Source organism: Thermoplasmata archaeon (assembly GCA_036395115.1).
Taxonomy (GTDB): domain Archaea; phylum Thermoplasmatota; class Thermoplasmata; order RBG-16-68-12; family RBG-16-68-12; genus RBG-16-68-12.
Window position 1 is genome coordinate 1 of record DASWDU010000025.1, and the last position, 93,208, is coordinate 93,208.

The 93,208-nt window shown below is 65.8% G+C and carries 75 protein-coding genes, 2 tRNA genes, 1 rRNA gene and 1 pseudogene; 31 read left to right on the top strand and 48 right to left on the bottom strand.

Annotated features, from left to right (window positions below; genetic code table 11):
- From VF992_05915 to cysS, 5 genes are all read right to left on the bottom strand, one after another.
- A partial coding sequence (locus tag VF992_05915; GenBank protein HEX9340692.1) for a translation initiation factor IF-2 subunit gamma occupies positions 1 to 712 on the bottom strand: 712 nt, incomplete at its 3' end.
- Positions 709 to 1,098: a 30S ribosomal protein S6e gene (locus tag VF992_05920; GenBank protein ID HEX9340693.1), complete on the bottom strand. Its 390-nt coding sequence runs from the start codon at positions 1,096 to 1,098 to the stop codon at positions 709 to 711. The genes VF992_05920 and VF992_05915, both read right to left, overlap by 4 nt.
- Before the next feature lie 305 nt (positions 1,099 to 1,403).
- A complete protein-coding gene (locus VF992_05925; GenBank protein HEX9340694.1) occupies positions 1,404 to 1,658 on the bottom strand; it encodes a hypothetical protein in 255 nt (84 codons plus the stop codon).
- Between the two features lie 9 nt (positions 1,659 to 1,667).
- On the bottom strand, positions 1,668 to 1,874 hold the full coding sequence (locus tag VF992_05930) for a hypothetical protein (GenBank protein ID HEX9340695.1): 207 nt from the start codon (positions 1,872 to 1,874) through the stop codon (positions 1,668 to 1,670).
- 46 nt (positions 1,875 to 1,920) lie between these two features.
- A complete protein-coding gene (gene cysS, locus VF992_05935; protein ID HEX9340696.1) occupies positions 1,921 to 3,165 on the bottom strand; it encodes a cysteine--tRNA ligase in 1,245 nt (414 codons plus the stop codon).
- Positions 3,166 to 3,279: 114 nt separating this feature from the next.
- Between cysS and VF992_05940 the strand changes: the two genes are divergently transcribed.
- The 7 genes from VF992_05940 to VF992_05970 all read left to right on the top strand — a co-directional run bounded on the left by VF992_05940 (position 3,280) and on the right by VF992_05970 (position 8,804).
- Positions 3,280 to 3,351 (top strand) — tRNA-Ala (locus VF992_05940).
- Between the two features lie 477 nt (positions 3,352 to 3,828).
- The gene (locus tag VF992_05945) at positions 3,829 to 4,800 is read left to right on the top strand and encodes an aminoglycoside phosphotransferase family protein (GenBank protein ID HEX9340697.1); all 972 of its coding nucleotides are present in this window, start codon (positions 3,829 to 3,831) and stop codon (positions 4,798 to 4,800) included.
- A gap of 298 nt (positions 4,801 to 5,098) precedes the next feature.
- Positions 5,099 to 5,605 (top strand): MarR family winged helix-turn-helix transcriptional regulator, encoded by a 507-nt coding sequence (locus tag VF992_05950; protein HEX9340698.1) that lies wholly within the window; start codon positions 5,099 to 5,101, stop codon positions 5,603 to 5,605.
- Positions 5,606 to 5,655: 50 nt separating this feature from the next.
- Complete coding sequence (locus tag VF992_05955) at positions 5,656 to 5,895, top strand: hypothetical protein (protein HEX9340699.1); 240 nt, start codon at positions 5,656 to 5,658, stop codon at positions 5,893 to 5,895.
- A 13-nt stretch (positions 5,896 to 5,908) separates the two neighbouring features.
- Positions 5,909 to 6,826: an NmrA/HSCARG family protein gene (locus VF992_05960; protein ID HEX9340700.1), complete on the top strand. Its 918-nt coding sequence runs from the start codon at positions 5,909 to 5,911 to the stop codon at positions 6,824 to 6,826.
- A gap of 2 nt (positions 6,827 to 6,828) precedes the next feature.
- Positions 6,829 to 8,127, top strand: a complete 1,299-nt coding sequence (locus tag VF992_05965; GenBank protein ID HEX9340701.1) for an MFS transporter — start codon at positions 6,829 to 6,831, stop codon at positions 8,125 to 8,127.
- A complete protein-coding gene (locus VF992_05970) occupies positions 8,127 to 8,804 on the top strand; it encodes a DUF4386 family protein (GenBank protein ID HEX9340702.1) in 678 nt (225 codons plus the stop codon). The genes VF992_05965 and VF992_05970 overlap by 1 nt, the downstream gene beginning before the upstream one ends.
- A 160-nt stretch (positions 8,805 to 8,964) precedes the next feature.
- Here VF992_05970 and VF992_05975 read toward each other — a convergent pair whose 3' ends face one another.
- From VF992_05975 to VF992_05990, 4 genes are all read right to left on the bottom strand, one after another.
- A complete protein-coding gene (locus VF992_05975; protein HEX9340703.1) occupies positions 8,965 to 10,011 on the bottom strand; it encodes a serine hydrolase domain-containing protein in 1,047 nt (348 codons plus the stop codon).
- 354 nt (positions 10,012 to 10,365) lie between these two features.
- A complete protein-coding gene (locus tag VF992_05980; GenBank protein HEX9340704.1) occupies positions 10,366 to 11,328 on the bottom strand; it encodes a hypothetical protein in 963 nt (320 codons plus the stop codon).
- An 11-nt stretch (positions 11,329 to 11,339) separates the two neighbouring features.
- Complete coding sequence (locus tag VF992_05985; GenBank protein HEX9340705.1) at positions 11,340 to 11,708, bottom strand: zinc ribbon domain-containing protein; 369 nt, start codon at positions 11,706 to 11,708, stop codon at positions 11,340 to 11,342.
- A gap of 39 nt (positions 11,709 to 11,747) precedes the next feature.
- Positions 11,748 to 11,906: a hypothetical protein gene (locus tag VF992_05990; protein HEX9340706.1), complete on the bottom strand. Its 159-nt coding sequence runs from the start codon at positions 11,904 to 11,906 to the stop codon at positions 11,748 to 11,750.
- A gap of 184 nt (positions 11,907 to 12,090) precedes the next feature.
- Between VF992_05990 and VF992_05995 the strand changes: the two genes are divergently transcribed.
- Positions 12,091 to 12,444, top strand: coding sequence for a DUF6015 family protein (locus VF992_05995; protein HEX9340707.1), 354 nt, complete (start codon positions 12,091 to 12,093; stop codon positions 12,442 to 12,444).
- Between the two features lies 1 nt (position 12,445).
- Here VF992_05995 and VF992_06000 read toward each other — a convergent pair whose 3' ends face one another.
- On the bottom strand, positions 12,446 to 13,111 hold the full coding sequence (locus VF992_06000) for a protein-L-isoaspartate(D-aspartate) O-methyltransferase (GenBank protein ID HEX9340708.1): 666 nt from the start codon (positions 13,109 to 13,111) through the stop codon (positions 12,446 to 12,448).
- A 39-nt stretch (positions 13,112 to 13,150) separates the two neighbouring features.
- Positions 13,151 to 14,413 carry an SLC13 family permease gene (locus VF992_06005; GenBank protein ID HEX9340709.1) on the bottom strand — a complete coding sequence of 421 codons (1,263 nt, stop codon included), beginning with the start codon at positions 14,411 to 14,413 and terminating at the stop codon, positions 13,151 to 13,153.
- A 166-nt stretch (positions 14,414 to 14,579) separates the two neighbouring features.
- Between VF992_06005 and VF992_06010 the strand changes: the two genes are divergently transcribed.
- The gene (locus tag VF992_06010; protein ID HEX9340710.1) at positions 14,580 to 17,693 is read left to right on the top strand and encodes a PKD domain-containing protein; all 3,114 of its coding nucleotides are present in this window, start codon (positions 14,580 to 14,582) and stop codon (positions 17,691 to 17,693) included.
- Between the two features lie 30 nt (positions 17,694 to 17,723).
- Here VF992_06010 and argS read toward each other — a convergent pair whose 3' ends face one another.
- The 3 genes from argS to VF992_06025 form a co-directional block, all read right to left on the bottom strand.
- Entirely contained in the window at positions 17,724 to 19,433 is a 1,710-nt protein-coding gene (gene argS, locus VF992_06015) for an arginine--tRNA ligase (GenBank protein ID HEX9340711.1), read from the bottom strand.
- On the bottom strand, positions 19,433 to 20,662 hold the full coding sequence (gene prf1, locus VF992_06020) for a peptide chain release factor aRF-1 (protein HEX9340712.1): 1,230 nt from the start codon (positions 20,660 to 20,662) through the stop codon (positions 19,433 to 19,435). Before prf1 ends, argS begins: the two co-directional genes overlap by 1 nt.
- Positions 20,663 to 20,746: 84 nt before the next feature.
- Positions 20,747 to 21,553 carry an SDR family NAD(P)-dependent oxidoreductase gene (locus VF992_06025; protein ID HEX9340713.1) on the bottom strand — a complete coding sequence of 269 codons (807 nt, stop codon included), beginning with the start codon at positions 21,551 to 21,553 and terminating at the stop codon, positions 20,747 to 20,749.
- A 92-nt stretch (positions 21,554 to 21,645) separates the two neighbouring features.
- On the opposite strand from VF992_06025, the gene pyrH reads away from it, so the two are divergent.
- From pyrH to thpR, 3 genes are read left to right on the top strand one after another with little or no spacing between them, the layout of a single operon-like run.
- Positions 21,646 to 22,329 (top strand): UMP kinase, encoded by a 684-nt coding sequence (gene pyrH / locus VF992_06030; protein HEX9340714.1) that lies wholly within the window; start codon positions 21,646 to 21,648, stop codon positions 22,327 to 22,329.
- Between the two features lie 13 nt (positions 22,330 to 22,342).
- Entirely contained in the window at positions 22,343 to 22,741 is a 399-nt protein-coding gene (locus VF992_06035) for a hypothetical protein (GenBank protein ID HEX9340715.1), read from the top strand.
- 14 nt (positions 22,742 to 22,755) lie between these two features.
- A complete protein-coding gene (gene thpR, locus VF992_06040) occupies positions 22,756 to 23,295 on the top strand; it encodes an RNA 2',3'-cyclic phosphodiesterase (protein HEX9340716.1) in 540 nt (179 codons plus the stop codon).
- Between the two features lie 83 nt (positions 23,296 to 23,378).
- Here the strand turns inward: thpR and VF992_06045 are convergent, their stop codons facing one another.
- Positions 23,379 to 23,762 (bottom strand): hypothetical protein, encoded by a 384-nt coding sequence (locus VF992_06045; GenBank protein HEX9340717.1) that lies wholly within the window; start codon positions 23,760 to 23,762, stop codon positions 23,379 to 23,381.
- Between the two features lie 173 nt (positions 23,763 to 23,935).
- On the opposite strand from VF992_06045, the gene thiD reads away from it, so the two are divergent.
- The 4 genes from thiD (at position 23,936) to VF992_06065 (ending at position 28,206) form a co-directional block, all read left to right on the top strand.
- Complete coding sequence (gene thiD / locus VF992_06050; protein ID HEX9340718.1) at positions 23,936 to 24,712, top strand: bifunctional hydroxymethylpyrimidine kinase/phosphomethylpyrimidine kinase; 777 nt, start codon at positions 23,936 to 23,938, stop codon at positions 24,710 to 24,712.
- A gap of 294 nt (positions 24,713 to 25,006) precedes the next feature.
- A complete protein-coding gene (locus tag VF992_06055) occupies positions 25,007 to 26,149 on the top strand; it encodes a glycosyltransferase (GenBank protein HEX9340719.1) in 1,143 nt (380 codons plus the stop codon).
- Between the two features lie 48 nt (positions 26,150 to 26,197).
- Positions 26,198 to 27,502, top strand: coding sequence for an FAD-dependent oxidoreductase (locus tag VF992_06060; protein ID HEX9340720.1), 1,305 nt, complete (start codon positions 26,198 to 26,200; stop codon positions 27,500 to 27,502).
- The gene (locus VF992_06065; GenBank protein ID HEX9340721.1) at positions 27,499 to 28,206 is read left to right on the top strand and encodes a glycosyltransferase; all 708 of its coding nucleotides are present in this window, start codon (positions 27,499 to 27,501) and stop codon (positions 28,204 to 28,206) included. The genes VF992_06060 and VF992_06065 overlap by 4 nt, the downstream gene beginning before the upstream one ends.
- Here VF992_06065 and VF992_06070 read toward each other — a convergent pair.
- The 4 genes from VF992_06070 to VF992_06085 all read right to left on the bottom strand — a co-directional run bounded on the left by VF992_06070 (position 28,203) and on the right by VF992_06085 (position 32,032).
- A complete protein-coding gene (locus VF992_06070) occupies positions 28,203 to 28,826 on the bottom strand; it encodes a hypothetical protein (protein ID HEX9340722.1) in 624 nt (207 codons plus the stop codon). The two genes, VF992_06065 and VF992_06070, sit on opposite strands and share 4 nt — an antisense overlap.
- Positions 28,827 to 28,835: 9 nt before the next feature.
- Entirely contained in the window at positions 28,836 to 29,732 is an 897-nt protein-coding gene (locus VF992_06075) for an FKBP-type peptidyl-prolyl cis-trans isomerase (protein ID HEX9340723.1), read from the bottom strand.
- A 224-nt stretch (positions 29,733 to 29,956) separates the two neighbouring features.
- Complete coding sequence (locus VF992_06080) at positions 29,957 to 30,748, bottom strand: hypothetical protein (protein HEX9340724.1); 792 nt, start codon at positions 30,746 to 30,748, stop codon at positions 29,957 to 29,959.
- A 72-nt stretch (positions 30,749 to 30,820) separates the two neighbouring features.
- Complete coding sequence (locus VF992_06085) at positions 30,821 to 32,032, bottom strand: proteasome-activating nucleotidase (protein HEX9340725.1); 1,212 nt, start codon at positions 32,030 to 32,032, stop codon at positions 30,821 to 30,823.
- A gap of 63 nt (positions 32,033 to 32,095) precedes the next feature.
- Between VF992_06085 and VF992_06090 the strand changes: the two genes are divergently transcribed.
- Positions 32,096 to 32,608, top strand: coding sequence for a multiprotein bridging factor aMBF1 (locus tag VF992_06090; protein HEX9340726.1), 513 nt, complete (start codon positions 32,096 to 32,098; stop codon positions 32,606 to 32,608).
- Here VF992_06090 and VF992_06095 read toward each other — a convergent pair whose 3' ends face one another.
- The 11 genes from VF992_06095 to VF992_06145 form a co-directional block, all read right to left on the bottom strand.
- Positions 32,609 to 33,079, bottom strand: a complete 471-nt coding sequence (locus tag VF992_06095) for a DUF2240 family protein (protein HEX9340727.1) — start codon at positions 33,077 to 33,079, stop codon at positions 32,609 to 32,611.
- A gap of 336 nt (positions 33,080 to 33,415) precedes the next feature.
- Positions 33,416 to 33,898 (bottom strand): hypothetical protein, encoded by a 483-nt coding sequence (locus VF992_06100; GenBank protein ID HEX9340728.1) that lies wholly within the window; start codon positions 33,896 to 33,898, stop codon positions 33,416 to 33,418.
- Entirely contained in the window at positions 33,891 to 48,623 is a 14,733-nt protein-coding gene (locus VF992_06105; GenBank protein HEX9340729.1) for a hypothetical protein, read from the bottom strand. The genes VF992_06100 and VF992_06105 overlap by 8 nt, the downstream gene beginning before the upstream one ends.
- A 206-nt stretch (positions 48,624 to 48,829) precedes the next feature.
- Complete coding sequence (locus tag VF992_06110; GenBank protein HEX9340730.1) at positions 48,830 to 49,123, bottom strand: hypothetical protein; 294 nt, start codon at positions 49,121 to 49,123, stop codon at positions 48,830 to 48,832.
- A gap of 4 nt (positions 49,124 to 49,127) precedes the next feature.
- Positions 49,128 to 49,364, bottom strand: a complete 237-nt coding sequence (locus VF992_06115) for a hypothetical protein (GenBank protein ID HEX9340731.1) — start codon at positions 49,362 to 49,364, stop codon at positions 49,128 to 49,130.
- Between the two features lie 59 nt (positions 49,365 to 49,423).
- Positions 49,424 to 50,008 carry a hypothetical protein gene (locus VF992_06120; protein HEX9340732.1) on the bottom strand — a complete coding sequence of 195 codons (585 nt, stop codon included), beginning with the start codon at positions 50,006 to 50,008 and terminating at the stop codon, positions 49,424 to 49,426.
- A gap of 187 nt (positions 50,009 to 50,195) precedes the next feature.
- Positions 50,196 to 50,702 carry a hypothetical protein gene (locus VF992_06125; protein HEX9340733.1) on the bottom strand — a complete coding sequence of 169 codons (507 nt, stop codon included), beginning with the start codon at positions 50,700 to 50,702 and terminating at the stop codon, positions 50,196 to 50,198.
- Positions 50,699 to 50,824, bottom strand: coding sequence for a hypothetical protein (locus tag VF992_06130; protein HEX9340734.1), 126 nt, complete (start codon positions 50,822 to 50,824; stop codon positions 50,699 to 50,701). The genes VF992_06125 and VF992_06130 overlap by 4 nt, the downstream gene beginning before the upstream one ends.
- A 19-nt stretch (positions 50,825 to 50,843) precedes the next feature.
- Positions 50,844 to 51,392, bottom strand: a complete 549-nt coding sequence (locus VF992_06135; GenBank protein ID HEX9340735.1) for a hypothetical protein — start codon at positions 51,390 to 51,392, stop codon at positions 50,844 to 50,846.
- A 320-nt stretch (positions 51,393 to 51,712) separates the two neighbouring features.
- Positions 51,713 to 53,521 (bottom strand): hypothetical protein, encoded by a 1,809-nt coding sequence (locus tag VF992_06140; protein HEX9340736.1) that lies wholly within the window; start codon positions 53,519 to 53,521, stop codon positions 51,713 to 51,715.
- Positions 53,522 to 53,525: 4 nt separating this feature from the next.
- A complete protein-coding gene (locus tag VF992_06145; protein HEX9340737.1) occupies positions 53,526 to 54,146 on the bottom strand; it encodes a hypothetical protein in 621 nt (206 codons plus the stop codon).
- 315 nt (positions 54,147 to 54,461) lie between these two features.
- Here VF992_06145 and VF992_06150 point away from each other — a divergent pair, with 315 nt between their 5' ends.
- The 6 genes from VF992_06150 (at position 54,462) to VF992_06175 (ending at position 60,301) form a co-directional block, all read left to right on the top strand.
- On the top strand, positions 54,462 to 54,635 hold the full coding sequence (locus VF992_06150) for a DNA-directed RNA polymerase subunit K (protein HEX9340738.1): 174 nt from the start codon (positions 54,462 to 54,464) through the stop codon (positions 54,633 to 54,635).
- A 189-nt stretch (positions 54,636 to 54,824) separates the two neighbouring features.
- Entirely contained in the window at positions 54,825 to 55,331 is a 507-nt protein-coding gene (locus VF992_06155) for an Hsp20/alpha crystallin family protein (GenBank protein HEX9340739.1), read from the top strand.
- Positions 55,332 to 55,463: 132 nt separating this feature from the next.
- Positions 55,464 to 57,656, top strand: a complete 2,193-nt coding sequence (locus VF992_06160) for a CDC48 family AAA ATPase (GenBank protein ID HEX9340740.1) — start codon at positions 55,464 to 55,466, stop codon at positions 57,654 to 57,656.
- 33 nt (positions 57,657 to 57,689) lie between these two features.
- The gene (gene mvk, locus VF992_06165; protein HEX9340741.1) at positions 57,690 to 58,613 is read left to right on the top strand and encodes a mevalonate kinase; all 924 of its coding nucleotides are present in this window, start codon (positions 57,690 to 57,692) and stop codon (positions 58,611 to 58,613) included.
- Positions 58,610 to 59,914: an imidazolonepropionase gene (gene hutI / locus VF992_06170; protein HEX9340742.1), complete on the top strand. Its 1,305-nt coding sequence runs from the start codon at positions 58,610 to 58,612 to the stop codon at positions 59,912 to 59,914. The genes mvk and hutI overlap by 4 nt, the downstream gene beginning before the upstream one ends.
- A 69-nt stretch (positions 59,915 to 59,983) precedes the next feature.
- Positions 59,984 to 60,301: an antibiotic biosynthesis monooxygenase gene (locus VF992_06175; GenBank protein HEX9340743.1), complete on the top strand. Its 318-nt coding sequence runs from the start codon at positions 59,984 to 59,986 to the stop codon at positions 60,299 to 60,301.
- A gap of 15 nt (positions 60,302 to 60,316) precedes the next feature.
- Here VF992_06175 and VF992_06180 read toward each other — a convergent pair whose 3' ends face one another.
- Genes VF992_06180 through VF992_06195 form a run of 4 tightly spaced genes read right to left on the bottom strand, consistent with a single transcriptional unit; the run spans position 60,317 to position 64,512 of the window.
- Positions 60,317 to 61,396, bottom strand: coding sequence for an NDP-sugar synthase (locus tag VF992_06180; GenBank protein ID HEX9340744.1), 1,080 nt, complete (start codon positions 61,394 to 61,396; stop codon positions 60,317 to 60,319).
- Positions 61,393 to 62,262, bottom strand: coding sequence for a hypothetical protein (locus tag VF992_06185; GenBank protein HEX9340745.1), 870 nt, complete (start codon positions 62,260 to 62,262; stop codon positions 61,393 to 61,395). The genes VF992_06180 and VF992_06185 overlap by 4 nt, the downstream gene beginning before the upstream one ends.
- Before the next feature lie 47 nt (positions 62,263 to 62,309).
- Positions 62,310 to 63,119, bottom strand: a complete 810-nt coding sequence (gene rsmA / locus VF992_06190) for a 16S rRNA (adenine(1518)-N(6)/adenine(1519)-N(6))-dimethyltransferase RsmA (protein ID HEX9340746.1) — start codon at positions 63,117 to 63,119, stop codon at positions 62,310 to 62,312.
- A gap of 25 nt (positions 63,120 to 63,144) precedes the next feature.
- A complete protein-coding gene (locus tag VF992_06195; GenBank protein HEX9340747.1) occupies positions 63,145 to 64,512 on the bottom strand; it encodes a hypothetical protein in 1,368 nt (455 codons plus the stop codon).
- Between the two features lie 121 nt (positions 64,513 to 64,633).
- On the opposite strand from VF992_06195, the gene VF992_06200 reads away from it, so the two are divergent.
- Together VF992_06200 and VF992_06205 are read left to right on the top strand one after the other, a co-directional pair.
- Entirely contained in the window at positions 64,634 to 64,927 is a 294-nt protein-coding gene (locus VF992_06200; protein ID HEX9340748.1) for a hypothetical protein, read from the top strand.
- A gap of 45 nt (positions 64,928 to 64,972) precedes the next feature.
- The gene (locus VF992_06205; protein ID HEX9340749.1) at positions 64,973 to 65,428 is read left to right on the top strand and encodes an SRPBCC domain-containing protein; all 456 of its coding nucleotides are present in this window, start codon (positions 64,973 to 64,975) and stop codon (positions 65,426 to 65,428) included.
- 13 nt (positions 65,429 to 65,441) lie between these two features.
- On the opposite strand, the pseudogene VF992_06210 reads toward VF992_06205, so the two are convergent.
- Positions 65,442 to 66,664, bottom strand: a pseudogene (locus VF992_06210) (thiolase family protein).
- 220 nt (positions 66,665 to 66,884) lie between these two features.
- Between VF992_06210 and VF992_06215 the strand changes: the two are divergent.
- Entirely contained in the window at positions 66,885 to 67,955 is a 1,071-nt protein-coding gene (locus VF992_06215) for a radical SAM protein (GenBank protein HEX9340750.1), read from the top strand.
- An 875-nt stretch (positions 67,956 to 68,830) separates the two neighbouring features.
- On the opposite strand, the gene VF992_06220 is transcribed toward VF992_06215, so the two are convergent.
- From VF992_06220 to VF992_06270, 11 genes are all read right to left on the bottom strand, one after another.
- Positions 68,831 to 70,597 carry an SNF2-related protein gene (locus VF992_06220; GenBank protein HEX9340751.1) on the bottom strand — a complete coding sequence of 589 codons (1,767 nt, stop codon included), beginning with the start codon at positions 70,595 to 70,597 and terminating at the stop codon, positions 68,831 to 68,833.
- A gap of 1,105 nt (positions 70,598 to 71,702) precedes the next feature.
- Positions 71,703 to 71,888, bottom strand: coding sequence for a zinc-ribbon domain-containing protein (locus VF992_06225; GenBank protein HEX9340752.1), 186 nt, complete (start codon positions 71,886 to 71,888; stop codon positions 71,703 to 71,705).
- A 602-nt stretch (positions 71,889 to 72,490) separates the two neighbouring features.
- Complete coding sequence (locus VF992_06230; protein ID HEX9340753.1) at positions 72,491 to 75,064, bottom strand: tetratricopeptide repeat protein; 2,574 nt, start codon at positions 75,062 to 75,064, stop codon at positions 72,491 to 72,493.
- Between the two features lie 93 nt (positions 75,065 to 75,157).
- A complete protein-coding gene (locus VF992_06235) occupies positions 75,158 to 76,558 on the bottom strand; it encodes an MFS transporter (GenBank protein ID HEX9340754.1) in 1,401 nt (466 codons plus the stop codon).
- Positions 76,559 to 76,736: 178 nt separating this feature from the next.
- Entirely contained in the window at positions 76,737 to 77,162 is a 426-nt protein-coding gene (locus tag VF992_06240) for a NusA-like transcription termination signal-binding factor (protein ID HEX9340755.1), read from the bottom strand.
- Positions 77,163 to 77,169: 7 nt separating this feature from the next.
- Complete coding sequence (locus VF992_06245) at positions 77,170 to 77,445, bottom strand: 50S ribosomal protein L30e (protein HEX9340756.1); 276 nt, start codon at positions 77,443 to 77,445, stop codon at positions 77,170 to 77,172.
- Positions 77,442 to 80,573 carry a DNA-directed RNA polymerase subunit A'' gene (locus tag VF992_06250; protein ID HEX9340757.1) on the bottom strand — a complete coding sequence of 1,044 codons (3,132 nt, stop codon included), beginning with the start codon at positions 80,571 to 80,573 and terminating at the stop codon, positions 77,442 to 77,444. The genes VF992_06245 and VF992_06250 overlap by 4 nt, the downstream gene beginning before the upstream one ends.
- Before the next feature lie 2 nt (positions 80,574 to 80,575).
- Positions 80,576 to 83,362 carry a DNA-directed RNA polymerase subunit A' gene (locus VF992_06255; GenBank protein HEX9340758.1) on the bottom strand — a complete coding sequence of 929 codons (2,787 nt, stop codon included), beginning with the start codon at positions 83,360 to 83,362 and terminating at the stop codon, positions 80,576 to 80,578.
- Entirely contained in the window at positions 83,362 to 86,955 is a 3,594-nt protein-coding gene (locus VF992_06260) for a DNA-directed RNA polymerase subunit B (protein HEX9340759.1), read from the bottom strand. Before VF992_06260 ends, VF992_06255 begins: the two co-directional genes overlap by 1 nt.
- 3 nt (positions 86,956 to 86,958) lie before the next feature.
- Positions 86,959 to 87,210 carry a DNA-directed RNA polymerase subunit H gene (locus tag VF992_06265; protein HEX9340760.1) on the bottom strand — a complete coding sequence of 84 codons (252 nt, stop codon included), beginning with the start codon at positions 87,208 to 87,210 and terminating at the stop codon, positions 86,959 to 86,961.
- Positions 87,211 to 87,269: 59 nt separating this feature from the next.
- Positions 87,270 to 87,433 (bottom strand) — tRNA-Lys (locus VF992_06270).
- 175 nt (positions 87,434 to 87,608) lie between these two features.
- Here VF992_06270 and VF992_06275 point away from each other — a divergent pair.
- The 3 genes from VF992_06275 to VF992_06285 all read left to right on the top strand — a co-directional run bounded on the left by VF992_06275 (position 87,609) and on the right by VF992_06285 (position 88,976).
- Positions 87,609 to 87,779, top strand: a complete 171-nt coding sequence (locus tag VF992_06275) for a zinc finger domain-containing protein (GenBank protein HEX9340761.1) — start codon at positions 87,609 to 87,611, stop codon at positions 87,777 to 87,779.
- Positions 87,780 to 87,787: 8 nt separating this feature from the next.
- A complete protein-coding gene (locus VF992_06280) occupies positions 87,788 to 88,045 on the top strand; it encodes an elongation factor 1-beta (GenBank protein ID HEX9340762.1) in 258 nt (85 codons plus the stop codon).
- A gap of 85 nt (positions 88,046 to 88,130) precedes the next feature.
- The gene (locus tag VF992_06285; GenBank protein ID HEX9340763.1) at positions 88,131 to 88,976 is read left to right on the top strand and encodes a sulfite exporter TauE/SafE family protein; all 846 of its coding nucleotides are present in this window, start codon (positions 88,131 to 88,133) and stop codon (positions 88,974 to 88,976) included.
- On the opposite strand, the gene VF992_06290 is transcribed toward VF992_06285, so the two are convergent.
- Both VF992_06290 and VF992_06295 read right to left on the bottom strand, forming a co-directional pair.
- Positions 88,954 to 91,239, bottom strand: a complete 2,286-nt coding sequence (locus tag VF992_06290) for an amino acid permease (GenBank protein HEX9340764.1) — start codon at positions 91,237 to 91,239, stop codon at positions 88,954 to 88,956. The genes VF992_06285 and VF992_06290 overlap by 23 nt on opposite strands.
- A 93-nt stretch (positions 91,240 to 91,332) precedes the next feature.
- Entirely contained in the window at positions 91,333 to 91,884 is a 552-nt protein-coding gene (locus tag VF992_06295) for a Rab family GTPase (protein ID HEX9340765.1), read from the bottom strand.
- Positions 91,885 to 92,032: 148 nt separating this feature from the next.
- Here VF992_06295 and VF992_06300 point away from each other — a divergent pair, with 148 nt between their 5' ends.
- Together VF992_06300 and rrf are read left to right on the top strand one after the other, a co-directional pair.
- Positions 92,033 to 92,950, top strand: a complete 918-nt coding sequence (locus tag VF992_06300; protein ID HEX9340766.1) for a prepilin peptidase — start codon at positions 92,033 to 92,035, stop codon at positions 92,948 to 92,950.
- A gap of 108 nt (positions 92,951 to 93,058) precedes the next feature.
- Positions 93,059 to 93,179: ribosomal RNA gene (rrf, locus tag VF992_06305) — 5S ribosomal RNA — on the top strand.
- Positions 93,180 to 93,208 lie beyond the last annotated feature (29 nt).

Consider the following 93,208-nt stretch of genomic DNA (forward strand, 5'->3'; position numbering starts at 1 on the left):
TGCCCCCGAGCACCCCGCCGACGATCTTCTCCGGCGGGATGCCGGGCTGGTTCACGTCGAACGACCGCGCGACGTACATCTTGGCGGGCTTCGCCTCCTCGTGGGGCCTCGTCGGGATGACTTTCTGGATCATCATCAGCAGGACGTCCAGGTTCACCTCGTGGTGGGCGCTGACCGGGACGATCGGGGCGCCGTCCGCGACGGTCCCCTTGACGAACGCCTGAATCTGCCGGTAGTTCTCCTCCGCCTGCTTCGGGTCGACGATGTCGATCTTGTTCTGGACGATCACGATCTTGTCGACGCCGATGATGCCCAGGGCCATCAGATGCTCCTTCGTCTGCGGCTGCGGGCAATCCTCGTTCGCCGCGATCACGAGGAGGGCGCCGTCCATGATCGCCGCGCCGCTGAGCATCGTCGCCATCAGCGTCTCGTGTCCCGGCGAGTCGACGAACGACACGATGCGCTGGAGCTCGCCTTTCACGTTGTGTGTCTTGCAGATCTCCGTGTTCTGGTACGCCGCCGGCTCCTCGTCCTTCGGGCACTTGTAGATCGCCATGTCGGCGTAGCCGAGGCGAATCGAGATGCCCCGCTTGATCTCCTCCGAGTGGCGGTCCGTCCGCTCGCCCGTGAGCCGCTCCGTCAGCGTCGACTTGCCGTGGTCGACGTGGCCGACGACGCCGATGTTGACCTCCGGTTGGCCCGGGACCTTCATCGCGCCTGCTCCTGCCACGCGTCCTCGATCGACTTCGGCCCGCGCTGGACGATCCGCAGGTTCAACTGCAGGATGTCCGGGCTCACCGTGTTCCCACGGACCGTCTTCTTCTTGCGCTTGCCGGGGCGGTCGGGGTGGTACCCGACGCCGCCGCTGAGGAGGAGCCGCTTCCGCCGCGGCCCGGGCAGGTCGGACCGCATCGGGAAGCCGTCCTTGTCGCTCCCTCCCGTGATTGCGAGCTTGTATCCCGGCAGGCCGAGGTAGAGCCCGTCGAGCTCGTCGCCGATCTTCTTGCCGATGAGCGCGTTCGCGTAATGGCCCGTGACGTCCCGCTTGTACGCCTTCCCGGACTTCGGGTCGGCGATGACCGCTTTGAACTCCGCCATGGTGTCTCCCGGATGAGTGTGCGTCCATGCACGCGTTTCGCATAAGACTTCCGACTAAGTCGCGAAGAAGGGAGCGCCCCGCTGAGACCCGGAATGCGTTCACGATTCACCGAACGCCAGCGGTTGTTCGAGTGGGCGCAGGACGTCGTGAGACCTTCTCCTCCAACTCTCGTCGAGAGTCAAACCGCTGGGGAGGTCGCGGAATGTGGTGCAGAAGGCAGTTACTCGTACGGAGAACTCCATTCCAACCGCAAGGCGAGCCCCTGAGTTGCCGCCGGGCCTGTAAGCCGACGGTTTTCGACCGACTACCAGCGGAAGGAGGGGCGACGCATCGTGTGCCAGCGTTGCTTGATGGCGCTCCACGAGAGCGGGCCTACAAGGATTGCGTACAGCGCTGCAGGCATGACGACGCCCGCTACGATCGCATACACTGCGACCAGGTACGGGACCATGTAGAAGCCGGTGGGAACTGGACGGACCAAGAGCGCGAACGTGAGAGCGATTCCGCCCACAGCAACGATCGTCCGTTGAAGCCGGGCCACGATTCTTCGCGGTATCATCGCATCGGCTCAGCCGGGACGGGAGGGACACGGCGGGACGGTCTGCTGGGAGCACGTCGGCGTCACGTGAAAGGCCCCGGGCGTCTCGGAACCGGAAACCGGCGCGGACACCTGGACGACAGTGGGACCCGCCATTGTCGCGACTGCAGCGACCGTAACTCCCACCGCGACGACCAGCAGGGCGAGACCGATCGCAATGGCCTTCTTTCTATTCATTGAAGGGGCCAAAGGCAAGGACATATTAATACTCCACGTGCACTTGTTACGAAAACGCTTCTTGCGAAAACAGACCAAGGATCTGGCCAGACTGCTGGTACAGCCCCGCAATCGCGCGCCCTTCCGAGGATGATACGCCGGCCATGTCTGCAAGCGCCTCCGTCAGCTGCTGCAAGCGATACACCGCGTCCTTCGTGTTGAGGTCGTCGTCCATCGCCTTGAGGAATTCGTCGCGGGTGTGCGTCACGAGGGCGTCGACCTTTCCGCCGGTCCCGGGACCGCGCGCGGTCGTCGCGGCGTCGATCGCCGCGCGCATCGCCTCGTACTCCCGCCGAGACCGGGTGAAGCACTCGCGGTCGTACTCGACGTCTTCCCGGTACTGCGCCTTCAGGAGGCAGAGCCGGATCACTTCGCCCGGAAAGTCGGCGAGGACTTCGCGGATCGTCACGAAATTCCCGAGGCTCTTCGACATCTTCTCCCTCTCTAGCGTGATGAAGCCGTTGTGCATCCACGTCCGAGCCCACTCGCCGCCCCACGCGCCCTCGCAGATCATCGCCTCGCTCTCGTGGTGCGGGAACTTCAGGTCGACGCCGCCGCCGTGGATGTCGAGCGGCGCGCCGAGGTACTTGTACGCCATCGCGTTGCACTCGACGTGCCATCCCGGCCGGCCGTCGCCCCACGGGCTCGGCCACGAGGGCTCGTCCCCCTTCGACTCCTTCCAGAGGGCGAAGTCGAGCGGGTCCTCCTTCCGGCTCTCCGACGGGGTCGACGCGACGACGATGTCTTCGAACTTCTGGTGCGACAGGATGCCGAACGAATGCTTCGCCTTCTTCGTCCGGAAGTACACCTCGCCGTCGACGGAGTACGCGAAACCGCGATCGACGAGCCGCCGGACGAGCGCCGTGATTTCGGGGATGTGCTCGCTCACTTTCGGCATATGGTCCGCCGGCCTCACGTTGAGCGCGCGCATGTCCTCCAAGAAGCAATCGATATAGTGCTGCGCGTACGCGAGGGGCTCCTGGCCGACCTCCTTCGCGCGGCGGATGATGACCTCCTCGATGTCCGTGAAGTTCTGGACGTACACGACGCGGTTCCCGAGGAACTCCAGGTAGCGGCGCGCGGTGTCGAAGTCGATATACGACCGCGCGTGGCCGAGGTGGCTGTGGTCGTACGTCGTCGGGCCGCAGACGTACATCTTGACGACGCCTGGGATTCGGGGCGAGAACCGCTCCTTCCTCCTCGATCGGGTGTTGTACAACTGGAGAACCATGGTCGCCGCGAACGCGCCCACGGGGACGGCGCTATTAAGGCCTTGGCCCGCGCCCGGCGGGACGCGCCGACTCCGTCGCAGCTGCAGTGCCGGGGACGAAACCTATATGTCGCGCGCCGATGTGCACGACCGCGCGGGCCGATAGATCAGCGGAAGATCGCCGCCTTCGCAAGGCGGAAGCCGTGGGTTCAAATCCCACTCGGTCCACTCGCTCCCTTACCAGCGCTCTGAATCGAGGTCGCGCGGCCCAGCCGGACCTTACCGGGCGACATTGCCGCGGGTCAGCCGAACTCGTGACGCGCGCGTGGGCCGACTCGAGACACAGGTGTGTACGCAAAGCAAATATTCCAGGATGTAACAACTCGCCCGATAACGCCGCGAGGCGATGGGGACTTGGTGAGGCATACGACCGCGACTGGCGTCCACAACGATTCGGGAGGCGCCTTCGATCGGGCGTCAAGCACACAACGCTCGGCCGGACCGAGTTTTGCAGGCGTATCGCGAGGACGGGCTCGGTCCTCCGCGTGCTCCGTCCCCCGGTAGGTGGTGGGGCCACAGCCGTTGGAAGGGCGATCAGGCACACGCGATCGTAGAGAAATATTCCGGGTAAGGACCATGACGGGGACGGCTGAGCCGGTGGGTCCGGCGGGAACGGATCGGGCCACCACGGAGGTGGCTCGGGTGATGACGAGGGAGTTCGCCGAGGACATCCTCGGCCCGCTCGTGCTCGGCCGACATGGGTCGGTCGGGGACGTCGCGATAGCCGTCATCCACCGCGCACGGGAAGGGCGCGTCACGGTTCGGTATTCGTTCGACTCGGATCACGTCGTATACGGGAAGCTCTACACGAGGGGCTCGGGATCCCACGCTTGCGGAATCCTCCGCGAGCTATGGGGGGACGGATTCGGGGAGGAATCGAGCTATCGCGTGCCCGAGCCGATCGCGTACCTGCCTCACCCGGAGTTCTTGCTCACGAAGGCCGTCCCTGGAACGCCCCTCGTTGAACGCATCGATAACAACGACGTCGACGGACTGACTCGCGGCTCGCGGGAGGCCGCCCGTTGGCTCGTCCGGCTCCACCGCCATCCAATCCGCGTCGGCAAACGAGAGCCCCTCTGGGAATCCGCCCGCATGACCGGAATCCTAAAGAGGCTCACCCGGTCCGCCACCGCCGCGCCGGACGCGAAGGAGCCACTGTGGCGGCTCGTCGAGTCGCTCCTGGAGGAGGCCAAGACGGGGTTGCGGGAACGGGAGCCCGTCCAAATCCACGCGCGGTTCCATCCGGAACACGCCTTCAACGCGGGCTCGGTCACCTCGCTCATCGATTTCGATGAGAGCGTCCCCTCGGATCCGGCGAGGGACCTGGCGGAGTTCCTGACCATGATGCGGATGAGGAAATTTCGGAACGCGGGTTCGGTCTCGTCCCTCGACGCTCCGACCCGCGCATTCCTCGACGAGTACCTCTCCCTCCTCCCGCAAAACGGGGCGAACCTCAGGATCCACTGGGGCGGGCGGCTGCTCGTGAGCGTCCTCCACCTCGTGTCGGAATGCAAGGACGACCCGGAAGCTCTCGCACGGGCTATCGAGTTCGGTTCCGAGGAGCTCGACCGCGTGATGTCGGGTGAATTCCTTCCCGGCGGGTACGATCCGGTCTAGACCGACTCGTCAGGATGGGTGCGGGCCCACGACCGGTGGTGCGGTCGATCAAGACGCGTACCTGCGCCGGACGATCGTCGACGCGGTGGGTTCTGGGCCTCGACCAGTCCGACGCCCACTCGGTCCACTCTTCGCTTCGCTCCCTAGCACGCGGCCCGGTGACAGCGTGCACCCTGTTCGGATTCGGGCCGATGCGGGGAGCTTCGGGGTGTAGCCCACCACCGAGGTCGCCCATCCGAATATTTGCGTTCGCAAACAATTTACCTTAGCATCGACATGGACCGAGCCGAGGAACTGCATGAGACCGAAGAAATCATCACGCGCCGCCCACGTTGAGGAATGGGGCAAACTCTCCGTCGCCGAACGTGCGGCATGGATCAATCTCCTGCGGGTCCATCGCTCCGTCACCGATCGGCTGAACTCGGTGCTAGCAAGAAATCATGGTCTCACACTCGCGGAGTGGGATGCCCTCGTCCACCTCGCCGGCGCCAAAGAGGGAATCCGGATGGGGGACCTCGCGGAACGAATCCTGCTTTCCCCGAGCGGGATGACGCGGATGATTGACCGCCTCGAGGCCAAAGGGCTCGTCGAGCGTCGAACGGGCAAGACAGATGCACGAGAGGCCTTGGTCGGGGTTACCGGCGGCGGGCTCAATCTGCTGGCCGAAGCAGCTCCGACGCACAATCGGGCCCTGGAGACCCACTTCCTTCGGGTGTTGACTCCTGCGGAAGTCCGTCGCCTCGCAGCGCTTCTAACGAAGGTCGCAGACAGCATCGAGTCGGCCGGAGGCAAGGAACCGAGGTGATGGTTGCTTGCGCAAACAACTTAATATATAGGCGACGCCATGCCCTTGCCATGTTCCCGAACAGGGTACACGAAGCGGAAAGGGAGTTGCGACGAGCAGTTGCGAGCGCTCTGCGGACGGCGGCGAAGGACCCGGAACTGGCGGCTTACATCCGGACCGAACTCCGCGGCGACGCCTCGCGGATCGCGGTTCTCGGCTCCCGGGCGGCTCCGCGCGCCCGCGTGAGGTACTGGCTCAACGGCTTCCGAGGGTTTGCGGTCCTCGACCTCCGGGCTGAGCGCACGACTTAGGAGACATGGTACCATGGCCGAAACCAAGACGATCCTCGTTGCCGGAGCGACGGGACAACAGGGAGGCGCCGTGGCTAGGAGCCTGGTGGGTCGGGGACATGAAGTCCGGGGCCTGACTCGGAAGGCGGACAAAATCAAGGACCTCAGTGCGATCGGAGTGGAAGGAATCCGGGGCGACCTCGCCGACGGTGGGAGTATTCAAGCGGCTCTCCGCGGCGCGGACGGCTTTTTCATCGTGACCACGCCGTTTGGCGAGGACTTTTCCGTGGACACGTCGAGGGAGGCTCGCCTGGGGGCCGCGGCGGTGGATGCGGCGAAGGCTGCCGCGGTCCCCCATGTGGTCCTGTCCTCCGTGGCGTCCGCGGACGAGGACACCGGCATCCCCCACTTTGAGTCGAAAGCTCGAGAGGAGCAATACCTGAAGGGCTCAGGCCTTCGGTACACGATCGCACGGCCCGTCTCCTTCATGTCGAACTTCACGAGCCCCTGGATGCCCTGGATGGCCTCCGCCATGCGAACGGGAATCGTGGCGTTGCCGATGCCCCCGGAAATGCGCCAGCAGATAGTGGCCGTCAGGGACATCGGGGAGATCGTGGCCCGGGCCTTCGAGAGGCCGGATGCGGCGGCCGGGAAGACCGTGGAGCTGGCGGGGGATACGTTGACGAATGCCGACCTCGCCAGCCGGCTCTCCAGGAAGCTCGGGCGTCCGGTCGAGTACGTCGAACTGACCGACGAGGAAGCGATGCAGGGAACGGGCGGGGACCTCATCCCGCTCTACGCGTGGTTTAGGACGAAGGGCTTCCACGTCGACATCGACGCCCTCGAGAAGGCGTGGGGTTACCGGATGACTCGCTTCGACGAGTACTTAGCCACCTTCGACCTGGTGCCTGGGGCTGGTGGCATCCCTTCGCCCGTCGCGGGAGGCGCTTGAACGTGGCAGCGGGCATGGCCCACCAGGTAGTCCAGGCCGTGTACGACGGCCTTTCGCCGCTGAGGATCAGGAACCTTCGGATCTACCTCACGGGGCAGGTCGTCTCTCTCATCGGCGTATTCATGCAGCAGACGGCGCAGGGCTGGGTCGTGTGGGAACTCACCCGGTCTGGAGCGGCCCTGGGGATCGCGGCGATGCTGGGCCTCTTCCCCCTGCTCGTCCTCGGCCCATGGACCGGGGTGTGGGCGGACCGACTCGACCGTCGCCGGCTCCTCCTGGCCACTCAGGGCACCGCGATGCTCCTTGCCTTCGCCTTCGCACTCCTCGTGCAGGCCGAATTGATTGCCCTGTGGCACGTCTACGCCCTCGCCCTGCTCCTCGGGATCGTGACGGCGTTTGACTTCCCCGCGCAGCAAGCCTTCGTCGGGGACCTCTCGGGCATGGAGCTGGTCCGGAGGGCGGTCGTGACGAATGCGATGATTGTCCAGGTCAGCCGGACACTCGGCCCCGCCCTTGCGGGCTTAGTCATCGCGGAGATGGGGGTCGCGTCTGCATTCTGGATCAACGGGGTGACGTTCCTAGCGGTAATCGGCAGCCTTCTGGCGGTCGCCGGGAACCAGGTGCGGCGCCCGTCGACCGGAAGCTCGTTGGGCGAATTCTGGGAAGGCGTTCGGTTCATCCGGTCCGAGCCCCGTGCTCAAGACCTGCTCCTCCTGACCGGTTGCGTCGCCTTCTTCGCCATGTCCACCATCTTCGTGTTCCCCGTGGTAGCGACGGACGTGCTCCGAAGCGGCCCCGAGGTCCTCGGCTACCTCGTGGGCGCGTCGGGTGCGGGCGCCCTCTTCGGGTCCCTCGTCGCTACGCCTCTCGCACAGGCCGCGCGACGAACCGGGCTCGTCCTTGGCACCTCAGCCGCATGGACAGGGGCGTGGCTCACCGGGTTCTCCCTGTGGGCTTGGTTCCCGTTCTCGCTGCTCGCGATCTTCTGCATGAGCGTCCTCGTTCCTGTAGTCCTGACCTCCTCGGCCGGGCTCCTCCAAGTCCTGTCGCCACCTGAGATGCGCGCCCGCATCCTGAGCGTGCTCCTGATGGTGAGCTTCGGGGCGACGCCGATTGCGTCCGTCCTGACCGGGATCGCGGTGGATGCATTCGGAGTGATGGCGGCCCTTCGGATCAACGGCGTCGCCTTGGTTTTTGCTGCTCTTCTCCTGCTGGGGGGCCGTCGCAGCTTCCGCGGATGGTCCATCGAGCGCCGGTCCGTGCCGCAAAGCGCCCCAAGGCGGCGATGGGAGGTATCGTGATGTCGATACCGATGGTTGGTAACCGGCGCGGGCTGGCGATCGCCGGCACTCTCGCCGGGGTCGCGCTAATCGGCGAGTTCGTCTTCTTCGGACTGAGTGGCTTTCCTGGAAGCGGCTTCAATGACCCGGCGGTCGCGCTGCCGTATCTCGAGAAGGGCGGCGCATTGCTCCGGGTCGCGGTGCTCTTCGGCGCGAGCGGGGTCGGTCTCTGGACCGTCTTCGCGATCGGCTTGGCGGCGCGACTCCAACAGCGCACGCCGGGGCGCGCGCTTGCGTCGCTGTATCTCACGCTGCTCGGCAACGCAGGCGACGGTCTCGTCGCGCTGACCTTCTTTGTCGGCAGCACGATCTTCAGTCAGCTCGCCTCTGCCGATCCAGCTGCGGCCGTGAGCGCATGGCCCGCGTTCGCCGCGGTGACGGCGGGCTTTCAAGTCTTCGGCAACTTCTTCCTGGGGCTCTCGCTGCTCGCCGCCGGATCGGCCATGTGGTCCAGCAAGGCGCTCTCGCGCGCGCTCGGCGCCCTCGGGATCGTGACTGGGATCGTCACGCTCACGGGCGTACTGGCTGTTGCTACCGCCTATCTCGTCGCAATCTTGCTCGCGGTCGTCTTCCGGCTCTGGGCGGGGGTTGCCCTGCTGCGCAGCGAGGTGCCTCAAGAAGCCTCGGTCCAACGGTGATGACAGCCAGACTCGACCGCGTCCGTCGGCGCCTTGATGCAGTCCGAGTCAGTTCCGGCGGAGAAGGGCACATCGTCATCCTCTTTTTCATGCACGCCTCCCAAAGATCGAAAGAATAGGACAATCCTTCCAGACGTACGCGGGCTAGCATGCTCTTCCATCAGCCGTCGTCTTGACAGTACACCTCTGCCCGGAATTCCTCGGAGAAACGCGGCGGTTGGGAGCGGGCTGGATCGGAAGAGATTCTGTACCCGTGGCTGCCGTTGCGCATGAACACCGCGAATCGTCCGGTCTCCAGGCGAAGATAAGGGAGGTTTCCGTACCCGAAACCACCGCCCGAGTGGCCCCAAACAAGTCCGCAGGCCAGCGACTGTGCCATGATCCCCAACCCGTACGCTTCAGGAGCGGGCGGATCATCCGGGACGACATACATCATCTGGTGTAGCTGCCTCTCGGGAAGCAGCGTTCGCTCGACGAGCAAAGCCCGAAAGAACCGGGCAAGATCGGGAGCCGTGGAGAGCATCGCACCGTCCCCTCGCCCGAAGAAGACGTTGCTGCATTCGCGCCAGCCGTCGGGCCCTCGCTCGTATCCCCGGATATACGGTTCGGGCAGACTCAGATCCTCTTCGGGCGGATAGAAGGTGTGTCTGAGTTGAAGGGGCCGTAAAATCCGGCGATCGAATTCCTCGGCGAGCGGATGGCCAGTGATTCGCTCGACGACGAGTTCCAAGATGCAGAAGTTCGTGTTGCAGTATGAGTACTTGCTCCCGGGAGGGAAGATGGCAGGGTGCTTGGTGCCAAGGTGGATCGCGTGGCGGAGGCTCACCGGTGTTCGATGCGCCTCCAAGTTTCCGAGCAAGCTTGGGTCGTCCTCAAAGTCGAATAGCCCACTGCGCATTCGCATCAGGTGTTCGATGGTCAAGGAGTCAGCCTTGGGGATCGGAAGGTCGGGCAAACAGTCCGCAAGAGCGTCGCTTAGCGCGACTCTCCCCTCGTCGACCAACTGCAGCGCCACCACGGCGGTAAAGACCTTTGTCGTGCTGCCGATCCGATAGAGGCTGTCAGGGGTCATCCGGCGCTGCGACATGAGGTCCGCATATCCAGCGGTGTAGAACTGCGCGCGACCATCGGCATCCTCGACGTAGACGAAGGCGCCGGGCAGGCCGGCGCCAACCAGTTGGTTGAGCTCAATCTGGATTGGATGCATGGGTGCTGGTTCGACCCAATCAATGATCGCGGGGCAAAGTACTTTCCCGCGGATAGGTGGACGGAGCGAGGTGCACCTCGACGCAACGACGGTAAGCAGAACCTGGGCGTGCCGAGGGGCGCCTCCGTGAGGAAGGGCAGCACGACGGCCGGGTTCCGGGCGGCCTGTGCTGCTCACGTCTCAAGTCGTGACACGCTCCGGGAGCCGGAGGCGGAATCGGCCGCCGATTCGGACATGCCGGACGCGATGCCTGGATTCCCTGGCGGGCGCGGGGTCGGGCCACGGCGTGACCGTAGCCGACGCCGGCAGGAGGACGTCGGGGAGCTAGCGGGCCACATTCGATCGGGGATAACCTCACGAACGAGGAGGCCCGAGCGGATCGTTCGAAAGGTCCAGCCGGAGACCCACCTGAGTTTGGTCGGAGGATCGCCACAAGCTCTCGGCGAGCAAGACCTCCTCCCACGCCGCTCCCGTGTTGATGACGATGCGCGTCGACTCTTCGTCGTGCAGTGCGTCTTGATCGGCGTCGACCGCGAGAGGGCGTAGCTTGCCCCTGCGCGTAGGGTCGTGGAACAAGGTCGCGGGTCCGCTCGCCTGCGCGACGCTGTCCGTCCAGACGCAAGGAGCCTCATAGAGGAGACGAAGGTCAATCTCGGGCCGTCGGTACGCGCTGATGCTCACGAGAAGGCGCGGACCCGGCATCATCTCTGAACTCACAAGGGGCTCGTTCGACGAGGTCACCAGCGCAATCGCGGCCGTCTCTCGGAGCACCTGAGCCGCCCCGTCTCCCAAATGGACCCGGAGATTGAGCGCTCGTTCCGCCCAGAGCCGGAACTCCTCGCGCCGAACGGGATTGGGACTCCACGCCCAAACGGAGTCCAACGAGAACGTGGCGGCAGCGCACGCGAGGGCTTGTCGGGCCTGCGTGCCCGTGCCGATCAGCCCCAACGAGCGCAGATTCGGTTGGGCGATCCGAAGGGCGGCCGCAATCGCCGCCCCGGTCCTCAGGTTTCCCACTAGGCTGCCGAGGAACAGGGCTTTCAACTCCATCGTGAGGTATCGATACAGGGCCACGACCTGGTCCCCTCGGTCGACGCCTTTCGAATCGTAGAGGTACGAGCGAAAGCCAAGGAGATCGAACGCGGGGATTGCGGCTCCCATCCAAGCAAGGGTCACGCCACGCGCGTCCGTCCGCGTCCGCGGAAACGGAACCACCTCGCCTCGCGCGTCCGCGCGGTACCCTTCCTCCATGACCTCGACCGCCTTGCGGCGATCGACGATGGGACCGAGATCCGCATCGCGATAGAGTCTCGCCATGCGCCCTCCCTTCAGACGAGCCGCCCCCCACATTTCCCGCAGAACACGTCTTCGGGCTCCACCGCCGCGTCGCAGGCCGGGCACGTGTACTCGATCGGCGCCCCGCACTTGCCGCAGAACCGGTCCGCGGGACGCAGCGGCTCGCCGCACGCGGGACACGAGCTCTCCGCCGATGCCGCTACGGCCTTCGCCGCGCAGTCCGCGCACACGATGACGGTCGCGCCGCCCCGTCGGAACGGCTTCCACCGCGCGGTCCGCTGCCCGCAGTCCGCGCACCGTCGTTCGCGCGAGGCGCCCGCCTCGACGATCAGGACCTCAGGACGGTCCGTCGGCGGGATCGGCGGGGGCGTGGGAGGCGGCTCTTCCGGAGGGACGGCCACGGCGAGCGGCAAACGACGCTCCGCCGTCAAAAACTTGCCTTATGCGCGTTCCTTCGAGATGATGACGCTCTTCACCCGCGGGGCGACTTCCGGCGCGTCCTGTTCGAGGTACGTCAGGTAGCCCGAACCGACGTTGAAGTGGACGACGGAGACCTTCTTCTCCAGGTCGACGATCGACTTACCGAATCTCCGCTTCACGGGAATCCCCTTCTGTGCGAACGACTCCCGGTGCACAGCTTAAAGGGTATTTCGCAATAGCTGTTACTGATAAGCGTAATTCGAAACGAGGGCCCGGACGGGAGGGACGGCTCGCGTCGGCGGCCTTTGCGGCAAACCTATAAGGGGGACGGGGACCAAATATACCTGAGGACGTGGTGGAGCGATGATCACCGTCCAGAAGCTCGCCCGAGCGATCGAGAAGCGCCTGGGCGGGACGAGCGCCGAGGCGATGGCGGAGGCCCGAGTCGTCATGAGTTACTTCGGGTTCCGCAACGTGATCATCGACAACGCGATCGAACCGCCGGACCGCAAGGTGTTCTACACGCTCCACGAGGCCGGCCTGCTCCAGAGCTTCTGGGAGACGGTGCCCCTGCTGGACGGGCGAAACTGGCGGATCTTCTACTGGTCCCTGAACGAGGCGGACCTCGACCGCATCCTCGCAGAAGAGGCCCCTCCGGAGGAGCCGTTGTACAAGGGGCTCCCGGACGAGGCGTGGGGCCACCCCGCGCCGACGTGAGTCAGTCCGGCCACGCCGCCGCGCCGATGAGCGGCACGAACGCGCACGGCGTGCTCTCCCGCACCCGCAGCGTCCCGTCCGGGCCGAGCGTCGCGACGACGAGCACCTGGCCGTGCCGCGTCGATCCGACCGGGGCGACGATCCGGCCGCCCGGGGCGAGCTGCGCCGGCCATGCGTCGGGGATCCGGGGTGCGCCCGCCGTCGCCATGATGCACGCGTACGGAACCCGTTCCGGATACCCGAGGCTGCCGTCCCCGACGACCACCGCGACGTCCGCGAGGCCGACGCGCGCGAGGTTCGAACGCCCCGATTCGGCGACGGCGGGGAGGCGTTCGATTGTGACGACGTCCGCGGCGCCGACGATCCGGGCGAGGAGGGCGGCGTGGTAGCCGGAACCCGTCCCGATCTCCAGCACCCGCTCCCCGGGCCGGAGGCGCGCCTCCTCGAGCATGATCGCGATCATCGACGGCGCGGAGATCGTCTGGCCGAGCCCGATCGGCAGCGGCACGTCGGCGTACGCGTCGTCGCGGTCTTCCGGCCGGACGAACGCCTCTCTCGGGACCGACAGGAATGCGTCCCGCACGAGCGGGTCGCGGATGTAGCCGGACGCGACGAAGCGGTCGACCATTCGCCGCCGTTCCACCGCGAAGTCGGGCGCCCGTCCCATCGGCCTCGCCAGGGCCGGCGCGGGCCATAAAACGTTCGGCTAGGCCGGCACGAGGAGCGCGATCAGGAGGGTCGCCATGACGAGCGTTACGGCCGTCACGGGCAGCCCCGCCCGGACGAACTCCTTCATCGAGACCTCGACCCCGTCCCGCCCGGCGCTCTGCACGACGATCACGTTGCACGCCGCGCCGACGATCGTCGCGTTCCCGGCGAGCGTCGAACTGGCGGCGAGGGCGAGCCAGAGCTGGGTCGAGCCGGTCGGCACGACCTCCGCGAGCAGGAGGACCGCCGGCACGTTGCTGATCAGGTTCGAAAGGAGCGCCGTGAGGGCGGTCAGCCAGACGAGTCCGCCGGACTGCCCTCCGAACCCGGACGAGAACGCGTCCTGAATCGTCGCGGAGAGGCCGGAGGCCCTCACGCCCGCGAGGACGATGAAGAGGCCGAGGAAAAAGAGCAGGATGCCCCAGTCGACCTTCGCGATGAGCCTGCGCGCGGTCGTCGTCGAGACGACCGGCAGGAAGAACAAGACGAACGAGCCGCCCGCGAGGGCTACGAGCGGAAGCCAGTCCGGGGTGGCGGCCGCGAAGAATCCGACCGACACGGCGATCGTGATGCCGAGCGTCAGGGCGAGGCCCATCCGCTGCAGGCGCACGGGAGGCGAGGGGGCGGCGGGCATCAGGGGAGCCGACAGCTCCCGCCGGAACGCGAGCCAGACGAGGGCGATCGCGGCCGCGAGGCAGGCGAGCGTCGCCGGGAGCAGATACGCCGTGAAGGTGAGGAACGGGATGCCGGACCGGATCGCGATGTACGCGTTCTGCGGGTTCCCGACTTCCGTCGCGACGCTCCCGATGTTCGCGGCGATCGCGACCGCCACGAGGTACGGGACCGGGTTCGCGCGGAGCGCCCTCGTGCTCCGCACGACGACGGGGGCGACGAGCAGCGCCACCGCGTCGTTCAGGACGAGCGCCGACAGGAGGGCCGTCGCGATCATGAGCCACGCGAGGAGCGACGCCTGGCTCTTCGCACGCGCGGCGATGCGCGATGAGACCAGGTCGAAGAAGCCGCACACGTCGAGGCCGGACGCGAGGATCATCATCCCGACGAGCAGCAGGATCACGTCGACGTTGATCGCTCCGATCGCCTCGTCCGGCGTGAGCACGCTGAAGAGGAGCATGAGCGCGCCGCCGAGCATCGCGACGGCGGGCCGTTGCAGCGGGAACCGGCCGACGTTGCGGAGGGAAATCAGCACGTACGTCACGAGGAAGATCGCCGTCGCCGCGACGAGCGCATACGACGTCGCCATGGCCCGCGCGGATGGGCCGCGGCGGTATGGAACTTTCCTCGATGAATGCGGTTCGACCGATTACCCACTACGCTTAAATAGCGTCACTCAATTCGCCGCATCCTCCGGCCCCGAACGGGTTGCGTCCCGGGAGTCGGACCGTGTGTGTGAGAGAGGAGAGAACCGGATGCGCATCCGAAGCCGTCGAGGATTCGGCGCGCTCGTCCTCCTCATCGTAGTTGCCCTCGGCGTCGTGGCCATCATGCCGATGATCACCGCGGCCGCGGACCACCAGATCACGGGAATCGTGTCCGACTGCGGCACGGGCGACTTCATCGACAGCGCGCTCGTCGTCTTGAAGGACGCGAACGGCGAGCAGCCCCCGCGGAACGACGCGACGGACCTCGGAGGCGTCTTCAGCTTCACGCCCCCCTCGGGCTCGTACAACCTCGAGGTCACGAAGACCGGGTACTTCTCGGGCGGGACATCGAGCCCGTTGCGCTTTGACGGCACGACGACGGTGAACCAAGACGTCTGCCTCACCGCCTTCCCGACGCCCGCGAAGGTGCTCCAGGTCACGGTCCGAGACGCCGGGACGAACGCCCTCCTGAAAGGCGCCCTCGTCCAAGCGTTCTACGTGCCGGTCGGCAAGGTCGCGGTCTCCGGGACGACGGACGCCTCGGGGAATACGAGCCTCACCCTGTGGGCCGCGTCCTTCGAGTTGAGGACGACCCTCACGAATTACTCCGTGAATATCGCCACGGTCGACGTGGCGTCCGTGTCGAGCACGACGGTCCTCCTGAGCGCGGGCGGCATCGTCCAAGGCCACGCGCGCGACCAGACCCCCTCGGGCGTCTTTCTCTCCGCCGGACTCGTGGGATTCCTCTACAATCCGAGCGAGCCGCTGACCTCCGGGAAGAAGGTGATCCGGGCCGATGTATTCGGGACGCTGTACCGCTTCCACGCCCCGGCGGGAACGTACACGCTGGTCATCGATGCGAACGGCTACCGGGCGGACGTCTCGACCGTGGTCGTCGTGGTCGGCTCGACCGTCAATCGGGATGTCGTCTTGCAGCCGGCCGCGAACGAGGTCTTCGCGACCACGGTCGCGTACAAGCCGGGCGACTGGAACAACCTCACGATCTATCGGAATCTGACGCTGAACGCGGACAGTTCGCTGCCCACGTTGAGTCCGGCGGGGTTCCGCGACTTGCGGATCCAGGTGGACTTCAGCCTCGGGAACGGCAACGGGGCCATCGACGATCCGACCGAGACGACGAATTTTCATGACTGGCTCGTCGCGAACGGGCCGTTCTACGTGGCGACGGACGGCAACTTCACGACGAATGGAAAGGCGTACCTGTCCTCCGCGGCTTCGTACGTCGTCACCGTCGCCGGCCTGACGACCCCTGGCGGCAAGGTGTGGATCAACACGACGGCGACGTATGCCTTGAAGGTCGCGCCGCCGTTCATCGCCCCCGGCGCGCCAACTTACAACGTGACGTTGACGATGATCCCGGACAAAAACGTCTCCGTGTACCAGGACTATGTGTACACGATCGCGTTCCCCCGAGGCTACGAGCTGAACACGTCGAGCGTGGTGCCGGCCGGCGCACCTGTAACGATCAAGACCTACGCGCCTGCGACGATCGATCCCGGGGTTCCATCGAACGCGACGATCCGGCCGCAAATCCGCATGGTCATCTCCCAATCGCTTTCGGGGACGGCGCGCGCGAAGGTGACCGGACCCGTCGGAAAATTCTACGTCCTAAACGCGACGTTCACGAACTACCAAGCTCTCGTAGCGAAAGACACGGCGCTGACGTTCAGCGCGGCCGACAGCTTCGATCCAAACGGCCACGTCCCGGACGCGAACTTCACCTGGAAATTCACCCCGCTTGCGGCGGACATCCGGTACGGGATCGAGCCGCAGTTCAAGTACACGCTGAACGGGAAGTTCACGGTAAACCTGACCTTGAGGGAGACGGGCGGGAACCGGACGTTCCGCGACATCACTCTCTTCGTCGACGACCAGCTGCCGATCGCACGCATCAAGACGAACCGGACCAACAACCCGGCGAACAACATGACGCTGAAGGTGGACGAGGGCATCCCCATCAAGTTCGACGGAGGGCTTTCGACCGACCTCGCGTACCCAGCGCAGGACGGCAATCCGGAAAAGAACGGCACGATCCTCGACAGCGGATATTCGTGGGACTTCGACGGGAACGGCATCGCGGACGCGACCGGGCGGACCGTCACGCATACGTTCCAGAAGCCCGGTAACTTCACCGTGAACCTGACCGTCACGGACAGCGTCGGCTGGAAATCCGCCAACGCCTCGATGACCGCGCTCGTGAACGACACGAAGGCGCCCGTGCCCGCGTTCGACACCCTGGACCCCTCGAACGACTGGGCGAAGGTCACGAGCCCGATGGAGCGCAAGACGTACTCCCTCAACGCCTCGAGGACGACGGACGACTTCACCAAGCTCAATTACAGCGGTGGCGCCGGCCTGAACTTCACGTGGAGGATCCCGGGGCCCATCAGCGTTGGCGGAACCCTGCTGTCGGGCAACAACCACACCTTCTACGGCGTCAACATCACGTTCGCGTGGCAGGAGTGGAACATCAGCTATACGGTCCGCCTGTCGGTGAATGACACCGGCTTCCCCTCGAACAAGAAGAACACCGGCTACCTCAACCAGTCCCTCCAGGTCCAGATTGATCCGTTGCTTCATGCCAATCTCAAGGTCGTCGCGAATACGATGAAAGTGAGCCCGGCCGACCCGGAGGAGTCCGCGCCCGTCACGGTCACGGCGAACTTCACGAACGTGGGCCGCGGCGCGGCCGAGGGGGTAACGACGCAGCTCATCTCCAACAGCGCCGGGCAGACGACCGTGGTCGCGACCCAGGCGGATTGGCTCGACAAGAACGGGGCCTCGAAGGCGAATCGTTCGATTGCCCCGGGCGAGACCGTGACGTTCGTCTTCCACGCAAGCCTGTCCGGCCAAGGGAACAAGACGCTCGAAGTCTACGTATACGATTCATCGGAGCCGTACACGTGGATCGATAGCGGGAACCGCATCTCCCAGGCGGTCAACGTGCGTCAGCCGTTCTGGCAGCCTTATGCCATCTACGGAGGCGTGATCGCGATCATCGCCCTCTTCGTCTTCGCGATGTACGCGCGCCGGAAGGTCAAGGCGGGCGAGTGGCGCCCGCTTCGCGGACGACGCGAGAAGGGCGGCGAGGAGAAGGAGAAGCCCCGCCGGGAAATCAAGGAAGAGAAGAAACGTCTCTAGCCCGACGTTCCCTCTCGTACGTTCCGCCCGCTACATCTCCTTCGGCGCGGCAAGGCCCAAGCAGTCGAGCGCGTTGCGAAGGACGATCCGGGACGCGTCGACGAGCGCGATCCGTGCGTCCCGCAGGCTGGCAGGGTCGGCGGTCAGCACCGGACAGTCTCGGTAGAATTGGTTGAACTGAGCCGCGAAGGCTGCGACGAACGAGGCGACCGGGTGGACGCGGCGACCGTCCGCGGCCTCCCGGACCGCCGAAGGGAACTTCGCGATCCAGCGGAGGAGCCGCTGCTCCTGGGGATGGCGGAGGCGGTCGAACTCGGCGGCGCCGCGTCGTTCGGCTTTCGCAAGGATGCTGCACGCCCGGGCGTGCGCGTACTGAAGGAACGGCGCCGAATTTCCCTCGAAGTTGAGGGCCTCCTCCCAGCGGAACTGGATCGCCTTCTCCGCCTGGACGCGGACGATGTTGTACCGGACGGCGCCGATGCCGATCGTCTCGGCGATCGCGCGCTTGCGGTCCTCCGAGAGGTCGTCCCGCCGCTTCGCGACCTCGGCGTACGCGCGGTCGAGCGCCTCCTCGAGGAGGTCGTCCAGGTGGACGACGCGGCCTTTGCGCGTGGACATCCGGCCTTCGGGCAGGTTCACGAACGCATAGAAGATCGTCTCCGGGGCCCAGTCGACGCCCATGAGCTTGAACGCCGCCTTGAGCCGCTGGAACGTGAGCTTGTGATCCTCGCCGACGATGTCGATCGCGACCTCGCATCGCTCCTTCTTGTTCAGGTGGTAGGCGATGTCCCGCGTCGTGTAGAGGGACGTCCCGTCCCGGCGCACGAAGATGTACTTCGCCGCGTCGCCCTCGAGCCCGAAGGCGCCGAGATCGATGTACCGCGCTCCGTCCTCCTCGCGGCTCAGGGGCGTCAGGCGCGCAACCACCCGCCGGACGCTCCCGTCGAGGATCGAGTCGCTCTCCCAGAAGAACGAGTCGAACGTGACGTTCGCGCGGCGCAACGTCGCGAGGATCCCTCGGAGGACCTCCTCGCCGACCTTGCGGATGTCCCTGGTCAGCTGGACATCACCGCCCTCGAATCGCTGCGTGAGCCGCTCGATCTCCCGCTTGAGGGCCTCGTCGGTCTCGAGCATCGCGCTCGCCCTCTGGTACAGCGCGACGTACCGGTATTCGATCCGAGCCTCGGCTGCGACGGAGTCCATCGGCAGATGGCGGACGGCCCAGTAAAGGAGGACCATCTGGCGGCCGATGTCGTTCACGAGATACTCACTCTGGACCGGGTAGCCGGCGAAGCGCATGATCCGGACGAGGGCGTCACCGAGGAACGGGTTCCGCGCGCGCCCGACGTGAATCGGCCCGGTGGGGTTCGCGCTCGTGTGCTCCAGGAGGACCCGCTCCTTCCGGGGCGGGGACGCGCCGTACCGCTCGCCGTGGGACCCGACCGACGCGAGGACCAGGTCCGCGAACGCGGACGGCTCGATGGGGAAGTTGACGTACGGACCTTCCGCCTTCAACGGGGAGAAGGGCGGGGCGACCCGGACTCGGGTGGCGCGGGATGCGACGTCCGCGGGCGTCGATTTGAGCTCCTTCGCCCACCCGTGCACGGCGAGCGCGAAGAGGCCGCGGTCTTCCGGCGCCTCCTCGAGGAGGCCGGGCGTCGTCACCCTCAGCTCGGATTCGACGGACCGCCGGATCGTCTCCGCCTGATCCCGAAGGTCGGCCCAGGGGTCGTGACCCATCACGTCACCCGATAGCGAAGGATCGCCGCGATCCCGGCGAACGCCCGCAGGAGGAGCGCTCCCTCCTCGGAGTCCTTCGAGACGAGCTCGACGTTCGAGCCCATCTGCTCCGCCATCCCGCTCAGGTCCTCGATCACGTCGTGGTTCTCGATGACCGTCAGGGACCCGCCGTCCTTTGGGCACGGAGGCAGCTCCCCGTCCTCCGCGACCGTCTTCTCGCCCTCCCAGTCGCCGTTCGCGCAGCGCAGCTTGAGCCGGGATTTCCGCAGGCCTTCGGAGATGAGGAGCGTCTCGACCGCCCCGAGTTGGAGCGCATGGCGGACCTGGTCCTCGCCGTACGCCGCGAGGCCACCGTCCTCCTTGCGAATCTCCTCCATCAACCGCTGCAAGAGCGCCTTTTCCCGCATCAAGTCCAAGCCGCTCAGGATCTCCCGCGACTTCTCGACGAGCTCGCGGAGGCCGTACTCGTCCGTGTAGCCGGTGTCGAGAAAGGTCGGCAGGACCCGTTTCTTGAGTTCGTGGTGGAGATAATCCCCCGTCGCGAACTCCTCCTTCGAGTAGCCGGGGCCTCCGATGAGGATGCCCGTGATGTCCGGCTGGCTCAGGAAGGCGTCCGTCATCAGGTCTCCAATCTTCTTGTACCACTCGTGGACGGCGATGTCATGGCCGCGTTCGAAACGCCGGGCGCTCTGCCCGCCCATCCGATGTTTGGAGGGCACCTGGGATTGGAGGTTCTTGATCACCTCGATCCGCTTGCCGCGTAACATGCCCAGAGTCGCTTCGCTCCAGTCGATCACAACGAGGCCGTAGAGGTCCTTCTCCGCCAGCATCTCGTGGAGCGGCGCCGTGTGGAACTTCGAGTCGCAGCGGTACAGGAACGACACGACCGGTTCGGGCGGCTCCAGCACGAAGGCGACCATCTCCGTCTGGTCCGCCCCGATCTGCCTATGTCCTGTGAACACAACGAGCCCGTTCGGCGGCGGCATCTTGTACGACTTGAGGCGCTGCATCGCCGACTCGATCGCCTGCGTCACGTGCTTGCGGGTGCTCGCGCTCTTGATGTTCGACGACTGCGAGAGTTCGCCCCGCAGGTAGTTCGTCACGTCGAAGATCGGACGCTCGGGCGGGATGAAGACGCTCACGAGTTCCGTGCCCCGGCCGACCGCCTCTTCGATCTGCTCGAGCGCGCGTCGGAACTTGTATTTGTCCATCCCGGACAGTTCGGTCATGCGTGCTGCCTAACAGGAGACTGGTCCTACTTGTAGCTGGCGACCATGAGACTTGGGTCCCGCGAACCGGTCGCTCCGGATGGCTCACTCCTCCAGCTGCCAGTGGGCTCTCACCGCGGACTCGAACCTCGAGGCCGGCGTGATCTTCTTCAGAAAGAGATAGCGCCTTTCTCGGCCGACCACGTACTTCAGCCGTGGCGAAGGACTCTCGATGATCCGCAAGACGGCCTCGGCGACGATCTTCGGATCCGCTCCCTCTTCGAGATGCCGCTCCAAACGAGAGAGGGTCCGGCGTCTCATCCCATCGTACGCCTCGATGGTCTCAGCAGCCATCTTCCTTGCATTGCCGAGGTTCGTGCGGAAGAACCCCGGCTGCACGACGGAAACCTTGATGTTGAAGCCCTTCACCTCGTGACGGAGCGCCTCCGAGTAGGCGAACAAGGCGGCCTTCGTGGCGGCATAGAAACCTTCGAACGGCACGGGGACCGTCCCGGCGATGGATCCCATGTTGATGACCTGTCCACTCCTCCGCTGCCGCATGGAGGGCAGGACGGCCTTCGTCGTTCGGACCACGCCGAAGAAGTTCGTCTCGAACTGAGCCTTCGCTTCCGCGAGGGAGACCTCCTCGAGACCGCCCGTCAGGGCGTACCCCGCGTTGTTTACGAGGACGTCCACCTTCCCGGCCTTCCCCATCACGGCGGAGATGCATGCATCGACCGATCGATCCGAGTCCACGTCGAGCGGGAGCATCTCAAACCCGTCCTCCCGCGCACGAACGGGTTGGCGACTCGTGCCAAACACCCGGAACCCCCGTTCGCCGAGGAGGGAAGCGACGACTTTCCCGAAGCCGGACGAAGCACCTGTGACCAAAACGACCCGACCATCAGCCATCGCGCACACCGGACGTCGACCGCGTTTCTTAAACCTGTCTTCCGCCGCGAGTTATTTATCATGCCCTACCGTTTGCGCCGAGACCGAGTCACATGGAGAAAGTCGTTATTTCACTGGGCGGCTCCGTCCTGGTTCCCGGAGACGACGACGCGCGGTATCTTCGAACGCTCGCGGCGTTGCTGCGGGATGTCTCGACCCGCGTGAAGTTGTTCGTCGTCACGGGCGGCGGCCGCATCGCCCGATACTACATCGAGACGGGCCGCGCCCTCGACGTCGGCGAGCGGACCCTCGACGAGTTCGGGATTGCGGTCACACGGCTCAACGCGCGCCTCCTCGCCGCGGCGCTCGCCGGCCGCGCGAACCGGGAGCCCGCGACGACGTACGCGGAAGCCGCGAAGCTCGCGAGACGCCACGCGATCGTCGTGATGGCGGGGACCCGACCGGGCCACACCACGGACCGGGTGAGCGCCTCCCTCGCCCGGTTCGTCGGCGCGGCGCGAATCGTGAACGCGACCTCGGTCGAAGGCGTGTACACGAGCGATCCGAAGGCGGACCCAGGGGCGCGGCTCATCGAACGCATGCGCTTCGAGGATCTCGTCCGTGTCGCCGGCTCGGGGCACGCGGCCGCGGGCCCGAGCATCGTCTTCGATCCCGTAGCGGCACGCGTCCTCGCCCGGGACCGGAAACCCCTCGGCGTCGTGCACGGCCGGGACCTCCGCGCCTTGCGCGCCGCGATCCTCGGGGAGCCGTTCCACGGGACCCTCGTGTCGGACTGAGGACGGCGGGCGCGTGAAACCCCGAACGTGGTACGAGATCCTCTCGGTTGCAGCGCTCGCGATCGCGGGCGGTTCGGCGATCCTCGCCGTCGCGGGGGCCGCCCTGCAGCGGACCTTGAGCGCGACCGCAGCCTCGTTGTGCGCGGCCGTCTTCCTGGTCCCGGGCCTGTTCTTCTTCGCCCATCAGCGCCGTCTAGGGGCGCGGGATCTCGCGCTCGCCCACGTCGCCGCCTTAGCCCGGGAGCGGGGCACCCTCGACCTCGGCGACCTGGCGGACGAACTCCGCGTCTCCCGGGCCGACGCGGAGAAGCTGCTCCGGACCGCAATCCGCGAAGGCCACCTCCGGGGCGCGTTCGATCACCGAGGCCGGTTCGTCGCCGAGACGCCGGGCCCGGGAGGTGGAGCCTCCTGACGTTCCGGGGGTTCATCGCCGCGGACGTCCCCCCCACGCCGGCCCTCGAACGCTTCGCCGCGGACCTTCGGAGGGCGGGCGGTCCCCTGAAAGTCGTGTCCGTGGACCAGCTTCACCTCACGCTGAAGTTCCTCGGTGACACGGAGGAGGGCCTCGTGCCCGAGATCGTCACGGCGATCCGAGAGGCGGCGTCGGGCATTCGTCCGTTTGAGATCCGCGTGCGGGGGACCGGCGCCTTCCCGAGCCTCGGGCGCATGAACGTCATCTGGGTAGGCGTGGAGGGGGCGGAGCCCCTCGCGCGAATCGCGGTGGCCTTGGAGGCATCGATGGAACCGCTCGGCTTCCGACGGGAGAACCGGGCGTGGAAGGCCCACGTGACCGTGGCCCGCGTCAAGGGCCCGCGCGACCTCGAAGGCGCGCGGACGATCCTCCGAGCCCACGCGGTGGACGATTTCGGGACCCACCGGATGGGGGCGATCCACCTGAAGAGGAGCGTCTTGACACCGCAAGGCGCCCAGTACTCGGTCGTCGAGAGCTTCCGGCTCGAGGGATGAGGCCGGGCCGTCAGTCCTCGGGCTGCGAAATATACCTCTAAGCGGAGGTACGCACCCGTCCGGCGGGGCTGCCCCGGGCGGCCCTATGCCTCTTTCTTGTCCGCGAACAGCTTCAGCTGGTCCCACGCGATCGTGTGCTTGAGCCGATACTTCTGCAAGACCCGGCTCAGCTGCTCCGTCACGCGGGCCACCTCGATCGCCTTCCCGCGTCCGTAGACGTAGAACTCGACCTTGCCCGAGATCGGGAAGATCATGCGCATCGCGCCCTCGCGGTTGTACCCTTCCGGCTTCCGGTTGCTGCGGAGGTCGCGCAGGTTCTCCTCGATCAGCACGTCGACGTTGTCGAGGTCCTCCGGCATCTGCTGCGTCTCTTCGAGGAACTTGAGGAACAACGGACGGAAGGCGGGGATGAGGTTCTTCCACCGCACCTTCTTGTCGAACTCGACGTGGCCGCTCCGCGCTCGCATGCCGTCCGTTCGCATCAGGCACGTGATATTTAACGCTGTCCGGCACCGATTGTTTCGAGTCGAGCGGACGTGACTCGCACCCAAAGGTTGCAAATTCGAGGCCCGGGACCGCGCGTCGCGCCGGGCTCCGATCGCGCGTCAGTCTTAAGCCCGCCGCACCCATCGCGCGGCCCGTGCGGACCGCGCTGACGATCGCGGGCAGCGACTCCGGCGGCGGCGCGGGGATCCAGGCGGACCTCAAGTCGTTCGCCTCGATCGGGGTGCATGGGACGTCCGTGATCACCTGCGTGACCGCGCAGAACACCCGTTCCGTCGACTCGATCTTCCCCCTGCCGGTCGGCGAGATTCGCAAGCAGCTCCGGGCGGTCCTCGGGGACTTCGACGTGCGGGCGGCGAAGACGGGGATGCTCTACTCCGCCGCGATCGTCCGGACGGTCGCCCGGGAGCTCCGGCGCACGAGGTTCCCGCTCGTCGTCGATCCAGTCATGGTCGCGACGGTCGGCGCGCGCCTCGAGCGGGACGACTTCCGCGACGCGCTCGTCGAGCGCCTGCTCGGTCGGGCGACGATCGTCACCCCGAACCGGTTCGAGGCGGAACGGCTCTCCGGCCTTCCCGTAGAGGACGTCGCGTCGATGGAGGAGGCGGCGCGAGCGATCCGCCGTCTCGGACCGGGGGCGGTCCTCGTCAAGGGCGGCCACGCGAAAGGTCCCCTCGTCGACGTCTTGTTCGACGGCCGCCGGATGCATCGCCTGCGGGGACGGCGCCTGGACAAGGCCCTCCACGGCGCGGGCTGCACCCTCGCCGCCTCGATCGCCGCCCACCTCGCGCTCGGCAAGCCGATCCTCGCCGCGGTCGTCTCGGCCCGGGCGAAGGTCGCCCTCGGCTTCCGGCGCTCGTACCGACCGGGCCACGGCGTGGAGATTATCAATTCGCAGATTACGCCGAAATGAGTCGGTCGCCGGCGGCGAATCCCGGAGGCGGAACGTCCGACGCACCGCGAATTCCGGCGATTATCAAAGCGGCGCCGACCGCCCACAAAGTTAATGTAGGCCCATCAAAATCCGACCAGTTGGCGGTCCTCGCATTCCGGCGCCACGGTCGCGGGCGCGAAGGGCGTCCCGTGGAATCGGCCGGCAACGGAGTGCGGACAGGGCACGGAATCGTGGAGGCAGGGACGATACCCGACATCGAAGGTGACGCGGGGGAGCCGAAGCCCCAGGACCGCGAATTCGGACGCTGAGGCCATGCGAATCGCGCTCTTCACGGACACCTACCTCCCCACAGTCGACGGCGTCGTGACGTCGGTCTTGACGACCCGCCGACAGCTCGAGGCAGACGGCCACGAGGTCGTCGTCTTTGCGCCCGAGGATCCCCGGCGCCGCGGGACGCACGAGGCCGGCACGATTTACGTCCGCGCGAAGGAATTCCGACACTATCCAGGATACCGGCTCGCGATGTTCCCCGGCCGCGAGGTCGACCTGATCAAGGACATGGGGATCGACCTCGTGCACATCCACAGCGTCGGCTTCGTCGGGATCAAGGGGCTGTGGGCCTCGTGGCAGGCGAAGATCCCGCGCGTCTCGACGTTCCACACGATGATCCACGACACGCTGCCGTTCTACTCCCCCTTCGGCTTGAATCTCCACCTCCTGGAGCGGGGGTTGCGGTTCTACCTCCGCGTGTTCCTCCGAAAAACCCACGGCGTCGTCGTGCCGAGTCGCGCGATCCTCGACGAGATCCTCGCCCTCTCGCCGACCGCCAAGATCACGGACGTCATCCCGACCGGCGTGGACGTGGAACGCTTCCGGCCGGACCTCTCCGGCCAGAGTGTCCGGACGAAGTGGGGCCTGAACGGCCACGATGTCCTCTTGCACGTCGGCCGCGTCGCGCCGGAGAAGAACCTCCCGACCCTGATCCACGCGTTCCCCAAGGTCCTCGAGGCCAACCCCGACACGAAGTTCCTGATCGTCGGCACCGGCCCATACCTCGAGAAGTACTACGACCTCGTGAGGCATCTCGGCCTCGAGGGCGACGTGATCTTCACGGGCTTCGTCCCGGATGCGGACCTCCCTCGCTACTACGCGGCGGCGGACGCGTTCGCGATCGCGTCGAAGTTCGAGACGCAGGGCCTCGTGGTGCTCGAGGCGCTCGCCTCCGGTCGGCCCGTCGTCGGCGCGAACTACCGCGCCATCCCCGAGTTCGTGCGGGACGGGTGGAACGGATCGCTGTTCGATCCGAACGACTCCAAGGACTGCGCGCAGGCGGTCCTCCGGTGCCTCCGGGATCGAGACGGGATGGGGGAGGCCGCGCGGGAGAGCGCCCTCCCGTTCTCCGTCGACCGCTGCACGCGTCGCCTCGAGGGCGTGTACGCGCGCCTCGCCTGGTGAGCGTCCCGGTCGCTACGCATTAATAACGGCGGCCCTTTGGACGGTCGGATGATCGGCGTCTTGGGCGGAGGTCTGTCGGGCCTCGTCGTCGCGTCGGGGCTCGGCGACGCCGAGGTCCTCGAAGCGGGGGATCGGCCCGGCGGCTTGTGTCGGAGCCTGACGTTCGAAGGGTTCACGTTCGACCCGCACGGGTCCCATATCCTGTTCTCGAAAGATCCGAAGGCGATGTCGTTCTACGAGGACATCCTCCGGGGGAACGTGTGCCGGCGGCGGCGGAATACGAAGGTGTTCTACAAAGGCCGGTACGTCAAGTACCCGTTCGAGAACGGCCTCGGGGAGTTGCCTCCGGAGGACAACCTCGCCTGCCTGCTCGGATACATCGAGGCGTACTACCATCGGCAGCGCGGCGCCGCGGAGAAGCCGCAGAACTTAAAGGAGTGGATGTACCACCGCTTCGGACGTGGGATTACGGACTGCTATCTACTCCCGTACAACGAGAAAATCTGGAAGATGCCCGCGGACGCAATGGCGATCGACTGGGTCGACGGCCGGGTGCCCGACCCGCCCCTCGAGGACATCGTGAAGGCGAGCCTTGGCCTCCCCACGGAGGGCTACACCCACCAGCTGAACTTCGTGTACCCCCGGGAGGGCGGCATCGAGGCCCTCGTCCGGGGCTTGTTGCCGAAGGTCCGCCCCGTCCGCACGGACTTCCGGGTCACGTCCATCCGGCACAAGGGATCGCGGTGGCTCATCGCGAACGGGCGGGAGGAGCGGGAGTACGAGTCGATCGTCTCCACGATCCCGATCCCGGAGCTCATCCGTGCGATGCCCGACGCCCCGACGGCGGTCCGGGACGCGGGGGAGGCGCTCCGCCATCGGTCCCTCGTGACGGTCATGGTGGGCCTCTCGACTCCGTCCCTGAACGATTTCAGTTGGGTCTACTTCCCGCGGCCCGAAGACGGCCGATTCAACCGGATCTCGTTCCCGAGCAACTTCAGTGATCGCGTCGCCCCAGAGGGCACGAGTTCCGCCCTCGCAGAAATCACGTGCGAAGCCGATGACGACGTCTGGAAGGCGCCGGACGAAAGCCTCGTCGAACATGTCCTCGAGCGGGCGGATGCCCTCGGCGTCTTCCGGCGGGCGGAAGTAATCGCGGCCCGGGTCGCGCGCACCCGCTACGCGTACGTCGTGTTCGATCTCGATCACCGGAGGAACCTCGACCTCGTGAAGGCGTTCGCGGCGAAGCAGGGGATCCGCCTCCTCGGTCGCTTCGGCCAGTTCGACTACATCAACACGGACCAATGCATCCTGCGCGGCCTCGTCCTCGCCGCGGAGCTGGGGGCCGCCGGGTGAAAGTGTCCGTCGTCGTGCCGACGTTCCACGAAGAGGCGGGCATCGAGTCGTTCTTGCGGCAGTTCGAACGGCAGACCCTTCCGCGGACCGCGTTCGAGGTCATCGTCGTCGACGGCGGCAGCGGGGACCGCACGCGGGAAATCGCGGCCCGGCTCGCGGACCGAGTCGTCCTCCAAACGAGCGAGGGCATCGGGGGAGCCCGGAACGACGGCGTCGCGGCGGCCCGCACCGCGCTCATCGCCACGACGGACGCGGACTGCCGGGTGCCGCCGGACTGGCTCGAGCGGATCGTCCGAGCCTTCGAAGATCCGGGAGTCGTCGCGGTCTGCGGCCCGGACGGGCCCCTCGAAGGCTCCTGGAAGGCGAGGACCGTCTTCTTCGTCGTGCGGTTCCTAATCCGCCTCGTGGCCCTGTTGGGCCTGTGCGGCACCGGCGGGACGAACTCCGCGTTTCGCAAGCACGCGTTCTTGGCCATCGGCGGCTACCGGAACCTGCCCCACTCGGACGACATCGACCTCGGTTTCCGCATCCGGTCGCGGGGACGCGTCGTGTACGACCCCGGACTGTACGTCCGACTCTCCGTCCGGCGCCTGGAGAAACAAGGGTACATGCACACGCTCCTCCTCTGGCTTCGGGGCGACCTGAAGCTCCTCGCGGGGGAACCCCTCGAGGCCGCGGCGACGTACGCCCGGCAGAAATACTAGCGGGCCGGGGGGCGGGCGCTCCCCCGCCTCCGACGGCGGACGACGAAGGAAACCGACGCGGAAATCGCGACGATCGCGATCACGAGAAGGAACGTGAGCCATCGCGCGAGGGCAGGATTGTACACGACCCCGACGTAGCCGATGAGGAGGAGAAGCAAGCCGTACTTCGCACCGCCACCGAGGACGATGAACGCGAGCGATTTCGGGTAGTTCCAATGGAGGGTCGCGATGAACGCCCCGACGAACGGCACCACGGGCGCCACGCGGTTCACGAGGATCATGCGCTCGTCGGGGACGATGAGGAATCCGATCCACCGGCGCATCCCCGCCTCGATCCACCGCGGCATGTGGCCCCGCTCGACGACGGCACGCCGCACGACCCAATAGAGGGCGCTGTTTCCGACGACTTCTCCCGCAACGGCCACGACCAGGAGGGCTGCCGACCATGCGAGCGGGTCGAGCGCCTCCGGGCGGTATGAGTACACGATCACGACGAACACCTCGGGGAGCGCGGGGAAAACGGCGGCGTCGATCGCGAAAATCAGGAAGAGAGCCGCGAGGCTTCCGGCCGGCCCGAGGGAGCGAAACAGCAAGGCCAGGAGCTCGTCCAGGGAGGCCATCCGCGGCCCTCAGAATAGGCGGCTGATCGAGACCATCGTCACTTGGAAGACGAGCGTCCGGCCAAGGGGCGCAGCGACGTTGTAGTCGAGGGTGTACGTGCCGGCGTCGAGGTCCACGGCGCTCACGACGAAGAGGGGCACCATCGTACCTCGCTGGAAAATCTTCTGGCCCGTCCGGTCGACGTCGCTCGGTGTGAGGAGGTGGTGGACGAGGATCGCGCCCTCGCCGCCGTTCGCCGTGTCGTCGATGCTCACGACTTCCGCGTTCCAGCCGTCGTACGGCCGGACGATCTGCCCCGGGACGGGGCTATTCGTCACGGTGACGACCGATCCGGACACCGCCACCGTCGCGGACCAGCTCCAGAACGGGTCCGTGACGTTCGATCCGGACACGGCCGTCACGCCGTACCGGGTCCGGAAGTCCGTCGCGTTCATCGTGGCGCGGACCGGGACGGGCTCGAAGAGGGGCTTGACGACGAACTTCGAGGGATCCGCGAGACCGTACCCCAACGACGGCGGCACGACGACCGTCTTCGAGTCGCCGACCTTCATGCCCTGGACGCCGAGGTCGAAGCCCTTGATGACCTGCAACGGCGAGGCCCCGACCGAGAACGAGAGGGGCTGCCACGTGTCCCGCCAAGTGAAGGTGAAGGACTTCTGGAAGGACGCGTTATCCTTCGCGACGGCAGATAAGCTCGTGTCGAACACGAGCCCGTTGTCTGCGAACGTGCCGATGTAGTCGACCTGGACCGTGTCGCCGGTCTGCGCGCGGATCGGCGGCGCGCCGAACTTCGGGACGACGTAGCCGAAATACACGCCGAGGATCGCGATCACGAGGACGAGGACCCCGATGAACGACCACAAGGTGCTGGCGGCTACGTCATCGCGGACCAGGGGGCGGACCATGCGCTCCCGGGCTAACCAAGGGGCTGCAATAAACATTCCGCTGCCCATGCGGAATTGGAGGCGCACACGCCGACGAGGCTCCCGCGTCCGTCCCAAACGCGGGCCGATTCGGATCACACCGAGATGCCACCCGCCGCTCGTCGTGCGTCGTTCGGCCGCGCCACCATCCGCTCTCGGGCGCCCGTGCGGCCTTGGGGACGCGGCCGGGAAAGAAGGGGACCGATTCAACCCGTCACGTTCAGCCAGATGATTTCCCCGGAGAAGAAACCGCTCGAGGCGCCGCTGCCGTACGCGCCGTTGAAGATGAGGTTCGCTGGGATCGCATATTCGTTTCCCTGCGGTCCGGCGCGGGGCTGGTACACCGGGATGCTGCCCGGGTTCGAGGAGAAGTCCGCCGACGAGCCGGTGTCGCTGTTGTACATCGCGGCCTGAACTTGACCGGAGAACGTCCATACGGTCGTTGGGTTCAGAGGCTCTCCCCAGATCTCGAAGAAATTTCCGAGCGTCGGTTGGGCCGAGACCGTCTGGGGCAGCTCCACATGGATGACTCCGGATCCGTCGTGGGTGTGGAGCCAGTGAATCTGGCCCACGGCACAATAATACTTCGGATTCGTGAAGCCGGGTCGGTTGAGATAGCCGATGTCGGCACTTTGCGTCCCATCGTATGGCAACGGCTGCTGGACGCCGTTGTGGTTGATCACCAAGAGCGGGTGATAGTGGACGACCGTGCCCTCCAGGCCGCACGCCGAGACGATGTTGCTCCCGGACGGCTGGGAGATCAGGTAGTAGCCGCCGACGCCTCCCACGACGACCAGGGCCAGGATCGCGACCTGATACTTCCGGAGGCGGATCGGCCGCGCGCCTTTCTTCGGGGCAACGCGGCGGCCCTCCTGCTTCAGTTCCTCCCGCAGCCGTGGCATGTCCGGGTGGCGAGGATGGGTGTCGCCCAGGTGGCGGATCAAGTTCTCGGGTTTCACGGCGACAGTGCAGATGGGACAGTGATCCATCTTCTGCATCGCGGGCTCTCGCTCCGTACCGGATATGCAGAGCCAGTGTCCTATTTAGGTGTGCCGTGGTCGCGTTCCAACTCAGGCGTACATCGCGCCCGAGGTGTCCAGTGAACGCACCGGGTTCTCCCCCAACACCTTGTCGACCGCCCGCTCGAAGTCGGAAATCGTCACATGGTCCCGGTCCTCGCGGATCGCGAACATGCCCGCTTCCGTGCACATCGCGTGGATGTCCGCGCCCGTGGCGCCCTCGCAGCGGGCGGCGAGCACGCCCCAGTCGACGTCGGATAGGACGTTCATCGTCCGCGCGTGGATGCGGAAGATCGTCATGCGCGCCTCTCGGTTTGGCATCGGGATTTCGATGATTCGATCGAAGCGGCCGGGCCGCAGGAGCGCGTCGTCGAGGATGTCCGGGCGGTTCGTCGCCCCGATGATCTTCACCTCGCCGAGCGGATTGAATCCGTCGAGCTCCGCGAGCAACTGCATGAGCGTGCGCTGGACCTCCCGGTCGCCGGACGTCGCGATCTCGAGCCGCTTCGCCCCGACCGAGTCGAGTTCGTCGATGAACACGATCGACGGGGCCTTCTCCCGGGCGAGCTGGAAGAGCTCCCGGACGAGGCGCGCGCCCTCGCCGATGTACTTCTGCACTAACTCGGAGCCGACGAACCGGATGAACGTCGCCTTCGTGCGATTCGCGACGGCCTTCGCGAGGAGGGTCTTGCCGGTGCCCGGCGGGCCGACGAGGAGCACGCCTTTCGGCGGCTCGATCCCGACCTTGCGGTACAAGTCCGGCTTGAGCAACGGGTCCTCGACGGATTCGCGGAGCTCCCGCATCTGGTCCTCCAGGCCGCCGATGTCCTCGTACGTCGCCTGGGGCTTCGCGATGATCTCCGCGCCCGTGACGATCGGGTCGAGGGACGGCGGCAGGACGCCCATGACGGCGAGCGTCTGCTTGTTCAAGGCGACGCGCGCCCCGACGATCAGGTTCTCCTTCACGATGTAGTCCGCGGCGTTGACGATGAAGTCCGGACCCGTCGACGACTTCACGACCACCCGGCCGTCCGCAAGGACGTCCCGGATGTTCCCGATGATGAGGGGCGGGCTCTTCAGCCGGTCGAGCTCCTGCTTGAGTCGCCGGATTTCTTTCTGAAGCCGGGCCATCTCCGTCTCGACGTACCGCTTCTCGCCCTCGACCCGGCGGGCGGTCTCGAGGAGCTTGTCGTTCCGATCCTCCAGCGTGGAGATTCGCTCTGACATTTTCTCCGAGAATTCGCGGATTTGTTCTTCGTCCATAGAATCGTCCGGTGGGTGGGCTGAAAGACGAAGGCTATATACCCGGCACTTTTTATTTAGTCTTTGCGGGCTCGATTCGTGATCTGCGAATTGTGTGGCGCGGACGTCCCGCGCCTCAAGAACGTCGCCATCGAAGCCACGATCCTCTCCGTGTGCGGGGACTGCGCCCGCTTCGGAGACGAGGTCGCGAGCCCCGTACTGCGCCGCAGCACGATGCCGCCCATCATCGCGCAGCGGCTCGAGGCCCGCCAACGGCGCATGACGCCCAAGGACGTGTACGCACAAGGCGGCGAACTCGAACTCGCCGAGGATTTCCCGCAGAAGATCCGGGCAGCGCGGGAGTCCCGGGGCTGGAAACAGGCCGATCTCGGGGCGAAGATCAACGAGAAGGCGAGCGTGATCGCCAGGCTCGAATCCGGCGCGATGACGCCGGGCGACGCCCTCGTACGGAAGCTCGAGCGGGAACTCGGGATCGCGCTGAAGGAACGCGTGCAGCCCGTGGCGGTCAAGAAGCAGGCGGCCGGCGCCGCCCTCACCCTCGGCGACCTCCTCAACCGGAACGACGACGAGCCGTGATCAGGCGAGGCCGAGCCGCGCCTTCACCGGCGCGACGAACGACGTGATGTCCACGCCGGCCTGGCGCGCGGCGACGAGGGCCGCGACCTCGACGTCGACGTCGAGGCGCTCCTGGACGCCGTTCACGATCGCGACGATCGCCTTCCGGTCCGCCGCCGTCTTCCGGGCCATCGCTTCTACGATCATTAGGAAGACTCCCTCCCCCGTGGGGGTCGGCGTCTCGAGGATCGCCGCCGTCGGGACGTAGTCTCGCGGGACCTCGACCGTTGCGACGTCGAACGCTGGCCGGATGGTGCCTTCGTGGGACTCGAGGAGCTTCGATTCGAGCCCGAGCTGCAAGAGGCGCTGCGCGTCGCGAGGGGGGAACCACCGGAGGTCCATCGAGGCGGACAAGACGAATTCCCGCTCGCTTAGCTCGTCCCGCCCCTTGCGCTTGAACAGCAGGGCGATCGCATCGCGAAGTTCGTCCAGCGTCCCCGCTCCCGACCCGGCGCCGCCCGAACGGCCGAGGTCTACATAAACGTGAGGCCCGCGTGCGAACGTTTATCCGGATGCGAATCGTTCGTCGTCTGCTCCCGCGTAAGGTCGCGCGGATCCGTGATGCGCGATGCAAGCCGGGAGAGGGCGTCGTATGGGTCCCTCCTCGATAGCCTCGCGTTCGAGGCGTTCCGTGACAGGGGGACAACGCGGCGTCCAACAATCCCTCGGCAAGGGTCAGGGCGTCGAGAGAGCATCGCTTGGCCGTGACACGCGCTGTTACTGCCGGGGGACATCCCGGTTACCCGATCGAGGAGACGACCGCAACGATTAGTTCTGCCGGGCGGCCTGGAACGTCCAAGACAGGTCCGGGAGGGTGCTCGTGACGGTCTCCCGGAACCAGTACACGACGGGCACTCCGTCCGCGGGGAGGGTCGCGCTGATTCCGACGTTTGTGAAGGTGCACGACCCGGAGGCTTCGACGCCGGTCATCAGGGCATAGCCGCCGTACGTGGCGGACTTCACGGCCAAGGCGAACCCGCGGCTGGAGAGGTCGGCACAGGTGTCCGAGACCGTGACGACGATGAAGACGCGGGTCGTGTCCGTGTGATACGAGCTTCGCGCCGTGATGTTGAAGTAGTACGTCCCGCCGGGGGTGACTTGGGACGCGAACCCGGAGGGTGTGAGGGTGATTTGGGCGACGGTGAACGTCCGTGGAGGGGACGTCGCCCCGAGCAACACCGCCGCAGCCACGGACGACAGTGCGGTCGCCGTCACCACCAGGGCGACGATCCACGCCGTGCGCCTATCCATGCTCACGGCACTCCTCGGTGAACCGATGCCCGCAGACCGGGCACGTCACCCGCTTGCGATGGATCCGGCGGATGAGAAGGGCTCCCACAAAGCCCAAAGCCGACAGGGATGCTTGGAAGACCGGATCCTGTTGGAGGAGCAGGAGGAAGGGACCGAGCGGGGTGCCGCCCGACGGGAACGCCCAGTTCGCGTTGTTGCCGTTGTCCGTCGCATTGAAGGCTTGCATCCCGGGACCCGTCGCACTGCTGTGGTCGACCGCGACCCACTGGGCGATCCCTGTCACGCCGGAGACGTCCACCGTCCACGTCCCGCTGGACGTGAGGACCAGGCGCGCGGTCGACGAAACGCCTGAGAGGACCCCTCCGGGGGTCAGGGTCCATGTGATCCCGGCCGTCACGCGGATCGTCACGTTCGCGGTACCGACGAGGGTGACGTTCAGGGTGGTCAGGCTCGCGGTGAAGTCCTTCTCCCCGCCGACGACTTGGACGTTCGGCCAGACTCCCCCCTGCACGGATTGCGTTGCGGCGGACGGCAAGATCAGCGTCCCCGCTCCGCTGTTCGTGTTGCTCGACGTGTCGACGATGTTCCCGAGCACGGTCACGTTGCCGGCATCGAAGTTCACGGAGCCAGTCCCCGAGATCGTCAGGTTCCCGTTGACGAAGACGGGGAATCCGTCGAGGTCCAGCGTGCCCGCGCTGATCGTCACGGCGCAAGCGAGGAGGAACGAGGCCATCGTCACGGTGCCTCCGCTCAGGTTGAACCCGCAGAACTGCTGACCCGTGGCAATCTTGACCGTCTTGCCGGAACCGGTCATCGTCACGGTGCCCGTTGCCGGTGTGAACGTCGAGCCCGCGCCAGACGTGTCCCAGTCGCCGGAAACCGTCCATGAACCGTTCGTGAGGGTGATTGTGCCCGAGGTCCCGCCGGTCATCCCGACGTTGGAAACGGACACGGCGGATGCGTTCGCCATCAAGACGCCGGCGTTTCCGATCGTCAGCGCGCCTCCGGTGAGGGAGAGGTTGGACGTCGCGAGGGTCGTGGTCCCGCTGCCTCCTTGTACGGTGAGCGTTCCCGCCCACTTCAGCCCGTTCGTGGCCGTGGTGAACGTCACGGTGTTGGACCCGCCGTTGAACGTGACGTTGTTGAACTCATTGACCGATAGGTTCGATCCGGCGAAGGTCATCGTCTGGGACGACGACGCGTTGAAGACGACCGTCCCGCTGCCTGCGCCCCAGGATGCCGACGTGGAGGCGTTGGCCCACGAACCTGAAACCGTCCACGTCTCCGATCCGAACGCGAAATAGCTCGACGCCGACGACACGCTCACGTTGCCCGTGACCGTCGCGTTGCCCGAGGTCGAGGTCACCGCCCCGCCGGACAGGGTCACGCTCGACGTGGACAAGGCGAAGGTGGACTTCGCGAAGGTCCCGCCGGAGACCGTCAACGACGCCGACACCGTGATGTTCGAGGCCTCCGTGGCCGTGCCCGCCGTGACCGTGAGGTTGTAGAAGGACTGGGTCATAGCGATCGTCGCGGCCGCCCCGAAGCTCACGGTGCTCGTGCCGGCCACGAAGGTCGCATTGGATGCGGTCACCGTCCAGTTGCCGTTCACGGAGATCGTCACGGAGTTCGCCTCGAGCCGGCCGTACGTGCCGAGCGTGACGGCACCCGCCGTGACGTTGTAGTACGGGTTGGCCCCCGTCGACAGGTCGGTCGCTCCGGTCGCCCCGCCCGTCGAATTCTGGACCGTCAGGGTGCCTCCGATCCGGAGGGCGTTCCCGTCGGACGTGAACGTGACCCCGCCGGCCACGCTCGAATCGAACGTGACCGCGCTGCCGAACTCGATCGCGGACATCACGCCCCACGTCATCGTCTGCGAGGCGGCGGAACGGAACGTAATCGGCGCGGAGAACGACCAAGAAGCTGACGAAGAAAGGTCGGTCCAGGATCCGGAAACGGTCCAAGAGCCGCCCGACGACGAGGTGATGTACGCCGTCGCCGCCGCGAGGTTGATGTCGCCGGTGACCGCGACGGCGGACGAGCCTGCCGCCAAAGCGCCGTTGGCCGCGACCGTCAACGTCGATGTGGCGAGCGCAAGGTTCGATGTGGCGAGGGTCGTCACGGCGCTGCCGCCTTGGACCGTGATCGCTCCCGCGTTGAGGCCTCGGCTGCTCATCGTGAACACGACCGCGTTCGAGCCGCTGTCGAACACGACGGCGGAAAACTCGTTCCCGGACAGGTTCGACCCGGCGAAGGTCATCGTCTGCGACGACGCCGAATTGAACGTCACCGGGGCCGTCCCGGCGGACCATGAGGCGCTCGTCGAGGCGTTCGTCCACGAGCCGCTGAACGTCCATGGGCCGCTCCCGAAGGCGATGTACGCCGCGGATGCGGAGACGTTCACGTTGCCCGCGACACTTCCCTTGGAGGCACCGGACATCGAGATGTTCGCGCTGCCCGACAGGGTCAGGGCTCCGCCGACCGTGAAGCCGCTGGCGGCCGTCGCGCCGATCGTAATCGACCCGCCAGAGTGCGTCACGCTCCCCGACACCGCGAAATCGAAGGTCCCGATGGAGATCGTCCCGATCGTCGAGCCCGTCGTGATGAGAGACGCCATGGCGGCGTTCACGTTCACGGTGGCCGTGCCGGAACCGCTGTTGTTGTCGAAGTGAACGGCGATCGAAGACGTCGGCACGGGGCAGCCGAACGCCCCGCCCGAGGACGACGCCCAGTGGTTCACGTCGCTCCAGTTCCCGGTCCCGAGGATCCAGAACTCGTTCGCGCCGCACGGGGCCGAGACGGTGACGACGAAGCCGTCGTTGCCGCCTAGGGTCGTGAAGACGACCTGCCCCGAGCCGTCGACCGTGCCGACCGCGAACTGGGAGCCGTTCTTCAGGACGCTCCAGTGGTTCGAGGCAGTGTTCCCGCCAATCGTGAGCGTGATCGTGTCCGTCGTCTTGGTGTCGGTGTGGCTCCACGCGAAGGTGCCGTCGAACGTCCACGCGGTGAAGGCGCCGATCGTGATGAGGGCCGTGGCATCGTCGTCGGTGACGGTGAAGTTCTGCACGTTCACGGAGCCGTCCGCGAGGGTCCCGGTGGCGTTCACGGTGAGGGCGTTGAACGTCACGCTGAACCCGGTCTTCGTGAGGGTCGCCGCCGAGCTCACCGTCAGACTGGTGCCCGTGACGTCCGAGCCGAGCGTCGTAGTGCCGGAGAAGGTGAGGGTCGCGAACGTCTGGCCGGACGCCACGGTCAGGGTCTTGCCGGATCCGGTGAACGTGACCGTCGAGGTGGTGGAGGTCCAGGAGCCCGCCGAAGACGTGTTCCAGCTCCCGCCGATCAAGACGGTGGCCGAGGCGAACGTGATCGTCGCGGCGCCGGCTGATGTCAAGTTCCCATTGAACGTGACCGTGGACGAGGTCAGCGTGAGGGTCGAGGACCACGTCAGGCTGCTCGTGAAGGTCGTCGAGATCCCGCTGTTGACGGTCACGTTGTACGCCGTCTGCGGGATGTTCACGGATCCGCCCGAGGTGCCGATGACGATCGTCGAGGTCCCGGCCGTGAAGGTCGCCCCGCCGGCGGAGGTGTCCAGCGACTTGAGGGTGATCATCGAGGAGTTGGCGGTGAGCGTGCCTGTTCCGGTCACCGTGAGGCTGGACGTCCCCGTGATGTCATGGTAGGGGTTCGGCCCGGTGCCCAGGGAACCGGAGATGCTGAACGTCGCGCTCACGTCGATGGCGCTGGACTGGGTGAGAGTCCCCGAGACCGTGAGATTGTAGAAACCATTGCCGCTGTTCAGGATCTTCACCGTCTTGGTCGCACCGCTCAGCGTGATCGTGCTCATCCCCTTCGCGAAGGCGGAGCCCGCGCCGGACGTGTCCCAGTTGCCCGAGACCGTCCACGAGCCGCTCGTCAGCGTGATCGTGCCGGACGAACCGCCGGTCATCGTGACGTTGGACACGGACACCGCGGACGCGTTCGCCGTCAACACGCCGAGGTTGCCGATGGTCAGGGCGCCGCCCGTGAGGCCGAGGTTCGCGGTCGCGAGCACCGTCGTCGATCCGCTCCCCGGAACGGTCAGGGTGCCGGCCCACCGGAGGGCGTTCGTGCTCATCGTGAAGGTAATCGTGCCGCTGCCGGCGGCCGACTGGAGGACGACGTTGTTGAACTCCGCGACGCTGAGGTTCGACCCCGCGAACGTCATCGTCGCGCTCGTCGAGTCGTTGAACGTCACGGTCCCGGATCCGGCGCTCCAGGACCCCGATGTCGAGGCGTTCGTCCATGTCCCGCTGACGGTCCACGACTCCGAACCGAAGGCGATGTACGAGGCCGCGGCGGAGACGTCTACGTTGCCCGAGATCGTGACGGTGCCGGACGTGCTGAGAAGGGCGCCGCCGGCGAACGTCAGGTTCCCGTTCACCGTGAGGGCGTTCGTCCCTTTCGTCAGGGATCCTGCGTTGAGGTTCAGGGCCGACGTCGTGAGCTGCGACGCTTGGGAAATCGTGCCCGTCACGGTCAAGATGGCGAAGCTCTGGCTCGCAAGAAGCTTGACCGTCCTTGAGGCGCCGGACAGGGTGACCGTCGACGTGCCCGAGGTGAACGTCGTCCCGGACCCGCTCGTGTCCCAGTTGCCGGAGACGGTCCATGACCCGGACGTGAGATTGATCGTGCCGCTCGTCGCCGACGTCATCGTGACGTCGGAGACGGTCACGGTGGACGCGTTCGCGGTGAGGGCCCCGCCCGTCGAGACGGTTAGCGCGCCGCTGCCACTGAGGGCCAAGCTCGCTGTGCTCAGCGTCCCGGAGATCGTTGTGGAGTCGCTCACGTCGATGGCGGTTGACATGGTGATGGTCCCGCTGATCGTAAGGTCGTAGAAACCGTTCGAGGAATTCCGAATCGCGACCGTCTTGGAGGTCCCGCTGAGCGTCACCGTGGAAATCCCTTTCGTGAACGTCGTCCCGGTCCCGCTCGTGTCCCAGTTTCCCGAGACGGTCCACGAGCCGCTCGTCAGCGTGATCGTGCCGCTCGTCGCCGACGTCATCGTGACGTTGGACACGGACACCGTGGACGCGTTCGCGGTGAGGGTCCCGCCCGTCGAGATGGCGAGCGTGCCGTTCCCGGAGAGCGCCTGGCTTGCGGTTGCCAGCGTGCCGGAGATCGTCGTGGAGTTGCTGACGTCGATAGCGGTGCCCATGGTGATGGTCCCGCTGACCACCAAGGCGTAGAACCCGTTGGAGGAGTTCCGGATCGCGAGGGTCTTGCCCGAACCGTTCATGGTGGCCGTGCTCGTGCCGGCGCCCAGCGTAGTGCCGGAGGCACTGGTGTCCCAGTTGCCGGTGACCGTGACCGAGGAAGAACCGAGGGCCAAGGTCCCGTTGGCAGCCATCGAGACGTTCTCGATGGTCACCGGATTGTTGTTCGTCGAGTAGTTGTAGAACTGACCCGAGCCGAAGGTGTATGTTTTCCCAGCGGCCTGCACGGAAATCGTCGAGGTCCCGAACGTGAGCGTCCCCGCGCTGCTGTTCCAGTCGCCGCTAACGTCGATCGTCCCGGAGGTCATGCTGAGTGTGGTGCCGGAGCCGATCGTCACGTTCGCGAGGGTCAGGGTGGAGGAACTGCCGGCTAGCCCGCCGGAGCCCGCCAGGGTCAGGTCGGCCCCGCCGTTGACGTCCAGGCCCGCGGTCGTGAGCGTGCCGAGGCCCGACGTGGCGACGGTGTGGCTCACGTCGATGGCGGTGGACATCGTTAGGGTCCCGCTGATCGTGAGGTTGTAGAAACCGTTGCTCGAGTTTCGGATTGCGACCGTCTTGGCGGTCCCGGTGAGCGTCACCGTGCTCGTCCCCTTCGTGAACGTCGTGCCCGCTCCAGAAGTGTTCCAATCGCCGGAGACCGTCCACGAGCCGGCGGTGAGCGTGATCGTGCCGGACGTCGCACTCGTCATGGTCACGTCGCCGACGGTGACCGCACTCGCGTTCGCAGTGACGGTCCCGCCAGTCTGCACCGTGAGGCTGGCGCCGCCTGAAACCGCCAGCCCGCCCGTGCTCAGCATCCCGCTCACCGATACCGCGTTGCTCGCGTCGATGCCGGTGGTCTGTGTGACCGTGCCCGAGACCGTCAGGTTGTAGAACCCGTTGCTGACGTTGCGAGTCGCGATGGTCTTCGAGGCGCCGGTCATCGTAATCGTCGAGGTGCCCTTCGTGAACGTGGTGCCGGACCCGCTCGTGTCCCAGTTGCCCGAGGCGGTCCACGAGCCGCTCGTCAGCGTGATCGTGCCGCTCGTCGCCGACGTCATCGTGACGTTGGACACGGACACCGTGGACGCGTTCGCGGTGAGGGCCCCGCCCGTCGAGATGGCGAGCGTGCCGTTCCCGGAGAGCGCCTGGCTTGCGGTTGCGAGCGTCCCAGAGATCGTCGTGGAGTTGCTGACGTCGATCGCCGTGGACATCGTGACGGAGCCCGTGATGGTCAGGCTGTAGAACCCGTTGCTGGCGTCGTGGATTGCGACCGTCCTAGAGGCGCCGCTCAAGGTGATCGTGGATGTGCCCTTCGTGAACGTCGTCCCGGTCCCGCTCGTGTCCCAGTTTCCCGAGACGGTCCACGAGCCGCTCGTCAGCGTGATCGTGCCGCTCGTCGTCGACGTCATCGTCACACTGCCGACGGTGACCGACGAGGCGTTCGCCGTGAATGTGCCGCCCGTGGCGATCGTCAGGTCTCCCCCGCCAGAGACCGTCTTGCTCGACGTGTCGAAGGTGTTCGCTATGGTGAACGTGCCGGTCAGACTCATGCTGTTGTCAAGGACCAGGTCGGAGAGTGTCGAGATCGTCCCGGAGATGGTGACATCGTAGAGGTGGTGGTTCGTGCCGCCGATCCGCATTTGGATCGTCTTCGAGGTGCCGGACAGCGTGACCCGGCCCGTGCCTTCGGTCCACGTCGAGCTCGAGCCGGACGTGTCCCAGTTGCCCGAGGCGGAAATCGTCCCGCTCGTGAACGAGATCGAGTTCGTCCCAGCGTCGTTCATCGCCACGTCTGTGGCGGTGATCGCGGACGTGCTCGCCGTCAGCGTGCCTCCCCCCGACACGGTGAGGTTGGCGCCACCCGTGATGTCGTTTCCGGAAGTCGTCAGAGCTCCTGTGATCGACAGGGCATTGCTCACGTCGACGGCGCTACTTTGCGTGATCGTCCCGGAGACGATCAGGTTGTAGAATCCGTTGCTCGCGTTCCGGATCCTGAGCGTCTTGGCGGTCCCGGCCAAGGTGACCGTGCTCGTGCCCCTCGTGAAACTCGACGACGATCCGGAAGTGTCCCAGTTGCCGGACGCGGAGATGTTCCCGCTCGTTAGGGAAATCGCATCCGCCGAAGCATCGTTCATCGTGACATTGCCCACAGTGATGGACGATGTGGTGCCGGTCAGAACGCCGCCGCTCGACACCGTCAGGTTGGCGCCGCCGGTGATGTTGTTGCCCGACGTGGTCAGCGTGCCGGTAATCGCCAGCACAGTAATCACGTCGATCGCGCTCAGCTGGCTGACCGTCCCAGAGATCGTGAGCTGATAGAACCCGTGGGCGGAATCGGCCGTCTTCACGGTCTCGCCAGTCCCGCTCAGCGTGACGGCGCTCGTGCTCCGGTTGAACGTGCCTCCGGAGGAATCCCAGATACCCGGGACCGTGAGGGACACCGCACCGCTCATCGTCAACGTGCCGCCCGCGCTCACGACGAGGTCTCCGTTCGTCCCGGTAGATGTCGTCGTGCCGACGTACACGTCCTCGCCGGTCATCGTGAGCGTGTTGCCGAGAGTGAGCGTGTTGGAGACGTTCAGAGCGCTGTTCAGGGTATACGTGCCGGAGACCGACAGGTTGTAGAAGCCCTGCGCCCCGTTCAGCTTGAGCGTCTTGGCGGAACCCGTCATGGTGACCGCGCTCGCGCCCATCGCGAGCGTCGAACCCGCTCCCGAGGTGTCCCAGTTCCCGGACACCGTCCATGATCCGCTCGTCAGCGTGATCGTGCCGGACGTGCCGCCCGTCATCGTCACGTTGGCGACGGTCGCCGTCGCCGCGTTCGCCGTGACGATTCCGCCATTGTTCACCGTGAGGTTGCCCGCCCCGAATGTGAGGCTTCCAGCCCCGCTGACGGTAATCGCCCCGGTCACAGAGACGTTTCCGTTGCTCGTGTTGATCGATCCGCTGGAGACGCTGAAGGTCGTCCCGGACCCGACGGTCAGGGCGCCGATCGTGATGGAGGACGTGCTGCCCGCGATTCCACCGGTCCCACTCAACGTGGTTGCCGCCCCGCCGGTGATGCTGTAGCCGGACGTCGTCAGGGTGCCCGAACCCGAAGTCTGCAGGCCATTGGACACGTCGATGGCGGTCGCCTGCGTGATCGTCCCGGTGATCGTCAGATTGTAGAAACCCGCCGTCCCGGTGATCGCCACGGTCTTGGCGGTTCCCGACAGGTTCACCGTGCTCGTCCCCTTGTTGAACGTACCGGTGCTCGAGTCCCAGTTCCCCGAGACCGTGAGTGAAACGGAGCCGCTCATCGTGAGCGTGCCACCCGTGTTGACGCCGACGTCGCCGTTGGCCCCGATGGATGTCGTCCCGCCGACGTACATGTCCTTCCCGTTCATCGACAGGGCATTGGACAGCGTGACGAGATGAGCCACGTTGAGCGCGGTGTTCAGGGTGTACGAGCCGGTAATCGTCAGGTCGTAGAACGCGGCGGTGCCGTTGATCGCGAGGGTCTTGGACGTGCCCGAGAGGGTCACGATGCTCGTGCCCTTGGCAAAGGTGCCGGCCGAGGAGTCCCAGGAGCCAGAGGCCGAGATGCTGCCGGAGGTCATGCTCCATGAGGTCCCGCTGCCGATCGTCACGTCGTTGACCGTCATCGAAGACGTGGTGCCGGTGATTCCGCCAGTACCCGACAGGGACACGTTGGCTCCGCCGGTAAGGCCGAAGCCCGACGTTGTCAACGCGCCGGAGCCTGAGGTGGACAGTGCGTTGCTCACGTCGAAGGCGCTGAGTTGCGTGATCGTGCCCGAGATTGCGAGGTCGTAAAAGCCGTTCGATGAGTTCAACATCGTCAGGGTCTTGGAGGCCCCAGACAGGGTGACGGTGCTCGTGCCCTTCGTGAACGTCGAACTCGCGCCGGACGTGTCCCAGTCGCCCGAGACAGCCCAGGAGCCGGAGGTGAGCGTGATCGTCCCGGAGGTGCCTCCCGTCATCGTTACGTTAGAGACGGCTGCCGCGGATGCGTTCGCCGTGAGGATTCCGCCGTTGCCGACCGAGACAGCCCCGCCGGTCAGCCCGAGATTCGCGGTAGCGAGGGCGCTCGTGCCGGAGAGGTCACTGACCGTCGAAGTGCCGCCCCAGACGAGGGATCTCGAGGCCATGGTGAACGTCTGCGCGGCTGCGGAGCTCGACGTGAAGGTCACGTTGTTGAACTCATTGACGCCGAGGTTCGACCCTCCGAACGTCATGATGACGTTCGACGCGGAAGAGAATAGGACGGTCCCGGTCCCGGCGCTCCACGAAGCCGATGTCGAGTTGTTCGTCCAGGCGCCTTTGAACTCCCAGCCGGCCGTGCCCCCGAACGAGAAGTAGCCGGTCGCGTTGATCGTCACATCGTTGGCGATCGTCTTCGTGCCCGACGCTCCGGCGGTGATCCCGCCCGACAGCGCGGCGAGCGTGGCGACGGTCAGCATCTGCGTGCCCGTCGCGAGGATCGCTCCGCCGTTGACGGTCAGACTACCCCCGACGTCAAGGAGTGTGTTCGTCGTCACCGTGCCGGCCGCGGAGATCGTCAGGTTGTTGAAGTTGTTCGCCGAATTGCGGATTGCGATGGTCGTGCCGGACCCGCTCATCGTGATTGTCGACGTGCCCTTCGTGAACGTCGTCCCGGACCCGCTCGTGTCCCAGTTTCCCGAGACCGACCATGATGCCGTTCCCGAAATCGTGATTGTCCCGCTCGTCGCCGAGGTCATCGTCACGTTGCCGACCGTGACCGTGCTGGAGTTTGCGGTCAGCGTGCCACCCGTGGAGATCGTCAGCGAGCCTCCGCCGGACAGCGCGTAGTTGTTAGCCGCTGAAGTGTCGAATGTCCCCGAGATGCTCGTGGCCGTGCTCACGTCGATGGCCGACGCCGCCGTGATCGTCCCGGAGACCGTCAGAGATGCGAAGCCGTTGGACGCGTTCAGGATCTTCACGGTCTTTGTCGCGCCCGATAGCGTGACGGTGCTCGTGCCCTTGGCAAACGTCGAGCCCGCACCGCTTGTGTCCCAACTGCCCGAGACGGTCCACGATCCCGACGTGAGGGTGATCGTGCCGCTCGTCGCCGAGGTCATCGTGAGGTTGCCGATGCTCACCGTGCTCGCGGTTGCGGTGAGGGTCCCCGCCGTGGCAATCGTCAGGTTCCCGCCACCGGTCACGCTCGTGTCGTTCGTGGTGAAGCTGTTCGCGATGGTGAGACTCCCAGTCAGGTTCACGCCGGTCCCCGTGGACTTCATCGTGATGTCCGAGAGCGTGCTGACTGTGCCGGAGACGGTCAGCGCGTAGAACTCGTTGTTGGTTCCTGAGACGAGCATCTTCACGGTCTTGCTTGCGCCGCTCAGTGTGACCGAACCGGACGTGCCGCGGTCCCAGGTGCTGGACGAGCCCGAGGTGTCCCAGTTGCCCGACGCCGTAATCGAACCGGTCGTGAGCGATATCGTGTTCGCGGACGCTCCGGTCATCGTGACGTCGCTGACGGTGATGGCGGCGCTGGAGCCGGCCAGGGTCCCGCCGCCGGATACGGTGAGGGTCGCGCCGCCGGTCACGTTGTTCCCGGAGGTCGTGAGGGTGCCGGTGATCGAGATCGCGGAGCTGACATCGATGGCCGAGTTTTGCGTAATCGTCCCGGAAATCGTCAGGCTCGCGAACCCGTTGCTTGCGTTGCGGATCGCAACCGTCTTGCTCGTGCCGCTCATGACGATCGTGCTGGTTCCCTTGTTGAATGCCGCCGTCGAGTTGCTGCTGTCCCAGTTGCCGGAGACCGTCGATGTGCCAGAGCCCAACGTCAGCGTGCCGTGCGATCCGACCGTCACACCGCCCGTGGTGAAGGTCAGGTTGTTCGTCGCGTCCGTCAGGATTGTCGTCCCGCTCGCGTTCGAGTCCTGGATCGTGAGCGCCCCGCTGATCTTGAGCGCGTTTGTGACGAGGGTCCATGTTGCACCCGTCGCGCTGTTGGGGTCGAAGGTCAGGCTGGGGAACGCCACGCCGCCGACGTAGTTCGTGGAATTTCCCTGGTTGAAGTTGTTGCTGCCCGTGGCCGTGAACATGACCGTCCCGCTGGCGGTCGCGTCCCAGGAGGCCGAGGTTGAGTTGTTCGTCCAACTCGCGTTGGAGAAAGTCCAGGTCGCCCCACCGAAGACGAAATAGCCTGTGAAGTTCACCGTGACGCTGCTCGATATGGTCTTCGTGCCGGAGGCTCCGGCCGTGATCCCACCACTGAGTGCGGCGAGGGTCGTAATCGTCGTGGTGAACGTGCTGGTTGCCCACACGCCGGTCACTGTGGTCGTTCCGTCGACGGACGCCGACCCGTTGGATGTGATCGTCACTCCGGGGTCCGCGGTGAAGTTGTTCGCATTGCCTCCGACCGTGTTGAATGTCCCGCCCGTCGTTGCGGCCTCCAAGAGCGACGTTCCCTTGTTGAAGACGGCGCTCGTGCCGCTACTGTCGAATGTCTTGAACTTTATAGTCGAGGCGTTCGCGGTCAGCGTGCCACGGGTCCCGAGGATAATCCCGGCGGTCGCCGTGATCGCGAGGTTCGAGCCGGAGGTGTCCAGGACCGTGTTGCCGCTCGCGCTCGCCGTCGAGTTCAAGATAGTCAGGTCGCCGCCCATGTTCAGGGGGCGAGTCGCCATCGTGTAGGTCATCCCGCCGACGACGTTGCTGTCGAACGTGACCGCCCCGGTGAACTCCGGCGGCCCGCAAACCGTGCCGCAGAAGGTCATCGTTCTGGCGACGCCGTTCTTGAAGGTGATCGGCGCGGCGAAGGACCAGTTGCTGGTGCTGGTGCTCGCGTTGGTCCAGGTGCCATTGTTGACAGTCCACGCACCCCCGGCGGAGGACGTGATCCCCGAGTCGGGGTCAGTCGCTCCGATGGACACGTTGCCGGTCTCGGACACCGTCGCCGTCCCGGTCTTGAGCACCGCCCCGATCTCGGCGGCGCCCGGGTTGTCGATGGTCAGGCCCGCCGCGAAGGTCAGGTTCTTGTTGTTCACGCTGTCGTCGAGCGTTATTTTCGCGGACGTCCCCGTGTTTGAGTTCCGGATGGTCACGAGCCCGCCAATCGCGAGCGTCCCCGTGCTGCTGCCCACGGTGTACACGACCGCCGCGTTCGTGTTCGGGTCGAACGTCACGCCCCCACGGAATTCCTGGCTGCTCGTATAGCTGGACGAATCGCCGAATGCCATCGTTGCCGAACCGCTCGAGTTGAATGTGATGCCCGCCTGGAAGTTCCAGGAGCCCGACGTGGAGGGCGTGGACTGGTTCCACTTGCCGACTGTCCACGTGCCCGCTCCGCTCGTCACATAGGCATTCGCCGCCGCCACCTCGAAGTCTCCCGAGAGGGAGACGGTGGCCGTCCCGCCCTTGAGAACGCCAAGCGTGCCCAGCTTGATGTTCGACGTGCCGACCGCAGCAGTGCCAGTCACCGTGCTCAAGTTGTTCACGCTGTCATCCAGGATGACGTTGCCCGTGGCGCTTGCGACGGTGTTGTTGATGAGCAGGGTGCCGTCCCACTTGATCGCGTTCGTGACCATGGTGTACGTAACGGTCGTGGACGCCGCGGCCGTCGAGTCGAGGGTCAGATTGTGAAATTCCGTGAAGTTGGCTGTCCCGCCAAACTTCGTGGAGGCGCAGTTCGCGTTCGACTTGATCGTCACCGTCCCCGTGCCTTGGTTCCAACTCGCGGAAGTGCTGGAGTTGGAGTAGCATCCGGTGAACGAATGGGCGGTGCTCGATCCCCACTTGATGAAGGAGGATGCGCTGTTGACGACGAAACCGCCACCTGCGCCGGTGACCTGAATCGTCCCGCCATTCGTGGCATCGATGGAGCCTCCGTTCAGATGGATGGCATTCGCCGAGGTGGACGACGTGCTGAAGGTCCCGCTCGCGCTCGCCGCCCAGTTCACCGTACCGGCGTTGATGCAGACCGTGTAGGTGACTGCGCCGCACGATGCTGTGTTCGTCCCCGTGCTTGCCGTCAGGTTGTTCGTGCTGCTAAGTTGGATCGTCGCGCTCGAATTGTCCACCGTAAGGGCGTTGGTGTTGGCGGCCGTGTCGACCGTAATCGTGCAAGACGCGGTGCAGGAGAGAGAGTCAAAGGTCACGGCATTGGAGGTAGTCGGTATGGCGCAGCCGGGGAATCCGCCGGTGCTCTCGGACCATCCGGTCAGGGGATCGGTGGTCGTGTTCCAGGTGCCGGTCCCGCCAACCCAGAAGCGCGAGGATGACGCGCCACAAGACGCGTCGGTGATCGTGAACACCGCCAGGGCGACATCGTCCAAGGCGGCGGTGTAGCCCATCACCTGGTTCGTGGTCCCCGCCGCCGGTCCGCGGTCCGCCATCGAGCCCTTCCCCCCGTCATCGAAAAGCTGCATGTTCGTACAGGTCCCGTTCCCGCTACAGTTCGACGAGGGAAGGGTCCCCAAACCGGAGTATAGCATCATGGCGGACACCGAGGAGTATCCTCCGTATTGCTCGGTGACGGACGGGTTCGTGGCATCTTCATTAACGGTGTCTGCGTCCACTATCCGAATGTCACCGGCTGCCGTCCAAGTCACGGCGACAAACTCGTAGTCGTCTGTCGTCGCGCTGTCCAGGTCCACGCACACCGACACCGCCCCCGTAGGAAGACCTGTGCCAAGGAACCAGATCTCGGCGCTACCGGGCTCGCCCGCCGTGTCCGTGGCCCTTATGATGCGTTTCAGGGAGACCCCGCCTGACGCGCAGGCGGCACCGCTCGCCCCGACGTTGTACTTCACAGCGAGGACATGGTCCGTGGAGGTTGTCTCGTCCGCGATGAGCACCGCGACGCCCCTGGGCGTCCCTACCGGGGTGTGCGTCCAAGTTGCGGGGTCTGTGGTGCCTGTTCGCTCCAGTTCGGACGAAGCGTCGAAAACGACCGTAGCCTGCGCACGTCCCGTGAAGAAGTCGAGCAAATCGATGACCGCGCTCCTCAATCCGGAGACGACGGCGTCAACGATCCTGTTCGCCAGCATCGCGAAGCCGTCGTCGCCACGCGGAGGAGCGATCCACGCGGGGCCCGGGTCCGTGACCCTGCCGTCCCAGAATGTGTAGCTTGCGGTCGCGTGGATGTCGGTACGGTTGACCGTCCAGCGAGCCACTGGGTCGTAGCCTCCACGAGGCGTGAAGATGTATTGCATCGCTTCCTTCCAGTCTGACGCGCTCATCTTGCCGCCGAGAAGTTGGAGCTTCCCGTTCGAGAACGAAATTTTGCCACGCAGATCGGCGGGCATTCCTGTGATTGGGTCCTCCACCTGCGACTCAATCAGCAGGACCACGAGGCTCAGGAGGAGTCCGAGACTGAGCAGGAGCGCCAGGCCGATGTAGAGGTGGGGTTGGCTCACCCGGCGCGATTCGACGATCGTCCGGTGCCGGAACTTCGCAGCGACGGTCGGCAACACGGTGAGGCCCGACAGGTTGTGGAACACCGAACTCGGGCGCGTCGTCATCGCGACACCGTCCTTGACGTGGAGTGCCGGTCCATGACCATCGCCACCCGAGTCGAGCTAGGCGGCGAGTCTCTCCCCTGCACGTGGATGACAACCACCCGATGACTTGGACATGGAGAGCAGCCCGTACTTTGTGACTCTATTCAAGTTGGAAAGGAACGATATTTTCGTGCCGTGAGCCGTTGAGGCAGAAGCGGCCATGATCCTCATGGCAGATACCTCCGGTGCACGACCAGCGCCGCCGCGAATCCCATGATGACCAGGATCGGTAGCGCGCGGTCCGCCAAGCTCGTCGTCCACGGATCGAGCGCTTGGAAAGTCGCAAAGCCCGCGGTGAGCGCCAAGGCGCCACGGATGTTGAGGCGGAGCAGCTTGGACAGCTCGCGGCCCCGACGTTGGAGCCACGGCGACGCCGCCATCTTGTCGATCAGGTCTCCCCCCTCGATCCGCTCTTGGCGCTTGCGCTCGGCGATCTTGGCCGGGTTCCTCCGATGGCTCATTTCCTCACCAGTCCGGCCTATCTTGCTTACGTTCGAAAGACTCAACCTTGTCGCCGAAACCAGCACTTCGCTCAATCACCACCGCGGCCCAATGCCCGCTCTCCTCATGGGATCGGTTGCCGATCTCCACGAAAAGCGGGTCGACTTCGGCGAACGACGGAAGGAGGCTCGCGGCTGCGACGGTGTGCACCGGCCTGCGCCGGCGTCTGATCCGGGCCTTCTCAGTGGGCAAGGTGTTCATCGTCTCCTTTGGACGCGCGTGAAATTTAAGGGGAGGGGTTCGCGCCCCTCATGCTACGGTCACGTTCCGTCGAACTGCGCGGTCACGGTGATCTGTGTACCGCTTGCACCCGCCGCCAGGTTCGCGTTGATGACCGCGAACTCGAGGTACCATTTGGGCGTGGTGCTTCCCGCCGTGACAGTCTGCGTGTTCAGCGACGTGTACGTGCAGACGCCGCCCGCGTAGGTTCCCGTCAGGGTCGTCGGGTACGTGGAACCGGCGTCATTCGACTCCTTGACGATGAGGTTCGACGCACAATCCGTTGGGAATCCGCCAGGGCTCGCCGTGATCGTCACGATCGGGTGGACGCCCGAGCGATCCGTGGAGTAGGAGTTCTGCGCGATATCGATCCGGAACGGGTGCTGAGTTTGGGACAGAATCTCACCGTACAGAATCTCAGTCGGGACGTTCACGACGCTCGGGGTCATCTCCGCGATGTGCGTCGTCTGCTGAGCCGACGGACCGAGCAGGACCGCTGCGGCGATTCCGCCGAGCACGAGCATTCCGACGAGCGGGACGACCGGGACCCTTCCCCACGCTTTCGCGCGGAGGAGCCGCCGGCCGACGCTCCCAGTATCGAAAATCGTTGTCCGAACTTCTGTCATCGTCTCACCGCCCCCGCGCTGTTCGTCGGCCCGGAGGGGGCGCGCGCCCGCGCGGCGGCTTCATGCAGTCCAAGGTGGGGACCGTGGTAATTGGCAGGGAGGTCGGGCATTCGAATTCCCTCGGGAGGCTGGCTCAGCGAGACCTTAAGTTTGTCGAGCCCGTTTTCACCAGTGATTCGGTTGTCCGTCACAGGTCCGCGATCTCCTCCGGAACCGCTTGGAGTTCCCCGGCACCTTCCACCGATTCTCCGGGGATTTCGACGTCCCTCGGATTCTCCGGGACTTCCCCCGGTTCCTCGACGTGCCCACACGCGGGGCACACTGCGGGCGTGGCGTGGATTTCGGGAGTCGGCACGACCTTCCCGCGATCCAAGAACGCGACGTGCGTCTTCAGGTTCTTCGCGGCTTCGCCGCACCGAGAGCACTTGGACGGCTCGACCGTGACCGACAAGGCTTCGCAACGCCACCCCTTCGCGATCTCGTTCGTGAACTTCACGCGCCCGCGGAACTCGCGCGTGAGGGCTCGACGGACGGCTTTCGAGAGGCCGGGATCCCGTTCGAGGGACTTCGCAACCGCGAAGAGCGGCGTCTGCGCGCCGAAGAAGTCGCGCGCCATGTTCGCCTGGTCGCGTGCCCAGTCTTTCAGATGACGGGGCTTCACCCGGAAGTTCCTCTTGACCGGGCGCCGCTTCATGCCTTCCCCTCCGCCTCCGCTCGTAGAAGCACGGCGTGCAGCCCGGCCACGAAGCGAGCATGGCCCGCGGCCGCAAGCGTCCTTCCCAGGGCGTCTGTGTTCGGAGCGTCCAACTTCGTCATGACGATGTCTCCGCGCGTTCTACCCGGTCGCGAACTGAGCGGACCATGTAACCACCGAGGCCGGCAGGGTCGAGACCGCGTAGTGGAACTGGAAGTACCACTTCGGCGCGGAGGCGCCCGTGGCCCCGGCCGCGACGCTCTGCTGGAACGAGGTCCCGAAGTCGTACGTGAAGACGGACCCGCTCTGCGTCACGGTCGGGTTCGTGAAGGAGTAAGAGATCCCGTCGAGGGAGGCGATCAGCACGACGTCCGTGCCCGCGGTCAAGTTCGTGGCGGAGATCAGAGGCCGCATGTTCTCGGCGATCTTGTACGTGTTCGTCCCAACCGTCACGTTGAACCAGAACTGTTTGCCGCCCAGGATGTCCCCGTAGAGCGGGTTCACCTCCAGCCCGCTAATCTGCGGGATCGCCTCGGCGATGTTTTGATTCTGGTTCTGCCCCGGAGGCCCGACGAGGACGGCAGCCGCCGCGAAGCCCGCCAAGACGATCGCCACGAGCGCCACCACCGGAATCTTGTGAAAGACCTTCTTCTGGAGAAGTCGACGTGCGAGGCTCGCGTAGTCGAACACGCGGGTTTCTGTCTTCGTCGCCTCACCGCCTCCGCCCTGCTTGTCCGCGCACGGCCATGTGCGCCCGCATCGCGAAATCGCGGTGGCGTTTCCTCGCGGTGGGGTCCTCAGAAGCCGAATGAAATCCGCTCAAGGGCTCCGCGGACCAGACGCGGGAGTACACGCCCTTAAGGATTTCTTCGCCATTCTCGCGTGAGATTCCAATCCGATCGCTGCGGACATTCTCGGCGCTCCGCCGAAGATCGCCGATCACCGCGCGGCTTCCGACGTCCGGCGTCACGGAACGCGCGGACCCTCATGCCTTCACGTTGCGTCGGGGCCTATCCCGTCACGAGCTGTGCATTCCAACTAATCACGGAGGCCGGCAGGCTCGAGACCGCGTAGTGGAACTGGACGTACCACGTGGGGGCAGAGGCGCCCGTGGCCCCGGCCGCGACGCTCTGCTGGAACGAGGTCCCGAAGTCGTAGTAAGACGTCGATCCCTGCTGGGTCATGGTGGGCGAGGTGAGCGCGTAAGTAACCCCGTCGAACGAGGCGATCAACACGACATCCGTACCTGCGCTCAGATTCGTCACCGAGATCACGGGGCGAACGTCCTTCGCGACGACGTACGAATTCTGGGCGACCGTCACCGTGAACGAGAACTGCGTGCCGCCGACGACGTCGCCGTAGGCCGGGTTGAGGTTCAGCCCGTTGATCTGCGGCGTGGCTCTCGCGATGTTCTGGTCCTGGCCCGGGCCCCAGGGACCGCCACCTGTGAGGAGCAACAGGGGGACGAGCAGGACGGCGCCCGCGACGGCAATCGGGATCCCGAACCGGGCTAGCGCCGAAGACGCAAAGAGCCGCCGGAGGCGCCCCTGCGCGCCGGGCCTCTCCCGGTCGCCCGCGCGACGCCGGCGCACCGCCGTCGCCGAGCTCTCCGCACCCGGCGAGGGCTCTCGTCGAGGCGCAATCGCCCCGGACGCCTCGGCGGACGCTGGCTCGATGGCGGCGAGGGCCGCGAGCTCGTCCCAAAGCTCGGGGGCGACTTCGGCCGAAAGAGCGCCTGTCGAAACCTCCTTCCCGAGCATCGAATCGACGAGCGTGTCGAGCTCCTGGGCGAGATCCGTTTCCTTCCCAACTGGCCGGGCGCACGACGGGCACACCTCCACGCCCGCCGGAATCGGGGAACCGCATGCGGCGCATGGAGTCCCGTCGGGGGAACGTGCGGCCGCTTCCGCGTAATCCCGGTCCGCGCGCTTTCGGGCTTCCTGCCAACGCTGCGCGTCCCCGAGGCTGGCGTATAGCTTCGCTTTCAGGTCCCAAAGGCCCGGGTAGTTCGAATCGAGCGCCTCGAGCCGATCGAGGAGGGTTACGGCGACCGCCGCGCCACCGAGGATGGCTTCCGAGGCGGCGAGGGCGAAGAGGGCATCCGCATCTCGCTCATCGCGGCGAAGCCGGTCCTGGGCTCCCTTTGCGACGCGCTGCACCCGACGCCGAAACGCGGCCTGCGCTTCCGGGGAATCCTCAGCCCGATCGGCACCGGCGCCTACCGCAGACGGTCCGTAGGCCCCTGAACCCGGGGCCGCGGGAGGCGCACGCTGGGTTGCGGGAAGGGCACCCAAGGGTTTCGGCTTTGAAGTCGCTGGCGCCGGTGCCGCTTCCAAAAGCGACGGCTTGGTTTCGTCCTTGAACTCCTCTTGGACGATTTCCTGAATCGCGGCGTGGCCGAGTTCGTCGAGCTCGTCCTCCAGGGCGTCCGTCGGCTCGAACTCCACGCCGCACGTCGAGCACCGCGTCGCCTCCGCCGGGACGGGGCTCTCGCACATCGGACACGGCGACGTGGATCGAGAAGGCCGCGCCTCGTCGGATCCCGCCTCGGCGGCCCGAAGGCGGCTCTGCTGCGCGAAATCCGACTCACCGAGGCGGGCGTGGAGCTTCGCCTTCAACATCCAGAGGCCCGGGTAATTCGGATCGAGTTTCGCGAGGCGCTCGAGCGACTGCACCCCGCTCCGGGCGTCGCCGAGCGTCCCTTGCGCCGCGGCGATCGCGAAGAGCGCGTCCGCATCGTCCGGATTGAGCTTCAGTCGCTCGCGGGCGATCTGCGTGATCAACTGCAAGCGCCGCTGCCGGTCCTCGTCTTGCGCCACCGGATCACGCCTCCAGGGTGCGGGTCAGGCCGCACCGGATTGCGAGGTCCGGATGCACGTCGATCGCGTCGCAGAGGGCCGACCGGAAGACTTCTTTCGCCGCGTCCGCTCCGAGGCCCTGCGCGCACACGCTCCAGAGGTCCCGGTGCACCGTCGCGACGAGTTCGCGCAGACGGTCGATGCCTCCGTCGCTGCCCGCGACCATCTGATCGAAGACGGCCTTGCGGAGCTCCTGGTGGTCCGTGGTGAGCCGGTGCTCCATCTCCACCTCGATCGACGGCGTCCCGACGAACCGGATCCGCTCGAACAGGGAATGGAAGTACGCGACGTAGAAGTCGACCACCTCGCGAAGCGGTCCGGCATCGTCCTCGAGATCGAGCTCGAGCTGGAGGCGGGCGTTCCGGAGGCGATATTCGGACGTCCGGGAATCGTGCGGCCGGCGCTCGAGCAGGCCGAGCTCCCCGAACCGATGCAGGAACTTCGACGCGGTCGAGATGTGGATGTGCAGGGTCCGCGCGACCTCGCTCGAGAGATGCCAGCCGCCGTCGCGCAGCGCGCGGAGGATCGATAGGCTGTGCTCCCCCGAGAGCAGGACGATCGTCTGTCGGAACGCTTGCTGGTCCATGGTGGGGAACCCACTGGGGGGGGGACTAGGCCGCACGGGCCGAACTCTATTCGTCGTGGAGCTGCGGGTTCTTAAGGGAATCCCCGGGATTCTCACCTCCGATTATGATCGGCCAGAACGAAACATCGGTCGCGCGAAGTGCCGCGCGGACGCGACGACGCGATCCTGGGACGAATGGCCGTCCACGCATCGGGACGGCCGCGATTCCCGACCGTTGGAAGCAAGGTTGAAGTAGAGGCATCCAATTCCGCCGTCCTACGGCCGTCCCCGCCCGACAGTGGATACTATCGACCGCGGCCTGCCCTGGGACCCGCGATGCGGTACACGCGATTTGAGAAGGCCCGGATCATCGGAGCGCGGGCGCTGCAAATCAGCATGGGATCGCCAATCCTCGTGGACGTACCACCGGGCGTCGTCGACCCGATCGAGATCGCGTGGGTCGAGTTCAACAGCGGTGCGATCCCCATCACGGTGAAGCGCGAGATGTAGTTTGGTCGTCCCGGGCCTCGGAACGCCCGAGGTCCGTACGATCGGACGCCGACGGAACTCCCCCGGAAGGACGAGTGGCGGACGCTGTGCCCCAGAATCCCCCGGGGGGCGGAGTCTCGAATCGATGTGTTTATATAGAACCGCATACACATAATTGGCCGTCTCTACCGACATCCGGAGGTGGAAGAGATGGTACGGAAGAACAAGCCAGTGTCCAAGGAGGAGACGAGCCTGGCGCGGCCGATGACGGACTCGCCGCTCACTTGGTTCGACGAGATGGACCGATGGTTCGACGAGTTCCGCCGAGGCGTCGAAGAGCGCTTCTGGGGCCCTCTCGCCCGCTGGGGCGAATCCGGGCTCCGAGTGCGGCAGCCGCTCGTGGACCTGATCGACGAAGGCTCCGAGTTCGTCGTGCGCGCGGAGATTCCGGGCGTCGCGAAGGAGGACATCGACCTGAACGTCACGCCGCACGGGATCGAGATCCGCGCGAAGACGGAACGCTCGCGGGAGGAGAAGGACAAGGAGTATTACTTCCAGGAGCGCAGCTACCAAGCGCTTGGCCGGTTCCTCTCGTTCCCGGAGGAAGTCAAGGCAGAGCTCGAGGCCGCGACGCTGGAAGACGGCGTCTTGGAGGTCCGCGTCCCGAAGAAGGAGCCGACCCAGCCATCAAAGCCCGTCAAGGTGCGGGTGGACTGATCCGCCCTCTCTCCCTTTCTTTTGCGTGTTTCCGGAGGGAACGCCGTTCCATGAGTTCAAGTAACCCCGATTCCTTGCGACGCCGCACCGCCGCCGGCTTCGCGGCGCCCGGTGAGAGGAGACGTGCCCACTATGGCGAGCGGCCGTGAGAAATTCCTTCGGGTCGCCGAGGCGAAAGCGGCAGATGCCGGCCGCGGGAGCGTCCGCCTGGACCCCGAGGTCATGAAGATCCTCGAGCTGAAAGAAGGAGACATCGTGCTCATCGAAGGCGCGAAGTCCACCGCGGCAAGCGTTCGGCGCGGGTACCCGGAGGACGCGAACCGCGGCGTGATCCGCATGGATGGGATGCAGCGCCGAAACGCGGGCGTGGGCATCGACGACAAGGTGGGCCTGCGCCGGGCGCTCGCACGCCCCGCGGAAAAGGTCTCCCTTGCGCCGACGGAGCCGATTCGGATCATGGGCGGGGAGCAGTACATGGCCCAAGTCCTCCGGGGACGGGCGATCACCCGCGGGGACGTGATCAGCGTGAGCGTCATGGGCCGAAAGTTCGACTTCGTCGTCACGTCGTTCTCGCCCGGCGCCGACGCGGCCGTCGTCGAGGCGAGTACGGAGGTCAAAATCGCGGAGAAGCCAATCAAGGAGGAAGAGGCGAAAGTCCCGAAGGTCGACTACGAGGACATCGGCGGGCTTGGGGTGGAGGTCCGCAAGGTCCGAGAGATGATCGAGCTCCCCCTCCGGCATCCGGAGCTGTTCGAGCGGCTCGGCGTCGAGGCGCCGAAAGGCGTGCTCCTCCATGGGCCGCCGGGGACGGGGAAGACACTCCTGGCGAAGGCGGTCGCATCGGAGACCAACGCGAACTTCCACTCGATCTCCGGCCCGGAAATCATGTCGAAGTTCTACGGGCAGAGCGAGGAGAACCTGCGGGACATCTTCAAGCAGGCGGAGGAGAACGCGCCGAGCATCATCTTCATCGACGAGCTGGATTCGATCGCGCCGAAACGAGACGAGGTCACGGGCGAGGTCGAGCGTCGGGTCGTCGCCCAGCTCCTCGCCCTCATGGACGGCCTGCAAGCGCGCGGCAAGGTCGTCGTCATCGGAGCGACGAATCGACCGAACGCGCTCGATCCGGCGTTGCGGCGTCCCGGCCGGTTCGACCGTGAGATCGAAATCGGGGTGCCCGACCGCGACGGCCGGCTCGAAATCCTGCAGATCCACACCCGCGGCATGCCGCTCTCGAAGGACGTGGACCTGAAGGAACTCGCGGGGCTGACACACGGGTACGTCGGCGCGGACCTCGCCGCGCTGTCGAAGGAGGCCGCGATGCGGTCCTTGCGGCGGATCTTGCCGGACATCGATCTCCAAGCCGACTTAGTCCCACCGGAGGTCTTGAACAAGCTCGAAGTCACGCGAGACGATTTCCTGCAAGCGTACCGGGAGATGGAGCCGTCCACGTTGCGCGAGGTCCTCATCGAGAAGCCCAACGTCCGCTGGGAGGACATCGGCGGCCTCGACGAGGCGAAACAGGAATTGCGCGAGTCGATCGAATGGCCGCTGCGGATGAACAAGGTGTTCGCTCACTTCGACGCCCGGCCGCCGCGGGGCATCATCATCTTTGGACCGCCGGGCACCGGCAAGACGCTCCTGGCGAAGGCGGTCGCCACGGAATCCGAGGCGAACTTCATCTCCGTCCGCGGCCCCGAGTTCATGAGCAAATGGGTCGGCGAATCGGAGCGGATGGTGCGCGAGACCTTCCGGAAGGCGAAGACCGCCGCGCCGTGCGTCATCTTCTTCGACGAGGTCGATGCGATCACGCCGGTCCGGGGCGGCGCCGAGGATTCCCAGGTCACGGAGCGCGTGATCTCCCAGATTCTCACGGAGATGGATGGCCTCGAGGAACTGCACAACGTCACCGTGATCGCCGCGACGAACCGCATGGACCTCGTGGACCCCGCACTCCTCCGGCCCGGGCGCTTCGACCGGCACATCTACATCCCGCCGCCGGACCTCGCGACCCGCAAGGCAATCTTGGAGATCCACACGCGGAAGAAGCCGCTCGCGAAGGAAGTCGACCTGAACGACATCGCACGACGGACGGACAAATACACGGGCGCGGAACTCGCCGCCGTGTGCAACGAGGCCGCGATGCTCGCGATTCGCGAGACCGCGACGGAATATCCGAACCTCGATGAGACGGCGCTGAAGAAGGTGACGATCGAGAAGAGGCATTTCGAAGCCGCGTTGAAGAGAGTCCAGCCGCAGACGGGCGACCCGTCCCTCTACAGCCGGATGCCGTCGCGGTTCCCGGAGAGCCCCGAAGTGAGCTAAAGCATTAAGTCGCGGCGCGGGGAATCGCCGCCGATGGCGGCCTCCGCTCCCGGCAAGTTGATCCTCTTCGGAGAGCACGCAGTCGTCTTCGGCGAGCCCGCCCTTTGCACGGCGATCAACTTGCGCGCGGAGGTCTTCGTGCGCCCGCACAAGGTGTGGCGGGCGGACGGAGGGTCGATCGACGAACCTCGGTATCGATACGTGAAGGCGGCGATCGTCAAGGCGAAGGTCCGGAGCCCGATGTGGGTCGAGGTACGCTCGATGGTGCCGAGCGGGGCGGGCCTCGGATCGTCCGCCGCGGTCACGGTCGCGACCCTCGGTGCGCTCCACGGGACGAAAGGAGCCCTCGACGCGCCAACGATCGCCAACGAGGCGTTCGAGGTCGAGCACGAGGTCCAAGGCCGGGCGAGTCCGATTGACACGAGCACCGCGACGGCGGGCGGGGCGCTGCTCGTCCTCCGCGAGCCGCGGCAGGACCTCCTGTGGACGATCGAGCGCGACACGCGACGGTGGTGCCTCCACCGGGCGAGCCTCCCGGACCTCGATTTCGTGATCGGCAACACGGGCGTCAGCGCCGCGACCGGGCCCCTCGTAGCCAAGGTCAAGGAACGCGTCGATCGCGACGCGAAGGCGGCGGAGATGGTCCGGGAGATCGGTCGGATCACGCTCGACGGACTCGCCGCGCTGCGGCGGCAGGACCTCGTCGAGGCGGGACGTCTGATGGATCGGGACCACGCCCTCTTGACCGAGCTCGGCGTGGGCCATCCGATGCTCGACCGGCTCATCGCGGCCGCACGCCCTTCGAGCTACGGCGCGAAGCTCACCGGCGCCGGCGGAGGCGGGAGCATCGTGGCGCTCACCGACCGGCCCGAGGAGACCGCGGGGGCGATCCGCGCCGCGGGCGGGAAGGCGTTCGTCGTACGGCCCGAATCGGTTGGAGTGACGAAGCTGCCATGATGCCCGCGAAGGCGCACAAGGTCCGCGCGACGAGAGGAGAGAAGGCCGCGGCCCCCGGAACTCTCGTCGTCGAACACGCCACGGAACTCCTCACGCTGCGCGGTCCACCCGGGCCGCGGGCGGGGGCGGCCGCGGCGGAACTCGGAATCGTGGAGGACGGAGCCGTTTACGTGGAGGGGGACCGGATCGTCGACGTCGGGACGGCCTCCGACGTCCAATCGAGGCATCCCCGCGCCGACGTTCGGATCGACGCGGCGGGCTGCGTCATGATGCCAGGCTTCGTCGACGCGCATACGCACACCGTCTTCGCGGGTTCGCGCGAGCACGAGGTCGAGTGGAAGGCGCGGGGCCTCGGCTACGCCGAGATCGCCGCTCGCGGGGGAGGAATCCTCTCCACGGTCCGCGCGACGCGGGACGCCTCGGAGGACGAACTCGTCCGCACCGGTTCCAAACGATTGCGATCGATGCTCGCTTCCGGGACGACGACGCTCGAAGTCAAGACGGGATACGGACTGCGGACGGACGATGAAGTGAAGATGCTGCGCGCCACCGCCCGCGCCGCGTCCCTTGCCGGCGTTGACGTCGTGTCGACGTTCCTCGGGGCCCACGCAATCCCGCCGGAATACGATGGCCGTCCAGATGCCTACGTCGACTTGGTGTCGGGCGAAATGCTCGAAGCCGTCCAGGCGACTGGCCTCGCCACCTTCTGTGACGTGTTCGTGGACGAGGGGTACTTCACGCCGGAGCAGGCTCGGCGAATCCTCGAGAAAGCGAAGGTCGCGGGCCTGCTTCCGAAGATCCACGCGGACGAACTTGCCGAGACCGGCGGCGCCGCGCTCGCTGCGGAGCTCAGCGCGGTGTCCGCGGACCACCTCGCGCACGCGTCCGGGGACGGGATCGACGCGATGGCCCGCGCCGGCGTCATTGGCGTGCTCCTCCCGGCTACATCGCTCGCCTCTCGACTCCCGTTCGCGGACGGACGGCGACTCGTCGCGGCCGGGGTGCCGGTCGCCTTAGGGACGGACTTCAACCCGAACTGCTGGTGCGAGTCGTTGCAACTGGCCGCTGCGCTCGCCTGCCATCACAACGGCCTCGTTCCTGCGGAGGCGATCGTCGCGTCCACAATCAACGCAGCACATGCGGTCGGCCGCGCTGGCGACGTCGGGAGCCTCGAACCCGGGAAGCAGGCCGATCTCCTCGTCCTGGACATCCCGTCCCATCGTCACTTGGGTTATCGGATCGGAGGAAATGCCGTCCGGACGGTCGTGAAGAGGGGTCGCGTCAACGCCGCGTCCCGCTAGTTCGGACGCCGTCATGTGCCGGGCGCACCTTCTTGCCGACGAATCGGCATCTGGCCGGGGCGGATCCCGATGATCGCTCGAACCTGGCACGGGGTGACGGACAAATCGAAGGCCGACGACTACTCCGACTACCTTGAAGAGAGCGGAGTCAAGGAGTATCGCAAGACGAAAGGCAACCAAGGCGTCTATGTCTTGCGACGGGATGAGGGCGAGCGGACGCACTTCCTGCTGATCTCACTCTGGGACTCGTTCGACGCAATCCGACGATTCGCGGGTCGGGACATGGAGAGGGCCGTCTACTATCCGCGGGATCGGGAATTCCTCCTCGAGCTGGAACCTCGCGTCTCGCACTACGAAGTGCTCGTCTCCCCAGAGGCGGTCCGCTAACCGTCGGCGGTGGGCTTACGGCGGTTGAGAGACCGTCGCGTTCTCCAGCCGCGATCCGGCACGAATCGTCATCGAGTCCCCGATGATGCTCGAGGCGATGCGCGCTCCGTCCTCGATGATGCAGTTCCGGGAGACGACGCTGTCGACGATTTCCGCGGCCGCCCCGACGACGCTGCCCTCCAATACGATGCTGTTGCGGACCACCGCCTTGGCTTCGACCCGCGCGCCTTCGTACAGGCAGGCGTTGTCCGCGACGCTGCCGCGGCGCAAGAGCGCGCCGGGCCCGACGTAGCACGGGCCTCGGATCGTGACGCCGTCCTCCACGCGGGCGGCGGAGTCGAGGATCACAGGCCCTTCGCTCGCGATCCCGGCCCGCCGGAGCGGCTTGCCCTCTCGCCGCACGATTTCCATGCTCGCCTTCCAGAGGTCGTGCGGCCGCCCGATGTCCATCCAAACGCCATCGAGCTTGGAGCCGTGGAGCGGGACGCCCTTCGCGAGGAGCTTCGGGAACAGGTCTTTCGCGAAATCGAACTTCTGGTCCGCCGGGATGAAATCGAGGATCTCCGGCTCGAGCACGTAGATGCCTGCGTTCGCGAGGTTCGAGAACGCCTCCTCCCGCTTCGGCTTCTCGCGGAACTTCGCGATCCGGCCCTTCCCATCGAGCCCGACGATTCCGTACTGCGTCGGGTCGTCAACCTCCGTGAGCGCGATCGTCCCGACGCCGCCCCTCCGCTTGTGGAAGTCGAAGAGCGCCTTGAAGTCGACGTCGCAGAGGAGGTCCCCCATCGCGACGACGAACGTCTCGTCGATGAAGCTGCCGACCCGACGGACCGCGCCCGCGGTGCCCGCAGGATTCTCCTCGAAGCTGTAGAGGATCGACGCGTTGTAGTCGACGCCGTCGCCGATCGACTTGATCAGGGCGTCCGACAGGTACGCCGTCGTCACGATGATCTCATGGAATCCGGACGCCGCGAGGGAGCGCAGGACGTAGTCGATGCACGGCCGGCCGGCGACCGGCATCAGCGGTTTCGGCCGTTTGTAGGTGAGCGGCTTGAGCCGGGTCCCCTCTCCTCCGGCGAGGACGACGGCCTTCATCGGCCGATCTCCACGCGGCCTTTCTCGAGGAGCGCTTTCAACGCCCGGTCGGCGGAGTCCTCGAGCTTCTTCGGATCGGACAGGGCCCGGGCTTGGCGGTTCTGCGTCCGGAGGAGATCGCGGGACTCGCGCGCCTCCGTGCGCTTCGCGCCCCGAATCGAGAGGACCTTGTCCCGCATCTCGACGACCTTCGCGTGGATCTCATCGGCCTTGTCCCGCGCGGCGAGGTACGACTCGTGCTTCTCGTCGCCCTCGAAGACGAGCGCCGAGATCTCCCGCACGAGGCCGAGTGAATCGTCGTGGACGGCGCGCGCCTCCCCGCTCAGGACGAGAGCCGCTTCGTGCTCCTTCTCCGCGGCTCGGAATAGTTCCGTGATCCCGGCATCGATGTCCCGGACCTCCTTCGCGATCTTGTCTTGGTCCGCCTTCAGGGCCTCGAGATCGCGGAGGCGCTTCATCGAGCGCTTGATTTCGTCGAGCAGCTCGTTCTCTTCGCTGAGCGTGAGGGACGCGGTCTGCTGCCGCATCTCCATCTGCGAAACGCGCCGCTTCATCGCCCGAAGCTCCGCCCCGACGTCCCCGGATGCGGACCCGCGCATCTTCCGCTTCAGCTCGATGAGGGCCTTCGCCTTCCCTTGGAGTTCGTCGCGCTTCGCCCGGTGCGCCCGCGCCTTCGCAACGAGGTCGGCCCGCCGGTCCTTCAAGTCCCGGAGCTTCGGCGCGAGCTGCCGTTTCTTCTCGTGCACGAGGTCCCGCTCCTGACGGAGGAGCGAGGCTTCCTGGTTCAGGGCGGCCCGTCGCTCGAGGAGGCTCTCGAGCTTGATCTCCGCCTGTTCCATCTCAGAAAGGGTCTTCTTCCGGACCATCTGGTCCCCCAGGGCCGATTGGAGTGCGGCGATTGGCGGATTGCCCATTAACCTTTTGCACCGCGCATCGCATCGGCGATTCGACCGATCTCGTCCGGGGAGAGTTCCTCGACGCGGCGCGTCCGGAACGGGACGGAAGGGAGAATCGACTCGAGAGCGTGGGGCGTCTCGGCGAACGCCCGCCAGGAGAGCCGGAGGCCGTTCTCGACCGTCTTCCGGCGATGCGCGAACAGCGCGTCCACGACCGCGTCGAACCGGACCGGGTCCGCGATCGGGAATGGGCTTGGACGCGGGACGAGCCGGACGAGCGCGGAGTCGACGCGCGGCTGCGGGTGGAAAGCGTTCCGTGGGACCCGCTCCAGGATTTCGCATGCGGCCCGGCGGTAGACCCCGACGCTCAGCCGGGAGTAATCCGCGGTCGCCGGCTTCGCAATCATCCGCCGTGCGAACTCCCACTGGTACATCAGGACCGCCCGGTCGAACCGCTCTTCGAGCATCCGGAACGTAATCGGCGAGGAGATCTTGTAGGGCAGGTTCGACGCGAGCACGTCGAACGGCGGCCACTCGACCTTGAGCGCGTCGCCCCCAATCACCTCGACTTCGGGGAGCGAATCTCGCAGGTAGACGGCGAAACGACGGTCGGCCTCGATCGCGATGACGCGCCGCGCCCGCTCGACAAGCCTCCGCGTCAGGATGCCGAGGCCGGGACCGATCTCCAGCACGACGTCCGCGGCGCCGACGTTCGCATGGCCGACGTGGCGGTTCGCGACTCGCCCATCGATGAGGAAGTGCTGGCCCAGCCCTTTCCGGGGCCGGATCCCGAGGCGACGAAGCGTGCGGCGGGCGTCCTCGTCCACGGATGCGGCACGGCCGCCCGACGATTTAGGGTTGCGTTCCGGTCGGGCCCGCCGCGTCGAAGTCGGCCGCGCGGTACGCCTGCGTCGTGTACGTCGTCGTGGGATCGATGCGCCCGGCGGTCGGGGTGAGGGAGAGCGTTGCAAGGTACGGACCATCGAGCCCGCTCGTGCGGATGTCCGGGCCCGCGAAGACGAACTCGACCCACCGTGTGCCCTCGAGGATCCACGCCTGAGCGGAGACCTTCGCGACGTCCCCGGTCGACCCGACGGGCTGCAGGAGACCGGACACGTCGAACGCCGCGGAGACGAACACGTCGACCTCCGCGCGGATCACCAGGCTATCGTACATTCCATCGGCATCACGATCCGGCGTGAGCTCCTCGAACCGGCCCGTGTACGAGAGGAGCTCGACCGTGTCGTCGAAGTCGGTCGCGCGGTACGCGGATGTTGAGCCGCAGAGCATCTCCGGATAGGAGAGAGGTTGCGGGCGCACGAGGGACCCGCCCGGATCGGGCGCCGCGGGGTCGAGGCGGTCGTCGACCGGCCCGTACAGCGTCAGAGAGAAGTTCCACGGTCCGTCGACCCCCGCGGAACGGATCTGGTCCCCGCGGAACCGCAGGGATACGCTCGCGTCCGAGGCCGCGAGGGTGACGGTCCGGTAGGCGTACGCGATCATCGTCACGACGTCGGCGGATGGCGACATGAGGACGCCGTTCAGGCTGTAGTTCCCCTCGACGTTCACGTGGACATCGGCACGCAGCTCGAGGAAGTCCGCGAGCCCGTCGCCGTCCACGTCGACCGCCTGGTCCGTGTGACAGCCCGTGAAGTACGCGGGCCGGATGGGCGCCTCGAACGCGGAGGCGGCGTACGCTTTCGTCGTGTAGTTCCATTCGAGGAAGTCCCCGGCGGGCTCCGAGAGCAGCCGTGCGGCATCGTACACGATCACGTCCCCGAGGAAGAGCGTCGCGTGCACCTCATATGGACCGTCGACGCCCGCGCGCGCGATGTCCGTGCCAACGAAGGCCATGCGGATCGTCTGCTCGCCCGACGGGAAGAAGTACCGCTCGTTCGTCCAGGCGATCGGATATACCGCATCGCTCGTCGCGACGATCGGCGGCATCGGCGGCGGGATTCGGTACCCGGCGGCGCACGGCCCATCCACGGGCGGGCTCGAGGCCGAAAGGTCCGCGTACATCGTCCACGTCCCCGCCTGCGGCAGCGACACGTCCGCCTCGACGACGAGCCACTCGAACACACCGTTCCCGTTCGTATCGAGGCCGTAGTCTCCCCCGGCGCCATCCGCGGGAAGGAGCGCGTGGAAGCCCCACGCCGCGCCTACCGAGCCGAGGCCGAGGGTGACGACCAACACGACCGTGCGGGCGGTCCACCTCATGGTCGCACCGCGGAACGTAGAGGCCGTGCGGGATATAGGACCACGTTTCTCGTTCGGGAATCGTCTAACGACGGATATTCTCACCCATCAGTATTTGAACGGGAAATCCGGATGGGGTCGCGTGCCCGTCCCCTGGGACGCGCTGCCTTTCCAGGCCGAGGGAAGCCTCCAGTGTTGGATGGTCGCCTCGATCATCGGCGCGCTCGTCCTCGTCCTCGCCATCCTGATGGCGTACCAGCGGTACGTCGCGGGGAAGAAGCCGGTCCAGCACCTGTGCGACTACTGCGGGCACATGGTGACCGCGGTCAGCGATTGCCACCACGCCCCCGTGCGGGAGCGATTCCTGCACGGGACCTGCCTCGAGTGCAAGCAGGACTGTCGCCTCGTCTGCGCGCGCTGCAAGAACCCGCTGTGATTCCGCCGGCAACGTTATCCGATGGCGTTCGATGCAAACGGAGCCATGTCCGGTCCCCCGACGCCCGGCAAGCCGCCGCCCCCGCCGGCGCGCAGCGTCCTCCTGGCCGACGCGAAGATCACGATCGCGGCTCCGATCCCCCGGGTGTTCGAGGCGCTCGTCGACGCCGGGCAACTCGGGCAATGGTGGGCGGACGATCCGCGGGTCGAGGCCGAGCTGGGCGGCCGCTACGAAGGCACGCTTTCGGACGGCCGCGTCGAGGGTTCGATCACGGCGATCGATGGCCCGGGGAAGCTCTCGTTCATGTGGCCGATCCCCCACGAAGGCGGCTCGGTCGAGACGAGCGTCGCGTACGAACTCAGCCCAAGAGGCGCGCAGACGTTCGTGCACCTGGTCCATCGCGCCCCGAACCCCGTCCCGGGAGAGTGGCCGGGCCTGTGGGCGAGCGCGCTCGAGTCGTTGAAGACGTTCCTTGAAGGCGCCTCCGCCGGCTCCGAGTGAAGCGACCGAGGCGTCAGCCGCCGACCCACTCGAACACCGTCGCCTCGCCCTGTCCCACGCCGACGCACAGGGTCGCGAGGCCGTGGTACGGCCGCCTCTCGCGCGGCGCACGCCGACGCATCTCGTGGGCGAGCGTGCACACGATCCGCGCGCCGCTGCATCCGAGCGGGTGGCCGAGCGCGATCGCGCCGCCGTTCACGTTCGTGATCTCCGGACGGAAGCCGAGTTCCCGCATGACCCGGAGCGCTTGGATCGCGAACGCCTCGTTGAGTTCGATCAGGCCGATATCCTCGATTCGAAGGCCCGCGCGCGCGAGCGCCTTCCGCGTGGCGGGCACGGGACCGAGCCCCATCGTCCGCGGCTCGACGCCGGCCACGGCGGAGGCGACGAAGCGCAGAAGCGGCCGCAGGCCGAGGTCGGTCGCCGTGTGGTCGCTCATCACCAGGACCGCGGCCGCGCCGTCCGTGATGCCGCTCGCGTTGCCCGCGGTCACGGTGCCGCCGTCTCGGAACACGGGGAGGAGCCTCGCGAGCGCCTCGGGGGAAGTGTCGGCCCGCGGCGGCTCGTCTCGGGAGACGAGGATCGACTCGCCCCGCGGTTGCGGCACCGGGACCGGGACGATCTCTTCCGCGAACCTCCCCGCCTCGATCGCGGCGATCGCCCGACGGTGGCTCTCGAGGGCGAAGCGGTCTTGCTCTTCGCGCGGGATCGTCGGCCCACCCTCGCGCAGGTTCTCCGCGGTCTCGCCCATCGACTCGTTGCCGTATTGCGCCTTGAGGCGCGCGTTTGGGAACCGCCAGCCGAGGGTGGTATCCCACGCGGTCACGTTGCCCATCGCGCCCTCGGGGTTCTTCGGGATCGCGTATGGCGCCCGCGTCATGCTCTCCACTCCGCCGGCGACGAACACCTCGCCTTCGCCCGCCTTGATCGACCGCGCCGCCGCGTTGATCGCCGCCAGCCCCGACGAGCAGAGCCGGTTGAACGTCACGCCCGCAACGGACACCGGGAACCCGGCGAGGAGCGCCGCCATGCGCGCGACGTTTCGATTGTCCTCGCCCGCCTGATTCGCGCAGCTCATGTAGACCTCCTCGACAAGCGCGGGATCGATGCCCGCCCGCCGAACGACCTCGCGGACCACGAGTGCGCCGCCATGTCGTCGGGGCGGACGTCCGTCAGGGCGCCGTGGTGGCGGCCCATCGGCGTACGCACGGCCTCGACGATCACGGCTTCGGGCACAGGTGTCGACCTCCCTGGGTGGACCCCTCCATCGCACCGAAGGATTTGGACTTCGGGATTCGGATCGGCGCGCGATCGCTGGAGGGTTTCACCCACGCCACCGGGAGGGCTTCGGGTCCCCGAGACATACCTCTACTTAGAGGTATGACCGAGACCGGACCTCTGAGCTGGCAAGGCCCCCGACCGCGAACCTTTATCCCCGGAGGTCCGTTCGACGGCCGTGCGACTCGAGGAACGTCCGTTCGGAGGGTTCGCCCGCGGCTCCCTGCCCGTCGGCTGCCGCCAGTGCACCGACGGCGCGAAGATGGTGCTCTTCGTGACCGGCGTGTGCTCGTTCCACTGCTTCTATTGCCCGGTCTCGGACGAGAAGATGTACAAGGACGTCGTCTTCGCCGACGAGAAGCGGGTGACGCGGGACGAGGACGTCCTGGAGGAGGCCCGCGCGATCCGGGCCACCGGCGCGGGGATCACCGGCGGCGACCCGCTCGATGCGGTCGAGCGAACGTGCCGCTACATCCACATCCTGAAGGAGGAATTCGGCCCGGCGTTCCATACGCACCTGTACACGATGTCAACCGATCCGGAGAAGATCCGCGCCCTCGCGGACGCCGGCCTGGACGAAATCAGGTTCCACGTGCCGCCGGGTTTGTGGGCACGAGCGGCGTCGAGCGCCTACGTCGCGGCGTCGCGGCTCGGCCGGTCGCTCGGCGTGACGGTCGGCCTGGAGATCCCGCTCATCCCGGAGCGGGAGGCGGACCTCGTCCGGCTGATCGAATGGGCAGAGGCCGAAGGCTTGGCGTTCGTCAACCTGAACGAGATGGAGTTCTCCGAAGCGAACTTCGGCCGCATGCGCGTGCATGGGTACGAGATGAAGCACGAGCTCTCGTACGGCGTCAAGGGCGCCGACGCGGTCGCCTTGCGGATCCTCGGGCGGCGGTGGAAGACGACGGTTCACTACTGCACGAGCGGGTACAAGGACGGATGGCAGCTCCGGTCGCGCATCAAGCGACGGGCGGAGAGCGTCGCGCGGCCTTGGGATGTCATCACGGAGGACGGCACGCTGATCAAGGGCATCGTCGAAGGATCCGACCTCGACGGCCTGAAGGAGGACCTCACGCGGAGGTACCGCGTGCCGAGGGACCTCATGGGCGTCGACGGCCCGCGGAAGCGCCTTGAGATCGCGCCGTGGGTCCTCGAGGAGCTCGCTCCCCGCTTGCATCGGCCGGCGTTCCTGGTCGAGGAGTATCCGACGGCGGACGGGCTGGAAGTCGAGCGGACGCGACTCGCGTGAGACGAACGCGGCGAGACCAGGCGTCGACGCGCGCCTCGGCGTCGCCGTCGACGATGGGGAGGCGCAGCCGGACCGACGGCGTGAGGACCGCGCGGATCGAACACAGCACGGCGGTCGCGTGCGGCTCGAACCGCTCCAGCGCCTCTGTGAGCCGCCGATCCCGTTCCGCCTCCGCTGCACGGACCAGATCCGCCGAGCCGTTCGGGTCGGCCTCGCGAATCCCCGAAATCGTCGGGTCGAAGTAGCCGAAGATCCGCCGGACCTCTTCCTCGAGGAGGCCGAGGCTCTTCGCCCGGAATCGCTCGACCTCGTCCCGCATCCGATCCGTCAACCCATCCGCGGCGCGACGGTACGCGGGCTCGAGGTTCGGCCGAAAATCCGGGAGGATCGCCGGGACGACGGTGGTCTCGGCATCGTCGACGGCCCAGACCGAGTCGTCCGCGGTCGAGACCGCGAAGCGGTGGAACGCTTCCCGCTTCTCATCGGAGGCGAGCGTCGTCCGGAACGAGAAGACGAGGAGGATGTCTTCCGTGGTCTCGAGGACCTCCGGAGTCGCCGTGACAGTGAGCCCGGACGCGGCGATCGCGCCCGCGACCCACGACGTGTCGACGGTCTCGACGCGGACCGCGTCCCACCGCCCGCGTCGCGTCGCGGACGCGAACAGCCGTTCGAGGAAGTAGCTGCCCGGGGCCACGATCTCCGCGCCGAACTCGCCGACGTGCGAGGGATCGAACGCGAGTGCGAACTCCGCCCCGACCTCGAGCTCTCGCTGGACCGACTCTGGAGCTCGCACCCACAAGAGCGACTCCGCCTCGGAGACCTCTGCGCCCAGATCGGCGAGCGCCTCCCGAACGAACTCCTTTAGGCGCGTCGCTTCAGTCACGCGGCGCCTCCCCGCCAACCTCGCCGAGGACCTCCTCGTTTCGCTCCCTCACTTTATCGTACTGGTCCCGGGCGCGGACGAGGGCGTCCCCGAGCCTCCGCATCGCGGCGCGTCGCTCCTCCGCTTCCCGCAACGCCCAGACGTCGAGGAGGAGCTCCTCGAACGATCGCCGCTCGTCGAGCTGACCGAGGATGAGGTCCAGCTCGCCGACGACGAGCTCGAACATGTGGATCTTGCGGTCGAGCAGCTCCATCAGGTACGCTTCGATCGTGTCCTCCGCCCAGACGTTCACGACGTGCACCTCGCGCTCCTGGCCCAGGCGGTGCACGCGACCGATCCGTTGCTCGATCCGAAGCGGGTTCCACGGTAGGTCGTAGTTCACGACCGCGCGCGCGAACTGCAGGTTCCGGCCCTCCCCGCCCGCCTCCGTGCTCAAGAACACCTGACCGTCCTTTCGGAACGCACGGACGGCCGCGTCCTTCGCGGCGACTCCCAAGCCCCCGTGGTACGTCGCGATGCGATACCCGTCGGCCCGGAGGACCTCCTCCAAATACCGGAGGGTGCGAACGTATTGCGTGAAGACGAGCGCCTTTTCGTCGAACGTCCGCAGGAACGTCCGGAGTCGGTCCGCCTTGATGTTCGTCGCGATCGCGCGCGCATCGTCCCGGAGGCGTTCGAGCCGCTCACAGTCCTCCGGGCCGAACGTCGGACCGCGGGCGAGCCGATCGAGCGTCTCGGCGACCGCAAAGGTGCTGCTGCCGATCTCCCGCTGCAGCACGATGAGCGTGAGCCGCGCCGTCCACGGGAGCCGCCCGGAGGCGGCCCAGTACGCGTCGCGTACGAACTCCGTGACGTCGTCGTAGAGCCGCCGCTCCGCCGGTCCGAGGCGCACCGCGAAGCTATGCACCCGACGGGGCGGCAGGGTGAAGGCGATCCCTCGGCGGTTCCGGATCATGACGGCCCGGAGTCGATTGCGCAGCTCCGGCACCCGCGCCGGCACGCGACGGTCCGCGCTCGCGACGTACCGCTCAAGGAAGCCGTCGTGCGTGTGCAGCGCACCCGGCTTGAGGAGGCTGATCAGGTTGAACAGTTCCTCCATGTCGTTCTGGACCGGCGTCGCGGTCAGGAGGAGCATGTACTTCTTCGAAAGGCCGGAGACGAAGCGCCAGTTCAAGCTCGTGCGGTTCTTGAGGCGATGCGCCTCGTCGACCACGACGAGGTCCCAGGATCGGGCCTGCGCGGCCCGCCGGTGCGCCGCGCGCTTCGCCGTGTCTATCGACGCGATGAGCAGTGGCCGACGCTCCCAGTCGCCGGCCGAGCGGAGCACCTCGAACGGGAGGGAGAACTTCGTCTCCATCTCCTCCCGCCACTGCGACGTCAGCGAGGGCGGCGTGAGGATGAGCGCCCGACGGACCAGGCCGCGGATCGCGTACTCCTTCAGGATGAGGCCCGCCTCGATCGTCTTCCCGAGGCCGACCTCGTCCGCGAGGACGGCGCGGCCGTGCAGATCCCGCAGGACGCGCATCGCGGTGCGCTCCTGGTGCTCGTACCGGCGCACGCCGCGGAGGGACGGCCACGCGAGGAGGCGGTCGAAGCCGTCGACCAGGGAGAGCCGATGCGCCTCGCCGTTCAGTCGCCACGCGCGCGGGCCGTCTCCCGGCGAGCCGAAGGCGCGGGCGAGGAGTTCCGGATCGGACGGGCTGAATTCCAGGGCGAGAGCGGCCTCTGCCGAGGAAGCCTCCCGGCCGGGGGAGGACATAGAGGGGGATCCCTTCACCTGCCACCGCAGGCGGCGCGGAATTACCGAGAGCGATAATAATCGTTTCCTTACGCCCGGGCAGAGATAACAAGGTGAAATGGCACGGTCGCCTTATCCGCCGTCCGTCCCCATCATGCCCGCCCGCTTGGGCGGGCACTTTCCCCATGTTCGCTCGGCTGGACGTGGTGCGGTCTAATTTCCTTGTTTCTATTTTTCTCCTCATTTTTGAGAATCTTGGGGATCCACCGGCGTAGGGTGAGCAAGTTCTGCTCAGGAGGTGAAACACGAGCACGGTGCAGGAATCGTGGCAAATTGATGGGCAGTGGGCGAAGCGCTTCTGCGCTGGCATGGAGAGGTGCCCGGAGTGCGGCAGCAAGCATGTTGAGCTGGAGTATTCCCCCTGCGGCGTGTGAGTCGCTGCCGCTGCATGTCTTGCGGGGCCGCTTGCGTCCCGATACAGATTGCATGGGACCAGGTGGACCCTTGAGGACCGGACAAGCCGTCATGTCCGCCCAATTCGGGCAGGCACGTTCCCATCTTGGTTGTCCTGCTGACGCTGGGTTGCGTACACGCTCAGACCGGGCGTCCTGCAGCCAAGACCGCGAGCACGATCCACATGCAGAACAACAGCACATCGACCACCATTAACATCGCGAATAGTCGCACGGAAGACGAAGCGGAGATGACCAGGTTCGCCGGACTTGCTGTCCGCCATGTCAAGCTTGATTCCAGCTTCGGTCATTCAGGCATCGTAGGTGGTGGCGCTGGTCCTGCTCGACTGTCTCGGCGGTCCTCATGCTTGCAATTCGTGCATACCCAAGCCTGTATTTCGGGGCGCATCGCGCCCCCACACCAGTTGCAGGTTCGGGCTGCCTGCTCATGAGCGAGCCGCCCTGAAAGCAGGAGAATCGAAACATTTGCGGTCTCTACCAGCGCCAAGGGGAGGATGACCCAAGTGCGGACCGGCTCCACGATTGTGACTACCCCGACCAGACTTAATGCCATCGAGGGTACAAGGAGTAGTTGAGTGATAGCAATGCCCCACTGCATCGCGGTCGCATTTCGGCTGTAGAAGTTTTGAACACCTTCGCGCCACGTCATGCCTTCACCAGTAGAGGCCTGCGCCGCACTTCGGACACGTCTTGGAATTCTTTGGTATCGATTGGCCGCAGTATGGGCACGGCTGGTTAGCCAGACCGGAGAGAATCGCTACGAGCGCCCCGATGCCGATGAGGCCCAGGATGAACGCGAGAACCTCCTCCGCGCCGCTCCCTTTACCTCCGTTGGACATGCTATCCCATGGGGTAATGCCGTCCCATCCTCATCAACAATTGCGGACCGACGCGGCGGTTAGGCCACTTTTGCGGGCTTGACGGACCTATGACTCGGAGGATGCCAGGCCCGGAGGATGTGTCCCGAGACCACATCGATGCAACCGTGATGGATCTCGTCCACGGGAAACCGGGGAGGCGCGGGAGTAACTTCAGACGCAAGCTTCGCGACGGGGGGTCTTCGCCATCGGTTGATTACGGCCCTTCACGTGACCTTGTCCATCACCTGAAGAAACCGATCGTGTAGCTTAACCAACCGAGAACGAACGCCGAAGTCGAAGATGTCCTTGGCCGGATTACGAGGTCGCGAGCTCTCTTCCGCTCAAATCGCTCGTCATGTCCCGACGGGCAAAGGTACCTCCGTGGAGAAGACCTCGAACGTGAACAAGTCGAGAACGCGAACCCACACGAGCCGTCCGCCGTCGTAGAAGCACCGTCTCTCCGAACCGTTGCTCGTTAACCGCTCGAACCTCTGGACCGACGTCGAGACCCGGATAGATCGCGTTTGTGAGTTCCCGCAGGCATGGAGAGCAACCGGGCCGCGACAATCCGAACTTAGGTCCTAGCTGACCAGTTGCTTGAACCTCGGGCTTCCGCGCAGATTCTCAAAGTCATTCTCGTCTAGGGCACGTTCCGAAAGGGTAGGATCAAGCTCGATGGCTTTGCCAAGGTCCGACAAAGAGTCGTCAAGCTTTCCGAGTCTCGATTCAAAACACGCCCTGTTGTAGTATGCGAAGTCAGCCTTCGGCTCCAGAACTAGGATCTCGTTGCAAATCGAAATGGCTTTCTCCTGATCTCCGCTCCGACTCAGCACCATTGCCTTGAGATTCATCAGGCCCAGATTCATCGGATCCGCCGCTAGAAGCCCTTCAATAATTGAAGACGCATCATCCAGTCTGCTCAATTCATAGAGAGCGATTGCCTTTTCCTCAAGGGCTTCCATATGTTGGGGGGCGTTTTCGAGGACCTCCTCGAAACACTGGAGGGCGTCTTCATGCCTCCCCAATCTCAAATAGCATGTTCCCTTGAGCAATATAGCGTCATGGTCGTCAGGCTCTAGTGCCAAAGCTCTTTCGAACGAGGCGATCGCACTATCATAGTTCCCGGTGTTGAGGAGAGCCCGCCCCCGGTTGTCCCAGGCGCTCCAGACTTCAGGACCCAAGTCCACCGCCTTTTGAAGACATTCGAGAGCGTTCCCGAAATTCCCCAGGTGTATGAGGGTCCTGCCTCTCTGCTCCCAGGCAACGGGCAACCGGGGCCTGATTTCTGTCCATTTCTCAAAACACTTCAGCGCATTCTGGTAGTCCTGCCTCTGGAAGAATGCTAATCCCTTGTTCGCCCAGGCAATCTCCGAGTTTGGATTCATGCGGATAGCCTCGTCGTATTTTGCCTGCGCAACCTTGAAGTCTCCCTTCTCCTTTAGAGCGTTCGCTTCCGTGGTTATCTGAACTTCATCTCTCAACAGGATTTCGATGCCCAGAACGAGCAGCTTGGTCCTCAGCGATTCTATGTTCTTGCTGATTGCGGAAAGGTGTGCCTGGTCCTTGACTGTGGCTTGAATGACGAACCCGGTTTTCAGCCAATCTACGTTTACACGAAATCTGATTGAGCTGGGGTCGCCAAGGTAGAACCGGCTTTCCATTTCAGCCGGCGTAAATGAAAACACAGTAACCCATTCGCCGGGCTTCACCTCCTTGGAGCGGAACTTTCCGCCGAAAATTACTCTCTTTGCCTTGGTTCTTTTCGGGCCCTGCAACAGGACCTCAGCGTCGAATCTGACGTTTGTTTCGTACTCCGGCAGGTCTTTCAGAAAGACATGAGTGAGTTTGGTCTCGACGTTCGCGTCAATCTGGTCAGGAATTCCAAACTGAAATTCCGTAATGCCTTTCGAAAAGGCGAAGTATTTCAGATACAGAACATCAAACTGGCCACCGGAGAAGCTAAGCTTTCTTTCTCCGTCCTCGGTGATTCCCTTTCCTATAAGTTCCTCAATAATCGCACCATAAAAGGAAACCTGGTTGCTCAGTTGTTCTAGTGGATGACGGTCGATTTCGGAGAGCACCATGAAGCGGGATAATTGTTCGGTAGTTGCCGATGGACATTCCAAACTTGCCAAGAGGGCCTTTAGCTGGTCCGGATAACAGCGGCGCACAATGTCGGCGACCTTGTAGCCTCCTCCTTCTCTGAGACGATCCAACTCGATCAGCACATTGTCGAGGACCCCTACATCGAGGGCTATTTGTGGCGTCGAGGCCTCCTTGTGTTTCTTGTACATATAGTGCGAGATGAGCTGGACTTCGTATGGATTTCCACCGGTGATCATGTGGATTTCCGCGACGCTCCCCAAGTTCACAAGTTGCTTCTCTTCCTCGGAGAGAGGCTTCAGAATGCACTCCTTTGTCTCTTCAAGGCTGGCGAAGTTGCCGACGCCTATCCTCTTGAAGAATCTCGGTATCGGCGAGAACACTTCGCTAATCGCCGGGAACATGCTCTCCGTCCCCGCGAAGACTAGCATGTAGCCGTCTATGTCGCTGAAAGTGTTTCTCAGTTTCTGCAACACTGTTTCGTTCTTTGACAGGAGATCGCACTCGTCGAACAGCAGTGCTATCGCTGGGATTTCGTGCTTCTTGGCTTCTTCCCAGAGCCTCTTGAGATCGTGGACAAGGACTTGCTGCGACAAGGTGCCCTCGTTGTTCTTCTTCACACCTATATAGGCCGTACCGAAGAGTAGAGGAATTTCCACGTTTGCATCGAGCATGTCCACAATCTTTCTGAATTGCTTGTAAACCTTGCCGCCGAGGCCCTCAAACATCCCAAGCTCCGCCCCGTTCGTCATGATTCCATCGATGACTTCCTTGAACAGAATCACCTCATTGCTGGAAGACTCCGCGTTGAGGGAGACCTTGACCACGAGGATGCCCTTCTTCTTGGCGAGGTGCTCGATGACGTTGAGAAGGCTCGTCTTTCCGGCGGCTCTTGCACCAATCATGGCAAGATTATGGAACACTGGTCGCTCGCCACGAGACAGCTCGAGATAGTACTCGATCTCAGCCAGCTCCTTCTGTCTGCCCGCAAACAGCTCGGGATTCCTCACTGGCTTTGTAAAATCGTAGGGATTGGCGAAGGATTGGCTCACAAGAAAATGTATGGTCGCTGAAGGTTAAATCCTTTCCACGGGATGCCGGAAGGCGCCGGGCTCCCCGGCCTAGAGGAACTTTTCTCTCCAGACTCACATGTCCGGGGCCGCGGGGGCCGCGGGCTCCGAGGGGGCTGCGCGTCGGCCGCGGAATAGGGACGGCAGGATCGCAATCGTGTTGAGCCCCGCCAGCCAGAGGTACGTCGTCCGGATGCCCTGCGCGAAGAGGAGGCGCTCCGCAGAGGAAATCGCGCCGGGGTCCCCGGACGACAGGATCTGCGTCACGAGGTCGTACCGCACGGTGAAGGTCAGGATGAGGATCGCGAGGTTCAGGCTCACGGTGTATCCGACGTTGAAGAACGTCGCGCGGAACCCGGACGCGATGCCGCGCCGCTCCGGCGGGACGGAGCCCATGATCGAGCTGATGTTCGGCGACGCGAAGAACCCCAGCCCGGCCCCAAACAGCATGATGTAGACGACGAGGTGGGAGTACGGGGTGGAGGCGTCCGTCGTCGAGAAGAAGTACAGGGAGAGGCTGATCGCCGCCAATCCGGTCGTCGTGAAAGGAACGTGGCCGTACTTGTCCGAGAGGCGACCACTCAGGGGGCCGCACGCGAGGGTCGCGACGTCCATCGGGAGGATGAGGACGCCGGCGGTGAGGGGGCTCAGCCCGAGGACGAGCTGGAAGTACAAGCTGAGGAGGAGCAGGACCGCACCGAAGGCGATCGCGTTCAGGAGCTGGGCGACGACGCCGCCCGTGAACTCCCGAATGCGGAGCAGGCGTAGGTCCAGAAGCGGATGCGGGTTCCGGCGCTCGACGTACGCGAAGACGCCGAGGCTCGCGAAGGAGACGGCGAAGAGCGCGCCGACGATCCGCGCCTCCCCGACGCCGTACGCGGCGAGGGTGAGGGCGAGCAGGAGGGCCAGGATGAAGCCGGTGAAGCTCACGAACCCGGCCCAGTCGATCGGCGCGCCGCGGTCGAGCTTCGCGATCTCCCGCAGCCGGAAGTGCGCCCACGCGGTCCCGAAGATCCCAATCGGGACGTTCACATAGAAGAGGGCCCGCCAATCGAGGATCGATAGGATGATGCCGCTCACGGTGAGGCCGGCCATGGAGCCCATCCGGAACGCGACCTGGTTGATCCCCAGAGCTAGTCCCAGTTCGTCGGCGGGCGTCGCGTCCACGATCATCGCAGCGCTGTTCGTGAAGAGAATCGCGGAACCGAGGCCCTGTAGCGTCCGGAACCCAATCACCATCGCCGGATCCGTGGCGAGGCTCGTCAGGAGCGAGCCGACGGTGAAGACTGCGAAGCCGCTCGTGTAGAGCTTCACGCGGCCGACGATGTCGGAGATCCGGCCGATGAGCAGCAGGGCGACCGTGCTCCCGAGGACGTACGCCTGGGTGATCCAGATCGCCTGCTCCGCGTCCGCGCCCAAGCTCGCGGCGACGCTCGGGAGGCCGACGATGACGATGCGCGAGTCGAGGCCCGCCATGAGGACGCCGACGATCGTGACCGTCAGGACCGTCCACTTGTACTCGATCCGAACCGCCTCCGTCCGCTGACGTGTAAGACCCGATTCGCGCGGGCTTCCGGGTTGGCGCGCGACGAAGCGACCGGGCTACCTGAACTTTCCTATTCGGCGCCGGTGACAACGCGGCGCCGCGAGCCGGTCAGGCCACGCTGACGCTCTGGATCGGATGGTGGCGGGCGATCAGATCGCGCGAAACGCGCAGATTGCGGCCCTCTTTGCCGATCGCCCGACCCTTCTTCGTGGCCTCGACGGTCACGGTCGCGTGGGTGATGTCCCCGCGTTGCTCGAGCTGCACGGACTTGACGTCGTAATTGCGGAAGACGTTCGCGACGAACTTGTCGGGCTGGTCGGAGTACTCGACGACGTGGATGTCCTTGTTCATGAGTCGCTTCAACTTCGCGATGTTCTCGCCCTTCTTCCCGATCGCCTTGCCGATGTCGCCTTCCTTGACGACGAAGATGAGCTTGTCGCCCGCGTCGACGCAGTCGACGACGGTCGTGCGGGTGAGATCTTGGAAGAGAGCGACGTACCTGATCGTCTGCTCGTCGAAAACGATCTCTGCCATGCGAATCCTAGACGCTCAGGATGTTCGACTCCCCGGGGCTGATGACCGCGACGGCGGCGACGGAGAACGGCACGCCGCATGCGGCCCCGAGGTCGACGTTCGTCCCGGAGAACCGGAACGTCCGGACTTCGCCGAGGGCGTCCGCCGCAGCCTCCGGGCAGTTGGACGCGAGGACCACGAGCTTCGCTGCCTTCGCTTTCGTCGCGCGACGGACCTCCCGCAAGCCGAACCGGACGTCGCCCGTGTCCGTGGCGACGCGCAGCGCTCGGGAAATGTCGATCACGGGACGACCTCCTCGATCGGTTCTTCCGACTCCGCGGCCGGCGGAGGCGCCGGCGGCACCGCGGGCTTCACCTTCGGCACGGTGGCGGCCTTCGGCAATCCCGCCGGAGGCTTGTAGACCAAGTTCACGGCGCCGGTGCCGAGCGTCACGGGCTGGCCCACGATGACGTTCTCCGCGACGCCGTCCAGGTAGTCGACTTCGCCGGTGATCGCCGCCCGCAGGAGATGGTGCGCCGTAATCTCGAAGGCGGCGCGGGCGAGCACGGAGGACTTGCGGCCGGAGATGCCGTGGCGGCCGATCGCCTTCACGTCGCCGTCGTTCGTCATCATGTCCGACACGAGCATGATGTGGCGAATGTCGACGGTCAGGCCTTGCTCCTGCAGCGTGTTGTACGCCTCATTGACGATTGCGTTCCGGGCGGCCTCGATCCCGAGGACCTCGTAGATCTCCTGAATCGAGTTCGTCGTCGTCCTCGACGCGTCGACGTACGGGAGTTCGAGGATCTTCGAGAGGTTCGATCCCTCCGTGTAGATGACGTACCCGTCTCCGCGTTTTCTGATGATCGCCCGCTGGATCCCGTCGATCCCTTTGATCTTCATCGTGCGGACTTGCTCGACGAGCCGCTGGAGCTTCTTGAACGACGGCTCGCCCGCTTCGACGACGAGCGCTCTCGTCTTTCGCTCCGCGTTCCCGACCTGGCGCTTGACCTCCTCGACTTCTCCGAACTTCTTCATCTTCTCTTCGAGCTCGGTCCACGTCACCCCGCGGACCTTCATCCGGTGCTCGTCCGGATACGCGAGGACCCGCATGTTCACGAGATCCGTCTCGATCGACGCGATGTCCTCCATCGACGTCATCTCGATCTCGGTCGCGATCTTTCGCATCTTCTCGAGGTCGTTGTGACCGGTCTTGACGAACAACTCCATGATCGGCGTGGACGGCACGCGCCGCGCATCGACGATCTCGATGAGCCGCGGCAGGCCGAGCGTGACGTTCATCTCGGCGACGCCCGCATAGTGGAACGTCCGCATGGTGTTGTGCGTGACGACGCCCTCCGCGGTGGTGAAAGTCTCGAGCCCGGGCACCGACAAGTCGTAGACGGGCATCGCGGGAGGGGGAACGTTCTCGATTTCGACGATTTCGTCCCACAGCACGTCCTCGTCGACGAGGGCGCGGAGTTGTCTCAACTCGGCGTCGACGCGAATCCCGAGTTCCTCGGCACGTGCCGCGAATCGTTCGATGTAACGTGCGAGCGTCGCGCGTCCAATATGTTGGCGGCGCGTGAAATTGTTTACGTAGCGCGTTGGGATGTGGAGCTTCCGCGCAAGGTGTCGCAGGACGGGTCCAAACCCGCTGACCATGTCGACCGCGTCGTATGAGTACCGTCCGCGTGGCCGGGCGCAGAGCCAATCGAGGTGCTCCCGTTTCTCCTCCGATTCGAAGCCGATGGCATCTCGGAACGCGGGGGCGTATCGGGCGGGGATCGAGAGGGTCGTCTGGCGACCTTGGACGCCCTTCGTCGACACGATCCCGAAGCGGGCGAGGAGGAGGGCCACCCCGTCGAGGAGCTCCATCGAATTTGAGCTCGCGCGGATCGCGCCGCGGTCGACAGATACGTTGCCGTCCCCCTCGAAGTAGGCCCGGAGGAGCGCGGCGACGCACGCCTCGGTCGCACCGAACATGAAGTCCGGAATCCGCTTGTGCTCCGAACCGGTGCCGCACGAGGACCGGAGGAACTCCGCGAGGACGACGGATCGAAGGTGTACGTCGTGGCCCGGCGCGAAGCCTCGGTCGTTATCATACTCGGCGTATCGCACGCCGAGTCCATCCGCCACGGACCGAGTCCTGCGAAGGAACGGCTCGTTCGTGTTCGAGATGTTCACGTAGTACCGGGCGGCCCAGCCTTCGGAGAGATAGGCGCCCAGGAGCCACCCGACCGAAGCGTCGAGGGAGAGCTTCTCGGGGACCCTTGCGCGGCTATGGTTTTGGAAGGGGTATGTGTACCCGTCGTCGATGTCGAACTCTCCCCTGCCACGGAGTTGGCGCGAGAGGGCGTCGAGACCGACCGGCACGATGAAATCCCGGCCGAAGCCTCGTCGCCACGAGCGACCCATGGCCCTCGCCTTCGCGACCTCGCTCCCGTACCAAAAGCGGTCTCGAGGGAGAATCTCACGGAGCTCGAGGCAGTCGGCCGGGGAAGGCACAGACCACCGTCGGACCACAGGGACGCGATCGCCCCGCCGCAGCTCGTGGCCGAGAACGGGGACAAGGCGTCCCTCGCGTCGGCTGATGAACGAATGGTTCGCGGTGGCGGTGACATCCCGGCCGGATCGGGTCCGGATCCGGAGGAGCCCCTCCCTGTGGACGTGGCGGCTCGCGGAGCGCACGGGCTTCCACACGACCTTGCCGTCTTCGGTGAGGCTCGGCACCTCAATCGAGGCGCCGTGCGGAAGGTCGCACCACTCGGTCGGGCCTTCGCGGGCAACGCTCCAGCGGCCCATCAGTCCGTCCACGAATGGACCGATTGGGACCACGCGCACGCGACCCGCCTCGCGTACGATGATCCTCTCCTCGTACGGGATGCTCATCTGGGTGCCCGGTTCGCCGATCGACTGGGCGGACACGATCCCCGCCGATTCGTTCGCGTCGATCGCGTGGAGGTCGAACTTCTCGCAGATTTTCGTGAGGACCTCGTTGAGCCGCTTTTTCGACAGCTTGAGGCCGTGGATCTTCTTCGCGACTTCGCTCACGACGGATCGCGGGAGCCATCGGCCGATCTCCTTGAGCCCATCGGCGACCTCCTGCTCCCCCGACGTCAGCGGAGGCGCCTTCACCGGAATCGTGAGGGCCGCCTCGGGCTCCGCCTCGGCGGCTTTCGCGGCGGCCTTGCCGCCGCGCGGGGCCGCCTTCGCCCGCTCCTTCTTCGGAGCGGGCTTCGGCTCCGGGGGAACGGCCCCGAGCTTTTTGAGGACCTTCTCCGCCTCCTTCTTTGAGATGAACTTCGTGAGCCGGTCGATCTTCGAGCCGGCGAGCTTGTCGAAAGTGAAGCCGGCATCGGCCAAGAGCTCCGCCGTCTTCTTCGAAATCCCGCGGTTGCGCAAAGCCTGGACCGTCGCGGCGCGTGCCATGATCACTCCTCCGAGGGAGGCTCTTCCTCCTCCACCTCGACCTCTTCCTCCGTGATCTCGACGTACATGTCTTTTTCCGTGAGGCCGTACGAGGCCATCTCCTGCTCTCGCAGGCGTTCCTTCCACGACGGCTCCTCGCCGAGGACCTCCTGGAGGATGTCGTCGATGTCGACCGCACGGCCCTGGACGCTGCGGCTCGGATCGACGCCGTCCTCGCCGAATCGGAACTGGATGATCGTGTCCGCCGTGTTCCGGACCGTGCCGTCTTCCTTGACCTTGAGGTCCTCGAGGGCGTTAATCAGACGGCGCTGCATGTAGCCCGACCGGGATGTCCGCACGGCGGTGTCGACCAGCCCCTCCCGCCCGCCCATCGCGTGGAAGAAGTACTCCGTCGGATGGAGGCCGCTCTTGTACGACGACTTGACGAACCCTTTCGCCTCCGCCCCGAGGTCGCCCTTCTTGAAGTGAGGCAGGGTGCGGTTCCAGTAACCCCGACTTAGGCGCTCACCGCGGACCGCCTGCTGACCAATCGACCCGGCCATCTGCGACAAGTTCAGCATCGAACCGCGCGCCCCGGACCTCGCCATGATGACCGCGCTGTTCTCGATCCCGAGGTGCTTCCCCGCGATCTGGCCGGCCTGGTCGCGTGCGCGTCCAAGGATCTTCATCGCCTCGACCTCGAGCGTCTCCTCGAGGGATCGGCCGGGCATCTGCTCGAGCTCCCCGCGCTTGTACGATTCCACGAGGCCTTCGACTTTCTCAATCGCCGCCTTGAGGACGTCCGCAATCTGCTTCTTCGCCTCTTCAGGGATGTCCTCGTCGTCGATGCCGGTGGTGAAGCCCCGGATCATGATCGCCCCGATCGCCATCTTCGTCGCCTTGTCGATGAACACCCGCGCGGCGTCCGGGCCGTAGTCTCGGGCGAGCTTGTCCAGGATCTTCCCCTTGAATGCGCCCACCGCGTTCTCGTCGATCGTCCCGGAGCTGATCACGCCCTCCTTGATGACGACGAGGGAGTCCTCCTCCTTCAGCTCTCTGAGCCCGATGTCGCCCTTCGGCGCGATCGACGACTTGAACGTCATGCTCAGATCCTTCGGGAGGATCGCGGAGAACAACGCCTTCCCGGACCAGAACTCCTCGCCCCCTCGCTTGACGTCGGCGGGCGGAAGGTCGCGGATGTCGATCTTGCTCAGGATGTACGTGACCTCCTCCCGCGTGAACTTGCTGTCCTTGTGCGTCAGGAGGAAGGACCCGGTGATATGGTCGTGGATGCCGCCGATCACGGGGCCGCCGAACCGCGGGGAGAGGATGTGCTCCTGGACCCGCATGAGGACGCGGGCCTCGGCGCGGGCTTCCTCGCTTTGCAGGACGTGCAGGTTCATCTCGTCGCCGTCGAAGTCAGCGTTATACGGAGGACAGACGGCCAGATTGAAGCGGAACGTCTTGTGCAACATCACGCGGACCTCGTGGGCCATCATCGACATCCGGTGCAGCGACGGCTGCCGGTTGAACAGGACGATGTCGCCGTCGACGAGCTGCCGCTCGACCGTGTAGCCGAGCTCGACCGCCTCCGCGACGACCTCCGCGTTCTTCTCCGTCACCCGGATCCGGCGCCCGTCCGGCCGGATCACGTAATTCACGCCGGGGACGTACTCCCCGAGTGGTCCGAGGGGCGTCGGGCCCCGCTTGACCCACTGCTTGACGATCTCCGCGTTGTACGTCTGCACGTGGACCGGGACGGTCAGTTCGCGGGCCGCCTCGACCGGCACGCCGACCTCGTTGATCGACAGGATCGGATCGGGCGAGATGACCGTGCGCGCGCTGAAGTTGACCCGCTTTCCGGAGAGGTTCGAACGGAACCGGCCCTCCTTTCCTTTCAGGCGTTGGACGAGGGTCTTCAGCGGCCGGCCGGAACGATGGCGAGCGGGCGGGATCCCGGACGTCTGGTTGTCGAAGTACGTGGTGATGTGGTACTGCAGCAGTTCCCAGAGGTCTTCGACGATGAGCTGCGGCGCGCCCGCGTCGCGGTTCTCTCGGAGCCGCTGGTTGATCCGCAGGACGTCGACGAGCTTGTGCGTGAGGTCGTCCTCGGACCGATCGCCGCTCTCCAGAGTGATCGACGGCCGCACCGTCACGGGCGGGACGAGCAACGCCGTGAGGACCATCCACTCCGGCCGCGCGACCTCGGGGTTCATCCCGAGGACGCGGAGGTCCTCGTTCGGGATCCGCTCGAGCCGCTCGCGCACCTCTTTCGGCGTGAGCTTGTGCCCGTCCTCGCGGAACGTCGTCGGCTTATCGAGGGTGACCTTGCCCTGCTCTTCGCCGCAGTGCGGACAGCGCTGTCGCTTCTGCGCCTCCCGCGCGGTCTCCTTCGTGACGAAGCCGATGTCCGTGACGTCGCCGCCTAGCTCCTCCACTTGGTCCATCTCCGCCATGTACTCCATCGCCTGTTGGCGGGTGAGGAGCAGGCGCCCGCACTTCCGACACGTTGCCTGCAGCAGCTTCTTGATGTCCTTCACGTAGCCGACGTGGATCACGGGCATCGCGAGGTCGATGTGGCCGAAGTGGCCGGGGCAGTCGTCGACTTTGCCGCCGCACGTCTTGCACCGCAAGCCCGGCTCGATGACGCCGAGATGAGAGTCCATCAAGCCCATGTCGATCGGGAAACCGTCGTCGTCGTACGTGTCCGCGGTGATGATTTTCGTCGCCGACATCCGGCGGATCTCGTCCGGGCTCAGCAAGGCGAACTTGATCGACGCGATCCGCTTCGTGACGCCTCGCATCGACATCATCGCATGTCCTCCAGTTGCAGCCGCATGACGACGCCCAGGGACAGGAGTTCGTCGAGGAGGAGCTTGAACGCGTACGACGTCTGCACGGGATAGATCTTCGACGTGTTGTCGTCGACGGGGCAACGCAGGTTCCCCTTGCGGTCCTTGATCGCGAAGTGGCCGCAATCCGGGTTCCCGCAGACGTACTGGATCGTCCCGTCGGACTCGTCGAGCAGGCGGTCCTTGATCACCATCGAGGCGCCGTGGCCGATCAGGCAGTCCCGTTCCATCTCGCCGAACCGCAGGCCGCCCTGCCGGGACCGGCCTTCCGTCGGCTGGCGCGTGAGGATCTGCACGGGACCGCGGCTGCGGACGTGCAACTTGCCGGAGACCATATGGTGGAGCTTCTGGTAGTAGATCACGCCGATGAAGATCTCCGCGGGGATCATGCGGCCCGTCCGTCCGTCGTAGAGGATCTCCTTCCCGTTCGACCGGAATCCGTTGTCCTCGAGGGCCTTGCGAAGCGCCTCCTCCCGCTCCCCGCTGAACGGGGTGCCGTCGATCGGGCGGCCTTCGAGGGAGCCGACCTTGCCGCCGATCTGCTCTAGGACGTGGGCGACGGTCATCCGCGAGGGAATCGCGTGCGGGTTGATGATCAGGTCCGGGATGATCCCCTGGGCCGTGAAGGGCATGTCCTCTTGCGGCGCGATCAGGCCGATGACGCCTTTCTGTCCGTGCCGCGAGGCGAACTTGTCCCCGAGCTCGGGCACCCGGAGGTCGCGCACCTTGACCTTCGCGAGCTTCGAGCCGTTCTCGCTCTCCGTGAGCATGACGGAGTCGACCCAGCCGCTCTCCCCGTGGCGCACCGTGACCGACGTCTCGCGGCGTTTCTGCGGCGTTAGGAAGTCCGTCTCCTCCTCGAGGAATCGGGGCGGGCTCGTCTTGCCGATCAGGACGTCGCCGCCGGTGACGACTACCTCCGGCGAGATGAGGCCGTCATCCGGCGTGAGGTTGGCGTACGACAGGTCGGCCCGCGCCCCGCGGACGTCGGGCGAGGGGATCTCGAAGTGGTCCTCCTGGCCGCCCGGGTACCGGCGTTCCTCCGCACGGTACGTCCGCATGAAGGACGACCGCCCGAGGCCGCGGTCGATCGAAGCCCCGTTCATCACGATCGCATCTTCCATGTTGTATCCGTAGTACGACATGACGGCCACGACGAAGTTCTGGCCCGCGGGACGCTCGTTGAACGACACGTGCTTCATCGAGTCCGTCTGGACGAGCGGCTGCTCCGGATAGTGCAGGAGATGGCTCCGGGTGTCGGGGCGGGACCGGTAGTTGCTCGAGCCGAGCCCGAGCGACTGCTTCGCCATCCCCGCCCCCATCGTGACCCGGGGCGAGGAGTTGTGCTCCGGGTACGGGACCACGCCGGACGCGACGCCGAGGATGACCTCCGGGTCCGCCTCGAGGTGGGTCGTCTCCTTCGTAATCGCGGACCGCACGCGGAACGTCTTGTGGCAGTACTTGCACTCGAGATCGGACTCGTCGTCGCGGCTCCCCATGTTTATCCACGTGACGTCGTTGCGGCTCAGGGGGTGCTTGCACTCCTTGCAGCGGCTCGGCACGTCGTAGGGATAGATGGCGATGAAGGTGTCTTCTTCCTCTTCCGCATCGATCCACTCGACGATCCCGTTGCGGACGAGGTCGGAGAACCGGAGTCGGCCCATCTTCAGTTCGTCGACGTGCTTCCTTGAGAAGACGAGGTGGCCGTCCTTCACGACCAGGAGCGGGCGGCGGATGCGGCCCTCGTCGCAGTTGATGATGATCTCCCCCATGTTCTCGTCGAAACGGACGTTGACCTCGTGGCTCAGGAGCCCGCTGCGCCGTCGCTCCCGGATCTCCGAGACGAGCATCTTCGGGTCTTCGTGGAGGCCGACGAGGTCCCCGTTCACGTAGACGCGGGTGAGCTGCGTCTGCTGTCCTTTCACCTGCTTCGTGCCGAGGTCGGCGAGGAGCAGCTTGACCTCCTCTTCCGGGAAGCCTTCGGAGACGTCGATGACGAGGGCCAAGTTTTTTACTAACCCGCAATTTTGCCCCTCGGGGGTCTCATTTGGACATAGACGCCCCCATTGAGTCGGATGCAGGTCGCGAGCCTCGAAGTGCGGCTGTGACCGCGTCAGGGGCGAGGTCACGCGCCGCAGGTGGCTCAGGGCGCTCATGTTAGACGTTCGATCTAGGAGCTGGCTCACGCCCGCGCGGCCGCCGACCCAGTTCCCCGTCGCGAGCGCATGGAGCAGCCGCTGCGTCAGCAAGTCCGGCCGGATCGCGGACGAGATCTTGAGTTCGCGGCGCCGCGCGTAGGACCGCTCGAGCTGGTACTTCAGGTCCTTCACGAGGTTCGCGAACGCGACGCGGAACAGATCCTCCATGAGGTCGCCCGCGAGCTTGAGCCGCTTGTTCGCGTAGTGGTCCTTGTCATCCTCCCGCCGTCCACCCAAGGACAGCTCGAGGACCGTGCGGGCGACGCGCCCGAGGAAGATCGCCTTCTTGATGCGATCCTCGCGGGTGTCGCCCAGGTGGGGGAGAAGGCTGCGGTCGAGGATTGACTCGACCTTCTTGATGCGGTACTCCTTCGCCTGGCCGGTAGCGAACTTCTTCTCGAGGTAACTGATCGCGTCGTCCCGCGTGAAGATGCCGTTCGGCGGGTAGTTCTTCTTGTTCTGACACTCTTCGATGTTCGCGTAGACGATATTTGCCATCTCGGGCGCGGAGACGATCGCGTTGTAGATGTCCTCGTCCTTCTCCATGCCGAGCGACTTCATCAGGATGATCAGGGGAATCTGGCCCGAGGCGGTCGGCACGCTCACGATGAGCTGGCCGTCTTTCTTCTTCTCCATCAGGGTGAGGGCGCGGTACCCCTCCTTCTGGGAGAAGACCTTGGCGACCTCGACCTTGCGGCCGTACCGCTCGTTGAACTCGACGAGCACCCGGTTTGGCGCGAGGTCCTCGAGCGAAATCAACGCGCGCTCGGTGCCGCCGATGATGAAGTAGCCGCCAGGATCGAACGGATCCTCCCCCAGCTCGATGAGCTTTCGGCGGTACTCGTCCTGGTTGAGCTCGCCCTCCGTCTCCATGTTCTCTTTGTAGAGCAAGCAGCGTTTTGACTTCGCCATGATCGGGAAGTTCCCGATGTGGACGCGCTCGGGCTCCCGCTCGATGCCGTTCTCGATGACTGTGAAGTCTAGGTAGATCGGCGCGGTGTAGTTCAGATTCCGCTGGCGGGCCTCCATGGGCGTGAGCGGATGCGTGGCGCCATTCGCCTCCTTGACGACGGGCAGGCCGAGCGTGATCGTCGGCTTCGCCTCGAGGTCGATCCGTCCGCGGTCGTCGCGCTTCCGGCCAATCCGGATCTCGATGACGTCGCCTTCCGTCCGGTCTTCGTCGAGCTTAATGATCCCGCGTCGTTCGTCCTCCGGCGCGGAGCGGAGGTTGTCGACGATCCGCTGCATCCGAGAGTTCGGGTTGTCGATCGTCGGCAGGAAGTCGTTGAACGACGCGATGTGATGGTTCACGATGGAGCGTTCTCGGAAGAACGCGTCAATCAAGTCTCGCATGTCTTACCTCCCGATCACCAGTCGGTACGCTTCCGAAACGCCTGCCGTGCCGCTCACCCGAACCACGCGGATGATTCGCCCCTCGCTGATGGGCCCTTCGATCTTCTCGAGCACCTGGATCACCGGATCGCTCTTCCGGATCTTTGGGAGCTGGTCGCGCGTGATCTTCAACGCCTTCAAAACGCGCTCCGCCTCTTCCTCCGCGACGAGCCGATGCTCTGGAACGAGTTGATGCTCCAATACGTTAAACCTCAAGGGAGGTCCTCCCTGGGCGACCGTTTTGCACCTGGCATGTCACGCGCGCGCGAGCCGTACGGGCCCGCGGGGACTTTCGGGGCCCCGCGCGGTCCGCAGGGCCCGTTCGAACCCCGGACCACCCGGTCTCTTCCCGCTCTCCGACGAGCGAAGGCGGCTAAAAGCCGGATGCTCTTTCTAGGGACGGTTCCATCGCCATCCTACCTAGCTGAGCTACGGGCCCTCCGGCTGGCGGCGGCGACATGCGACCGTTCGCCTAATCGAGCCATCGTATTAAAGTTTGCGGTGATGGACAGGTGAACCGCAGCGGGCGCAGGAACGTGCGATAATCATGTTCTGGATAGAATAAAAGTCGGCCCGAGCGCAATGTTTTATACGGCAACTCCATCCCAACCGTCGTGATCCGGGCCGAGAGCCGCTGCACCTCCTGCGGGGCCGTCCTCGTAGGGAAGGGCACGACCGTGTTCCTCTGCCCGAGCTGCGGCCAAGGAAGAATCGGGCGCTGCGCGCGGTGTCGCGACCAGTCCGTCGGCTACCGCTGCCCGGTTTGTTCGTTCGTCGGCCCATGAGGTGCCCGATGGGCTCCGTCGCGATCACCTTTCGGATCATGCCCGATGACGCGGAGACGGACATCGAAGGGATCAAATCCCGCGTCCGGACGAGCCTGGCCGGTTCCCTCCGCGATCTTCGCGAAGAGCCGGTGGCGTTCGGGCTGAAGGCGGTCCTCGCCGTCGCGGTCGTGAGCGATTCCGGCGGCACCGAGGCGCTCGAACAGGCGCTCGCCTCGATCCCGGGAGTCGGCAGCGTCGAGACCGTCGACGTCACCCTCGTGTGACCACTACTCGGGCCTCGAAGGCGTCGTCCTTATCCGGGAATCCCGCCTTCCCGGCCGTCGTCCACGTATCGGGGAGACAATCCGAGTGACTCCCGGAACGACCCCGCGTCGATTCTCGCGGAACGACGCCGTTGCCGCGATTGCCTCATTCCCGATCGGGGTCGTCGCCGGCGTGACGGGAGTCGGTGGAGGGGAGTACCGGGCCCCGGTCCTCCTCGCCCTGTTGCGGAACGTCCGTTCGACGATCGCAGGCAACCTATTGGCGGGCGTGATCGTCTCGGCCGCCGTCGTGGTCTTCCGGGGAGCGTTGTTCCAGCCGAGCGACACGTTGTTCCTCGCCGCGACCATGATCGTGACGTCGGTCCCCGGCGCGTATTTCGGGGCGCTCCTCGCCGGCCGGACCCCTGCCAAGTGGCTCAAAATCTTGCTTGCAGGAATCCTCACCGCGACGGCCCTCCGTCTTCTCCTATTCGAGTCGACGGGGTCGGGCCCGTACCCGTTCGAAGCGAAGCAGGCCGCGATGGCGCTGCTCGCCGGTTTCGCGATCGGCGTGGTCTCCGGCCTCGTGGGCGTCGCGGGCGGGGAATACCGCATTCCGGCACTCATCCTGATTTTCGGGCTGCCGGCGAGCGTCGCGGGGACGATCAGCTCCCTCGTCGCGCTACCCATGCAATTGGCGGGCTTCTGGAAACACCGACGGCTCGGGCAAGCCTCCCCAACCGCCTCTCGCCTTGGAGCGATCATGGGCGGCACCGGCATCGGAGGCGTCGCAGTGGGCGTCGCCCTTCTCCATCGGACGAGTGATGCGATCGTGACGGCCCTCTTGGCCGTCGTCATGCTCATTGCCGCCGCTCGTATCGCATGGGAGTCGCGGAGGCCCGACCGCGAGGAATCGCCCGCCCCGGCGGCTAAGCCCCCTTCCGTAGGATGAGGACCGGACACTTGGCGAGCTTGACGATCCGGTCCTCCACCGGACTCAAAGCGAACTTGCGGAGTCCGCCGGGGGACGTCGCGCGAATCATCAACAACGACGCCTCCGCGCTCTCCCGCAACGCCTCGGACTCCCACTGGGTCGAATAGACGACTTTCGGTTCGACGTACGCCCCCCGTTCCCGCGCGCGTCCTTCGAATCTCGCGCTGTCGAGCTTCAGACGCTCCGCCTCGGCCGGATCGCTCGCCAAGCAGACGACCTCGAGGACCGGGGAGCCGTCTTCCGCGAGGAGGAGGGCGAGGTCGTCGACGCCCTCGAGGCTCCAGATGGGGCTCGTCAGGATGACGATCCGTCGGAGCGGGCGGCGCCAGCCCTGCGTCTTGAAGACGAGCACATCGCAAGGGGCGTTCTCAATCAGGTAGTCGATGTTGCTCCCGAGGACCCGCCGATCGCCCTCGATCCGCGCGCCGCGCCACCCCATGATGAGGAGGTTCACCGCCTCCTCGCGGATCGTGTCCAGGATGATCTCATACACCTTGTGCCCGATCTTCACGACGGGCCGCGTGTCGACGCCGAGCCCTTCGCCGATCCGGGCGAGCGCTTGGAGTCCGCGGATGCGTTCGTCGACGAATCCGAACCGGATCGCCTTCGGAGGGAGGTTCCGCGGGATCTCGACGACGTGCAGGAGGCTCAGCTCCCCGTTGCGCGCGCGGGCCACTCGCGCTCCCAGGTCGACAAGCGTCCGGTCCTCGAACTCCCGGAGGGGGAGGAAGACGCGGTACCGCTCGAGCTCGACCCGCTCCTCTCCGGTCGTGAGGATGTCGTGGACCTCCGTTGCGGCGGCGCGCGGGGTCGAAGAGAGTTGCGGTCGGCGACGCCCGACGAACCGATGATAGGCGAGGCCAATCGCAAGCCAGAGCGCTCCGAGGCCGACGGCCAGCTCTCCCGGCGGGATCGGCGAATCCGCCATCGCCGGGAAGTTCCAAAGCGTCGCGCCGAGGGCGAGGTTGAGCGCGATCGCGAGCATCGGGACGGCGGGGACGAACGGCACGCGAAATCCCGGCCCGCTCCGACGCTCCCGTCGGCGGAGCGCGATGACGGACGCGTGGACGAAAGCGAAGAGGCCCAGGAACGCGAGGCTCGCGAGGACCGCAATCGTCTCGACGGTCAGGAAGACGAGCACGCCGGCACCGAGCACCGTGAACGCAACCGCCGCGGGGGGAACCTCCCGACCGCCGATCCGCGCGAAGACGGCCGGGAGGAGGCGATCGCGGGCCAGGCTGAACGACGTCTTGATGGCGGACGACAGATGGGCGTCGAGGGCACCGTACATCGAGACGATCCCGATGAGCAGGAACGCGACCCGGATGTACGGCTGCCCGAGGAAGTCTGGGTTGCGGATGCTGACCAGGACGAGATCCTCCGAACCGCCGCGGCACGCGTTGCAGACCGGCCAGCCGGCGACTGCGTCATGGGCGTTCCCGAGGATCGCGACGAGGAAGGCCGCGTACACGAGGGACGAAAGCAGGAGCGCGAGGAAGATCCCGCGGGGCACGGTCAGCTCGGGTCGCTTCACCTGGGAGCCGAGTTGGGCGACCACCTCGAATCCCTGGAACGCGATGAAGAGCACGCCCGCGCCGAGGACGAGGTCGAGGGAGCTCGGAGAGGCGGACAGCGTTTTCGCGGGGAGGACCGAAGCGAGCCCGAACGCCGCAAGCGCGACGATGAGGAGGACCTTCGCGAGAGTCAGCCGTCCGAGTGCCCGGACGGGCAGGTGGACGCGGGCGAAATGAAGGACCGCGGACAGCGCGAGGACCGCCAAGGCGACGAGCCCCACCTGGATCGGGTTCGGTCCGAAGAACGATTCGACGCTCGATGGAAGAACGAGTTCGAGCAGGAATACACCGAGGCCCAGCGCCCCGAGCGACGTGGCGGCCATGTGCGCCCCCCACGAGAGCCAGCCGCTCAGGAAGCCCGCGGGGGACGGCAAGGCGCTCCGCACCCAGACGTACGCGCCGCCGGATGCATCGGGTCGGCCCGAGGCGAGTTCCGCGTACGACATCCCGGCGAGGATCGCGACGAGCGCGGCGATCGCGAGGCTCAGGAGGACGAACGGGCCCGCGACGGTGTACGCGGCACCGACGAGCAGGAAGATGGCGGCGCCGACCATGGCCCCGACGGCGCCCATCGTGACGTCGAAGAGCCCGAGGTCCCGCGTGACGCGGACGCGGACGGAACCGGACCCGGGTCCATGGGAGGACACGAGGGGCGGAGAAAGCCTGGGATACTTGAGCCTATGGAGGAGCGGTATGGCAACGGGTTGGCCGCAGGCTCCTGCCCTCCGTTCGAAACCGCGCTACATATCGGACTTCGAGGCGGTCTGCGCGATCGTCTCGCCGAGCGTGCGGAACACGAGTTCGACGTTATCGCCGGATTTCGCGGAACTGAAGAAGTACGGTGCGTCGAACGCTTCCGTGGCCTGTTTCACCTGCTCCTCGCCGAACGCGGCCTGGTCTTTCAGGTCCATCTTGTTGATCGCGAACGTGACGGGGATCTCGCCGACCGTCCGGAACACGGACTCGACCCAAGAGTCGAGATCTTCCAACGTGTCGTACCGCGTGACGTCCGCCACGGCGAGGATTCCTTGCGCCCCGTGGAAGTAAGCTTCGCGCAGCAGCTCGCGGAACCCTTTCGACCCCATGATGTCCCAGATCGTCATGTCCATCTGGACCGGGTTGGCTCCCTTCGGGGCGAGGGCGAGTTCCTTCTTCGATACCTTCGCCCCAAGCGTCACGATGTACCGGTCGTCGTACTCGTTGAGCACGTACCGCTTGATGAGCGAGGTCTTGCCGACCGCGTGCTCCCCGACGAGGCAGACTTTCACCTTCATCCGACGCGGTTCCATCATCTCGGACCCTCGGAGGACAGCGGAAAATCCTCCGGTGTTCGCGGCATTTGCTACGCTCTATATAGTCATTGCCGCAAGATTCGCGCGGGAGCTTTTTTCGCAACCGAGAGACGCAACGATTGAAATAACGACGCAGGAATGCGGCGGCGTGGACGCGTTCGCGGCGACGCGATTCGCGGTCGGCTCTGGGTGCCTGGTCGTCGCGGCCGCCTCGGACCTCCGGACGCGCCGCGTGCGGGATCCCCTTTGGATCGGCCTCGGGACGTTCGGCCTCGTGCTCCTCGGGGCCGAGCTCGCGGGCGCCGAATCCCCGTGGACCGCGTGGTCGCTGCTCGGCTCGGCGGCGATCCTGTTCTACACCGTTTTCCTTGGGAGGCCGCTCTTCGACGTCGATGGATTCCACCCGAGGCCGATTCGGATCCTCCTGTTCTTCATCGCGGCGGCCCTGTTCTTCGTCCCCCTCGGGACGGGGACGGGCACCTCCGGTGGACCGCCCTTGGGAGAACTCGCCTCGATGCCGGTTGTCGTCGTCGTGTACCAGCTGTTCTATCGGATTCGGCTCCTCCACGGGGGCGCGGACACGAAAGGACTCATCGCCCTCACCCTGCTGATCCCGTCGTACCCCGACGCGCGCCCGTTCCCCCTCGTGATGACCGACCCGCGGATGGAGTCGATCCTCCGGCTCGCCTTCCCCTTCTCCCTCGTCGTGTGGGTCGACGCCGCGATCGTAACCCTCGCCGTCCCGCTCGGGATGCTGCTCTACAACGCAATCCGGAGGGACCTCGCGCTTCCGCAGGCGTTCCTGGGATTCCGCGCGCTCCTGGAGCATCCACCCCGCCATGCGTGGCTCATGGAGCGGATCACGGACGGCGGCGAGCACGTCCTCGTCCTCTTCCCGAGGCGAGGCGGGGATTCGGCCGCCGAAGTCGCCAAGCTCCGGGCGCGCGGCATCAAACGCGTGTGGTTCGCGCTGCAAATCCCGTTCATGGTCCCTCTGTTCGTCGGATTGCTCCTCGCCTTCGTCGTGGGGAACCTTCTCGTCGGCGTCTTGGGCCTCCTCGGGTGAGACCGTGATCACCGACGGTGGGAGTCGCCATGGCGAGGCATCGCGGGAATCCAAGCACCTCATCGAAATGCTGATATATCCCGCGGTCCCTCGGCGGGTCAGCAGTGGTTTGACGGTCAAAGCGGCGGGGATACACCCGGTCCCATCCCGAACCCGGAAGTTAAGCCCGCCCACGTTCCCTGCGGTACTACGGTGCGCGAGCCCGTGGGAAGCCTGCCCTCCTTTGAGGAGGGCTTGGGCCGGCGACCTAGGTACGCT

Excerpts from the sequence above, each read along its gene's own strand:
- VF992_05975 (HEX9340703.1), bottom strand. The coding sequence starts at position 10,011 with ATGCATCCAATCCAGATTGAGCTCAACCAACTGGTTGGCGCCGGCCTG.
- VF992_06225 (HEX9340752.1), bottom strand. The coding sequence starts at position 71,888 with ATGTCCAACGGAGGTAAAGGGAGCGGCGCGGAGGAGGTTCTCGCGTTC.
- VF992_06160 (HEX9340740.1), top strand. The coding sequence starts at position 55,464 with ATGGCGAGCGGCCGTGAGAAATTCCTTCGGGTCGCCGAGGCGAAAGCG.
- VF992_06060 (HEX9340720.1), top strand. The coding sequence starts at position 26,198 with ATGATCGGCGTCTTGGGCGGAGGTCTGTCGGGCCTCGTCGTCGCGTCG.
- VF992_06075 (HEX9340723.1), bottom strand. The coding sequence starts at position 29,732 with ATGGTCCGCCCCCTGGTCCGCGATGACGTAGCCGCCAGCACCTTGTGG.
- hutI (HEX9340742.1), top strand. The coding sequence starts at position 58,610 with ATGATGCCCGCGAAGGCGCACAAGGTCCGCGCGACGAGAGGAGAGAAG.
- VF992_05950 (HEX9340698.1), top strand. The coding sequence starts at position 5,099 with ATGAGACCGAAGAAATCATCACGCGCCGCCCACGTTGAGGAATGGGGC.
- VF992_06025 (HEX9340713.1), bottom strand. The coding sequence starts at position 21,553 with ATGGCTGATGGTCGGGTCGTTTTGGTCACAGGTGCTTCGTCCGGCTTC.
- VF992_06240 (HEX9340755.1), bottom strand. The coding sequence starts at position 77,162 with ATGGCAGAGATCGTTTTCGACGAGCAGACGATCAGGTACGTCGCTCTC.
- VF992_06070 (HEX9340722.1), bottom strand. The coding sequence starts at position 28,826 with ATGGCCTCCCTGGACGAGCTCCTGGCCTTGCTGTTTCGCTCCCTCGGG.
- VF992_06155 (HEX9340739.1), top strand. The coding sequence starts at position 54,825 with ATGGTACGGAAGAACAAGCCAGTGTCCAAGGAGGAGACGAGCCTGGCG.
- VF992_05945 (HEX9340697.1), top strand. The coding sequence starts at position 3,829 with ATGACGAGGGAGTTCGCCGAGGACATCCTCGGCCCGCTCGTGCTCGGC.
- VF992_05980 (HEX9340704.1), bottom strand. The coding sequence starts at position 11,328 with ATGGCGAGACTCTATCGCGATGCGGATCTCGGTCCCATCGTCGATCGC.
- VF992_05970 (HEX9340702.1), top strand. The coding sequence starts at position 8,127 with ATGTCGATACCGATGGTTGGTAACCGGCGCGGGCTGGCGATCGCCGGC.
- VF992_06150 (HEX9340738.1), top strand. The coding sequence starts at position 54,462 with ATGCGGTACACGCGATTTGAGAAGGCCCGGATCATCGGAGCGCGGGCG.
- VF992_06085 (HEX9340725.1), bottom strand. The coding sequence starts at position 32,032 with ATGGACGAAGAACAAATCCGCGAATTCTCGGAGAAAATGTCAGAGCGA.
- VF992_05920 (HEX9340693.1), bottom strand. The coding sequence starts at position 1,098 with ATGGCGGAGTTCAAAGCGGTCATCGCCGACCCGAAGTCCGGGAAGGCG.
- prf1 (HEX9340712.1), bottom strand. The coding sequence starts at position 20,662 with ATGACCGAACTGTCCGGGATGGACAAATACAAGTTCCGACGCGCGCTC.
- argS (HEX9340711.1), bottom strand. The coding sequence starts at position 19,433 with ATGGGTCACGACCCCTGGGCCGACCTTCGGGATCAGGCGGAGACGATC.
- VF992_06260 (HEX9340759.1), bottom strand. The coding sequence starts at position 86,955 with ATGCGAGACTTGATTGACGCGTTCTTCCGAGAACGCTCCATCGTGAAC.
- VF992_05930 (HEX9340695.1), bottom strand. The coding sequence starts at position 1,874 with ATGAATAGAAAGAAGGCCATTGCGATCGGTCTCGCCCTGCTGGTCGTC.
- pyrH (HEX9340714.1), top strand. The coding sequence starts at position 21,646 with ATGGAGAAAGTCGTTATTTCACTGGGCGGCTCCGTCCTGGTTCCCGGA.
- VF992_06000 (HEX9340708.1), bottom strand. The coding sequence starts at position 13,111 with ATGGGACGGGCGCCCGACTTCGCGGTGGAACGGCGGCGAATGGTCGAC.
- VF992_06180 (HEX9340744.1), bottom strand. The coding sequence starts at position 61,396 with ATGAAGGCCGTCGTCCTCGCCGGAGGAGAGGGGACCCGGCTCAAGCCG.
- VF992_06125 (HEX9340733.1), bottom strand. The coding sequence starts at position 50,702 with ATGAAGCGGCGCCCGGTCAAGAGGAACTTCCGGGTGAAGCCCCGTCAT.
- VF992_06105 (HEX9340729.1), bottom strand. The coding sequence starts at position 48,623 with ATGACGACGCGCCCGAGTTCGGTGTTCCACAACCTGTCGGGCCTCACC.
- VF992_06185 (HEX9340745.1), bottom strand. The coding sequence starts at position 62,262 with ATGGTCCGGAAGAAGACCCTTTCTGAGATGGAACAGGCGGAGATCAAG.
- VF992_06055 (HEX9340719.1), top strand. The coding sequence starts at position 25,007 with ATGCGAATCGCGCTCTTCACGGACACCTACCTCCCCACAGTCGACGGC.
- mvk (HEX9340741.1), top strand. The coding sequence starts at position 57,690 with ATGGCGGCCTCCGCTCCCGGCAAGTTGATCCTCTTCGGAGAGCACGCA.
- VF992_06295 (HEX9340765.1), bottom strand. The coding sequence starts at position 91,884 with ATGATGGAACCGCGTCGGATGAAGGTGAAAGTCTGCCTCGTCGGGGAG.
- VF992_06110 (HEX9340730.1), bottom strand. The coding sequence starts at position 49,123 with ATGAGCCATCGGAGGAACCCGGCCAAGATCGCCGAGCGCAAGCGCCAA.
- VF992_06205 (HEX9340749.1), top strand. The coding sequence starts at position 64,973 with ATGTCCGGTCCCCCGACGCCCGGCAAGCCGCCGCCCCCGCCGGCGCGC.
- VF992_06235 (HEX9340754.1), bottom strand. The coding sequence starts at position 76,558 with ATGGCGGGCCTCGACTCGCGCATCGTCATCGTCGGCCTCCCGAGCGTC.
- VF992_06195 (HEX9340747.1), bottom strand. The coding sequence starts at position 64,512 with ATGAGGTGGACCGCCCGCACGGTCGTGTTGGTCGTCACCCTCGGCCTC.
- VF992_06175 (HEX9340743.1), top strand. The coding sequence starts at position 59,984 with ATGATCGCTCGAACCTGGCACGGGGTGACGGACAAATCGAAGGCCGAC.
- VF992_06010 (HEX9340710.1), top strand. The coding sequence starts at position 14,580 with ATGCGCATCCGAAGCCGTCGAGGATTCGGCGCGCTCGTCCTCCTCATC.
- VF992_06115 (HEX9340731.1), bottom strand. The coding sequence starts at position 49,364 with ATGAACACCTTGCCCACTGAGAAGGCCCGGATCAGACGCCGGCGCAGG.
- VF992_06255 (HEX9340758.1), bottom strand. The coding sequence starts at position 83,362 with ATGTCGATGCGAGGCGTCACGAAGCGGATCGCGTCGATCAAGTTCGCC.
- VF992_06045 (HEX9340717.1), bottom strand. The coding sequence starts at position 23,762 with ATGCGAGCGCGGAGCGGCCACGTCGAGTTCGACAAGAAGGTGCGGTGG.
- VF992_06250 (HEX9340757.1), bottom strand. The coding sequence starts at position 80,573 with ATGGCACGCGCCGCGACGGTCCAGGCTTTGCGCAACCGCGGGATTTCG.
- VF992_05960 (HEX9340700.1), top strand. The coding sequence starts at position 5,909 with ATGGCCGAAACCAAGACGATCCTCGTTGCCGGAGCGACGGGACAACAG.
- VF992_05995 (HEX9340707.1), top strand. The coding sequence starts at position 12,091 with ATGATCACCGTCCAGAAGCTCGCCCGAGCGATCGAGAAGCGCCTGGGC.
- VF992_05955 (HEX9340699.1), top strand. The coding sequence starts at position 5,656 with ATGTTCCCGAACAGGGTACACGAAGCGGAAAGGGAGTTGCGACGAGCA.
- VF992_05925 (HEX9340694.1), bottom strand. The coding sequence starts at position 1,658 with ATGATACCGCGAAGAATCGTGGCCCGGCTTCAACGGACGATCGTTGCT.
- VF992_06120 (HEX9340732.1), bottom strand. The coding sequence starts at position 50,008 with ATGACAGAAGTTCGGACAACGATTTTCGATACTGGGAGCGTCGGCCGG.
- VF992_06130 (HEX9340734.1), bottom strand. The coding sequence starts at position 50,824 with ATGACGAAGTTGGACGCTCCGAACACAGACGCCCTGGGAAGGACGCTT.
- VF992_06100 (HEX9340728.1), bottom strand. The coding sequence starts at position 33,898 with ATGGATAGGCGCACGGCGTGGATCGTCGCCCTGGTGGTGACGGCGACC.
- VF992_06080 (HEX9340724.1), bottom strand. The coding sequence starts at position 30,748 with ATGCAGAAGATGGATCACTGTCCCATCTGCACTGTCGCCGTGAAACCC.
- VF992_06280 (HEX9340762.1), top strand. The coding sequence starts at position 87,788 with ATGGGCTCCGTCGCGATCACCTTTCGGATCATGCCCGATGACGCGGAG.
- VF992_06220 (HEX9340751.1), bottom strand. The coding sequence starts at position 70,597 with ATGTCCTCCCCCGGCCGGGAGGCTTCCTCGGCAGAGGCCGCTCTCGCC.
- VF992_06145 (HEX9340737.1), bottom strand. The coding sequence starts at position 54,146 with ATGGACCAGCAAGCGTTCCGACAGACGATCGTCCTGCTCTCGGGGGAG.
- VF992_06005 (HEX9340709.1), bottom strand. The coding sequence starts at position 14,413 with ATGGCGACGTCGTATGCGCTCGTCGCGGCGACGGCGATCTTCCTCGTG.